Genomic DNA, 111,026 nt, shown 5'->3' with positions numbered 1-111,026 from the left:
TGCTCGCGAAGCGGAACGAGCTGGCAAAATTCCTCTCGCACGGCCAACAGCGCGCGCTGGAGATCGCGATCGCACTGGTCTCCGAGCCGGAACTGCTGCTGCTCGACGAGCCGACGGCCGGCATGGGGCCGGAAGAGACCAAGGACATGGTCGCGCTGCTGGAGCGGCTCGCCGACAAGCGCACCGTGTTGCTGGTCGAGCACAAGATGAAGATGGTGTTGGGTCTGTCCAAGCGCGTCGTGGTGCTGCATCACGGTCGGCTGCTCGCCGACGGCGCGCCCGACGAAATCAGGAGCAATCCGGACGTCCGCCGGGTCTATCTCGGACAGAGTGAAGGCTATGGCTGAGACCGCATTGCTCGAAATCGAGAGCCTCCACGCCTGGTATGGTGCAAGCCATATCCTCCACGGCATCTCGCTGCATGTGAAGGAGGGCGAGGTGGTCGCCTTGGTCGGCCGTAACGGCGCCGGCAAGACCACGACCCTGCGGGCGATGATGGGCTTGATGCCGAGGGCCGAGGGCCATGTGCGCTTCGCGGGCAGGGAGCTGCTCCCGCTGCGCGCCCATCAGCGCTTCCACCTTGGCCTCGCTTACGTGCCCGAGGAACGGCGTATCGTGCCAGGACTGTCCGTGCGCGAGAATCTGCGGCTCGGCCTCGTCGCCGCCCGCCGTGAGATCGAGGAGCGTGCCGCAATCGACGAGATCGCCGAAACCTTCCCGCGCCTGAAGGAGCGGCTCGACCAGGAGGGCGTGACGCTCTCGGGCGGCGAGCAGCAGATGCTGGCGATCGCGCGGGCGCTGATCGCAAGACCCAAGATGATCCTGCTGGATGAGCCGTCCGAGGGCATCATGCCGGTGCTCGTCGAGGAGATGGGCGTGCTGTTTCGCCGTCTGCGCGATGAAGGCAAGACGCTGCTGCTGGTGGAGCAGAACGTCGAATGGGCGCTGCGCCTGGCAGATCGCGCGGTGATCATCGACCAGGGCGCGGTGGTGCACCAGAGCAGCGCTGCGGCGCTGCTCGCGGACAAGGACGTCCAGGAACGCTACTGCGCGGTTTGAGATCAGGCCACGACCCTGGCTCCGCGGCCGTCGAGACGCTGGCGTTCGTTCGCCAGGTACTCGGCGATCGCATCGGCCGGCATGGGTTTCGCGAAATAATAGCCCTGGATGAAATCGCACCCGAGTCGGCGCAGGCTGTCGAGCTGGGCACGGGTCTCGACGCCCTCGACGACGCAGGCGATCTCCATGTCGTCGCAGAGACCCGCAAGCGATTTGATGATCTTGTGGCTGACCGGGTTCTCGTTGATCTCGGCGACGAAGCTGCGGTCGACCTTGATCTTGTCGAGCGGCAACCGGTGCACGTGGCTCAATGACGAATAGCCGGTGCCGAAATCGTCCAGCGAAATGCCGCAACCCATCGCCTTCAGCGTGGCGATCGACTGCTGCGCGCGGACGAAATCGAAGGTGACGGCAGTCTCGGTGATCTCGAAGTCGATCCGGCGGGGCGACAGACCGCTTTTCTCAATGATCGAGATCAGCGGCAATATGCCCTCAGCGGCACAGACGTCGTGAGCGGACAGGTTGAACGACAGGCGGAGGTCGTCGGGCCAGGTTTTGGCCGTGGCGAGGGCGCGCGCCAGCAGCGCCTGTGTCAAAGGACGGATCAGGCCGATGCGCTCGGCGGCGGGAATGAAGTCGGCCGGAGAGACCCAGCCCAGACGGGGACTGTGCCAACGGGCCAGCGTCTCGAAACCCGCGGTGTGCTCGCTCATGGCATCGACGATGGGCTGGAAAACCAGCTCCATCTCGGCGCCAAAATCGGAGGTGCGCAATAGATTCTCGATCACGCCACGGCTGCGGATCTCGGCCTCGAGCTCGCTCGAGAAGATCACGGTGCGGCCGCGCTGATGGCGCTTGGCGTGATAGAGCGCGTAGTCGGCGCATTCATAGAGCGCTTCCGAGGTCGTCGCGGAGTTCGGGAACGATGCAAAACCGATCGAGCAGGACAAGCCGGTATGAGCGGTGTCGAGGTGGTAGGGCAGCTTGACCCGGTCGCCGATGCGCTCGCCGAGCCGCGTCAGGTCCGCGTCATCGGGGTCGCCGCAGACGATGAGGCCGAACTCATCGCCCCCGAGCCGGGCGAATTCCGCGCGCTGCGGGCCAAAGCCCTCGCAGACCTCGCGGATGCGCCGGCCCGCCTCGATCAGAACGCGGTCGCCGACCGAGTGACCGTAATTGTCGTTGATCGGCTTGAAGCCATCGAGGTCGATGATCCCGACCGCGACGCGGACGTGCCTGCGCTCGGCGTCGGCAAAGGCGCTCGACAGCTCGGCGAAGAAGCGGCGGCGGTTCGGCAACTCGGTGAGGGAATCGAGATTGGCGAGGCGGAAGTTCTCGTCCGAGAGCGCCTGCGTCGCCGCCTGTTGCGCGAGCAGCGACTTGCGGCTGGCGACGAGATCGGCGAAATCGCGGTAATAGATGAACAGCACCGTTACCATCGCGCCGGAAACCAGGAGGTTGTTGACGGCCGTCGCCTTCAGCGTCGGCTCGCCCGTGGCGAAGAAGAACAGCACATAAGGCACGTCGACGACCAGCGTCACGATCAGCGCCGCCGAGCGCAGATGCATCAGGGAGAAGATGCAGCCGATCACCGTGACCGCCATGTAGAAGGCGACCTGGCTCTTGGCGAAGGGATCGCCGTAGGGATAGAGCGCGAAGGACCAGGCGGTGAATCCGGCGCTGATCGGCAGGGTCAGCCAGTTGGTCGCACGCAGATTGCGCAGGATGTCGGCGTCGCTGCGCACCAGGTGACGCTGGCGTAGCCACCAATAGCCGCGCAACCCTGCGAGCACGGTCAGCACGCCGGGCACGATCATCGTCAGCCAGTCCGGCGCCACGTTCACGTAGGTGTAGGCCACCGCGATCGTGTTGCTCATGAGGATGAAGTAGAGCAGCGGGACCTGCTTGGAGAAGGCGCTGAACTGCGCGCGCATCAGATCCGGATTGTCGGCCGGAACGCGAAACAGCCGAACTGCGGCGGCGAGAACAGACTTCAAATCTGCAACAGGCATTGAAAATACGAGCCCCGGCTACCCTGAAAACGCCGGCGATCTTGCATGGCGCGGGTAAAGGGCGCGTTAGATTGATGCGCACCGACGGACAGGGTCGGGTCGGGCGCCACAGCATCTCTTCCGTTCGCAGGCGTCGGTGAGGCGGCGTTAACGATAAGGGGCCGCAGAAGCGGGCGCATCGGCTGCAAAGTCCGGCAAGAAGCCGCTGCTACGTTCTGCTAACCATGCGTGTCGGCGCAACCTCATGCCCCACCTCTCCCCGTCGGGCAGGGTAATCGCATAGGGGCGATGTCCCATGTCGGAATCTCAGCCGAGCAGATCGCGGCTTTCGTTGCAGGAGTAGAGGATCAGGCCAGAGCGGCCTGGCGCTCCCGGGCCGGTTCGCGGACTCGCTCGAGTTTCTCAGGCTCGGCGAGCCACGTGAAACTGCGCTGGCTCGCCTGTGCGGGGCCCTCGACGATGACGCCCTCGCAGACGATCTGTCCGCCGAGCATCCTGAACTCGAGCTTGTCGTAGCGCGGCATCGTCTCGCCGGGGGCGGGCGGCAGCAGCCCGACGCTTCCCTGGATGTTCAGCGTGGCTTCGCCGGTGCCGTGAAGCCGCGGATTCCACATCCTGATCCCGCTTTCCGCCCAGCGTTGCCGGATCAGCGCGGTGCGATCGAGGGGCTCCGCGGCTCTCGCGCGAACCTTCGGCGCGCTGCGGACTTCCGGAGCAGGCGACACGAGCGCCGGTGCGGGCGCGATCTCGGTGATGACGCTGGCCGTGTCGGCGGGGCCGTGCTCTGCGACCACCGCCGCGACGGGCGCAGCACTTTCCGCAACTACCGGCGCGATGGCGGCCGCATCGTCCGGCGAGGGATCGCTGTCGAAATCGATCTCGGAGACGGGCTCTGCCAGAACTTCGGCATCCACAGACGTGACGCAGGGCGCGTCTCCGCTTCGCTCGACGTCCACGATGGCATCAGAGGAGCGATCGTCGTCTCCGACAAGGGCGGGGCCATCAAGCGGATCATGCCCGACCGCGACGGGCGACGGCGATGTCTCCACCGCGGCGACGGCCTCCGCCGCGACCGGATCGTTGCTGATGGCTGGCTCGGGAGCATCTTCCGCCGTAATTTCGATCTCGGCGGCCGAATTCTTCTCTTCGACGACCGGCTCGATGTCGGACGGCGTGTGCCGGGCGGAATCGTCGCCGGCGACGGCCTCGGTCGGCGCTGCCGGTGGGCTCTCCGCGATGACGGAGATCGCGGCATCATCCTCGGCGGACGGAGCCGCGGCTTCGCTCACGGCCTCGTCGAGCCGCGAGGCCGTGCTAATTTCGGCGACTTGAGTCGAAGCAGTCTCCGCGATCTCTTGCGCCGCAACGTCTTGCGCCGCGATGTCCTGGACGATGACGGGCGAGACGTCTGCTGCGGCTGGCGTTGCATCAATGCTACCGCCCTGCGGCACGGGCCGAAGCCGGGTGAACGCCCATTTCACCGCAGGGATGCGGCGCAGCAACGATATCAGTCTCGAAAGCACTAGGCGTTGTCCAAGAGATACTCGGCGTGAGGCAATCGCTGATTCGCCAGCAATATGAAAAACTGCCTCGGCCGTCACACCTCTGTCAATGTAGCCGAGATCAATTGCAGAACATCAAACAGGGCGGTCGGTGCCGGTGGGTGACCTGATGAAGTGTCAGTCATCACCGACAGACCAATCGCCGTGAAGTCCGAGCGTGATCCGCCGCCGCCGACGTGACGCGACCACGATATGGCCGCGCCGGGTCAGGCGCGCTCCTCGAAGAAGGACGGCGAAGCGGGAGTTTCGATCTTCCGACTATTTGCCGGCGCCCGCGCTGCCGCCGGCCTGGCTGCCCGTGTTGTTGATGTTGGTGCCGCCGGCCGATGGCTGCTGCGCACCCTTGCCGTCGCTGGCCTCGTTCTGCATGTTCGACGAGCGTCCAGTCGTCATGCCCTTGGTGGCGGGACCTCGCGAGGAGGGGCCGACGTCGCTCTGGCCCGAGGCGCCCGGGGCGGGTTGTGTCTGCGCGACGGCGCTACCGGTTGCCAGCGCCATGATGCATGTCGATGCCAAGACGAGCTTCTTCATGGGATTCTCCTTGACGTTACATCCCAGACAATCCGCCTGCGCCAGCGACGTTCCTGCCGAATTGCGGCCATCGCTTCAACCCTGAGCGGTTGAACGCCGGGGGTTCCCGTCAACGTCCCAAACGGCTATTGAGGGACTATCATTGCTTGCTTGGAAACGACCCATGAGGAAGATTGCTACCCTTGGAGCGCTGCTGCTCTGGTCCACCATCGCGTTCGCGCAGGAACGCACCATCACGGTCGCTTCGACCACCTCGACAGAGCAATCCGGCCTGTTCGGCCATCTGCTGCCGCTGTTCGAGAAGGCCGAAGGCATCAGGGTGAAGGTCGTCGCCGTCGGCACCGGCCAGGCGCTGGACATCGGCCGGCGGGGCGATGCCGACGTCGTGTTCGTCCATGACAGGCCCGCCGAAGACAAGTTCATGTCGGAAGGGCAGGGCGTGAAGCGCTTCGACGTCATGTACAACGACTTCATCGTGGTCGGGCCAAAGAGCGATCCGGCGCGCATATCCGGCAGCAAGGACGTGGTCGAGGCGCTGCGCAAGATCGCGACCGCGAAGGCGCCGTTCATCTCGCGCGGCGACAAGTCCGGCACGCATGCGGCCGAGCTGAGGCTGTGGAAAGAGGCGGGTGTCGACCTCAACTCCGGCAAGGACAGCTGGTACCGGGAGATTGGTCAGGGCATGGGCCCGGCGTTGAACATGGCGTCGTCGTCGAATGCCTATGTTCTGTCGGACCGCGGCACCTGGCTTTCGTTCAAGAACCGAGGCGATCTCGCCATCCTGACCGAGGGCGACAAGCGGCTCTTCAACCAGTACGGCGTCATGCTGGTGAGTCCCGAGAAGCACCCGAACGTGAAGGCGAAGGACGGGCAGGCCTTCATCGACTGGCTCGTCTCGTCGAAGGGGCAGGACGCGATCGCCGGCTACAAGGTCGGCGGCGAGCAGCTATTTTTCCCCAACGCGTCCCACTAGCAGGAAGGCGACCGTCGATACCGCGACGCTGAGCGCGAGCAGGATCAGTCCGAGTCCGAGCGCCAGCGGCAGGTCGCCCTTGCTGGTCTCCAGCGCGATCGCGGTCGTCATCGTGCGGGTGAAGCCGCGGATGTTGCCGCCGACGATGATGATGGCGCCGACCTCGGCGATGGCGCGGCCGAACGCCGCGAGAAAGGCCGTCAGCAGCGAGGCCCGGCCGAGCGCGAACAGGAGCGCCAAGCTGCGCAGGGCCGACAGCCCATCGATCCGCGCCAGGTCGCCATACTCCGCCCACAGCAGGCTTGCGGGCCGATGCACCAGGGCGACCACGATGGGAGCGGCCAGCAGCGTCTGCGCGATGATCATGGCGGCCGGCGTGAACAGCAGCCCGGCGGCCCCGAGCGGGCCCGAGCGCGACAGCAGCAGGTAGAGCGCGAGCCCGACCACGACCGGCGGAAGGCCAAGCAGCGCGTTGGTCAGCACGATGATCACCTGCCGCCCGCGGAAACGGGTGATAGCGAGCAAGGCTCCGATCGGCGCGCCGATCATGAGAGCAATGATGCTCGCGGTCAGGCTGACGCGCACCGACAAGGCGACGATGCCGAGCAGCTCGGCGTCGGCTTCGCCGATGAGCGAGAACGCAGCGCCAATGGATCGAGCGAAGTCGTTCATCCGGCCTGACGCTGTTGCGCCGGCAGCAGATCGAGCACCTGTTCGAAGGGACGGCAAAGCCTGACGCCCTTCGGCGTCACGACGATCGGCCTGTTGATCAGAATCGGATGCGCCATCATCGCGTCGAGCAGCTGATCGTCGGTCAGCGCGGGGTCGTCGAGCCCGAGCTCTGCGTAAGCGGGCGCCTTGTCGCGAACCGCCTCGCGCACCGAGATCCCCATGCGTGCGATGAGCTGCTGCAGCAATGCCCTCGATGGCGGTGTCTTCAGATATTCGACCACATGCGGCTCGATGCCCGCGTTTCGGATGGTCGCGAGCGTCGTGCGCGACGTGCCGCATTCGGGATTGTGGTAGATGATTACGTCCATTCGAAAAGCCCCCGCGCTCAGCAGCGGCTGAGCTGCTTCCGGACCCTCGCGCGGTCTCGCCGCGGCGAGCCGGCAACGGGCCTGTCGCGGACTAGACCACGATTCACAGCGCAATTTCCAGAAGCGGGCGCCGCGTGGTCCCATTCGTGGAGCCCAAGGGCGATCCGAAGCGTCCGGGCCGGACGTCTCTCCGCCGGGCGGCGCCGGGCCAAATTCGGGGTCAAACCGCTTGCCCGGCGGCAAAATTGTGCCGTTTCGCGGCCGAGGGCGGCTTTATTCTGGCCCTGGATGCTTTAAGGAGAGGGCAGATCAGGTCGCAGCCGCGTTGTGGCGGTGCTAGACCCTGGTGCAGGAACAATGGGCCGTGCCGGCCGGCGCGCCCGCAAGGATGAAGGATATGAGGCAATGATCCAGACCGTTGGCATCATCGGGGCAGGGACCATGGGCAATGGCATCGCGCAGGTCTGCGCGGCGGCGGGGCTCTCGGTCGTGATGGTCGACATTTCCGATGCGGCCGTGAACCGCGGGCTTTCGACCGTCGGCGGCAGCCTCGAACGCCTGGTCAAGAAGGAGAAGATGTCGACTGCCGATCGCGATGCCACGCTCAAGCGCATCACCGGCACCACCGACCGGGCGAAGCTGTCGGATTGCGACCTGGTCATCGAGGCCGCGACCGAGAACGAGGAGCTCAAGGTCAAGATCCTGAAGGACCTCTGCGCCACCTTGTCGCCGCGCACGCTGGTCGCGACCAACACCTCGTCGATCTCGATCACCAAGCTCGCCGCCGCGACCGACCGTCCCGATCGCTTCATCGGCATGCACTTCTTCAACCCGGTTCCGGTGATGGCCCTGCTGGAGCTGATCCGCGGCCTGCAGACCTCCGACGACACCCATGCCAAGGCGCTCGATTTCGCCAAGCGTGTCGGCAAGGTGGCGATCACCGCCAAGAACAGCCCGGGCTTTGCCGTCAATCGCATCCTGTGTCCGATGATCAACGAAGCGATCTTCGCGCTCCAGGAAGGGATCGCGACCGCGGAAGAGATCGACGCCGGCATGAAGCTCGGCTGCAACCATCCGATCGGGCCGCTCGCTCTGGCCGATCTGGTCGGGCTCGACACCATGCTTTCGGTGATGGAGGTCTTTTACAAGGGCTTCAACGATCCTAAATACCGGCCAGCGCCGCTGCTGAAGGAAATGGTCGATGCCGGCCATCTCGGCCGCAAGACCGGGCAGGGCTTTTACACCTACAGCGCCTGATCAGGCGGCCGGCGGCGGGCCTTCGCGTTCGCCGCCGGATCCCGCACTTTGCGCTGCGACAAAGACGCCGCGCGCAACCGGTCCGACAATGTCGAGCGGACCCGCGGGAACAACGGAACGGACACAGAGGACATGTCGGATCGACTGAAGGCCGAGCGCGAGGCGGCGGCCGCACGGCGAAGCCTGTTGACGCAGGATGCGATCGAGCGCACCGGGATCACCGAGGAGATGATCGCGGAACTCGTCACCCGCTTCTACGGACGGGTGCGCGAAGATGCAAAGCTGGGTCCGGTGTTTGGCGTCGTGCAGAACTGGGACGAGCATCTCGCCAAGCTCAGGGATTTCTGGTCCTCGGTGGTGCTGATGAGCGGCCGCTATCACGGCTCGCCGATGCGGGCGCATTTGCCGCTCGGCTTGGCTGGTGACCATTTCGACCGCTGGCTCGATCTGTTCGAGCAAACCGCGCGCGAGGTCTGCCCACCGGCGGCGGCCAGCCTGTTCATCGACAAGGCGCGGCGCATCGCCGACAGTTTCGAAATGGCGTCGGCAACCGTTGCCGGTTCGATCGCCGCGCCGCGCCACGTGCTCAGGCCCTGACGAGACCGGCTGTCTGCAGCATATGCAGCGGCGGACGCGCAGCCTTTGCGCAGCGCGACGAAAAGCGCACTGCACCAATTCCGTCATCATCGGTCTGATCTGCAAAATCATCATGCCGATCGCGCGGCGTGACGTTGCAATCGCGAAAACGCTTTGGTTGCATTCGGTCTTGCTCAATCAACGCGAGCAAAGCCATATTGATGCACTGCGGTGCCAATTCTTCGCCTTGTTTTCGGCAGAGTTCCAGCGCCTGCTTGTGAACATGTCCCGCGCATCGTTTACCACCAATACCACATCGTCCGAAAGCTCCAGGGAGCCCGACGCCGAGGTCGATGCCGAGCAGACGCGGCGAACGGTCCTGCTCGGCGCGCTCGCCGTCACCGCCTGCCTCGGCTGCTCCGCGCATGCGCGCGCAGGTGAGGATCCGCCCGGGTCCGACGAACGGCCCCAGAAAGGCGATGTGCTCGTCTACTCCCAAGGCGACAAGGAGGGAAAGCTGATCACCGCGGCCGATCTGAACGCCGGGGGACCGCCGGTGCATGCCTGGCCGAAGGATCCCAACACATCGGTCGTGCGCAGCGGCTCGCGGCTCAACGAGATCCTGATCATCCGGCTCGATCCCGCCGAGCTCGACGAGAAGACTCGCGCGCGGGCCGTCGACGGCATCATCGCCTATTCGGCGATCTGCTCGCATGCGGGCTGCCCCGTCACCGCCTGGGTGAAGAGCGATGTCGGCGACAAGGAGGTGTTCAAATGCATGTGCCACAACTCCGAATTCGATCCGCGCGCCGGCGCGCAAGTCGTGTTCGGACCGGCGCCGCGACGGCTCGCGGCGCTGCCGCTGGCGCTGGCTGACGGTTCGCTCAGCATCGCCGGCAATTTCATGGGAAAGGTAGGTGGCACGCAGCCAGGATGATGGACGGTTGCGGGCCCGGCCCGCGTCACGAAAGGCCGCATCCGCCAACGGCGGGCGGGGGACGAACGACAAGAATTCACAACAAGAATTCAGAACGGATGAAAAGGGGAACGTCCATGACAACTTCCATGACCAGGAAGCAATGGTTACTGTCCGGCTTCGTCGCCTTCACGTGTCTTGCATCCACTGCCGCCGTGTCCGGTCCGATCGAGAATTACTCGCCGGTCACCGCACAGCGATTGGAGAATCCGGAGCCGAAAAACTGGATGCTCTACCGGCGCACCTATGACGGGCACGGCTACAGTCCACTCGACCAGATCAACACCTCGAACGTGAAGAATCTCACGCCGGTCTGGACCTTCGCCACCGGCGTGGTCGAAGGCCACCAGGCGCCGCCGATCGTCAACAATGGCGCGATGTTCGTGACGACGCCGATGGGGCAGGTGATCGCGCTGAACGCGAAGACCGGCGACGAATACTGGCGCTACAAGCGGCAGCTCCCTGACGATCTGTTCCAACTGCATCCGACCAACCGGGGCGTCGGCTTGTGGGAGGACAAGCTCTACCTCGCCACCACGGACGATCACGTGGTCGCACTCGACGCCAAGACCGGTAAGGTGGTGTGGGATACCAAGGTCCAGGACTACAGGAAGGGCCAGTACTTGACGCTGATGCCGTTGATCGTCGACGGCAAGGTCATCGTCGGCGGCTCCGGCGGCGAGTTCGGCGTGCGCGGCTATGTCGTTGCCTATGATGCCAAGGACGGCAAGGAGCTGTGGCGGACCTACACCATCCCCGGCGAAGGCGAGCCCGGTCACGACACCTGGCAGGGCGACGATTGGAAGAACGGCGGCGGTTCGGCCTGGATGACCGGCAATTACGACAAGGAGACCAAGACGATCTATTGGGGCGTCGGCAACGCCGCGCCGTGGCCCGGCGACTCCCACCCCGGCGACAATCTCTACACCTCCTCGGTGCTCGCGCTCGATCCGGAAACCGGCAAGATCAAGGCCTACCACCAGTATCATCAGAACGATTCCTGGGATTGGGACGAGGTCGAGGCGCCGATGCTGATCGATCTGCAGCGCAACGGCCGCACCATCAAGAGCCTGGTCCATCCGGGACGCGATGCCATCTTCTGGGTGCTCGAGCGGACGCCGACCAAGATCAACTATGTCGCCGGTTGGCCGTTCGTTCATACGGACGTCTGGAAGGGCATCGACGAGACCGGCAAGCCGATCGTGGATCCCGCGCACAAGCCGGTGATGGGCAAGCGCGTCGAGTTCTGTCCGTCGCTGTGGGGCGGCAAGGATTGGCCGTCGGCTGCCTATAGCCAGAGGACCGGCCTCGTCTACGTGCCTGCCAACGAGAATTTCTGCGGCGGATTCACCGGCGAGAAGGTCCCGCTCAAGCCGGGCGAGCTCTGGCTCGGCACCAAGCCGGAAGACATCGGCCTGAAGACGAGGCCGGGTGCGGATCATTTCGGCGAGCTCCAGGCCTGGGATCCCGCCACGGGCAAGAAGGTGTGGCAGCACAACTTCCCCAAGTCGCAACTGTTCGGATCGGTCACGGCGACGGCCGGCGACCTCGTCTTCGTCGGCGGCACGAACGACCGCAACTTCCGGGCCTTCCACGCCAAGACCGGCGAGCTCCTCTGGGAGCAGAAGACCAATTCCGGCATCGTCGGCATGCCGGTGTCCTACGAGATCGACGGCACGCAGTACATCGCGATCCAGTCGGGCTGGGGCGTGGACGCGCAGCGCATCCAGGACGCGCTGGTGACCAACAACATCGGCATCGAAGCCAATGTGCCGCAAGGCGGCGTCGTCTGGGTGTTCGCGCTGAAGAAATAGCTCCGCGGGCGGATCGAAGACAGCGGAGCAGCAGGGGGGTGGGAATGCGGCGGACGGCAACGTCCGCCGCATTTTTGTTTGTGCGCTGGCCGTATGCTCGTCACGCCCGGGCCTGTCTCGCCTGCGCGGCCGTAGCCGCTTCGGCGCGGCGAAGGCCCGGGCGTCTACGTTCGTCGTGCCGCGGAAGGCCGTGGATGGCCGGGAGAACCCGGCCATGACGGCATGAGGTCGCAAAGTTTACTTGCCCTGGCGATCCACCTTGTCCTTTTCCTTCTGGTTCATCTCCTGAACCTTCGGATCCGGATTATGCTGCCCGGTGGTCTGGGTGGTCGAGGCGGGCGGGGCATTGGCGTTGGGCAGCGAGGTCTGGTCCGGCGTGCTGGGACGGGTGGCCGAGGTCGGCGGCGCGGTATTGCTTTGGGCAAATGCGCCTGCGGCCGTCAAAAGAAAGGCGCTCGACAGCGACACTGCGAGCGCCCTTGAGAGGTTTGTCATCGATCTGCTCCTGTCAGATCGATGGAAACGGCGCGAGGCCGCTTCCGTTCCGTCTTACGCCTCCAGCTGCTTGCCGATCGGCAAGCTCCGGATACGTTTTCCCGTTGCCGCGAAGATCGCGTTGATCAGCGCCGGCGCGAAGGGCGGGACACCGGGCTCGCCGACGCCGCTCGGCGGCGTGTCGGGTCCGGGCGGCACGATGTAGACGTTGGTCACCGCAGGGGACTCGTCGATCCTGACGAGCTGGAAGTCGTCAAAGTTCTTCTGCTGCACCTTGCCGTCCTTGAAGGTGATCTCGCCGTATTTGGCGAGACTGAGGCCCATGATCGCCGCGCCCTCGATCTGCGAGGCGATGCGCTCGGGGTTGACATAGGTGCCGCAATCGATCGCGGTGTCGACCCGCGGCACCGTCAGCTTGCCCTTGTCGTCGACGGCGACCTCGACGATGGTCGCGATGTAGCTGACGAAGCTGCGGTGCACCGCGATGCCCAGACCGTGGCCCTTCGGCACCTTGCGACCCCATTCGCCCTTCTCCGCGACCAGATCGACCACCTTGCGCAGGCGCGCGGTGTCGATCGGGTAGCTCTCCTGGGGCTCGCCGTAGTTCCAGAGGTCCTTCACGTTCGGCTTGACGATGCGAGGCGAGCCGATCAGCTCGATCAGCATGTCTTTCTGGTCGCGGCCGGTCGCCTGCGCGATCTCGCCGACCATCGATTGCACCGCGAAGGCGCGTGGGATGTTCGAGACCGACCGGAACCAGCCGATGCGGGTGCGCGCGGCTGCTTCCGGATTCTCGCAGGAGATGTTGGCGATCTCGAACGGCAGGTCGGCGAGGCCCATGCCGATCTCGAACGGGGCCTGATGCACGGCGCCGGCGGCAAAGGTCGAGGCGATGCTGGGAGCCACGCTGCGGTGGCGCCAGGCGATCACCTTGCCGCTCTTGTCGAGGCCGGCCTCGATCCGCTCGACCGAGACGGTGTGCAGGAAGCCGTTGTGAATGTCGTCTTCGCGCGTCCACTGCACCTTGACCGGCACGCCGAGCTCCTTCGACAGCAGGGCGGCTTCGAGCGCGAAGTCGCATTTCGACTTGCGCCCGAACCCGCCACCCAGCAGCGTGACGTTGACCGTGACATTGCCTTCGGGAATGCCGAGCGTCTTGGCGACGTCCTCGCGGGTGCCGCCCGGGCTCTGCACCGGCGCCCAGATCTCGGCCTTGTCGCCCTTGACGTCGGCGACCGCCACCGGCGGCTCCATGCTGACATGAGCAAGATGCGGCAGGTAGTACTCGCCGACGATCACCTTGTCCGCGCCCTTCAAGGCCGCCTCCGCATCACCCTCCGTGCGCACGACGAGGCCTGGCTTGCGCGAGGCCTCCTCGAGCTCCTTGCGATAGGCGACCGAGTCATACTTGCCGTTGGCGCCGTCGTCCCAGGTCAGCTTCAATGCGTCACGGCCCTTGATCGCCGCGCCGGTATTGCGCGCGATCACGGCGACGCCCCCGAGCGGCTGGAATTTCGACGGCCACGGCCAGCCTTGAACCTTCATCACCTTCTCGACGCCGGGGACCTTCAGCGCCGCCTCGGGATCGAACGAGACGAGCTTGCCGCCGGTCACCGGCGGGCGCGCGATCACGGCATATTTCATGCCCGGCAGCCGCACGTCGGCGCCGTAAAGCGCCTTGCCGGTGGTGATGTCGTGGAGATCGACCATGCCGATCTGGCCCTTGGTGAGGTAGCGGAAGTCCTTGGGGTCCTTCAGCTTGAGGCCTTCGACTGCAGGCACCGATTGCTTGGCGGCGTCCGCTGCGAGCTCGCCGAAGCCGAGCTTGCGGCCGCTGGCGCTGTGGACGACCTCATGATTGACCGCCTTGACCTCGGTCGCCGGCACGCCCCAACGCTTCGCCGCAGCCTGCTCCAGCATGGTGCGGGCAGCGGCGCCGATCTGGCGCATCGGGATCAGATAGTGCCGCGTGCTGCGCGAGCCGTCGGTGTCCTGATTGCCGAACTTGACCTCGTCGCCGTGGGCCTGCTGCACCTTGACCCTGTTCCAGTCGGCCTCCATCTCCTCGGCCACGATCAGCGGCAGGCTGGTGCGCACGCCGGTGCCCATCTCCGATCGGTGCCCGACGATGGTGACGATGCCGTCCGGGGCGACCGAAACGAACACGCGCGGATCGACCACGACGCCGTGCGGCATCTTGCCGGCGCCGGTCTCATAGGCGAGCGCCTGGCGCGACATCACGGGGGCGGCGAGGACGAAGCCGCCGGTGACGCCGAGCCCCTTCAGGATGCTGCGGCGCGAGACCTTCTCGACCCTGATATGCTTCTCGAAGCCGCGAAGCTTGCGGGGATTGTCGATGAAATTCATGTCACACTCCCGTCGATGCGAGATGGACCGCGTTCTCGATGCGTTGGTAGCAGCCGCAGCGGCAGAGGTTGCCGGACATCGCCTCGCGGATCTGGTCATGCGAGGGCTTCGGGTTGTCCATCAGAAGCGCGGCGGCCTGCATGATCTGGCCGGCCTGGCAGAAGCCACATTGCGGCACGTTGACCTGGCGCCATGCCTTTTGCACCGGATGATCGCCGTTCGGATGCAGCCCCTCGATCGTGGTGACCTCGCGTCCGGCGACGTCGTTCACCGACGTAACGCAGGCCCGCACGGCTTGCTTGTCCACGATGACGGTGCAGGAGCCGCACAGAGCCTGGCCGCAGCTGAACTTGGTGCCGGTCAGCCCGACCTCGTCACGCAGGAACCAGAGTAGCGGGAGATCCGGGTCGCCGTCCCAGCTCTGTTCCTGTCCGTTGATCTTCACCTTGATCATGGTCATCCCTCGCTCTTCATAAGCATGCCAAATTGAAAATTCGCCGACGCCGGTCGGCGCAATGCCAGTTGCATCGCATCCCGGCCCACCATCCCGCACGGGCAGATCCCGGCAGGGGGCAGGAATACGAATCTCGATGTCCGGATGTGGTCGATACCTCCCGTTTGTTCTTGTTTGATTGTATGTCGCGCGGCATCGTGACGGCGCGATCGTAGCAGAGATCGCGCCGGCCCGGCGTTCACAGCCGGGTGTTCTCACCGGGAAAAGACTGCATCGATGATTTGTCAAAAGCAGGGCGCACCGGCGCGCCGCGTGCACGTCGCGTTCGCAAAACGTGACTGCGGCTAAAAAGGCTTCGTCCGCCAGCAAGACTGCACGGACGAAGCAGGATGCCTCAGTCGAGGGAGGGAGAAACGCAGACGCCGGGACTTCGAGACGGAAGTCGGAGGCGCTACGCAGTCATTCAGAGACCAGGACTGAGGGAGCTCGTCACCCTCGTGGCCACGTGAGTTGCAGAGGCGGCGGCATCGCCGCCATCGTCCCGGCACCGGGGCCCGTCCGCTTCGCTGGCGCTGGTCGAAGCCATCGAGCGGACGGGGGCCGGCGAACGTCTAGCGGCCTCGCTCAGGCAGCCTTGGCTTTGGCGACGTGGGTCGCGATCGCGTCCATCAGCGCCGGTGACAGGCAATCATAGGGCTCGAGCCCGATTTCCTTCAACCGCGCACGAATGCCCGCCATCTGCTCCGGCTTCACGCCCGATTCGATCACGGAGGAGACGAAGGCGGCGAATTGTGGCGCCTGCGAGCCCTGCTCCTGGAACAGCTCGGGATGGATGAAATCGAGGCCGTAGAACGGGTGGCCCTTGTTCTCGATGCGGCCGTACATGTGGGTGCCGCAGGCCTTGCAGGCGTAGCGCTGGATCACCGCGGAGGGATCGACGATCTGGAGCTTGTCGCCGTTCTCGAGCACGGTGACGTTCTGGCGCGGCACCACGGCGACGACGGAGAATGTCGCGCCTTGCGGCTTCCAGCACTTGGTGCAGCCGCAGGCATGATTGTGGGCGACGTCGCCCTTGATGCCGACCTTGACCGGATGGTCCTTGCATTTGCAGACGAGCGTGCCGCCGGCAAAGCTGCCGCTGCCCTGTTTGAGGCCGTTGTCGATCGAGGGATGGAGTGCAACAGTCATGGGTCGATCCTCCTTGGGGTGACGGTTTCGGGCTAGAACACGACGACTGAACGGATGGATTTGCCCTCGTGCATGAGGTCAAAGCCCTTGTTGATCTCCTCGAGCTTGAGCACGTGGGTGATCATCGGATCGATCTGGATCTTTCCGTTCATGTACCAGTCGACGATCTTCGGCACGTCGGTGCGGCCGCGCGCGCCTCCGAACGCCGTGCCGCGCCAGTTGCGTCCGGTGACGAGCTGGAACGGGCGGGTCGAGATCTCCTTGCCGGCTTCGGCGACGCCGATGATGATCGAGGTGCCCCAGCCGCGGTGGCAGGCTTCCAACGCCTGCCGCATCACCGTGGTGTTGCCGGTGCAGTCGAAGGTGTAGTCGGCCCCGCCGTCAGTGAGGCCGACGAGGTGCTGGACGATGTCGCCGGTCACCTTCTTCGGGTTGACGAAGTGGGTCATGCCGAACCGCTTGCCCCACTCCTCCTTGGAGTCGTTGATGTCGACCCCGATGATCTTGTCGGCGCCGGCCATCTTGGCGCCCTGGATCACGTTGAGGCCGATGCCGCCGAGACCGAACACGACCACGTTGGCGCCCGGCTCGACTTTCGCGGTGTTCACGACGGCGCCGACGCCGGTAGTGACGCCGCAGCCGATGTAGCAGCTCTTGTCGAACGGGGCGTCCTCGCGGATCTTGGCGACCGCGATCTCGGGCAGCACGGTGAAGTTCGAGAACGTCGAGCAGCCCATATAGTGGTAGATCGGCTTGCCCTTGTAGGAGAAACGGCTGGTGCCGTCGGGCATCACGCCCTTGCCCTGCGTCGCGCGGATCGCGGTGCAGAGATTGGTCTTCTGGCTGAGGCAGCTTTTGCACTGCCGGCATTCCGGCGTGTAGAGCGGAATGACGTGATCGCCCGGCTTCACCGAGGTCACGCCAGGGCCGATCTCGCGGATGATGCCCGCGCCCTCATGCCCCAGGATCGACGGGAAGATTCCCTCGCTGTCGAAGCCGTCGAGCGTATAGGCGTCGGTATGGCAGATGCCCGTCGCCTTGATCTCGACCAGGACCTCGCCGGTCTTCGGGCCTTCCAGGTCGACCTCGACGATCTCGAGCGGCTTCTTGGCTTCGAAAGCGACGGCGGCACGTGTCTTCATCGGTAGCTCCTCAAATTCTCATAAGACGCCAGGAAGTGGTCTTGGCAGTCCTCGTAGCGTTCACTTCTTGCCCATACAGGCGTCTTCCGCCTTGGTGTAGGCCTCTGTCTTCTCCTCCTTCTTGGAAGGACGCTGCCGGCCCCATGCTTCGGTGGAGCGGGCGCGGAGATAGACGTAGAGATCGTCCATGTAGCAGGCGACATTCGGATTGTCGCCGAAGGCCGGCATGACGTTCTCCTGTGCGGTCGAGACGTTCTTGCGACCGGAGGCCACCACGCCGAGGAAGTCGCCGTAACTCATCGTCTTGACGGAATCCTTGAGCGCGGGCGCGTAGGTGGAGCCCATGCCGTCAGGCCCATGGCAGACGTGGCAGTCGGAGTGATAGCGGCGGTATCCGGAATAGGTGAACCAGTCCACGGTGCCGTCGGCCGAAATCTTGTAGGTCGGTATTCCCTCTTTATCGAGCCACTTGCCGTCGTCTTCCTTCTTCACCGCGGCCGGATCGCCCGGACCGTCCGCGACCGCAATTCCTCCGGACGCAACCAAGATCATCGCAGCAATGACAGAGCAGATTCTACGCAAGAGATTATCCTCGAAGGAGCCCGGGGGGAGACGAGCCGGCGCGTGGAGCTGATCCACGCGCCGGAGCGATGCTGATGGGCCTAGTTCGGCAGCGCGAACACGGTCAGCGTACCGCCGAGTGCCGTGTAGTTGCTGAGGGCCGCGTAGCCGCCGACTGCGCCGAGACCTGCGGTCGGATCGGTGAGACCTGCCGCCAGACCGATGCCGGCCCAGCCGCCGACGCCGGAGAGCACTGCGACATATTGCTTGCCGCCGTTCTCATAGGTGGTCACGTTGCCGATGATGCCGGAGGGAGTCTTGAACTTGTAGAGCTCCTTGCCGGTCTTGGCGTCGACCGCCTTCAGGTAGCCTTCGAGCGTGCCGTAGAACACCACGCCGCCAGCGGTTGCGAGCGCACCCGACCAGACCGAGAACTGCTCCTTGTTCGACCAGACGATCTTGCCGGTCTTGTTGTCCCAGGCGATGAAGTTGCCCATGTGGGTTTCACCCGGGGGCGGGTACATCGAGAGCGTCGCGCCCACATAGGGCTGGCCCGCGGTGTAGCTCACCTTGAACGGCTCGTAGTCCATGCAGACGTGGTTGGTCGGAACGTAGAACAGCTGCGTGTCCGGCGAGTAGGCCGCCGGCTGCTCGTCCTTGGTGCCGAGCGCGGCCGGGCAGATGCCCTTCGTGTTCTTGTCCTCTCCGCCCGCTTCCGTCGAATACTGGGTGACCACCTTCGGACGGCCGTAGGTCGGGGAGTTCTTGTCCATGTCGACGCCGGAGGTCCAGTTCACCTTCGGATCGTACTTTTCGGCGACCAGCAGTTCGCCGGTCACACGGTCCATGGTGTAGGCGAGGCCGTTGCGGTCGAAATGCGTCAGCAGCTTACGCGGCTGGCCATTGATCGGCTGATCCGAGAGGATCATCTCGTTGACGCCATCATAGTCCCATTCGTCATGGGGCGTCATCTGGTAGACCCACTTGGCGACGCCGGTATCGGCGTTGCGAGCCCAGACGGTCATCGACCATTTGTTGTCACCGGGACGCTGCTTCGGGTTCCAGGTCGAGGGATTGCCCGAGCCGTAATAGATCAGGTTCAGCTCGGGATCGTAGGAGATCCAGCCCCAGGTGGCGCCGCCGCCGATCTTCCACTGATCGCCTTGCCAGGTCTTGAGGCTCGAGTCCTTGCCGACGGGCTTACCGAGCGCGGTGGTCTTCTCGGGGTCGACCAGGATCTGGTCGTCCGGGCCTTCCGAATATCCGCGCCAGACCAGCTTGCCGGTCTTGATGTCGTAGGCGGTCATGTGGGCCTGAACGCCGAACTCGCCGCCGGAGATGCCGACCATCACCTTGTCTTTCACGACCAACGGTGCCGATGTGCCGGTCTCGCCCTTGCCGGGATCGCCGTTCTTGACGCTCCATGCGACCTGACCGCTCTTGGCATCGAGCGCGACGAGCGTGGTATCGGCCTGATGCAGGAAGATCTTGCCGTCGCCGTAGGCCACGCCACGATTGACCGTGTCGCAGCACATCACGGGAATCACGTTCGGATCCTGCTTCGGCTCGTACTTCCAGATGATCTTGTTCTCCTGCGAAAGGTCAATGGCGTAGACCTTGTTCGGGAACGGGGTATGGACGTACATGATGTTGCCGATGATCAGCGGGCCGCCTTCGTGGCCGCGCAGCACGCCGGTGGAGAAGGTCCAGGCCACCTGGAGCTTGCCCACGTTCTGTGCGTTGATCTGATTGAGCTTGGAGTATCGAGTGTTGGCGTAGTCGCCGGCCGGCATTACCCAGTCTTTCGGGTTCTGCGACATCTTCATCAGCTCGTCATTGGCTGAGGCGCTCCCGACGGCGAGAGCCGCCGCGGAGCCAAGAAAGGTCGCCAGTAGCACCTTGCGCATAGTCATTCCTCCGTTGGTCTCGTTATTTTTCCGAAGCAATATTGATTCACCGGACGTCTCGTCCGGCGTCTGCTCGTGCAGGGCGGTCACGATCGGGACCAGAAACGATGCTGTGCTGTTTCCTCCTCCTGATGAGAGCCACGGGTCCACGTGCAGGAGCGGCCCGTTCTTGTTGTTCCTGCCGCAATCCCTAACGACTTCGCCATCGGGAAACTTGCCCAAGAGAGAACCCGGTTTGCTCGACAGCGCACGGAGGAAAAGATTTTGATTTTGCAGTAGCGAATTCAGCGGCTTCCGCGCGGCATGGAGGCGCTTTCAACGCTCAGGTTCCCCTTGACGGCGGTGCAACTAAGGCGGAGGATTAACTTTCAAGGGTGGCAATGGAACGATGGCGCTCGTGCCAAGAGACCGCTCAAATTCGAGGTAAACGTCACGCAATCATGGCTGAGGGCTTCAGCAAGCACTGGTCGCGATTCGCGTTCGAATCTCCGGATCAAAACAGTGGCTGGATTAATGTCCGACACCATTCACACGCTCTCGACGACCGGTATGACGCCGAAGCGCCAGATCCAGAGCTGGATCGACGGGCTGACGAGCCTGTGTGGGCATTTCGACGTCGATCCGCTGGAGGCGTCCTCGCTCGAAGGCCGCATCGACTACACGAGCGTCTCGCGCCTGAAGCTCTGCCAGATCGAGGTGAGCCAGCATCGCATCGCGCATACGCTGGCGCGCGCCAAGGCCAATGAGCACCCCTACATCAAGATTCACTTCCAGACCTACGGCGTGTCTTACTTCGAGCAGGAAGGCCGCCACATCGAGATCAACCCCGGCGATATCATCGCCTATGACGTCTCCTGCCCGCATTCGATCATCAGCCCGGCCTTCACCCGTCACGACGTGGTGATCGTGCCGAAGGCGCTGCTGCGCGACCGCGGGTTCCCCTCGCAGCGGATGCCGGCGTGCAAGTTGTCGGCGAAGACGGGCACGGGGCGGATCGCCCACGATTTCGTCCATGCGACCTTCGACGAGGCGGCCAAGCTGTCGGCGAACAGCGCGGTCGGCGTTGCCGATTCGCTGATCGACCTGCTGCTGCTGCCGCTGCGCGAAGCCGACACGATGTTCGACCGGGTCGGGCCCGAAGCGATGTATGTGCGCGCGCAGTTCTTCATCCGCGAGCATCTGCGCGATCCGGATCTGTGCATCGACCAGATTTCCGCCGAGCTCGGCTGCTCCAAGCGCTATCTGCACATGCTGTTCTCGGAGCGCGGCACCACGGTGAGCGACTACATCTGGCAGGCACGGTTGCAGAACTGCCGCCAGGAACTCGAGGCTCACGCCGGCAAGACCATCACCGACGTCGCGTTCTCATGGGGCTTCTCCAGCTCGTCGCATTTCAGCCGCGTGTTCCGGAAATATTTCGGGGTTGTGCCGTCCTCGATCCACAAGGCACAGCAGAGCGCGGCGAACTCGAACGAGCATTAGGCTGGCGCACTGCGGCCGAGGCGTCGACAGTGGCCTGTCACGCGACGACGGCCGCGATGTCTTTCAGACCGACGCGGCCATGTAGGGAATGCTGGCCACGAGAACGACCAGCAGCACTGCGTTTCCGAGCATCCCGCTCCAGTGCAGCCGGCGCAGCCGACGCGGGGCTTCAGCATCACCGGCGTCCCTCGCGCTGAGCTGGTCGTCCATCCGCCGCATGAACCAGGAGCGCCCCAAGATCGCCATGGCTGCAATCAAGCCAACACCCATTGCGGCCATCAGGCGCTCCTCGAGCAACAAAGCCACCGTCCCGATGACGCCGGCGACGCGCATCACCAGGAAATGGGCGTTGAACATGCCGCGCAACAGCTGTGCGACGGGCTGGATATCGAGCCTGACCAGCAGAAAGGCGGGCGAGGCCAGCGTGAAATAGCTCATCGGAAAGAGCAGGATGATCATAACGGCGACGGCGACAGCATCCGGTGTCATGCGTTCGGCCCTTGTTGTCCGCAGAGGCGCGCAATCACAGCGGCAGAATGCGCGCCGGGCACTGGACTTTGGTCGAGCCCCCGGGGCCGCGACAGGCCGACCGGCGCCTGCCCGGACTCAGGCCGGCTCGAGGCCGAGGGACTTCGCACTCTCGATCCAGATCGGCAATTCGCGTTGATAGAGTTCGTTGGTCTCCTTGAAGCCGATGGCAGGCTCGAGCACGAAGGTGGTAAGAACCTCCTTCACTTTCGGGTCCTTGTTGGCCGCGACGCAGAGCTCCGCCAGACGGTCGACGACGGCCTGCGGCGTCGCCTTGGGCACGGCCCAGCCGGTGAAGCCGCTCACGGTGAAGAATTTCGACGTCGCGCCCTGCTCCGGGAGGGTCTTGACGGCCGGAATTGCGTCGACCTTCTTCGAATGCACCGCGAACACGGTGCCGCGGTCGCTTTGCAGGACCGACTGGGCTGCCGTGTAGCTTCCCATCGCGACATCGAGCGTGCCTTCGAGCATCCCGGTCCACATCGGGGCCTCGCCGCGGTAATGGATCGGCTCGATGTTGAGACCGTACTGCTTGTTGAGCTCGTTGATCGTCATGTGCGGGGCCGAGCCCGCGCTGTAGGTGCCGAAGTTCACCTTGCCGCTCTTGCGCGCGAAGGCGACGAAATCCTCCAGCGTCTTGACCCCGGTCTTCGGGTTGGCCACCAGCAACAGGCCGGCGCCCGGAATGACGCTGACGAGGGTCAGATCCTTGTCCATGTCGTAGCCGGGATTCTTCATCACCACCCGGTTCATGATGTAGGTGGTCGAGATCGAGCACAGGATGGTGTGGCCGTCGGGCTCGGCGCGGGCGACCTCCGCCGTGCCGATCGCGCCCGAAGCGCCGGGCTTGTTCTCGACGACCACGGTCTTGCCGACCTGCTTGGAGATGAATTCGCCGTAGGCGCGCGCGAGCAGATCGGTCTGCCCGCCGGCGGGATAGCTGCAGATCATGCGAATCTGCCGCGACGGCCAAGGGCCTTGTGATGCAGCCTGCGCCGAGGCGCCGCGCGAGACGAACGGCATCGCGAATGCGCCGGCCCCAGTGGCGATGAAGTGGCGGCGATCGATTTTCTTGGACATGATTCTCTCCCGGTTCCGGGCAGGGTACTGCACCAGGCTGGCGCTGCCACGGGCGTCAGGCGAGACAGATTGGCGCATTCCGTCGGGCAGAGGCGAGGCATGGCGAGCGCGGCGTTGGTGGCCCGGACGCAGCGTCGCGCTGCCAGCAGGCCGAGCCTCTCCGGTTACCGCTGGATGATCTTGGTCCAGACGTCGCCCAGAATGGCGGGCTCGCGCGGCGGTAGATAGCTCAGGCCGGCCTGCCTGCCGAATTCGGCGATTCTGCCCTCGGCGGCGAGGGCGCTCAGCGCCTTGTTGACGGCCTCGATCAGCGCGCCATCGCTGGCAAGCCCGACATAGCCGCGATTGGCGCCGATCGGATAGTAATAGCCGGACGCCGTGAGCGCCGTGTCGGGGTGCGCGGCGCGGTGGGCGTCGAAGCGCGCAAGGTCGATCAGCGTCGCGTCATGGTCGCCGCGCTGCAGCGCGCCGAGGAGATCGTCGCGGCCGGGCACGAGATGGGTGATGCTGTCGATCAGCCGCCCCTTGTCGAAGGTCATCAGGATGGCGTCGCCGAGCGAGCCGCTTTCGACGACCAGGCGAAGCCCGGCGAGATCGCCGATGTCGCCGATCTTGCGGCCGCTCGCCTTCGGCCCGAGCACCACCGTCATCGGCGAATAGACGTAAGGCTGGCTCGGCGCGAGCACGCCGACGGCGACGCGGCGCCGTCGGTCGTCGCGCGTGGCCCCGGCGAAGCCCGGCAAGCGCGCCGTCTTCATTCCGGGGGCAACCAGCGAATCCTGGGTCAACGCGTAACCGCCGACCAGCGAGCAGCGCCCATCCGAGAGCAGCGCGTTGGCTTCGAGCTGCGGACTCGAATCCTCGTCCAGCTTGCTCTCGAACCACTGGATCGCCAGCTTCCGTCCGAGCCGCTCGGCCACCGCCTGCGCCAGCAGCACGTCGAAGCCGGCATCCGGCTTGCCGCGGCGATGCAGCGAGAGCGGCGGTCGGTCCTCGTCGAGACAGATCCTCAGGGGATCGTCGGCCGCAAGCGCGACCGACGCCATCGTCGAAAGCAGCGCAGCAACGCTCCATGCAACGGCCCGGCTCCTCATGGCTTTCTCCGGCTGGAGACGAACGCCCAGAGATTCCCGATCTCGTCGTCGGAGAGGATGTCGCCCCAAGGCGGCATCTTGTTGTTCTTGCCGTTCTTCACCGTGGTGACGAAGCGCGTCTTGTCGTCGGGAATGGCGCGCAGGTCCGGCGTGATGGTGCCGGAGTTCATCAGGTTGGGGCCGTGGCAGTGCGAGCATTTCGAGGCATAGGTCGACTTGCCGTGGTCGATCTGAGCCTGCAGTGGATTGCCGTTCGCGTCGTCCGCGGCACGGACGGTCGCCGCAAGCGCGACCGTCAGCACCGCGACGGTGGCGAGGCTCGCCACCGTCTTGTGAAGCATTTCTCTCAGCATCGTGCCTTTGTTTATTGCTTGACCGCGAAGACCCACAGCGAGCCGCCGGGCGGCACCTTGGCAAGCCGCTCGTCACCGGAGAACAGCGAGTAGACGCCGCCGTAGCCGCTGGTCACCGCGACATATTGCACGCCATCCTGCTGCCAGGTGACCGGCTGTCCCTCGATGCCGGACCCGGTCTGGAACTGCCAGAGCTTCTTGCCAGTGTCGGCGTCGAAGGCCTCGAACTCGCCGGTCAGGGCGCCCGAGAACACGACGCCGCCCGCGGTCGACAGCACGCCCGAGAAGCGCGGAATGTCGCTCGGCGCTTCCCATTTCGACTTGCCGGTCATGGGGTCGATGGCCTTGAGGTGACCGCGCGGTCCGTCCCCGAACTCCCAGGGATCGCTCAGGTCCATGCCGAGATACCATTCACCCTGCTTGAAGGTGACGGGCTCGGCCTTGTACTTGCCGCCGAAGTTCAGCGTGTTGGCGTAGGCAAGGCCGGTCTGCGGATTGAACGACATCGGCTCCCAGTTCTTGCCGCCGAGGATCGACGGATAGACCGTCACCTTCTTGCCCTCGCGCGCATCCTTGGCGACGTCGGTTTCGATCGGACGGCCCGTCTTCATGTCGATGCCGGTCGCCCAGTTCACCTTCACGTAAGGATTGGCCGCGAGCAGCTTGCCGTTGGTGCGGTCGAGCACGTAGAAGAAGCCATTGCGGTTGGCATTCATCAGCACCTTGGCCGGCTTGCCCTCGACGTTCATGTCGGCGAGTACCATCTCGGCGACCGCGTCGTAGTCGAACGGATTGTTCGGCGAGAACTGGTAGTGCCACTTGATCTTGCCGGTCTTGGGATCCATCGCCAGCACGGAGCAGGTATAAAGATTGTCGCCCGGCCGTACCGCCGCGTTGAACGGGCCGGGATTGCCGGTGCCCCAATAGACAGTCTTCAGCTCGGGATCGTATGAGCCCGTAATCCAGGTCGAGCCGCCGCCGAGCTTCCAGGTGTCGCCTTTCCAGGTGTCGCCGCCGGGCTCGTCTGGCGAAGGAATCGAGTGAGTGCGCCAGAGATGCTTGCCGGTTGCCGGGTCCCATCCATCGATGAAGCCGCGCGTGCCGAACTCGGCGCCTGAGACGCCCGTGATGACGACACCCTCGGCGACCAGCGGGGCGATGGTCATCGAATAGCCTTCCTTGATGTCGGCCGCCTTCTGCCGCCACAGCTCCTTGCCGTTCTTGGCGTCGATGGCGACCACGTGGGCATCGAGCGTCGTACGGAACAACTTGCCCTCGTGAATCGCGACGCCGCGGTTGATGATGCCGCAGCAGACGATGCGGGGCGTTTCGGCCGGATATTCGATCTTGCTCTTCCAGATCTGCTTGCCGCTCTTGGCATCGACCGCCATGGTGGCGTTGTGCGTGGTCACGTAGATGACGCCCTGATAGACGATGGGCTGGGATTCCTCGCTACGATCGTCGTTGAAGCTGTAATTCCAGATCGGGACGAGGTTCTTGACCGTATCCTTGTTGATCTGGTTCAGCGTCGAGAAGCGCTGAAGATGGTAGCCCATCCCGTAATTGAGAACATTCGATGTGTCGGTCGCGCCCTTGACCAACTGCTCGGTGGTCTGTGCACTTGCACACGTCGACGCAAGCACGACGAGGCCCGCGGCCATCGCAAAGCGTTTCATCCGTTCCTCCCAATATGCGCGCCTTTTGACGCTGCAAGTACAAATCTCCGCCCGAATGCAAAACTCGTCAATACGAAAGTCGTAAGTGTGGTGCCGATTATCTTTGGACGCCCGCGCCGGCACTTCATGGAAGCCGGTCGACTTGTGCAGACACGCTGGGAAAATTCCGCGCCACGAAGCGGCTCCGATCCAGGATGGTCTGGCCGAGCCGCAGGGTTTCCGTGAGTTGTAGCGCGCACAAGTTGTAATTCAGGACTTGAACCGGACCCGCTCGCGGACTTATCTCGTTGCTGGCCCGTCCCGCACCGGGGCTCTTGGTCTGGAGGTCTTGATGATTTCGCGTCTCTCAGTTGCACTTGCGCTCTCGCTTGCATTGTTGTCCGGTCCGGCGTGGTCGGCCTCCGGCAATGCGGTCAAATTGTTCGATAGCGACAACGACGGCACGCTCGATCTGGCGGAGGTCAAGAAGGTGGCGGCCGGATTGTTCGCAAAGCTCGATCCGGATCGCGACGGCACGCTCGATGCCCGCGAATTGCGCGGACGGTTGACGGCGAAACAACTCGCCGCTGCCGATCCCGACCGCGACGGGACACTGACGCTCGACGAATACCTGTCCGTGGTCGAGCAGCGCTTCAATGCGGCCAATCCCGATAAGGATGGAACGCTGGATGCGAAAGAGCTGAACTCGCGCGCCGGCCGTGCGCTCTTGCGATTGATGCGCTGAGCGGGCAATCGGAACAACGTGACGAAGGCGGCTTTTGCGAGCCGGCACTGGGAACATCAGGCAGCTCGGTCTGTTCTCTCCGCGATATCCCGCCCGGCGCCGGGGCCGCGCGGCGGGAGAAGAGGAGATGCAGATGACCACGAAACGTACCGTTCTTGCCGCCTGCGCGATCCTGACCTTGAGCGCCGGACTCGCCGTCGCCGGACCGTGCAACACGGGCAGTGCCAGCACCAATAAGGATGCCGGCTCTGGTCCGGTCACCGTTGGCGCAGCGCAATCGCACTCGTCCGGTTCAGCCGGCGATTCCAGCCAGCACCCGCCGACCAGCACGATGAATCGTGCAAGCGGCGAAACGCCGGCTTCGTCCGAAGATGCGCAGCGGCAAATGCAGAGCGAGCCGACGGCAGCTCAGCGGGCCGACGGCGCCAAGCCGAGCGGCTCGGCAATGGCCGGCAAAGACTGCTGACGGCGCGGTGTCGTTCGTGTCGATTCGACGCGCGGTGCGTCGCACAGCCGGCGTCTCCGCAGGTCGTGCTTGACCAAGAGCGAACTGGCTTTGTCCGAGAGAGAAATGCAGCCGCGAAGAATCGACACAGACGCGCTCGGCAGACGAATCGAGGCTTGAACTGCATCTGGCGCAGCCCTAGGTTTTGCGCCGCGCGATGTCGCGCTCAATACCTTGGGAGACCCCGAATGGCTTGGAAAGCTCCGAAGATCGTGGAAGTGCCGGTCGGCATGGAAATCAACATGTACGCCTGCGCTTCGCGCAAGTAAGACTGACGACCTGCCGCGGCTTCGATGGCAAACGCCGTCGAAGCCGTGGTAGTGTCGGAAATGCGCGCGAGAGCCAACAGCTTCTGGACGATTGCTGCCTGCGCGGTCGTGCTCCTGCCGGTATGCGTCCGCGCCGAGGATGGCTTCGATACCGAGCACATCTTCGGTTTCATGATCGGCACCGATATCGGCAATCCCGGCGAGCGCGAATTCCAGAGCCAGACGACGGGGCGCTTCGGCAAGGGCGGCGGTAGATATCGCGCCCTCGAGCACGAATTCGAGATCGAAGTCGTGCCGCTACCGAACCTCCGCATCGAGGTCGGCGGCACCGCGAGCTTGCACGACATCACCGGCGTTCCCGATATCGACGACCGCCGCCAATTCAATTTCCAGGGCGCCTCGCTCGATCTGCGCTACCGTCTGCTCGACCGCGCGCGTGCGCCGTTCGGCCTCACCATCGCCGGAGAGCTCCATGGCGACCGGATCGACGAGACCAGCGGCGCGAAAGGGCGGATGTACGGCACGGAATTCACGCTGGCGTTCGACCGCGAGCTCGTTCCCAACTTCGCCATCGGCGCTCTCAACCTGATCTATCAGCCGGAATGGGCGCGCTTCGAGGTGGCGGGCGTGTCCGAGAAGAGCTCGACGATCGGGGCGGCGTTGGCTGGCTTGGTGCGTGTGCGGCCCAATGTGCTGCTCGGCGGGGAGCTGCGCTACTTCCGGCAATATGACGGCATCGGCCTTGGCGAGCTTTCGGGCCAGGTCCTGTTCGTCGGCCCGACCGCTTATTTCCAATTGTCCAACCGCTCACGCCTGACCATGAGCTGGAGCATGCAGGCCTGGGGACGCCCGGCCGGCTCGGGCGGAAATCTCGACCTCGTCAATTTCGAGCGCCATCAGGCCCGGATGGTGTTCGGGGTGAACTTCTAGAAGGAGGGCCTCATGGCCGGGACAGCCCGGTCAGGCGATGTGGCGGCGTTTTGCGTTGCGCCAGCAGCGAACCGACCGGGCCAGTTCCAGCTCATTCCCCCGCCAAATTGAAACTTACCCCTCCATCGAGCGTAGCTCTTTGTGCTAATCTTGATCGCCCTTGCGAGAGGATCCCGGCATGAACCCGATTGACCTGGTGGTGACTGTGTGTGCGGTACTCTCGCCGGCGACCTGCGAGGAGCAGCATCTGTTGTTCAACTATAGTGGGTCGCCGCAGCAATGCGCGATGGCGGCGCCGCCCTATATCGCGCAATGGGTCGGTGAGCATCCGAAGTGGCAGGCGGTGCGGTGGCGCTGCGAATATCCGCACCCGAACGACAAGGCGTGAGCCGCGGGCGTTGATCGGGGCGAGTGACGGGCAGTAGCCCATCATCCTGGAGAGCCGCGCAGCAGCGTCTCGAAGGATCGAGGCCGAGGTGCATCAGCCGGGCTTCATGGTTCGAGACGCGCTTCGCGCTCCTCACCGTGAAGGGGGTAGCTATTTGGTGCAGTCCTTCAAATCCTTGTCGGCGATCGAGAACACTGCGTCGGCCCTGATCTCGATGTCGCGGACCACACATTGGCGTCCGTTGGGATAGCCGACCTTGGCATCGTAGCGGCCGGGCTCGACGCCGGTGATGCGCAGCCGCTCGTCGTGATCGACCTCCTTGTCCTTGTCGTTCAGGCACTGGTTCGGACCCCAGTCGGTCTTGCCGGCCGGCGCGAGCTGGAAACCGGAGATCGTCTCCGTCGTCAGGTTCCAGAGCCTTACGCCCTTGCCCTTGGTCTGCGCGGCGGCGTCGCCGGCAAGCGTCGACAACGCGATCAATGCCAGTACCCAACGCATCAAGCAGTCCTCCCACAGGCGCGCCGTCATTCCCTGATCAGGCGTTCGCGGTTCTTTGCCTTGTCGAAATTTTTGGCGCGGTCAAGGCCGTTCGGCGCGATCAGCTTCGCCGAGGCGAGATCGGCGCCGTCGAAATCGGCGTCGATGACGATGGCGCCGGTCAGATCGGCCCCGCCGAGTTGGGCGTTTTTCAGCGATGCGCCGCTCAGGTCGGCGCCCCTGAGGATCGCGAATTCAAGGTCGACGCGTGACAAATCGGCGTTGCGCGCGTTCAGCCGTTCCATATTGGCGGATCTCAGCACCGCGCGCATCAGCCCCATCGACTGGTTGCGCATGTCGGCACCGAGATGCGCATCCGCGATCGACGTGCCGACCATGCTCGCGCCGGTGAGATCGGCCGTGATGCGCGCACCAGTCAGATCGGCGCCGTCGAGGCGAGCACGTGCCATCTGTGACGCGAACAAACTGGCGCCCTTCAGACTCGCGCCCGTGAGATCTGCCTCCAGCAGCCACGCCTGATCGAGGATCGCCCCATCGAGCCGGGCACCGGCGAGTTTCGTCTTGTTGAGCCGTGCCGTACGGAGAATTGCGTTGGCGAGGTTGAGACCACTGAGATCGAGCCCCGATAACCGCTTGCCGGTCAGATCGGCGGGGGCGCCGGCGCTGGCTTTGGCCAGCGCGGCCTCGACCTCCTGCCGGCTCATCTCGGCGGAGACCATGGCGGGTGACGTCAGATCGAGATCGCGCATCATGTCCTGCGCACGCGTCGTCGTCGCGAGCAGCGCAAGGCCAAGTGCCGTCAGGGCGATCCTTCGCTTCATCAGCAGACTCCGCTGCGACCCAATTTAGCACGGGCCTCGTGCGGTTGCCTATGAGACATCCCGCCCGGCGTGAACGTCGCCTTGTTCCGACTGGATGCGCCGTGCAAGCTCGGTCCTGATCGCCGCAATCTCGGCTTCGCTGCGCGCGGCGCGCGGGATGGCGATCGGAAGCTCCTGTACGATCCGCGCGGGGCGTGGCGACAAGACCAACAGGCGGTCGCCGAGCCGGATCGCATCGTCGAGACTATGGGTCACGAGCAGCGTCATCACCGGACGCCGCGCCACCAGCATTGCGATCTCGTCGCGCAACCGGCCGGCGAGGGCGTCGTCGAGCGAGGCGAGGGGTTCGTCGAGCACCAGCAGGTCGGGCTCGACTGCGAAAGCGCGGGCGAGCGCGACGCGCCGGGCAAGGCCGAGCGACAACTCGCCGGGAAAGTGGCTGCGATGCGCCTCCAGCTCCAGAATCCTGAACAGCTCCGACAGCTTCGCCTCGGTCACATCGGGGGCGGCCAGCCGCACATTCTGCTCGACCGAGCGCCAAGGCAGCAGCCGGGGCTCCTGGAACACCATCCCGATCCGCGCCTGCGGCGGCCGCGCGATATGGCCCCTGAAATCGTCATCGAGCCCGAGGATGATGCGCAGCATCGTGCTCTTGCCGCAGCCGGACGGACCGATGAGCACGCCGACCTCGCCGGGGCAAAGCGCGAACTTGAGCGGCGCGAGCACCTCGTGGGTCCCGCCCGCGGCACTCGTGAACGTCTTGCCCGTGATGTCGACCTCAAGCCGCACGTGGTCGCCACCGTGTTGTGCGGGCTTCGAACGGCTGCACCAGCAAGGTTTCGATCACGAGCACGACCGCGGCGAATGTCAGCGAATAGGCCAGCAGCCGCGGCGTGTCGAACAGCTGGAAGGCGACGCCGATCTCGAAACCGACGCCGTTCGGACGGCCGAGCAGTTCGGCGACCAGCACGATCTTCCACACCAGCGACAGTCCGGAGCGGGCGGCGGCCGCGATATAGGGCGCAAGCTGCGGCAGCACGACATGGCGGAATGCGCGCCAGCGCGGCATCGCGAAAACGCTCGCCATCTCGTCGAGCGAGCTGTCGAGCGCGCGGGTGCCCTCGCGCAAGGTGACGACGGCGGTCGGCAGCTTGTTGATGGCGATCGCCGCGATCGCGGCGGTCTCGGTCAGGCCGGCCCAGATATAGGCCAGCACGATCACGACCAGTGCGGGCAGGTTGAGCAGCAGGATCAGCCAGGGATCGCCGAGCCGGTCGGCGAGCCTGACCCGTCCCATCAGGTAACCGATGGCGCTGCCGAGCGACATCGCCAGCACGAAGGCGAGCGCGACGCGCGCCAGCGTGGCGCCGAGATGCAGGAACAGCGCTCCGGATGAGGCTTCCGCAATCATCACCTCGAGCACTGCCGGCGGGGACGGCAGCTTGGCGCCGCCGACGAACAGCGCGGCAATCCACCAGGTCGCGAGGAGCAGGGCGAAGGAGAGAAGACGCAGCACCTCAGTCTCCGGGCACGGCGTGGTAGAACGTGCCGGGATCGAGCTCGGCCGCGGGGCCGACGAGATCTCGGCCACCGATCTCGGCCAGCACGCGATACAGCACGCGCGCGTCCTGTTCCTCCTCGGCGATGCTCCGGCGTGGAATACCGTCGCGATAGCGTTCGCGATAGGTCTTGAGCAGGGTGGCATCGCTCGTGCCCGTCAGCGGCGCGATCTTGTCCCAGGCCGCATCCGAGCTGACCAGCAATTGCTTGGCCTTGCGGGTCATGGCGATGAAGCGCGCCACGGCGTCGCGATGGCTCGCGGCCCAATTCTCGTCGAAGACGTAACCGACCGCGGAGACGGCGCCCTTGGCACCCAGCTTCGGCAGAATGTCTTCGATGCCGGCGAGGCGCCTGAAACCCTTGGCTTCGAGCTGGGCACAGAAATTCCAGAAGTTGAGGCTCGCCTCCATCTCGCCGTCGAGCGCCTTGGCGGCGAGCAGGGGCGGTGCGCCATAGACGACGGTCGCCTCCGACTTCAGGTCGATGCCGTCCTGCTTCATGCGCGCCTGCAGCAGCAGCCAGCTCTTGTCGATTGCTCCGCCCGCGACAGCGAGCTTGCGGCCCTTCAAGTCAGCAAGCGACTTGATCGGCGATGACGCCGGCACCATCACCGCGCCGAGCGCACTGGAGTAAGGATAGAAGGTGAGCTTGGCACCGAGCGCCCGCTCGCGCGATACCCACAGCCAGTCCGACAGGATGATGTCGGCGCTGCCTGCGCGCATCGCGATCTTGCCGGCCTCTGTGCTCGCGAGCTCGGTGACCTCCAGCGCGAGGCCCGCTTCCTTGTCGAGCCCGCTGGCGCGGATCGCGGCCAGCTCCCAGGAGAACGTTCCGGTTTTCTGCACCGCAAGGCGGATGGTCTCCGCGGCGCGGCCGGGTGCCGCCAGCATCAGCGCCAGCGTCGCCGCGAGCGCCAACGGTCGACCAAGTGCCCTTGTCAGGCCAAGTGCCCTTATCAGGCCAAGTGCTCTCATCACCTTGTGAGCCGTTTCCTCTGACAGAGTGCTTTTCAGGACAATACGCATAGCATAGCTTTAGTCGCAACCAGCGGGAGGATGCGCATGAAACTGGCCGGACAGCTACGACCGATTGTCGCCGCATTGACGGTGCTGGCGGCGACGTCGTGCGTGGCGCAGGCCGAGGACGTCAATGATTATCCCACGTCGGCGCGCGCGGAGTACGTCTATGGCTGCATGAAGGCCAATGGCGAGAGCCGGCAGTCGATCGAGCAATGTTCCTGCTCGATCGACGTGGTGGCCTCGATCATCCCCTATGAGCGCTATGTGACCGCGGAGACCGCGCTCAGCATGTCGCAGGTGCGTGGCAATCTCGGCGTCCAGTTCCGCACATCGGAGCAGGCCAACACGGCAATGAACGATCTGCGGCGTGCGCAGGCGGAAGCCGAGGTGCGGTGCTTCTGACAGCGCATCATGCCAGCCGTACTCGTCATGCCCGGGCTTGTCCCGGCCATCCACGTTTTTTGGGAAGGCGTGCAGTTCGTGGATCGCCGGGCCAAGCCCGGCATGACGATCGAGAGACTTAAGTCCCCGGCTTCTCGACATCCCACTCGTTGCGGAACACGTGTCCCTCGGTGTCCCTGGCTTCCGCGCGGAAACGCTTGGCGCCGTTGGAGACGTAAGTGAAGCGCAGATTGGGATCTTCCGAGATTGAGATGCCGCCTTCCATCGACAGCACGGGGCTGTCGTCCTGCGTCAGCTTCAGCTGGTTGATGAAGAAGGCGGGAATATAGAGCTGCGTGACCTGGTCCATCTGCAGGCCGGAATTGTTGGGATGGCCGATCATGATCTGCGCTTCGCGGACGCGGCTCGCCGGCGCTTCCTCGCGCGCGAACTGCCGGTAGCGCATCTTGCCGAGCCGGCTGTTGGCTTCCTCGACATTCTTTCCCGCCGGCGCCGAGCAGCCCCCGGAGGCTTTCACGTAGACCTTCGAGACATAGAGCTGGCCGTCGCTGAGCTCGGCCACCGCGTGGACGTCGGTGTAATTGTTGACACGCACGCGCGTCGAGATCTCGGTGACATTGGCATCGGCGCCGAGCTCGAACTTCGCCGCCATCGGCGCCGGGTTACGGTCGATCACGAGCGTGATCGAACGGATCCGGCGGCTGTCTGCGGGCGACAGCTTGCTGCGCAGGGTCACCGGCACGATCGCCGCGTCCTCGGCGCGATACGGCATCTCGATGCCGATGACGGCGCTGCCGTCATTCATCGGCCGGCCATTGAAGATGTCCTGCACCAGGCCCGGCCAGGGATCGTAGGCTTCTTCGGCCTGCACCGGCATGGCAAAGGCGATGCCGAGCAGTGCGGCGATCAGGGGCAGGCGGCGTGTGCATCCCGTCATGGTCATGGTCCTCTGAGACAGCGAAGCCGATCTCGTTCCCGGATGTCAGCGGAGCCGATCTCCTGCTTATGTTAGCGCGCCGGCTACTCCCATTCAATTTCCGAGAATGCTGCAGTTGCGTTCCGGGCGTTGTAATCGCCGAACAGCTCCCAGCGCGGCCGCTCCTCGGCAGCCGCCTTGTCGGCGGCGGCCCGGATCGGCTCGCCTTTCTTGTTCGACGCGCGGACGTCGGACAGCAGCGTTGACAGGTAACGCCGTTCGTCGGCCAGCGCGGCTGGCCAGTCGCTCACGGGCCCGTGACCGGGAACGACACGCTGCGCCGGAATCGCCTCCAGCTCCTTCAACGTGTCGAGCCAGCCGCGGATGCTGCCGTCCATGACCGGAATGTGGCGGAGAAAGACGAGGTCGCCTGCAAACAGGGTCTTGGTCGTCTCGTCGTACACGGTGACGTCGTTGTCGCTATGTCCGGCCCGCCAGCCACGCAAGGTCAGGCGACGCGACCCGAGATCGAGCGTCATCGTGTCCGAAACCAGGAGGGTGGGAGCAATGATCCTCACGGGATCGATCAGCTCGCTACCCATGATGCGGCGAAAATTGTCGAGATAGTGGGACCCGCGCGTCGCGAGCGCCTGGGGCAGCTTGCCATGGCCGACGAAGCTTGCGCCGGCGGTGGCGAAGGCCGCGTTACCGAAGACGTGGTCGGGGTGGCCGTGGGTGTTGATGACATAGCGGATCGGTTTGGGCGTACGGGCTCGCACCGCCGCCAGCAGGGCCTCGCCTTCGCGCACGCTGCCGCCAGTATCGATGACAGCCACGGCATCATCGCCCACGATGAAGCCGACATTGGCAATGTCGCCCTCGTTCTCACGGCTCATCAGGGCAATGGTCCCGGAGTGTACGAAGATTCCCGGCGCGACTTCGCTCACAGGCAATTCGGCCGCCCCGGCCCGTGCTAGCGTTGCTGTCCCCAGCAGGGACAAGGCTGCGATCACTCGAGCGATGCGAGACACTTTTCCGCCTCAGTTCAAAGGATGGCCTGCATTGCACTGCAACAAAGGAAACCCAGCAGGGTCTGGCAAAACATGGCGCGTCATGCGTTGCATGGATAGCATTCAAACAAAACGAGGAGGAAGCGCGATGACGGAGGCCGGACGACATCGTCGCTGGTTGTTTTCACTGTGGGTCCTGGTTGCGTCCTGCGCGCTCGGCGACGTCGCCATCGCGCAGACCAACGACAGCGGCGACCTCTCGTTCGAGCTGGTCGACCCGAACGTGCTGCGCGTCTGTGCCGATCCACGCAATCTGCCGTTCTCGAACGAGAAGGGCGAGGGCTTCGAGAACAAGCTGGCCGAGCTGTTTGCGGACAGGCTCAAGAAGAAGCTCGACTACGTTTTCTTCCCGCAAGCCACGGGCTTCGTGCGGATGACGCTGGGCGCGCATCGCTGCGACGTCATCATGGGCTTTCCGCAGGGCGATGACGTCGTGCAAGGCACCAATCCCTATTACCGCACCACCTATGCGCTGGTCGCCAAGACCGGCAGCGGACTCGACGGCGTCGATACGCTGGAGGATCCGAAGTTGAAGGGCAAGCATGTCGGCATCGTCGCCGGCACCCCGCCGGCGACCAACATGGCCATCGCCGGCCTGATGAGCAATGCAAAACCCTATCCGCTGATGGTCGATACGCGCTACGATAATTCGGCGCAGGCCATGATCGACGACCTCGCGGCCGGCAAGATCGACGCCGGCGTGCTGTGGGGTCCGATGGCCGGTTACTACGCGAAGAAGGTCGGATCGCTTCATGTCACGCCGCTGGTCAAGGAGACCACGGGGCCGAAGCTGGTCTACCGCATCGGAATGGGCGTGCGTCCCGCCGACCAGAACTGGAAACGGCAGCTCAACAAGCTGATCCAGGAGAACCAGGGCGAGATCAACAAGATCCTGCTCGACTTCGGCGTTCCGCTGCTCGACGAGAGCGATCGGCCGCTCAATGCGGAGACGGCCAAGAAAACGCCGTGAGGCAGGCGCCATGAGGCGGCTTCCCGCCATTGCGCTCGTCGCTGCCGTGCTGGCGGCGCCGGTTCAGGCGCAGCAGCAGGAGCCATTCGAGCCTGAGAATTATCGCGCCGACAATTATCGCGCGCCGGTGCCGGCAACGCTGGCCGGCGCGCGGGTGCTGACCACGGCGGCAGCCGAAGCGATCTGGCGGGCGAAGAGCGGCGCGTTCATCGACGTGCTGCCGCGCCCGCCGAAGCCGAAGAACCTTCCGGAAGGCACGGTGTGGCGCGATGCGCCGCGCAGGAACATTCCGGGCAGCGTCTGGCTGCCGGATACCGGCTACGGCACCTTGCCGCCGGCCATGGACGACTACTTCCAGCGCGGGCTCGCTCGTGTCTCGGGCGGCGACAAGGCCGCGCTGCTCGTGATCTATTGCCTCGCCGATTGCTGGATGTCCTGGAACGCCGCCAAGCGCGCGCTGGCCTATGGCTATTCGAACATCGCCTGGTACCCCGATGGCACCGATGGATGGGAGCGGGCCAAGCTTCCGACAGAAGAGTCGCAGCCGGAACCGCGGCCGGAGCAGTAGGCGAGTGAGCGCAGTCCTGTTGCCTCTCCGCGCTTGCGGGGAGGCAAAGCAGGCGTCTACTGCTTCTGCAACTTCGTCAGGGTGCCGGTGCCGTTATTGTCGGTCGCAGAATAGTTCACCCTGTCGCCGGCATGAACGGCGTCCAGCATCGCGGCGTCCTTGGCCTTGTATTCCTGGAGCGCGCCGGCACTTCCGGTGCTGGCGCCGACCGTGCCCTTCTGCGTCTGCTGGATCGAGATCGTGCCGTTGAGCCGATCGATCCGCATCACCATGCCGGTCATGTCGTCAGCAACAGCGCTGGTTGCGAGCAGGCTGAGGGCCGCAGCGCCCGCCCAGATAAACTTGGTGGTTCCCATCGAGGCCTCCCGACGTCCTGGAGTTCACTTCGACAAGCCATCCTAGATCGATTTGGTTCCGCCGGATAGCCGCGGCGAGGGTTAACGATCTGACGCAATCGCGGGAACTTACGACTGCCGTCAGGGATGCTGACGCTATTCCATCTCCTGCTGAATCACGCGGCCGAGCGCGAACAGGCGTTGATCGATCGTGGTTGGAACCTCGCAGACGAACCGCACCACCTTGTTGCGGTCCTCGAAAATTCGGGTCTTCCAGATCAGCTCGTTGCTGAGCGCCTCGACCTTGGCCTCGTCACGCGGCGTGGCGCCCTGAAGCGCCTGGAGCTGGATTGCCTCCTCGCGGATCTTGTCGGCGGCCTCGCGCTGCTTGCGGCTGACGCGTTCGAGCCCGTTCATGACCTGCGAGCGCTGGGCGTTGAGGGTATCGAACAGGCCGGCGAAAAGCAGCTTTGCGTTGGTCGTCTTGTCGGCGGAAGAGGCAGCCAGGAAGTCCTTCACCAGCTTCGCGGCCTCGTCCATCGGGGTCTTGCGCGCCGACAGCTTTGCGACCAGCGCGGTGATTTTCGCGTCGTTCTTCCACTTGGTCTCGGCGTCGTCGAGCGCGGGCCCCGCCCAGACGGCGGCGAGCGAGATCTCTGGCACCTTGGCCTGCGTGCACGGCCAGTTGGGGTAGCGCGGATCGGCCGCGCGGGCGACCGTGCCCGACAGCGCGAGCGCCACAACAGCCATCGCCAGAACCTTCATCCTTCGCCTCCTGCGGGCCCCCGTCGCGCCAGCCCACGCGAGGGATCATAGGCCAGAATTGCACCGATCATGAAGACGATTGTGCAAGCTGTGACCACCGCCAGCGAGATCCAGTTGATCTGTCCGTAGAGTGCAAAACGTATCAGCTCGACCGCATGGGTGAACGGATTGGCCTCGCAGAGATAGTACAGATAAGGGCTGCCTTCCTGGACCCGCCAGAGCGGATAGAGCGCGGAGGAGGCGAAGAACATCGGAAAGATGACGAAGTTCATGACCCCGGCGAAGTTCTCCAGCTGCTTGATCCCGGAGGAGATCAGCATGCCGAGCGAGCCCAGCATCAGCCCGGACAGGATCAGCGCCGGCAGCACGGTGAGATAGCCCGACGACGGCGGGGTGATGTCCCAGAACCAGGCGATCAGAAGGAACGCATAGACCTGGAGCAGCGACACCGCGGTCCCCGCCAGCAGCTTGCAGAACAGCAGGAACCCGCGCGGCAGCGGGCTCACCAGCAGCGTGCGCATGTTGCCCATCTCGCGGTCGTAGACCATGGACAGCGAGGACTGCATGCCGTTGAAGAGCTGGATCATCGCCATCAGCCCGGGCGCGATATAGACCTCGTAGAGGATGTAGGTCTCGTAGGGCGGGATGATGGAGATGCCGAGCACCTGGCGGAAGCCGGCGGCGAAGATGAACAGCCATACCAGCGGCCGCACCAGCGCCGAGACGAAGCGCTCGCGCTGATGCAGGAAGCGCAGGCCCTCGCGCCAGACGATGCCGGTGAGACAGGTCATGTACTCGGCGAATGAGAAGCCACGCGGGGCCTCGCGCGCCGTGATGCTGCTCATGCGCCGCCTCCCGGCATCGCTTGCGCACCGGTCAGGCGCATGAAGGCGGTGTTGACGTCCTGCGCGCCGGCCTCCGTGACGACGCGGCTCATCGGCCCCCGCGCCAGCACCTTGCCCTGGTGCAGCACCACGAGGTCGTCGCTGGGCATGATCTCGTCGAACAGGTGCGTGGCCCAGAGCACGCCGATGCCTTGCTCCGTCACGAGCTGGCGGACCTGGCCGATGATGTCGGCGCGCGCCTTGACATCGAGGCCGACCGTCGGCTCGTCGAGCAACAATAGCCGCGGCCGGTGCAGCAGCGCACGCGCGATCTCCAGCCGCCGCATCTGTCCGCCCGAGAGATCGCGCACCTTGCTGCCGGCGCGCTCTTCCAGCCCGATGCGGCCAAGCAGCTCGGCGCTGCGCGCTGCAGCGTCGCTCCGGCCGATGCCGTGGAGTGCGGCGTGATAGAGCAGGTTCTGCGTCAGCGACAGGTCGAGGTCGAGCGTGCGGGGCTGGAACACCACCCCCAGCAGCCGCAGCGCCTCGCCGGGACTCTTGCTGATGTCGTGACCGAAGATGACGACACGGCCGGACTGGATGCCGAACAGGCGCGTGATGAGCGAGAACAGCGTGCTCTTGCCGGCGCCGTTGAGGCCGAGCAGGGCCGTAAAGCTTGCCGGCTGCACATCGAAAGAGACGTCGATCAGCGCCCGGCGCGACCCATAGGCATGGCTGACGCCGTCGATTGACAGCGCCGGCACCGCCGCCGTTTCCAGCCTCGGAGCCTCCTGTGGTTCGGGACTCGGCGCAGGGCTGGTCATGGCGCGATCGCGACGCCCCAGGGCAGTTCGCCCACCTGAATGGTTTTGATCACCTTCTGCGCGGCGACGTCGATGACGGAGACGTCGTTCGAGACGCCATTGGTTGTCAGCAGATATTTTTCATCGGGCGTGAACGCCATGTGCCAGACCCGCTGCCCGACCAGCAGGTATTTCGTCACCTTGCGCGAGGCGACGTCGACCACGGCGATGCGGTTGGCCGGTCCGAGCGCGACGAAGGCGGTCTTGTCGTCCTTGGTCATGCCGATGCCAACCGGCTGGATCGCCTCTTTCCGCAGGCCCGGAATCTCGAACGTGACCTTGCCGATCACCTCGTGCTTCCTGGGGTCGATGATCGAGACGGTGCCGCCGATCTCGGAGGACACCCACACTTCGGACGAATCGTGCTTGAATTCGGCATAGCGCGGCCGGGCATCGACCAGCACGTTGGCGACGATCTGGCGCGTGGCCGTGTCGATGAAATGCGCCATGTTGGTGGTTTCGGAGGTGTTGATCAGCGTCTTGCCGTCGGGGCTGATGGTCATGCCCTCGGGCTCGACGCCGACCTGGATGTCGCCGAGCCGGGTACGCTTCTCGAGATCGATCACGGTCACCGTGTTGTCGTTCTCGTTGGCGACGTAGAGGGTTTTTCCGGCCGCATCCTGGGCGAACAGTTCAGGATCGGGGCCGGAGGGCAGGCTGTCGACCACGACTTGCGTCTTGGCGTCGATCACCTGGATGGTGTCGTCGTCGCCGACCGCGACCATCACGAACTTGCCGTCGCGCGTAAAATCGATGCCGCGCGGGCGCTGGCCGACCTTGATGGTCTTGGTCACGGTCCAGCTGTCGGTGTCGATCACCGAAACCGTGTTGCTCTTCTCATTCGAGACATAGGCAACGAAGGCCTGCGCAGGCGCCGCTATGAGCCCAAGAGTCAGCAGCGACGCTGCTCGTAGCATGCGTGATATCCGCCCGCGGGCGGTCGTGACCTCCCCCGCTCGCGGGGGAGGGGGCGCAGCGTCGTCGCGGTGGCAGCTCGATCTCATCTCACATCGCTCACTTCAATTTGCATTTGCTCTCCGGACGATCATAGCCGAGCGTGTCGAGCTCGGAGACCTGGTGCAGGAACCCTTCCTGCGGCGAGACCGACACCACCATGCGGCCGTCGACCAGGAGGATCGGCTGGCGCAGCTGCAAATTCCAGTCGCGCAGGGTCAATCGCGTGCCCTTGAAGGCGGCGACCGAGAAATCCGGAGCCTTGATGAAGTCCGTGACCTTCTTGACGTCACCTGAATTGGTGCGCGAGGTGGCTTCGCCGATCATGCGCACCGCGGTCCAGGCCTGCATGTCGCGCGCGGTCATGCGCCGCGAATTCAGCTTCATGAAGCGGTTCTGCATCTGGATCGCGCCCCACTGGTCCTGCGATGCGTCCCAGCTGCGGGGCACGAGGCCGGCCGAGCCGGCGACGGGGCGCGGATCCCAGGTGCGATAGGGCAGGTAGCCGGCGAACACCTCGCTCTCGTCGGCAGCGACCAGCACGTCGTAGGCCGGCGCGCCTTGCGTGAACACCGGCATCTGACGCTGGATCAGCGTGACGCCGCTGTCGGTGCGCCGCGCGCCGCCCTTGTCTTCGAAGGTCTTCTCCTGCACGATCTTGGCGCCGAACCGTGCGGCGGTGCGCCGCAGCGCGTCGGCAAACAGCTTGTCCTCGTCGTGCGAGCCGACAACCAGCAGCCAGCGCGACCACTTCTTCCAGACCAGATATTGCCCGAGCGCATCGGCCAGCATTGCGCGCGTCGGCGCGGTGTGGATCACGTTGGCGCGGCAATCGGCCTCGCGCAGCCGCTCGTCGATCGCCCCCATATTGAACAGCAGCGTGCCGCGCTCGCGCAAGGCATCCGAGACTTTCAGCAGCGCGTCGGCCGGCAGGTCGGCGATGATGAAGCCGTTCTTCTCTGCCAGCGCGGTCGCGGCCTGCACCGGGTCGTCGCCTTCCTTGACGCGGCGCTCTTCCAGCGCGAACCGCTGGCCGAGGAATTTTCCGGTGGTGTTGTTGTCATCGATCGCGAGGCGGGCGCCGGCGACGCCGTCATTCTCCGCGGGCTGCTCGATCAGCGACAGCGTCGATCGGGGAGCGGCGAGGCCGAGATAGCCGACGCCGATCAGGACAGGCTCCGCCGCGAGCGCGCTCGTCGCAGCAAGACCAATGCCGATCAGGCCGGCCAACCATCGGATCATGTTTCCTCCGGACGATCTCCCCGGCTTGACCCCAGGTGGAGAATTGTCTCTGCTTCAAGCATGACCAATTTGTCAGGGCATGCAACCCCGCATTTCGTCCGCGCGCTGGCGGCGTCCGGAATCACGATCATGCGAGCATCGATGATGGTCGCCGCTTTGCTGTTGACGCCTTCGGTCGCGCGCGCCGACCCGCCGAAGCTGGCCGTGTTCGATTTCGAGCTGATCGACACCAGCCTGCCCGGGGAGTTCTACGGCTCCAGGCCCGAAGAGGCGCGGCTCCTGCGCATCAGCGAGCAACTCCGCAAGGAATTGACCGAATCCGGCCGGTTCCAGGTGCTGGACATCGCGCCGGTCAGGGACGCCGCCCGCCGCGCCAACTTGCAGGCCTGCGGCGGCTGCGATCTCAAGCTCGCCGGGCAATTGGGAGCGGAGCTCGAGATCACCGGCATGGTGCAGAAGGTCTCGAACCTGATCATCAACCTCAACGTCTATCTGCGCGACGTGAAGACCGGCGCCATGATCACCGCGGCGAGCGTCGACATGCGCGGCAACACCGATGAAGCCTGGACGCGCGCGATGAGCTACCTGATCCGCAACCGCTTGCTCGCGCCGAATTACGGCAGGCAGGAGTAGGGGACTCTTACCCTCTAGAGGAGGGTAAGAAGGCCTCACCCCTTCAGCTTCTCCGCATGCCAGTGCAGGTGATCGCCCATGAAGGTCGAGATGAAATAATAGCTGTGGTCGTAGCCCGCCTGACGCCGCAGCGTCAGCGGGATGCCTGCCTTGGTGCAGGCGGCTTCGAGCAGCTCCGGCTTGAGCTGCTCCTTCAGGAAATTGTCGGCCTCGCCGACGTCGACCAGGAAGCCGGAGAACTTGGCGCCGTCCTCGATCAGCGCCACCGTGTCGTGGCTGCGCCAGGCCTCCTTGTGCGGTCCGAGATAGCCGGTCAGCGCCTTGATGCCCCAGGGCACGAGCGAGGGTGCCACGATCGGCGCGAATGCGCTCGCCGCGCGATAGCGGTGCGGGTTGCGCAGCGCCACCGTCAGCGCGCCGTGACCGCCCATCGAATGGCCCATGATGGATTGCCGTTTGGCGTCGACGGGAAAATTTCCCGCCACGAGCTTGGGCAGCTCGTCCGTCACGTAGCTCCACATCCGATAATTGCGCGCGAACGGCTCCTGCGTGGCGTCGACATAGAAGCCGGCCCCGAGCCCGAAATCATACGCATTGTTGGCATCGCCGGGAACGTCCGGCCCGCGCGGTGAGGTGTCGGGCGCGACGAAGATCAGGCCGAGCTCGGCACAGGCCTTGCGGAACTCGCCCTTCTCGGTGACGTTGGCGTGCGTGCAGGTGAGGCCGGACAGATACCAGACCACGGGCAGGTTCGCGCCTTCGGCATGCGGGGGAACGTAGACCGAGAACACCATGTCGGTTCCGGTCGCCTGGCTCGCATGGCGGTATACGCCCTGCACGCCGCCGTAGGATTTGTTGGTCGAGACAGTCTGAATCGTCATGCCCTAGCTCCGTGGCATCTCACCACATCAACATTGCAACGCTTGTGTGAGCGAAAGTGTGGCGGCGGCCCGCGTCAGGCGACACCGCTGTCGATCGCCAACCGCACCAGCTCGACCGAGGTCTTCACGCCGAGCTTCTGGCGCATGATGGAGGAGGTGTTGGCGACCGTCTTGTACGACGATTGCACCAGCCAGGCGATCTCCGACAGGCTTTTTCCGGCGCTGAGCAGCCGCAGAATCTCCATCTCGCGCGCGTTCAGCTTTGACAATGGGCTTTGCGCCAGCGTCGGCCCGGCGAAGGCGATGCTGCGCGCGATCGCGCTCGGCAGGTACGTGCCGCCGCCGCCGACGGCGCGGATCGCCTCGACGAGGTCGTCGGGATCGCCGGTCTTGGAGACGTAGCCCTTGGCCCCGCATTCGATCGCGCGCGCGGCGAAGGCCGGGTCGTCGTTCATGCTGAACATGATGATGCGGGCCTCGGGCGCGCGTTCGAGGATGCGGCGCGCGAGCTCGAATCCGGAGACGGTCGGCAAATTGATGTCGATGATGCAGAGGTCGGGACGTTCGACGATGAAGACGCACTCGCCGTCTTCGGCGTCGGCGGCCTCCAAAATTTCGATCTCGCCCTCGTCGGCCAGCACGGCGCGGCAGCCGGAGGCGACGATGGGATGATCATCCACGATCAGAATGCGCATAGGCGTTCCCCGTGACAGCGTTTCCTGTGACGAACTTGCCTGCTCTGCGCCGCATGATACCGACCTGGGACAGGCGCGTGAGCGATGTGTCCGAGCTCGCCTCATGCAACCCGGCCGGGATTGCTGTACGCTTCCGATTAGATATCCGCCGCTCCGCCCCTGTCAACGTCATCGGACAGCGGCGGGCAGAGCTTCGCGAGGCACGAGCGACACCCATGTGGCAAAATCTATCCTTGCGCGGGCGCATCAACCTCCTGCTGGCGCTGCTGCTGGCGCTGGGGCTCGCCGTCAATATCGGCCGCCAGGTCGCGGAGGCAGGTCCCCGCGTGCAGGCCGAGGACCAGAGCGTGATCCGCCTCGCGCGCGAGTTCATCGAAATGATCGTGGCCGACCTCAACGAAGCCCCCGATCCGGACGCCAGGCTGAACCAGATCGCCCGCGATCTCAGCCGACTGCGCCATGTCAGCATCACGCTCCGGGATGCCGCTGGCCATCCGCTGACGGCGCCGCGGGCCGATGCCGATGCCGACACGCACGGGCCACCAGCGTGGTTCGTCAGCCTGGTTCACCCCGACCAGACCGCGGTGAGCGTTCCGGTGTCGATCCATGGCCGGCCCGGTTCGCTCCTGATCACCTCGCATCCCGATGACGAGATCGCGGAGATCTGGGACGGCATCGTGACCCAGCTCGAGGTCGGCTCGGCGATCGCGCTGGCGCTGTTCTTGTTGATGATGAATGTGGTCGGCCGGGCGTTGGCGCCGCTGCAGTCGCTGGCGGAGGCGATGGGGAAGCTCGAAGGCGGACATTACGAGGCCCGCGTCACGCCGGGCGGTGCGCCGGAGCTCGCCGCGATCTGCACCAAGCTCAACCACCTTGCCGCAACGCTTCATGAGGCGGTCGAGGACAAGCGCCGCCTCGCCGAGCGAGCGGTTTCGCTTCAGGATATCGAGCGCAAGGAGATCGCGCGCGAGCTCCATGACGAGTTCGGGCCGTATCTGTTCTCGTTGCGCGCACATGCCGGCGCGCTGGCGAAGCAGGCGGACGGACGGGTTCCCAATGCGGAAGCCGTGCGAAAACACGGCAGCGCCATGCTGGAGCAGATCAACGCCCTGCAGCAGTTCAATCGCCGCGTGCTGGAGCGCCTCCGCCCGGTCGGGCTCGCCGAGCTCGGCCTGCGCCAGGCGCTGGAATCGCTGTCGCGGCTGTGGCGGGAATCGCATCCGGATGTCGCGGTCGAGACCGTGATCTCACCCGCGCTCGGGCCCACCGGCGAGACCGCCGATCTCACCATCTACCGCATCGTGCAGGAGGCGCTCACCAATGTGTTCCGCCACGCCGGCGCGACCTCGGTCAATGTCGTCATCGAACCGGCAGAGCAGACGGCTCACGACGGCCGCTCCTGCGCCCGGGTGCGGGTCAGCGACAACGGCCGCGGCATGGAGCCCGGCCAGAAGCTCGGCTTCGGCCTCGTCGGGATGCGTGAGCGGATCCTGGCGCTGGGCGGCACGCTTAATGTCGTGTCCGGTGACGGAGGGGTGACGGTGGAGGCCTTGGTTCCGACGGCCGCGTCCTGATCCGAATTGATGTCGCGCGCCGCGCCGGGTCAATTCGAACCGTCTGCGCCGCCCGCGAGCTCGTACGCACGGCGGAGCAGGTCGCTGGTGCGACGGATCCCGAGCTTGATCCTCGCCTGCTTGACGAGCCGCGCGACGGCGCGCGGCGTGATGTCCAGCTCTTCGGCGATCGCAGAGTAGGCGTTTCCCTGGCCGAGCAGGCTGAGCGCCTCTCTTTCCCTGCGCGTCAGTGTGGCGGCCTTGCCGAATTCGACGTGATCGGGCAGGGGCACGCCGCGCAAATTGATCCGCTCGTCGACATAGCGATGACCGAGCCTGACCTGACGCACCGCCTTCGGCAGCTCGTCCGGTGCGGAGTCCTTCAGCAGATATCCGATGGCTCCCGCCTTGATTGCGGACGCGACGATGCTTGCGTCCGCATGCATGCTGAAAACCAGCACGCGCGCGAGCGGTGCATCCGAGGAGATGCGATGCAGTAGGTCGACGCCGCCCAGTGCTTCTCCGGGAAAGGTCAGATCCAGGATGACGACTCCGGGCCGGTGCTCCAGGAATGCCTGATAGCCGCTCGGCACATCACGCGCAGCGACGACGTCCTCGACGTCGCCCAGCACGACGCGGCACGCTTCTGCGATGATTGGATGATCATCGACGACGAGTATCGGGCTCAAATGGAACTCTCTGGTCTGCATCGCGCCTGATTGATGCAACGTTAGGCTTGAAACCATCTCCGCCGGCTGCGGCGCTGCCGCCGCAGCCTTGGCGCCGCGTCACTTCTTCGGCCGTATGGCGTCGGCCGTGCCCTGGATGAAAGCCTGAATCTTCACGACATCGGCTTCCGTCAGCTTGCCCGTGAAGTCCGGCATGCCCTTGTCGCGGAACGGTCCCTTGAACACGATGTTCTTGAGGTTGGCGATCTCCTCCGCCGGCACGTAGCCGAGGTTGCGGACGTTGCCGCCCTTGTCGACACCGGGCACGCCATGGCAGGTGGCGCAGGCGGCGACATAGAGCGCCGTTCCTTCCGGCACGTCCTTCGGATCGTATTTCACGCCCTGGATCAGGCCTTCGGTCTGGTACTTCACGAATTCCGGCAGCGGCGCCTTGCCGTTGAGCGCGAACGTGTAGACCGTTCCAGGGCTTTGCCGCTCGGTCGCGCGCTGTGCCATGCCATAGACACCGCCCCAGCCGACGGCAATCGAGACATACTGCACGCCATCGAGTATGTAGGTCGAAGCCGCCGCGACGACGCCGGTGCCGGTCGGTGTCTCCCACAGCGCCCTTCCGGTCTTGGCGTCATAGGCGACGAACCGACCATCCGCCGTCCCCTGAAACACCAGGTTTCCGGCCGTGGTCAGCGTGCCGCCGTTCCATGGCGAGGGGTATTCGACGCGCCAGGCTTCCTTCTGCCTGACCGGGTCCCACGCGATCAGGCGCCCGAACGGAAGACTCTTGGGCGGCTCTCCATTGAGGACGAAACCGACATTCCACCCGGTGGTGCCGCCGAATTTGCCCGGCGTTGCGGCATTCTGCTTGAATTTCTTTTCCGGAATGAGATTCACCGGCACGTTCTGGGCCGGCAGGTAGACGAGCCCGGTTTGCGGGTTGAACGACATCGGATGCCAGTTGTGGGCGCCGTAGGGCCCGGGGATGGAGTCGTATGCCGCATCGCCGCGCGCGGCCGGCACCTCGATCGGGCGGCCGTTGGCGTCGTAGCCGGTGGCCCAGTTCACATCGACGAAATTCTTCGCCGAGATGAATTTGCCGTTGGTGCGGTCGATCACGAAGAAGAAGCCGTTCTTGGGCGCGTGAAGGATGACTTTGCGCGGCGCGCCGTCGATGCTGATGTCGGCGAGGATCATCGGCTGGGTCGAGGTGTAGTCCCAGTGGTCGCCGGGCGTCTCCTGATAGTGCCAGGCATATTTGCCGGTGTCGGCGTTCAGCGCCACGATCGAGGCGAGATAGAGGTTGTCGCCGCCGGCGGGGCTGCGCACGTTCCGGTTCCAGGGCGAGCCGTTGCCGGTGCCGATGTAGACGAGGTCGAGCTCGGGGTCGAAGGTGATGGTGTCCCATGGCGTGCCGCCGCCGCCGTTGAGCCAATATTGGCCGGCGGGATCCCAGGTCTTGGCCGCCTTCTCCATCGACTCGTCTTCGAACGGCTTCGACGGATCGCCGGGCACGGTGAACCAGCGCCAGAGTTGGTTTCCGCTTTCGGCATCGTATGCGGTGACATAGCCGCGCGCGCCATATTCGGCGCCGCCTTGTCCGATCACGACCTTGCCGTTGAAGACGCGCGGCGCGCCGGTGATGGTGTAGGAATGCTCGTGGTCGATCAGCGTGTCCTTTTCCCAGACCTTCTTGCCGGTTGCCGCGTCGAGCGCGATCAGGCGGCCGTCATAGGCGGCCACGAACACCTTGCCCTTGTAGAGCGCGACGCCGCGGTTGACGACATCGCAGCAGCCCTTGTAGCCGAGTTCGCGGTTGACTTGCGGATCGAACGTCCAGATGCGCTTGCCGGTGCGCGCGTCGATCGCATGCACGACGCTCCACGAGGCCGTCTGGTACATGATGCCGTCGACGACGACCGGCGTCGCCTCGACTCCGCGCGAGGATTCGAGGTTGTAGGTCCAGACCAGGCCGAGGCTCTTGACGTTGTCAGCGGTAATCTGGTTGAGCTTCGAAAAACGCGTCTCGGCGTAGTCCAGGCCGATCGTCGGCCAATTGTTGGATGTCGCCGCATTGGCTTTGATGTAGGCGCTGTCGACCTGGGCAATCGCGGCCTTGATGCTGTCGGGCGTCAAGCTCTTGGTCGTGTCCTGCGCGCCTGCGGCGGCGATGGACGCGGCGACGCCAAGACTCGCGGCGAACCCCGTGACGAGGCGGCGGCGGACGCGCCGGACAAATAGATCTCGAACGGAAAAGCGTTCCCGCAGCCTCATCGTTTCCTCCGCCTGTCTTTTGCTTGCCGTAAAGGCACCCCGCCACGAAGGGCGGGGTGTTGAGTCTACGGATGAATGACTCGCGACCAGGTCGCGATGTCGCGCCAAGGATTGCACAGAGATCATCGGTCGGGTTGAGCATAAAGTCTCGCCGGCACCGGGAATACTTCCCGAGAGTCGAAGCAGGTCGACGATCGCGTGGCGGCTGGATCGGGAAGAATTCCCGATTTGATCGGGATTTCCTGCCGTGGAGAGGGCGGACCTTTTACGGCTGGCGTGCCGCGGCTTTTGGCCTGTACGTTGGCTTGAACGGCGGGGAACAAGATTGCCGAAAATGTGGGTGGAGACGGATGGGCGTTCGGGGTCTGGTCGTAATTTCAATCTGTACGGGACTGGTCGTGGCGACCGACGCGGGCGCCGCGCCGGATGAGCAAACCAACATCCAGAATTTGCCGCCGGTCGAGGTCGAGGCACCGCCGCCGGGCGTGCGGCGTAGTGCTCCGTCCCGGCCCGTCGCGCGCATCGGCGCACCGTCGTCCGCTGCGCCGAGGACCCGCCTTTACGTCTATCCGACCTCGCCGGGCAGCGGCAGAGGTCTCGACGTCGACAAGGTCCCCTCGGCGATTAACGCGGTCGACGCCGGCCAGATCAGGCGCGCCAATTCGCCGAACATCGCCGATGCCCTGCAGCAGCACGTGCCTGGCATCAGCATCAATGAGGTGACCGGCAATCCCTTCCAGCCCGATATCCAGTTTCGCGGCTACGTCGCGTCGCCGCTCGCCGGGACGCCGCAAGGTCTCGCCGTCTACCAGAACGGTGTCCGCATCAACGAGGCCTTCTCCGACATCGTCAATTGGGATCTCATTCCGACGGCTGCGATCCGATCAGCCGTCGCGGTGACCAACAATCCCGCCTATGGGCTCAATGCGCTCGGCGGTGCCATCGATCTGCAGATGAAGAACGGCTTCAACTATCAGGGCGCCGAGATCGACGTCATGGGCGGCTCGTTCGGCCGCATTCAGGGCTCCGCGCAATGGGGCAAGCAGATCGACAGGAACTGGTCCGTCTACGGCGCGCTCGAAGGCATTCACGACAACGGCTTTCGCAACTTTTCGTCGTCCGACGTGCGGCGCTTCTATGGCGACGTCGGATATCGCTTCGAGGGCAGCGAATTCCATCTCAATGGCGGCGTCGCCAACAACTCCTTGGCGGGCCCCAGTACCGTTCCGGCCGAATTGCTCCAGCAATATTGGGGCGCCACCTATACGACGCCGCAGACCATCTCCAACAAGGTCGGCTATCTCAACTTCACCGGAAAGGTGGAGGCAACGCCGACTTGGACGTTCGAAGGCACGGCGCGTTTGCGGCACTTCAAGCAAAGTACCGTCGACGGTAACCCGACCGATACCCTGCCTTGCGCCGACCCGACGCTGCTTTGCTTCGACGACGACGACGTCCCTGCGTTCGGCCTGAATGGCGTGCAGCTCGCCAATACCTTCGGCCCCGATGCCATCCTCAGCCAGATCGATCGCACCTCCACCAAGTCGACGTCGTTCGGCATATCCGGACAGGCGACCAACACGGATCAGCTGTTCGGTCACGGCAACCGCTTCGTGGTCGGCGCAAGCTACGACCTCAGCAAGACGCACTTCACGGGCAGCACCGAACTGGGAACGATCGGCACGAACTACGTCGTCACGGGCAGCGGCATATTCCTCGGTCAGTCGGGCGAGCCGACGTCGATCGGCCCGGTGTCGCTTCGCACCGTCAACCAGTATCAGGGCCTCTATGCACTGGACACGTTCGACGTGACGGATCGTTTTGCGGTCACTGGCGGCGGACGGTTCAACGCCGCCCAGATTTCCCTGATGGACCAACTCGGCACCGCGCTCAACGGCGATCATGCCTTCTACCGCTTCAATCCCATCGTCGGAGGCACCTTCAGGATCACGCCCGAAGTGACGGCCTATGCCGGCTATTCCGAGGCCAACAGGGTGCCGACGCCGCTCGAGCTGGGTTGCGCCGATCCGGCGAGGCCCTGCATCATCGGACAATTCCTGGTCGCCGACCCTCCGCTAAAACAAGTGGTGTCCAAGACGGTGGAAGCGGGCTTCCGCGGCACCAAGGAACTGCAGATCGGTTCGCTCGGATGGAAGATCGGCGCTTTCCGGGCCACCAATTACGACGACATCGTCGCGACCCCGATCCCCGGCTTGACCGGCTTCGGCTTCTTCCAGAACGTTGGTCGCACGCGCAGGCAGGGGCTCGAAGCCGAGGTGAGCGTGAAGTCGAACGTGCTGCAGTTCCAGGCGAGCTATGCATTCCTCGATGCGCGCTTCCTCGATGCGCTAACGCTGGGCTCGGATAGCCCGTTCGCAGACGCTGACGGCAACATCCAGGTCCTGCCGGGCAACCAGATTCCGCGCTTGCCGCGGCACCTCATCAAGGCCAGCGTCGAATATGCGGTGACCGACGTCTGGAAAGTCGGAGGCGACGCGCTCTTTGTTTCGAGCCAGTACTACGTCGGCGACGAGTCCAACCAGTTTCCACAGCTCCCGTCCTACGCCGTGTTCAATCTCCACAGCTCCTACCAGATCACCCGGAACATCCAGCTCTACGGGCGCGTCAACAACATCTTCGACAATCGTTACTCCACGCTCGGCACGTTCTTCGACAGGGAAGCGCTGCCGAACTTCGCCAACGGGGGAGCCGAATTCACCGACCCGCGCTCGCTCAGCCCGGCCAGGCCGCGCGCGTTCTATGCGGGGATGCGGGTGACGTTCTAAGACCTGATCCGGAGCAGTGCGCAGCGGCTTTCCGAGAAGCTCATGCTGAAACAATAGCCTGGAGCGTGATGACGATGCTTCTTCATCTCATCGCGCTCCAGATACTTTGGAAGTGCTGTCGTCTTCCCGTGATCGACCGTCCGTGCCGGATACACACCGGCGCAAACCGTCGCCTTCACTCCGCCTTCAGTTTCTCGATCGGTGCGGCCGCGGCGCTCGTCTGCCCTCGGCCTTTGGCCGCCCCCACGCGGCTGCGTCGTTGCACCAGATACTGATCGCCCAGCACTCCGGCCAGGATCACCGTTCCCATCACTGCGAAATTGAGCGAGCTCGGAATGCCCAGCAGGTTGACCAGATTCTGCAGCATCTGGAGCAGCACGGTGCCGAGCACGACGCCGATGATCGAGCCTTCGCCGCCGCGCAAGGAGCAGCCGCCGAGCACAGCGGCGGCGATGGCGTAGAGTTCGTAGAACGAGCCGTGCACGGCCGGCGAAATCGAACGGGTGTACATCGCGATCAGGATGGCTGAAAATGCGGTCAGCCCGCCGCAAATGACATAGGCCGAGATGATCACGCGGCTGGAGCGGATGCCGGAGTAGCGTGCCGCCTCCTCGTTCTTGCCGACGGCATAGAGGTAGCGGCCGAATACGGAGCGGTGAAGCACCACCCAGGCGATGATGGTCACCACGCCAAGCGCCACCACGCTGTGCGGCAGCGGAAAGCCGAAGACATTTGTGCGGCCGGCAGCCAGCCATTCCAGCATCGGAAAGCTCGCACCGAAGCCGAACCCCGCCGTGGAGTCCTCGGTATAATAGCGTGCCGCGCCGCGATAGATCAGGAGGCCGCACAGCGTGACCACGAAGGCCTGGATCCGCATCCTGGTCACCAGCGTGCCATGAACCAGGCCGATCAGGAGCCCGGCTGCAACGATCATCGCGGTTGCCGCCAACCAGTCGACGTCGTGATTGACGATGAGGTCGATGAACAGGACGCCCAGCAGCGCGATCACGGAACCAACCGACAGCTCGATTCCGCCGATGATGATGACGAAGGCTTGCGCGATGGAGAAGATGCCGAACAGCCCGACCTGGTTGGCCGTATTGGAGAGGTTGCCAACGTACAGGAATCTCGGATTGATGAGGGCGACGACGGTTCCGACCAGGAGGATCAGGACCAGAAGGCTCAGGTCTTTCTTGCTCAAGGTCCCTCCGGTCCAATTGCGTGACCGACGGCAAGCTGCAGCACATTGTGCTCGCTGAACTGACTGCGATCAAGGAAGCCCGAGATTGCGCCTTCATGCATGACCGCGATCCGGTCGCTGATCCCGATCACCTCCTCCATGTCGCTGGAGATCATGAGGATCGCGACGCCGGCGTCGGTGAGGCGGCGCAGCATGTCGTAGATTTCCTGCTTGGCTCCGACGTCAACACCACGCGTCGGCTCGTCGAAGATCAGGACCTTCGGCCGCATCGACAGCCATTTGGCGAGCACGACCTTCTGCTGATTGCCTCCCGACAGCGAGCCGACGACGGTCTCGACGTCGGGGGCGCGGATATTGAGACGCTCCCGCTGGCGCATCGCATTCTCGTGCTCGCGCGCCGTATCCACCAGCCAGAAGCGCGAATAGGACGCGAGATCGGGCAGCGAGATGTTTTCGCTGATCGAGACGTCGAGCAGCAGGCCCGAGCCCTTGCGGTCCTCCGGGACGAGATAGATGCCTTGCTTGATGGCGGCCCGCGGGTTTGCGATGCGGATCGGCTCGCCATCGAGCCTGATCGCGCCGCCCCGCAAACGGTCGATGCCGAAGACGGCGCGCGCGAGCTCCGTGCGGCCGGACCCGACGAGACCGGCAAGTCCGAGGATCTCGCCGCGGCGGACCGACAGGCTCACGGCGCGCTCGGGATAGGTGTCGGTGACGGCATCGACGATCTGGAGCACGCTATCCCTAGGTGGTGCGGCCGGGGGAACGTAAAGCGATTTCAGGTCGCGGCCGATCATCAGGCGGATCATCGCCGCCGGCGAGAGTTCTGCGCGTGTCAGTGTGCCGACCACGCGGCCGTCACGCAGTACGACCGCGCGGTCGGCGCACTGCATCACCTCATTGAGGCGATGGGTGATGAAGATGACGCTGACCCCGTGGGCTTTCAGGCCGGCGACGATCCGCATCAAGCGGTCGGTCTCCGTGAGCGTCAGGCTCGATGTCGGCTCGTCCATGATGACGAGGCGAGCATCGAGCGAGAGTGCCTTCATGATCTCGACGAGCTGGCGCTGCGCCAGCGACAATTCGGCGAGCGGTGCATCGGCCGCGAAATCGCAGCCCAGCCGGTCGAGCAGCGGAGCGACGTCGGCGTGCATGCGCTTGCGGTCGATCAGCCGCAGGGGCCCGCCGCGCACGGGCTCGCGGCCCATGAAGACGTTGGCGGCGACATCCAGATTGTCGAACAGGTTCAGTTCCTGATGAACGAAGGCGATGCCTGCCTTGATCGCATCCGTCACGGTGAGCGAGCTTCGCGCGGCGCCGTCCACACGGATGACGCCGCCGCTCGGCTCAACCACCCCGCCAAGCACGCGCATCAGCGTCGACTTGCCGGCGCCGTTCTCGCCGATCAGCGCAATGACCTCGCCGGGCGACACCTGCAAACCGACGCGGTCGAGAGCGACCACGCCTGGATAGCTCTTGCTGATGTCAATCAGCTCGAGAAACGGTTCTGACATGGCAGGCTGCGGCTCGGGCAGCGGGGATATCTGCTATTTCTTCAGCATCTGCTTCATCGAGGCCATGAAGTCGTCGACATTCGCCTTTTCGATGACCTTGCCGGGCACGATGATGATGCCGTTGGCCGGAACACCAGACTTGTTGCCGCCGATGTAGTTCGCCATCAGCTTCATGCCCTGATAGCCCCACTCGAACGGCTGCTGGACCACTGTGCCGACGATGCTGCCTTCCTTGACGCCGCCGAGCGTGATCGGATCCTCGTCGAAGCCGATGATCTTGATCTTGTTGAGCTTGCCGGCTTCCTTGAGCACCTCATAGATGCGCGGTGTATTGTAGGAGTAAAAGCCGACGAGGCAGCTCACATCGGGCATGGCAGCAAGGATGTCCTCGACGTTGCGCTTGGCGCGGGTCTGGTCGATCTCGTCGCCGCGGACGTCGACGAGCTCGACCTTCGAGCCTTTGATGGTCTCCTTCACGCCTTCGATGCGCTCGCGTGCATTGTCGGCGCCGGGCAGGCCGACGAAGCCGACGCATTTGCCGCCGTTCGGCAGCGCCTTGATCATCAGCTTTCCTGCCTCCTTGCCGAGATCGGTGTTGGAGGAGCCGATATAGGCCACGCGCTTGGATTGCGGCGCGTCGCTGTCGGTGGTGAACAGCACCGTCTGGGACGCAACCTTGTTGAGGTGATCGGTCTGGTTCTTCGGATCCACCGCGCTGACCATGATGCCGGCGGCGCCGGCGGCGACGAGGTCGTCCATCACGCGCTGCTGCACGGCGGCCGCAGCCTGTTCCGGATATTTGAACTGGAGGTCGTAGTTGGGCAGCTCGCCCTGCGCCTTCTTCATGCCGGCCTCAGCGATCTTCCAGAAGTCGGATGCGCCATTGACGACGAAGGCCAGGACTTTCTTGTCCGCTGCACCGGCCGAGCCGACACCCGCTGCTACCGCGAAGGCAATAGAGACACCTGCAACCAAGAGACGCTGCATATTATCCTCCCTAAGGCGGTCGGCCCTTGATGAAGGCCAACTCTGCTTGTGCCCAAATGCCATTCACCGACGCGGGGCCGGCGAGGTGAAATGAGGCACGTACCTCAAAGTAGCAGAAGCACGCCCGGCGCGCAATCGGAAGCAGCCGCCGCGGCGTCGACGGCGAACCCTTGCCCAATCTTGCCAATGGTGGGCCGCTCGCCGACCTGAGCTCGCTGAGCCCGGCCAGGCTGGGCGCCTTCGGACGCCGCCTCCGTTGCTCTTGCGGGAGTGCTCGCTGAGCTTGCAGAATATGCCGCCTCCGGCATGATAGGTTCGGAGGCCTGCTTTGCCGTGTCGTTGAAGAATCCGGATGCCGTCGCTGCGATCGTTTCAGCGCTTCGGCATGTCTACGGCGACGAGATCGCGCGACTGATGCTCGTCGAGGGCATGAGCCTCGCCGACCTGATCGATGCGATGTTTTCCGCGCCCTTGACGCACCGCGAGGCCGTTCGAGATATCACGGACGCATTGGACGATTTTGTCGTTTCACCGGACCTGGGCCTGATGTGGCACCTCAAGTACATCTATGCAGACGAGCCCGGTTCCCTGCACGTCGTGGACATGGAGATCGCGACGCCCAACGGCACGTTGGCGAGCAGGGACGTCTGGCTTCGCCTGTCCACCTAGAGACGATGCCGCCTTCGCGATGACTTGGCCCCGCTCCCGCGCAGCGCCGTCTTTACCAATCAGAAACCATCAAGAATGATCTGAAAACTTTAACGAAACTGCCCGGCGCTCTTCGCGTCAATTCGCCGGAGGGCCCGTGTGATGACAGAGCACCAATTGAGAGAGCAGGAATGCCGGATCGCCCGTTATCGGCGTTTGGAGCGGGAGGTGACCGATCCGCTGGCCGCGTGTCTGCTTCACGGCATCGTCGAGGAGCTCGAAGCCGAGCTGCGCAAGGACAGGCCGGAATGGCACGGGCCGCGTGATTAACGCTTTCTTAGCGCTGATCGTGCGGATGATCGTGGGGGAATGCCAGGGAGACTGCTCCCATGCTGAAGGACGGGACATATGCGGCGTGGTACAAGACGCCGCTCGATCAGGGGACCGGGATCGTCCATGTCGCCGACGGACAGATCTGGGGCCGCGACAGCCTGATGACCTATCACGGCTCCTGTCAGGTCGATGGAGATCGCTTCACCGCCACCGTCTCGACCAAGCGCCACACCGACGGTCGCGCAACGGTGTTCGGCGTGGAAGACGAACTCGTTTTGGACATCGAGGGAAACTGCCCCGGCAAGATCGCCACTTACACCGCGACGGCACAACAAGTGCCGGGAATGATTCTCCAGGGAACGCTCATTCTCACCGAGCCGGCGTCGCCGGCACGTGAAGAGCGAGCCGGGCCGCGCCCGGCGTTCAACCCCGCCAAGTTGCCAAAATTGCCCAAGCGTCCGCGCTGAGCCGGGAAGCACGCGGGCCAGTTGGCCCGGCAACCCTATGTCGGCCCCCGGACCGCGCGATCTCCATCCGGTTTCTCCCAAAGCTTGCTTCTCAAACCGCCCTGGACTCGCCATTGTGCGCCCGCAACAGGATTGGAAGCGGAGAAGCATCAATGTCGGACAAGGTCTCGCGGCGCCGTTTCGCGAAACTCGCGGGGCTGTCCGCGACCGGCCTGACCGGTTCGCTCGATGCAGCCGAAGCGAGACCGGCAGCGCCGCGCGCCGGCTTTCCGGCCGGCTTCGTCTGGGGAACAGCGACCTCGTCCTACCAGGTCGAGGGCGCGGTCAACGAGGACGGGCGAGGGGCCTCGATCTGGGACAAGTTCGTGCGCATCCCCGGCAAGATCGAGGACGGCACCACTGGCGACCGCGCCAATGAGCACTATCACCGCTACAAGGAGGATATCGGGCTCATCAAGAAACTCGGCTGCAAGGCCTACCGCTTCTCGGTGGCCTGGCCGCGGCTGTTTCCGGACGGCGACGGCAAGCCCAACCCGAAAGGGCTCGACTTCTATAACCGGCTCATTGACGAGCTCCTGAAGAACGGCATCGAGCCGTGGCTGACGCTCTATCATTGGGACCTGCCGCAATCGCTTGAGGATCGCTTCGGCGGCTGGCGCTCGACGGACACCTGCAAGATCTTCGGCGACTACGCGGCCTATGTCGCCAAGCATCTGACCGATCGCGTCAAGAACGTCTTCACGCTGAACGAGAGCGGCCGCTTCGTCTATTTCGGCTACGGCATCGGCATCGACGCGCCGGGCTTAAAGCTGCCGCAAGCCGACGTCAACCAGATCAGGCACAACAGTGCACTGGCCCACGGGCTCGCGGTGCAGGCGGTGCGCGCCCACGGCCGCCGCGGCACCAGGGTCGGGCCGGCCGAGAACGTCGATGCCTGCGCGCCCGCGATCGACACGCCGGAAAACGTTCGCGCTGCGGAGATCGCCTTGCGCGAGATGAATGCGGGCTATCTCAACGTCATCATGACGGGCCGCTATACCGACGCCTTCCTGAAATTCGCCGGTGCCGACGCGCCGAAATACACCGATGCGGAGCTGAAGATCATCTCCTCGCCGGTCGATTTCCTCGGCCTCAACATCTACGCGCCGCAGAACTACGTGGTGGCGTCCGATCAGGGCGCCGGCTTCATGCCGCTGCCGATTCCGAAATCGTTTCCGCATATGAACTCGGACTGGCTGCGCGTCGGACCCGAGACGATCTACTGGGTACCGAAGCTCGCGGCAAAGATCTGGAAGACGGATGCGATCTATATCAGCGAGAACGGCGCCTCCGGCGACGACGCCGTGACGCCCGACGGCAAGATCTACGACACCGATCGCATCATGTATCTGCGCAACTATCTCGCCCAGCTCCAGCGCGCCACGGCCGAGGGCGTGCCGGTGCGCGGCTATTTTCTCTGGAGCCTGATGGACAATTTCGAATGGGTGTACGGGCTGAACAAGCGTTTCGGACTTTACCACGTCAATTTCGATACCCAGGTGCGCACGCCGAAACTCAGCGCCAGCTTCTACCGCAACGTGATCGCGAAGAACGCGGCGGGGGCGTAGCGGCGGTCTAGGTCTCTTTGCCTCTTCCCCGCGTGCGGGGAGAGGCCGGAATTTGCGACAGCAAATTCCGGGTGAGGGGGACTCGCCGCGAGTCCGTCTGCCACCGAGTTTGCGGAAGCTCCCCCTCACCCAGATTTTCCGCTGCGCGTAAAATCCGGCCTCTCCCCGCACGCGGGGAGAGGCGAAGAAGCCCGTCCAGATTGACTCTCCTCTCCCCGTTATCCAAAACCGTCCTCAACGCTCAAAACAAAGAGGACATGCCCATGACCGACGCACTCATCATCGATGCCTGCCGGACCCCGCGCGGCGTCGGCAAGGCCGGCAAGGGGGCACTCTCGGGCATTCATCCGCAGCAACTGGGCGCAACCGTTCTGCGCGCGCTCGCCGACCGGACCGGCATCGATACCGCCGACGTCGACGACATCGTCTGGGGCTGCAGCGCGCAGGTCGCAACGCAAAGCGGCGATCTCGGCCGGATGTCGGCGCTCGATGCGGGCTACGACGTGCGCGCCAGCGCCGTGACGCTCGACCGCTTCTGCGGAAGCGGCATCACCAGCGTCAACATGGCCGCATCCTCGATCATGGCCGGCGCGGAAGACCTCGTCATCGCCGGCGGCTGCGAGATGATGTCGATGGAGGGCCGGCGCGGCAGTGGCCCGATGATGATGGACAACGGCAATCTGCGGCTGCGCGCGCGGCATCCGCAGTCGCATCAGGGCGTCTGCGCGGATGCGATCGCGACGCTGGAAGGCATTACCCGAGGGGATGTCGACGCGCTCGGGCTGGAGAGTCAGAAACGGGCCGCGCACGCGATCGCGAACGGCTACTTCAAGAAGAGCCTCGTGCCTGTTCACCGCGAGGACGGCAGCCTTGCACTCGACCACGAGGAATATCCGCGGCCGCAGACCACGATGGAGGGGCTGAGCAGCCTGAAGCCGGCATTCCCGGCGATCGCCGACTATGCGCTCGACGACAAGGGCACGACCTATCGCGGACTGATCCTGCAGGAATATCCTGATCTCGAGATCGACTTCGTGCACCATGCCGGCAACTCGTCCGGCGTCGTCGACGGCGCAGCGGCGATCCTCCTGGCATCGCCCGCTTACGCCAAGGCGCACGGCCTTAAAGCCCGCGCCCGCGTGGTGGCGATGGCGAATATGGGGGATTCGCCGACCCTGATGCTCAACGCGCCGGTGCCGGCCACGCGCAAGGTGCTGGCGAAGGCGGGCTTGACCGTCGACGACATCGACCTGTTCGAGATCAACGAGGCGTTCGCGGTGGTGGCGGAAAAATACATCCGCGACCTCGAGCTCGATCGTGCCAAGGTCAACGTCAATGGCGGCTCGATCGCGCTCGGTCATCCCATCGGCGCCACCGGCTCGATCCTGATCGGCACCGTGCTCGACGAGCTCGAACGGCGCGATCTCAAGCGCGGTCTCGTCACCATGTGCGCCGCCGGCGGCATGGCGCCCGCCATCATCATCGAGCGCGTCTAGCCGATCGCCCGTCACTTTCTCCCTGCTTTTACGGGGAGGAAGACCGGCGATATCGATCCAGCCCTTATTTTTCAGGGTGAATCGCGCGCTTCCCGTCAGAAAGAGGCCGGTCGTCGCTTGTCGAAAGCGGCGAATCAGTTCTAGCAAGATGTCGTGCGGGCCTTTGAAACAAGGCAAAATCCGCTGCTCAAGGCTTCTTCCGTACTGGAAGTGGCTAAAATGCAGGGTTTTTTGTCACATGGGGCCAAAAAAGCCCGTAAAACCGCGACAAAACTGTGCAGAAGGCTATAGGCCTTCGCCGGTTGGTCTAATATGCAGCCGTCACGAATCAGAGGAGACACGATGGCCACCCAAATGTCCAAATCGCAGTTGATCGAAAAGATTGCGACCGCCACAGAGCTTTCCAAGCGCGACGTCAAGAACGTCATGGAGACGCTGACCGATGTCGGTCACAAGGAGCTCAAGAAGAACGGCCTGTTCCTGGTGCCGGGCTTCGCCAAGTTCGTCGTGATCAAGAAGCCGGCGACCAAGGCACGCAAGGGCACCAACCCGTTCACGGGCGAAGAGATGATGTTCAAGGCCAAGCCGGCCCGCAAGATCGTCCGCGCCCGTCCGGTCAAGGCGGCCAAGGACGCCGTGGGCTAACGACGCAAGGCCCCCTCGGATAAGGGGGCCTTTTGTTTGGGGCAGCCGCGAGGACTTGAGACGGAGGGCTCAACCCTTGCGGCGCTTCACCCTGACCGGAACGGGTTGACGCTGCGGCCCCGGCGCCGCCAGCGCATCGCGAAGCCGGTCGATCGCGCGATCGAGCATTTGGCGCAGCCGCTGCGTCTTCCGCGACCCCTTCGCTTGCTCCAGCAATTTCTTCATCGCCTCACTCCGCCGCTTCGACTTTTGCGTTGACCTGAGCCCCGACCGGCTCGAGCGCTGCGGCGATGGCTTCGTCGACGTGCTCCAGCCAGATGAATTCGAGGTTGTCCCGCGCGCTCTTTGGGATGTCGTCAAAGTCCCGCTTGTTGCGCGCCGGCAGCATTACCCGCTTCAGGCCGGCGGCCGCGGCTGCGACCACCTTCTCCTTGATGCCGCCCACCGGCAGCACCAGGCCCCGCAGCGAGATCTCGCCGGTCATGGCGGTGTCGCTGCGCACGGTGCGGTTGGTGAGCAGGGACGTCAGCGCCGTGAACATCGCAACGCCCGCGCTCGGTCCGTCCTTCGGGGTTGCTCCCGCCGGGACGTGAACGTGGATGTCGCTCTTCTCGAACGCTTGCGGATCGATGCCGAGCTGCGAGGCGCGGCTCTTCACCAGCGTCATCGCAGCCTGCACGCTCTCGCGCATGACGTCGCCGAGCTGACCGGTCAGGATCATGCCGCCCTTGCCGGGCACCTTTGATGCCTCGATGAACAGGATGTCGCCGCCGACCGGCGTCCAGGCAAGGCCGGTGGCCACGCCCGGAATGCTGGTTCGCTGGGCGATCTCGCCTTCGAACCGCGGCTGGCCGAGCACGGTGACGATGTCCTTCGCCGCGATCACGACCTTCGCGGCCGTGCCTTCGGCGACCTGCACCGCGGCGTGCCGGAACAGCTTGCCGATCTCGCGCTCGAGGTTACGCACGCCGGCCTCGCGGGTGTAGCCCTTGACCACCAGCTTCAGCGCCTCGGGCTCGATCTCGGCCTGCTCGGCCGAAAGGCCGTTGGCCTCCAGCTGCCGCCGCACCAGATAGCGCCGCGCGATCTCCAGCTTCTCGTCCTCGGTGTAACCGGCGAGGCTGATCAGCTCCATGCGGTCCAGCAGCGGGCCCGGGATCTGGTCCAGCATGTTGGCGGTCGCGATGAACACCACGCGCGACAGGTCGAACGGCACGCCCAGGTAATTGTCCCGGAACGTCCCGTTCTGCTCGGGGTCGAGCACCTCCAGCATGGCGGCCGAGGGATCGCCCTGCACGCCACGGCCCATCTTGTCGATCTCGTCCAGCATCATGACGCAGTTCCGCGCGCCGGCCTTCTTGATGCCCTGGATGATGTTGCCCGGCAGCGCACCGATATAGGTGCGCCGGTGGCCGCGGATCTCGGCCTCGTCGTGCACGCCGCCCAGGCTGACGCGCACGAAGGGACGGTCCATCGCGCGGGCGATGGATTGGCCGAGCGAGGTCTTGCCGACGCCGGGCGGACCGACGAAGCACAGGATCGGCGCCTTGCCCTGCGGGGCGAGCTTGCGGACCGCCAGATATTCGATGATCCGGCCCTTGATCTTCTCCAGGCCGAAATGGTCGGCGTCGAGGATGGCCCGCGCCTCCTTGATGTCGATCGGCTTCTCCGCGGGCAGCGCCCAGGGCAGCTCGATCAGCCAGTCGAGATAGGTGCGGACCATGCCGGCTTCGCCGGCGGCCTCCGGCATGCGCTCGTAGCGGCGCAGCTCCTTCTTGGCGTGCGCGTCGGCCTCGGGCGGCATGTTGGCCTTGGCGATGGCAGCCGTCAGCTCGGCGACCTCGGCCGCCTTGCCGTCGCCTTCACCGAGCTGGCGCTGGATGGTGGCCATCTGCTCGCGCAGGATCGCCTCGCGCTGCCGCTCGTCGAAGGAGGCCTTGGTCTTCTGGCCGATTTCGTTGGAGATGCGCAGCACCTCCAACCGCTCGGCCAGGTGCTTGGACACTCTCTCGACGCGCAAGACGAGGTCGATGGTCTCCAGCACCTCCTGCTTGTCCTGCGGCTTGATGTCCATGAACGAGGTCGCCAGGTCCGCCAGCGCGCCCGGCTCACTGGTGCCCTGGAACATCGCGGCCAGCTCGGGCGGCGCCTGCGGCAGCAGCTCGATGGCCTCGATCGCCTGCCGCTGCAGGTTCAGGGCGCGGGCCTCGATCTCGGGCGAAGTCGTGGTCGGCTCGGGAATCTGCTGGAAGCGCGCCACGGGAAACGGCGTCCCCGGCAGGAAGTCGAGCAGGCGTGCGCGCTGCACGCCCTGGCAGACGATGTGGTGGGTGCCGTCGGGCGCAGTGATGTAGCGCACGATATTGGCGATGGTCGCGACCCGGTAGAGATCGTCCGGCCCCGGCGCGTCGGTCTCGGGGCTGCGTTGCAGGACGATGCCGACAGGCCGCTGCTCGCGCAGCGCCTGCTGGGCGGCGGCGATTGACTTCGCCCGGCCGATCGTGATCGGCGCGATGGCGCCGGGGAATAGCACCATCTCGCGCACGGGGATGATGATCAGCGCGTCGTCGGGGATCTTCGCGTCGTTATTGGTCTGTTCGTTGTTCATCTGTTCGGTGGCCATGATCGACCTCAGGATTTGGCGAGGCGCAGTGCGACGCAGCCATCCATCACGAAACGGCTGATGGCGTAGCGGCCGATGGGCAATGCAATACGGCGCTCAAAACGCCCCTGCGGCAGCTCGAGCCGGTGGATGCGGGCGTTGCGGAGCTCCGGCGGCAGGGTGCGCTGCCCGGAGATGACCAGCACGCCGTCATGAATGACCGTCTCGACATTGTCCGGATTGACGCCCGGGAGCGCCACCAGGATCAGGAGCTCGTGCTCGGTTTCCAGCACGTCGATCGGCGGCTCCCAGCAGGCTTCCTGGCGGCCGAACTGCTGGCGCAGCCGGTCGGCGCGGGTCAGCGAATCCAGGGCTTCGGACAGCATCCAGTCGAGGGGATTTTTGGGTTGCATGTGGAAGGCTCAGGGGTGGGAAAGCCTGCATATGGGGCCGGTTCCGGGAAAATCCAGTGCGCCGGCGCCGGCGTGCCATGCGCTGTCGTGCAAGCCAAAAACAAACGCCGCGGCTGGGCCGCGGCGTTCCGTCGTCGACAGCGGCGCGGGTCAGGCCGCGGCGCGGTATTCTTCCTCCGCTTCGAGGTTGATCACGGACGTCGCGAGCTCCGTCAGTGTGTGATCAGTCGCCTCTTCTTCGTCCAGCGTCGCCTGAAGCAGCCTTGCCGCGTCCTGCATGCCGAGTTCCTCGGCCCAGGTCCGCAAGGTGCCGTAGCGGGAGATCTCGTAGTGCTCGACCGCCTGGGCGGCCGCGAGCAGTCCCGCATCGAGCGCCGGTGCGCCCTTGAAGTCCTTCATGATCTCGGCGCCCTCGTCGGTGATGCCGTTGATGGCCTCGCAGGGCTTGCCGCGTGCCGGCTTGCCCAGCATCTTGAAGATCTGGTCGAGCCGCTTGACCTGGCCCTGGGTCTCGCGCAGGTGCTTGTTGAAGGCCGCGGCCAGCTCTTTCGATTGTGCTGCCTTCGCCATCTTGGGCAACGTCTTGATGATCTTGTTCTCGGCGAAATAGATGTCCTTCAGCGTCTCCAGAAACAGGTCGCTGAGCATCTTCGGTGCCTGACGCGGCCGGCGCGCCGCGGTCTTCCTGGTCGTACGTTTCTTTGCTTGCTTAGCCATAGGTCCTCCTCACGAGGTGACACGGGAAGGCCTCGCCCTCCTCAATCCTCAGGCGATCAAAGCCGCTTCATTAACGAAAGTTCCAATCTGCAACCGGTCGACGCTCAGGTCGGGCGCTTATACGGATCTTCCTGGCGTTGCCGCGCCTCGGTGTTGCGATCGAGCTGCGCCCGCTCGCCGCGCCTGAGGTGGCCGGCCTTCATCACGCCATAGACGAGGATCCCGCCGAGCACGAATGCTCCGATGAACCAGAGCCAGAGCAGGTTGGCCGAGAGCTGGCCGAGCAGCATTCCGATTCCACTGTCGCTCATCGATCGTCTCCAGTGATTTTGCAAAACGGTCTTGCCGGGCTAAGTCAGTCCGCCCGCCATCGTTCCAGCGTTCCGGGAGCCCGGCGAGACATGCTCGGCTTTGCGCCCACCGCTAATCGCGGCTTGGATTTTGGTGGTGATTGCGCTGCTCGGAAACCGACTGCTGCACCGGCTCGGGGATCGCATCCCGTCCTCCAGATTGCCGGCGAGCTGCTGCTGTTCGGCGCGTCCTATCAGGTGATCTTTCCGCGATCGCACGCCCTCTCGGACCCACCGGAAATGCCGTGCTCTTGCGCGTCCCCGGCATGCTGCTCGCGGCCTATTCGGGCAGTTCGTGATCAACGGGGTTGCGGCCCTCCAGGACGGGCCGGCCATGGCGTCGCGATAGCGGTGAATCCATTGATTTTGCCGTCCATTTCCTGGTTTTGACACCCGATCCGGGCCGCTTTCGCTTGCACTGCCATATTGCTTTGACGTACTTCCGGTCCAACAAGACCATCGTCGGGAAATCGGGATGTCGATGACAACGGACGAGCTCGCCAAGCGACAGGCCATCATCGACGCTTGCCGGCGCATGAATGCGCTCGGCATCAACCAGGGCACCTCGGGTAATATCTCTGTCCGCCATGTGGACGGGCTTCTGGTCACGCCGACCAGCGTGCCCTATGAGGCCATGACGCCCGAGCAGATCGTGTTCATGACCATGGACGGCGCACACGGGCCCGACCAGAAGCCGTCGAGCGAATGGCGGTTTCATCGCGACATCCTGAAGTCGCGGCCCGAGATCAACGCCGTCGTGCACGCCCATCCGACCTATTGCACCATCCTGGCGATCATGGGCATGGAGATTCCGCCGGTGCACTACATGATCGCGGCGGCCGGCGGCGACAGCATCCGCTGCGCGCCCTATGCGACGTTCGGAACGGCGGAGCTGTCCGAACATGCGGTGCGGGCGCTGGAGGGCCGGCTTGCCTGCCTGCTCGACCACCACGGCATGATCGCGATCGGCAAGACGCTGGACAAGGCGATGTGGCTCGCCGTCGAGGTCGAGACGCTGGCGCGGCAATATCACGGCTGCCTCCAGATCGGACGACCGCCGCTGCTCCCCAGCGCCGAGATCGAGCGGGTCCGCCAGCGCATGGCCGGCTACGGCCTGTCGGAAGGGTAGGGCAGGCAGAGGGTGTTCGTACGGATCAGGCATCTCTTCGATCGCAAGGGGACGAACCGCACCATGGTTCGGCTGCGCGCCCTCTTGCGCAGCAACGAGTTCTACCTGATCCCGCTCGCGCTGGTGATCGGCACGCTCGCGGGTTCGGTCGTGACGCTGATGGCCCACATCGCCCAGATCGCGCATGTGGTGATCTACGGCATCCCCATCGATGTCCACCTGTCGGCTCACGCGAGCGTCAGTCCGTGGGCGGCACTGATTGCGCCTGCGCTCGGTGGGCTGTTGCTCGGAATCATGGAATGGTCGCGGCGGCGCATGAAGATATCGAACGCGGTCGACCCGATCGAGGCGAACGCGCTGCGCGGCGGCAATCTCTCGATGCGCGACAGCGTGGTGGTGTCGAGCCAGACGCTGATCTCAAACGGCTGTGGTGCCTCGGTCGGCCTCGAGGCGGGCTACACCCAGATCGGCTCTGGAATTGCTTCGCTGCTCGGCAAGTTCTTCAATCTTCGCCGCAACGATCTCCGCCTGATGGTCGGTTGCGGCGCTGCCGCCGCGATCGCGGCGGCGTTCGGCGCGCCGATCACCGGCGCTTTCTACGCCTGCGAGCTGATCGTCGGCGTCTATTCGGTCGGCAGCGCGGCACCGATCCTGGCCGCCTCGCTTGCCGGCGCGTTGACTGCGCAATGGCTCGGCGGCGCGCCGTATTCGCTGGAGATACCCAAGGTCAGCGCGGTCGGCGTCGAGCAATATCTGGCACTGATCGGGCTTGCGCTCATCACCAGCGGCGTCGGCATCGCCGTGATGCGCTCCTCGCCGATGTTCGAGCGCCTGTTCGCCTGGCTGCCGGTCTGGCTGCGCCCGGTGTTCGGCGGCCTGATCGTCGGGGGTTTTGCGATCATCACGCCGCAGGTGCTGGCGGCCGGCCATGGCGCCATGGTGCTCGACCTCTTTCACGACATGACGATCGGCCTGATCGCGCTGATCATCGCCTTGAAGGTGACGGCGTGCCTGATCTCGCTCGCCTCGGGCTTCCGCGGCGGCCTGTTCTTCGCATCGCTATTCGTCGGCAGCCTGATCGGCAAGTTCTTTGCCGCGGTGCTGCTTCTGATCAGCCCGAACTTCGCGATCGATCCACTGGTCGCGATGCTGACGGGCATGGCGACGCTCGGCGTCGCCATCGTCGGCGGCCCGCTCACCATGTCGTTCCTCGTGCTTGAGATGACCCGCAACGTCGACGTCACCGCCGTGGTGCTGGCCGGCTGCATCGTCACCTCGATCTGCGTCCGGTTCATGTTCGGCCATTCCTTTTCGACCTGGCGCCTGCATCTGCGCGGCGAGACCATCCGCAGCGCCAACGACGTCGGCTGGCTGCGCAACCTCACCGTCGAGCGGCTGATGCGCTCCGACGTCGGCAAGGTGCCCTCGACCACGACGATCGCCGCCGTCCGCCGCGAGTTCGCGCTGGGCTCGCGGCCGGGAATCGTGATCGTCAACAACGCGGACGAATATGTCGGGCTGGTCATGCTGCCCGACTTGTTCTCCAATGATCTCGACAGCATCGCCGACGACATCCAGGTGGTCGAGCTCGCCCGCCTGATCGACATCGTGCTGATCCCGGAAATGAACGTGAAGTCGGCGATGGCTGTGTTCGACGAGGCCGAGGCCGAGATGCTGGCGGTGGTCGATTCCACCGACAGCCGCAAGGTGATCGGCTTTCTCACCGAAACCTTCGCCCGCCGTCGCTATGTCGAGGAGATCGACAAGGCGACGCGCGGCGTGCTGGGGGCGTTGTCGTAAGTGCGCCTATTGGCGGGATGGGGCTGCAACGAGGCAGGTCACGATCCGCCGCACCAGTGGAAGCACCACGAGCAGGGTTGGAAAGGCGACCAGCCAGGATAGCGCCCAGGCGCCGGGCCAGGTCGCGAGGAACGCCGGCGTCGCGCCGAGGCTCCGGAGCGTCGAAATGACCGACACCACCGCCGTCATGAGGATGGACAGCACGAACGGCATCACGATCGGCGCATAGCGCGCCGGCAGTTTGCGAACCGCAATCATCTGATTTCTCTTATGGAAAGACGCGTCGATCACGTTGAACCCTGGAAATGGCATCGATCCCGACGACGTCGGTTGATGCGTTGGTTCACGTCAAACGCTTACGGCGACCGCAAAACGGCGCGGCTGTTCATTATTCGCTCAGGTTGGAGGGTGCAAGCTGCGATTTGGCCGTTCGTTTACAATCGTTCAAAGCGTGGCGGATTGCCGCGATCAGGAAACCATTTCAGTGGTTTGCGCATTTGACGTGGTTTGCATATCTTTACGCAAGAACCTAGGAGGTCAAAATGACTGCTAGACCGATGATTTCTGCCGGCCGCAACCTGGCGCTGGCCGCGTTCGCAAGCCTGGCAATGGTCGCAACCTCCGTGTCGCCCTCGGCCGCGGCGTCCCCCGGGGCGGTCGAGGCGTTGTCCGCAAAACCCGTCACGGCAGGGCAGGGGTCGTCCGAGGTCACTGATTTCAGCGCAGCCCGGCGTCGCCACTACTATCGACGCGGACCCAACGCTGCCGGTCTGGCCTTCATGGGCTTGGCTGCGGGGGTGATCGGTGGTGCGATCGCCGAGAGCCGGCGCCGCGAATATTACGAGAACCGCTATTATTACGGCCCGCGTCCCTACTATGGTGCTCCCGGCTATTACGGCGGTCACGGCTATTACGGCGGCGGTGGCGGTCAATTCTATTACGATCCGGGCTACTAGGGATCGTATCGAGCGATCGTTTTCGACGCTGCCCGGATTGGGTTGCACGAAAGAGGGCGGTGCTTTGTGCCGCCCTTTTGAGATGCGCCGCCGTGCCTGTGTCGCCCCATTGTCAATCCGCCTCGGCAAAAATATTCCACTTTACCGAAATTCGGTTTTGACGTATGTGTCGCCCATCCCGGCTCATCCAGGAGGGGCGATCTCGAGGTCGTCTTGATCGCGAGCCGGGCTTGCGGTGGACGCGGCAGCGTCGGCACGAGAGGTGCGGGCAGGGCGGGTAGTCCCTGTGAGCCCGTGGCCGCGTGCAGACGAACGGCGCTGTCAGGCTTCGTCTCGCCTGTAAGTTTCCGGCTTTGTCGACAGGGCTGGGAATACTGCGGCGACATGGCGGGCCGTGCGTACGGCAAAACCGTGTGGTCCTGGCCGTCGTTGCTACGGTCAAGCTTCCGCGGAGGTGCGAGCGAGCCCAACCGGGCAGACTGCATCATTCAATTCGCGGGGCGAGGGAGGCCAGAGGGAAAGTTCGGCTCCCGGGAGAGCACGGCATAAGCCGTCCGACCATCGCGCAGGGAAGGCCGAGTGATCGGCACCACCTGTATGCTGCTGTGCGGTTCTTCTGCGTGTGCATTTTCGCGCAGCGGACCGCGGGTGCGTTGTCAGCACCCGGCCTTCCCTGTGCCCTCTTGGCTTTCCGAGGCGCGAAGACGCAAGCAAAGCTCGGGCGAAACAAGCCGCGAGGCTGATGAGGCATGTCTGCGATTTGAGCTGCGAGCACAAACTCCGATCTCGTAGGGTGGGCAAAGCGCAGCGTGCCCACGCGTCTATCGCCGCATCGGACAGATCGTGGGCACGGCGCTATGCGCCTTTGCCCACCCTACGACACTGGGTCCCGGCTCTGCGCCGCAACGCTCGCGCGTTGCGACTTGTCCGGGACACGAAAGCGAGTGGCGATGACGCGGTGCGCCCGCCGGCCCGGCCCGTGCCGGCTAAATATTCGGCATCATGCCCGCTGGCGCCGATGGACTTGCCTCTCCCAATCCGGTTCAATGGAATCCATTGCGGCAATCACCGCGGCGAAGGAGACGCCGCGGCCTGCGCCGAGCCGGAACCGGCGCCGCGGCGGCGCGCCATGTTCGGCTGGTCCGGGGACCGCGGGTGATGCGACCGCGCCACTTGCGCGAAGTCGTCGGGAGTGCTCTTGCTTGAGCCGGGGCGGCCGGCCCCGATCCAGAGAGATGAGATGAGCAAGCTCGTTATCCGCGCCGGCGATTTCACCTTCGATGCCCGCTTCGAGGAGCAGCTGGCACCCAAGACCGTCGCCGCCTTTCGCAAGGCGCTGCCGTTCGAAAGCCACATCATCCATGTGCGCTGGAGCGGCGAGGGCGTGTGGATGCCGCTCGGCGACCTCGATTTCGGCGTCGGCTACGAGAACCACACCAGCTACCCCGCGCCCGGGCAGATCATTCTCTATCCCGGCGGCATCAGCGAGACCGAGATCCTGCTGGCCTATGGCAGCGTCCATTTCGCGAGCAAGATGGGCCAGCTCGCCGGCAACCATTTCATCACGCTGACCTCCGGCCTGGAGAATCTGGCAACGCTGGGCAAGAGCGTGCTGTGGAAGGGCGCCCTGCCGATCCGCTTTGAGGAAGTCTGAGTGACCGATAAAAGCTACCCGCGCGATCTCCGCGGTTACGGCCGCAACCCGCCCCACCCGCAATGGCCCGGCGATGCGCGCATCGCGGTGCAGTTCGTCGTCAATTTCGAGGAAGGCGGCGAGAACAACATCCTGCACGGCGACCCGGCCTCGGAAGCGTTTCTGTCCGACGTGCTCGGCGCGCAGCCGTGGCCCGGCCAGCGCCACGCCAATATCGAATCGATGTTCGAATACGGCTCGCGCGCCGGGTTCTGGCGGCTGTGGCGGATGTTCGGCGAACGCAGCTGGCCGACCACGGTGTTCGGCGTCGCCACCGCGCTCAAGCGCAACCCCGAGATCGTAGCGGCGATGAACGAGGCGGGCTGGGATATCGCCAGTCATAGCCTGAAATGGATCGAGCACAAGGACATGACCGAGGCGCAGGAGCGCGCCGAGATCGCGGAGTCGATCCGCGTCCATACCGAAGCCACCGGCGCGCGGCCGCTCGGCTGGTACACCGGACGCTCCTCGATCAACACCAACCGTCTGCTGATGGAGGAGGGCGGCTTCCTCTATCTCTGCGATTCCTATGCCGACGATCTGCCCTATTGGATCAAGGGCGCGAACGGCAAGCAGCTCGTCATTCCCTATGCGCTGGATGCCAACGACATGCGCTTCATCAACCCGCAAGGGTTTGCCGAAGGCGAGCAGTTCTTCACTTACCTCAGGGATGCCTTCGACGTGCTCTATGCCGAAGGCGAGACCGCGCCCAAGATGATGTCGGTCGGCCTGCATTGCCGCCTCGCCGGCCGGCCCGGCCGCGCTGCGGGCCTGATCCGCTTCCTCGATTATATCGGCAAGCACGAGCGTGTCTGGGTGCCGACGCGATTGCAGATCGCGCAGCACTGGCACGCCAGGCACGCGCATCTTGCCGCCGACGCATTTGAGATCGGTTGACGATGTCGCAGATCTCCCTGTCCGATCTCAATGCCGCTGCAAAACCCGATTTCGTCGCCGCGCTGGCCAACGTCGTCGAATATTCGCCGTGGATCGCCGAGCAGCTCGCCGACAAGCGGCCGTTCGCCGGCATCAACCAGCTGCACACGGCACTGATGGCGGCGATTCAAAGCGCCGACCCCGATGTGCAGTTCGCGCTGATCCGGGCGCATCCCGATCTCGCCAGCAAGACCCGGCGCGCGGCAGGCCTCACGGCGGACTCGACCAATGAGCAGAGCAGCGCCGGCCTCGATCGGCTGTCGGATGCCGAATACGCCGCCTTCGAGCGCGTCAACAACGCCTATCGCGCCAAGTTCGGCTTTCCCTATATCGTCTGCGTGCGCCGGCACACCCGGGATTCCGTGCTGCGCGATTTCGAGGTCCGGTTGCGCAATATCGCCAAGACCGAGACGCGGCGTGCGATCGAGGAGATCGGTCGGATCTCCGCGCTGCGGCTCGATCAGCTCGTCATTGCCGACGACGCGTTGAAGGTGCATGGCCAATTGTCGACCCATGTGCTGGACAATCACATCGGCAGGCCCGCGGCGGGCATCCCCGTGGAGCTTGTCGAACTTTCCGCGCTCGGCGAGAGCCGCGTCATCACGCGCGCGGTCACCAATGCGGACGGCCGCACCAACCAGCCGCTGATCGGCGGCCGGCCGCTGCCGATCGGCCGTTACGAGCTCAGATTCAGCATTGCCGGATACTACGCCGAGCGCAACGTCCAGCTCACCGACCCGCCCTTCCTCGACGAAATCCCGCTGCGCTTTGCGATCAGCGAGCCGGAAGGCCACTATCACGTGCCGCTGCTGGTCACGCCGTGGAGCTATTCGACCTATCGCGGCAGCTAGCCGCCGAACTTGTCGAGCAGCGCCGGAAACAGCCGGTCCGGCTTGAACGGCGGTGCAGTGAAGCGGATGCCGGTGGCATCGGCAATGGCATTGCCGAGCGCGGCAGCGACCGGATTGTACGGGCTCTCGCTCATCGACTTTGCTCCCAATGGACCGATGCTGTCGGACGTCTCGGCGAAGAACACCTCGGTGCGGGGCACGTCGGCGAATGAGGGCAGGTGGTAGTCGCGGAATTTCGGGTTGATGACGCGCCCCTCGGCATCGATCACCATCTCCTCGTAGAGCGCGGCGCCGAGCGCTTGAGCGACGCCGCCTTCGACCTGGCTGCGGCACTGCATGGGATTGGCGACGACGCCCGCGTCGGCCGCATGCACGCTCCTGAGAATCTTGAGCTCGCCGGTGCCCCGGTTCACGGCGATGCGAAAACCCTGCACGTTGAAGCCGACCGAGCGCGGCGTGCCGCCGGAATTGCCGTTGCCTGTGAATGGTCGTCCGCGTTCGCCGCCGAGCTTCGCCAGCTCCACAAAGGACATGCGCCGAACGCCGCAGACGACCGCATTGTCCTCGAGCACACAAGTCCCGACGTCGCACAGCCACGCGCCGGCGGCGGCCGCCTTCAGCTCGGTCGCGAGCTGCATCGAGGCCGCATGGGTCGCCTTGCCGGCGACGAAGATGCCGGCACTGCCATAGGCGCCGGTGTCATGGCCGCCATGGGCGGTGTCGGACTGGCGCAGGTGGATCCTGTCGACGGTGGTCGCAAGTGTGGTCGCCGCGATCTGCCGGTGCACGGTGCTGGTGCCGTTGCCGAACTCGGCGGTGCCGACGGTGAGCTCGAAGCCGCCGTGCTCGTTGAGCACGATCGTGGCGTCGGCGATATGTCCGGCCGGCGGCACCGTGTGGATCATGGTCAGCGCGACGCCGTCGCCGATCAGCCAATCCGGCGACAGGTCCGGCTGTGGATCATCGGCCTGCATGGCGCGCTCGACCAGGTCGAGACACTGGTCGAGCCCGTAGGAGCCGTAGACGACGTCGTGATACTCGGACGGCGGCGGCGACAACATGGGATCGCCGGGCCTGATGATGTTGCGCCGGCGCATCTCGTAGCCGCTGATGCCGAGTTGCTTCGCCAGCTCGTCGATTGCGGCTTCCACGGCAATGAGCGCCTGTGGCAGGCCGTAACCGCGAAACGCCCCCGCCGGCACCGTATTGGTATAAACCGCAAAGCCATCGACCCGCTTGTTCGGGCAATTGTACACGGCGATGGATTCCGCCAGGGCGTGGAACATCACGGGCCCGGCGTGATTGCCGTAAGCGCCGGTGTTTGACAGCAAATCGAGCTGGAGCGCGGTGAGCTTGCCGCCGGCGTCGGCGCCGGCCTTGATGTGGATCCGCATCGGGTGCCGCGTCGAGGTCGCGATGAACTGTTCCTCGCGGGTGAACTCCAGCTTGACAGGGCGGCCAGTCTTCAACGCAGCGAGCGCCAGGATGTCCTCGACGAACATCTCCTGCTTGCCGCCAAAGCCGCCGCCGACGCGTTCGCAGAACACACGGACCTTGTCCATGGGAAGCTGGAAGATGTTCGACAGCGCGCGGCGGGTCAGGAACGGCACCTGGGTCGAACTGCGGACATTGAGCACGCCGGACTCATCGAGCCAGGCGAGGCCGCCATGGGTCTCCAGCGCGGCATGCTGCACGCGATGACTGTGGAAAGTGCCCTCGTAAGTCACGGCGGACGTCGCGAGCGCCGAGGCGACGTTGCCGAATTCGCCATGCGTCTCCGCCGCGAGGTTGCGCTGGGGATCGGCGATGCGGTTCGCGGTGGTCCGTTCGGGATGAATGATGGGCGCGCCCGGCGCCATCGCCTGCTCGGGATCGATCAGCGCTGGCAGAATCTCGTAATCGACCTTCAACCGCCGGCACGCCTCCTCGGCGGCGGCCTCGCTCTCGGCGACGATTGCGGCAACCCGCTGTCCGATGAAGCGGACGACCTCGTCGAGAACGCGGGTGTCCTCCGGGTCCATCCAGTCCATCTCGTGCCGCGCAGTCGAGATCAGGACCGAAGGTGCATCCTCGTGCGTCAGCACCGCGTGCACGCCGGGAATTTTCCGGGCTTGCGACGCGTCGATCGCGACGATCCTGGCGTGGGCGTGAGGCGAGCGCGCCAGCTTGACGTGGAGCAGGCCGTCGATTGCGGTGTCGAAGGTGTAGCGCGCGATGCCACGCACGATGTCGGGGCCGGCGGGCGCCGGCAGGCTGCGGCCGAAGGCGGCGCCGGCCTCGACGCCTGTCTCGACGTTGGTCTTGCCGAGCAATGCATCCTCGATCGAGCGGTAGCCGGTGCAACGGCAGATATTGCCCTTCAGCGCCGCGCCGAGATCGGTGCGCTGGGCCTGGTTCAGCGAGGCGCAGGTCAGGATCATGCCGGCGGTGCAGAAGCCGCATTGAAAGCCTTGCGCGTCGAGGAAGGCTCGCTGCATCGGATGCGTGCCGTGGTCTCCACCAAGACCTTCGATCGTGGTCACGGGGCGTCCCTCGGCGCGGAATGCCGGGATCAGGCAGCTATGCACCGGCTCGCCGTCGAGCAGCACGGTGCAGGCGCCGCAATCGCCGGCATCGCAGCCTTTCTTCACGCCGAAATGGCCGAGCTCGCGCAAGAAGGTGCGCAGGCATTGGCCGGCGCGCGGCTCCTGCCAAAATCTCTTGCCGTTGATCTCGAAACTCACGGCATTGCTCCCAGGAGCTCGCGGCGAATCTCCTCGGCGAGCCGCAATGTCATGTGCTTGCGCCAGAGTGGCTGGCCGTGGATGTCGTTGTGGTATAGATCGTCGGTGATCTGCTGTGCGATCGCCGCGTGCAACGCACTCGCGTCCGGAACGCCGCGAAAGGACAGCCGGATCGGCCGTACCGTCGATGCGGTAACCGTGAGCGTCAACGTGCCATCGCCATCGAGGCTGCCGATAAGGAGCGCCGCCGAGCGGCCGACCGGTGCCAGCGAGATCTGGCGAAACGCCGTGCGGCGCTTCAACGCGGCAATCGGAACATCGATCCGGCGAAGCAGGTCACCCGGCGTCAGGCGATTGCGCTGGTTGCCGGTGATGAAGTCGATGACCGGAATCTTCTGCTCGCCGCCACCGGCCTTCCAGATGGTGCAGACGCCATCGAGCGCGGAAGCGAGCGAGATCATCGGCCCTGCCGGCAGCGACATGCAGAGATTGCCGCCGATGGTCGCGGTCTTCCAGATCTTGAACGAGGCCAGAAAGGCCCGGCAGCACTGGCCGATCAGCGGCGCTGCGCGCCAGTCAGGCGGGCAGACGAAACCATCGAGCTGTGCGATGGTGCAAGTCGCGGCGATGCTGAGATGGTTCTCGGTGACCGTCAGCGCCGGCCATTTCAGATCGGTGAGATCGATCAACCGTGTCAGATGAGTCTGCGGCTCCGAGAACAGCCAGGTGCCGCCTGCCAGCCAAGCATCTCCCGCCGTCCAAACCGGGAGCTGTGCGCGCGTTTGCGGATGGGCGACCGCTGTGATGGTATTCAAGTCCATGGCTGCGCCCACGCTTGCGTCGGGGTGAATCGTCCAACAGAAAGTCTTGCAAGACCAGAGCCAAGTCGCAACAAGAAGTCGCAACGACAAGTCGCGGCAAGACGGCGATCGGACCCGCCTCCGTCTTGCGGTCCTGTCGTCAACGAATGTGAGGAGAAGCGGAATCATGGGCGACACAAGGCCGATCTGGATCAGGGATCCCCTGGCGATCTTCGCCGACGGTGCCGAGCGCGGGATTGTGGTGACGGACGGCCGGATCGTCGAGCTGGTGCCGGCCGGCGGCACGCCTGCGACTGCCGATGTCGCGGTGTTCGATGCAAGCGAGCACGTCGTGCTGCCGGGCCTGATCAACACCCATCATCACTTCTACCAGACGCTGACGCGGGCGCTGCCGGCGGCGATGGACCGCGAGCTGTTTCCCTGGCTCCAGGCACTCTACCCGGTGTGGGCGAGGCTGACGCCTGAGGCACTCGAGCTCGGTGTCACCGTGGCGATGTCCGAGCTGCTGCTGTCGGGCTGCACCACGACGACCGATCATCATTACGTTTTCCCGACAGGACTCGAAGGCGCCATCGACATCGAGGTCGGCGTCGCAAAGCGGCTCGGCGTGCGCGTGCTGCTGACGCGCGGCTCCATGAACCTGTCACAGCGCGACGGCGGCTTGCCGCCCGACAGCGTGGTGCAGGATGAGGACACGATCCTCGCCGACAGCGCGCGCGTGGTCGCCGAACATCACCAGCGTGGTCCGGATGCGATGGTGCAGATCGCGCTGGCGCCGTGCTCGCCGTTCTCGGTGACGACGTCCCTGATGCGCGCAACCGCCGATCTCGCCGACAAGCTCGATGTGCGGCTGCACACCCATCTCGCCGAGACCGAGGATGAGAACAAGTTCTGCGAGCAGATGTATGGCTGCCGCCCGCTCGACTATCTCGAACAATGCGGCTGGCTGAATGCGCGAACCTGGCTCGCTCACGGCATTTTCTTCAACGCCGACGAGATCAAGCGGCTCGGCAAGGCCAGGACGACCATCAGCCATTGCGCCTGCAGCAACCAGTTGCTGGCCTCAGGCTGCTGTCCGGTCTGCGAGATGGAGGAGGCCGGCATCGGGATTGGGCTTGGCGTGGACGGCTCGGCCTCGAACGACGGATCGAACCTGATGCAGGAGGTGCGGGCTGCATTCCTGCTGCAACGGGCCCGCTATGGCGTCACGAAAGTCAGCCACAAGGATGCGTTGCGCTGGGCCACAAAGGGCTCGGCGGCCTGCGTCGGCCGGCCGGAACTCGGCGAGATCGCCGTCGGCAAGGCGGCCGATCTCGCGCTGTTCAAGCTGGACGAGCTGCGCTTCTCCGGCCACGGCGATCCCCTGGCCGCGCTGGTGCTGTGCGGGGCGCATCGGGCCGACCGCGTGATGGTAGCTGGACAATGGGTCGTGATCGACGGCGCGATTCCCGGTCTGGATGTCGCCGATCTCATCCGTCGCCACAGTTCCGCGGCGCGGGCCCTGCAGGTGGGATAGGGGTAGAAATTGAAAGAGGGGGCGACCACAAGTGCCGGGTGCTTCTGGCCACCCCCTCCGAACCTCCTCCGGGAGGAGCAGGTAATTTGGGCAAAGCAAGAAGCGTGCTACTTGCCCGGCAGCTTATCGTCGATGCCCTTGACGTAGAAATTCATGCCGAGGATCTGGCTGTCATCGAGGTGATCGCCGCCCTTGCACTCCACCGGCTTGCCGTCCTGCCCAACAATCGGGCATTTGAACGGATGCAGCTTGCCTGAGGTGATCGCGGCCTGGGCATCCTCCGCCATTTTCTTCACCTCGTCGGGCATGTTGGTATAGGGCGCCATCGTGAACATGTGGCTGTCGAGGCCGCCCCAGCGGTCCTCGGACTTCCAGGTGCCGGCGAGCTCGGCCTTGACGCGCTCGATGTAGTAGGGGCCCCAGGTGTCGAGGATCGAGGTCAGCTGGGTCTTCGGCCCGAACTTGATCATCTCGGAGTCCTGGCCGAAGGCGAGCTTGCCGCGTTCGCTGGCGATCTGCATCGCCGCGGGCGAATCCGTGTGTTGCATGATCACGTCGGCGCCCTGGTCGATCAAAGCCTTGGCGGCATCGGCTTCCTTGCCGGGATCGAACCAGGTGTTGGCCCAGATGATCTTGACCTTGATATTCGGGTTGATGGTCTGCGCCGCCAGCATCGTCGCGTTGATGCCGGAGACGACCTCCGGAATCGGGAACGAGCCGATATAGCCGAGCACGCCGGACTTCGACATCTTGGCCGCGATCAGGCCCTGAATGTAGCGGCCCTGATACCATCTGGCCGAATAGGTCGACATGTTCGGGTTGCGCTTGTATCCGGTGGCGTGCTCGAAATGCACGTTCGGATATTTCTTGGCGACCTTCAGCGTCGGGTCCATATAGCCGAACGACGTCGTGAAGATCAGCTTGTTGCCGGCGCGGACGAGCTGCTCGATGGAGCGCTCGGCGTCGGGGCCTTCGGGCACGTTCTCGAGATAGGTGGTCTCGATCTTGTCGCCCAATTCCTTCACCAGAGCCTGGCGCCCCAGATCGTGCTGATAGGTCCACCCCAAGTCTCCGATCGGGCCCAGATAGATGAAGCCGACCTTCAGCTTGTCGGCGGCGGAGGCTGCACCAATGCTCCCGGCGAGCAACAGTGTGGCGGCCAGCGCAAGAAGTGATTTCCTCATCATCGATCTCCAAACATCAGGGGAAAGCCACGATCCGCAACCTGCGCGCCCCATCGCGCCCGTCGCGAAAATGTAAATCAGCGGTCAGGTACGAATGCGGTCCCGAGCGCGGCCGGTGCGGTCGAGCCGCCGCTGCGCGCGCGGGAGAGCAGAACCAGAACGAGGATTGTCGCAAGATAAGGCAGCGCCGACATGAATTGCGAGGGAATGCCGACGCCCCAGCCTTGCGCATGCAGCTGAAGGATCGTGACGGCGCCGAAGAGATAGGCGCCGACGACGAGCCGGCCCGGCCGCCAGGACGAGAACACCACCAGCGCCAGCGCGATCCAGCCGCGGCCCGCGGTCATGCCGGGAATGAAGAACGGCGTATAGGCGAGCGGCAGATAGGCGCCGGCAAGCCCGGCGCATGCGCCACCGAACATCACGGCGAAGGTGCGGATGCGCAACACGGGATAACCGAGCGCATGCGCGGAGACGTGATTGTCGCCGCAGGCGCGCAGGATCAGTCCCGCGCGCGTGCGGTACAGGAACCACCAGACGGCGACGACGAGCGCAATGGAGACGTAGACGAAAGCGTTCTCCCCGAACAGCACGCGGCCGACCAGCGGGATATCGGTGAGGCCCGGAATCGACAGATGAACTGCCGGCGTGATGCGCTCGCCGACGAAGCCGGCACCGACCAGTCCGGACAGCCCGACGCCGAGGATGGTCAGCGCAAGTCCCGTCGCGACCTGGTTGACGGCGAGCCCGAGCGCCATCAATGCGAAGATCAGCGACATCATCGTGCCCGCGAGGATGCCGAACAATGCGCCCATGAAGATCGATCCGGTGAGCCAGGCACCGGCAAAGCCGCAGGCCGCGCCGACGATCATCATGCCCTCGACGCCGAGATTGAGCACGCCGGAGCGCTCGGTCACGAGCTCTCCGGTCGCGGCGATCAGGAGCGGCGTCGATGCGGCGAGGACCGAAAGGACGATGGCTTCAACGAGTTCCACGGGCCACCTGACGGTTCGGGAAGACCAACCTGAAGCGATAGAGGATCAGGGAATCGCAGGCGAGCACGTAGAACAGCAGAACACCCTGGAAAACCTTGGTGACATCCAACGGGATCTTCATCGCGATCTGCGCTTGCTCGCCGCCGATGAAGGTCAACGCAAGGAAAAGGCCTGCAACCAATATTCCAAGCGGATTCAGCCGGCCGAGGAAGGCAACGATGATCGCCGTAAAACCATAGCCTGGGGAGATGCCGGGCTGGAGATGGCCGACGGGACCTGCAACCTCGATGATGCCGGCAAGGCCCGCGAGCGCGCCCGACACCGCGAAGGTCAGGATGACTAGATGGTCGGCTTTGAAGCCGCCGAACCGCGCCGCACGGGGGGCGGCGCCGACGACGCGGATCTCAAAACCCTTGATGGTTCGCCCGAGCAGGATTGCGGCAGCCGCCACGACAAGAAGCGCGATGATCGCGCCGAGGTGCAGCCGGCCGCCCTCGATCAGCAATGGGACGGTCGCCACCGGATCGAACTCGGCCGTGGTCGGGAAGTTGAAGCCGTGCGGGTCGCGCCAGGGGCCGCGCACGAGATAGTCGAGGAGAAGGTCGGCCACATAGACCAGCATCAAGCTGGTCAGGATCTCGCTGGCGCCGAACTTCACCTTGCAGATCGCCGGGATCAGCGCATAGAGCGCACCTGCGGCGGCGGCAAGGACGAACATGGCCGGGAGCACCCAGGCGCCGGCGTCGGTGCCTTGCGTCCTCACCGCGATCCAGCTTCCGGCCACCGCGCCGATCAGGAATTGGCCTTCGGCGCCGATGTTCCAGGCATTGGCGAGATAGCAGAGTGACAGTCCGATCGCGATCATCACCAGCGGCGCGGCCTTCACGGCGATCTCCTGGAGCGAATAGCCGTCGGTCAAGGGCGCGATGAAATAGGCGTGCAATGCGAGCAGCGGATTCTTGCCGAGGATCGCTAACAGGATCACCATCGTCGCGATCGTGAGGCCGACCGCGATCAGCGGCGAAACCAGCGCGATCGTGCCGGAGCGCTCGGCGCGCTTCTCAAGCACCAACTGCATGCGCCGCCTCCTTCGGCTCCAGGCTGCTGCCGCCCATGAGAAGGCCGAGCTTTTCGCGCGTCGCCTCGCTGGCGGCGAGCGGCGCTGACAATTTGCCGTGGAACATCACGGCGATACGATCGGCGATCTCGGCGAGTTCGTCCAGATCCTGGCTGGTCACGAGCACGGCGGCGCCGGCGGTGGCGAGATCAAGCAGCGCCTGGCGAATGACGGCAGCGGCGCCGGCGTCGACGCCCCAGGTCGGCTGGCTCACGACCAGCACCGCGGGCTTGCGCAGGATCTCGCGTCCCACGATGAATTTTTGCAGATTGCCGCCGGAGAGGGACGCTGCTTCGGGATCGCGCTTGGCCTTGCGCACGTCGAACGTCTCGGTCGCACGGTCGACGGTCTTCAGCGTGGCGGCGGTATCGATGAAGCCGCGATGCACCATGCCGCTCGCGGCATGTCCGGTGAGCAGCGCGTTCTCCGAGAGCTTCATGCGCGGTGCCGTGCCGTGGCCGAGCCGCTCCTCGGGAACGAAGGCGGCCCCCAGCTTGCGCCGTTGCGTGATGGAGAGATGGCCGGCGGCAATGCCTTCGATCACCACCGTACCCGGATCCTTTGACAATCGCTCGCCCGACAGCGCGGCGAACAACTCGTCCTGACCATTGCCGGCGACGCCGGCGATGCCCAGAATCTCGCCGCCCTTCAGTTCGAACGAGATGTGCTCGAGCCGCACGCCATGCGCCTCGCTCGGTCCGAGCGACAGATCGTTGACCACGAGCCGCGGCACGGTGGTCCTCCGGCGGGCCGCCGCCTTCACCTCCTTGATCTCTCCGCCGACCATCATGCGCGCGAGCGAAGCGGCGGTCTCGCGCCGGGGATCGCAGGTCTCGACCTTCCTGCCGCCGCGCAGGATCGTGGCGGTATCGCAGAGCCGCTTCACTTCCTCGAGCTTGTGGCTGATGTAGAGGATGGCGCGACCTTCGGACTTGAGGCGTTCCAGCACGATGAAAAGCTGATCGGATTCCTGCGGCGTCAAGACCGCGGTGGGCTCGTCCAGGATCAGGAATTTCGGGTCCTGCATCAGCGCACGGACGATCTCGATGCGCTGGCGCTCGCCGACCGACAATTGCCAGGCCTCGCGCTGGGGATCGAGCGGAAGGCCGTAAGTCTTCGACACCTGCGCCAGCCGTGCCGACATGTCGTTGAAGGATTCCCGTCCGTCGAGGCCGAGCGCGACGTTCTCGGCGACCGTGAGGTTGTCGAACAGCGAGAAGTGTTGAAAGACCATACCGATGCCTCGGCGGCGGGCGTCCGAGGGGCCGGACAGCACAATGCGCTCGCCCTGCCAGTAAATTTCACCGGAGCTGGGCTGGATCAGCCCGTAAATTGCCTTGACCAGCGTCGACTTGCCGGCCCCATTCTCACCGAGCAACGCATGGATTTCACCGGGCCAGATCTCGATGTCGATGGAATCGTTGGCGAGAAAATCGCCGTATCGTTTGGTAAGCCCGATCGTCCGCAGCAGCGGAGATTCGCCGGAATTCAGGCCGTCAGGTATTGAATCCAACATTCGCGGATGCGCTTGCATGGGTGAAATGTCTCGATAGTGGGCCAGTTTGGAGCCCGGCGTAAGGTGTGAAAATGCGTCATCCCTTGCTCAACGCTTCGGCAGGAAGCGGGCGCCTGTTGCAGATATGTGACGGTCCAGGCCAAATTGGAACCCGCTATGCAGACTTGACGTCGCAGTGAGCAAAGTCGCGCGATCACGCCTGTGCCGACGCCGCTGCGCGGGTGCGGCTAGGGGCGATCGACGGGCCGCGGGAAGGATCGCCCGAGGCAGGTTGATGCAATCTGGCAGCCGGCAAGTCATCTGGACGAAACACGAATCAGCCAAGCTTCGGATGGTGACCGCACCATCGGAGTTACTCCTAGTCCACATATGAATAGCGACATCTCGTTGTCTTCAGATCGCGGAAACCGATTCTACCGAGGTGTTGCTGCGACGTTTTTCGCCAACACCCTCCAGGCGGTCAATTTTCTCGGGGATCGATTCCTGAGAAAATCGTCGCATTCGTTGTCGGCCATCGAGGACCTCTACCGGCACGCGATGGACAGCGCATTTTCGGTGACCGAAGCCTTCCTCGTCACCGGCGCACCCCACGCATCCGCCTACTACCCCCGCGACTTCGCCTGGTTCTATCCTGACGTCCTCGACCCAGAAACCATCATGGATGCGCAGGACGCGGTGCGGAGGGCGCGGCTTCTCGACAGGAGCATCCGCTTGTTGCTGGAGGCGGCTCGCGCCGATGTCGTCACGACGACCATCGTCCCGGCCGGGCGCGGTCGATACCTCGGCGTGAACTACTTCTCGCGCCCATCGGATACGCTGCTCGGCATTCTGGCCGGCCTGCGGCAGATGATCTTGGCCGACCAGAGGGCGCCGTCCTATCTGGCGATGTCCCAATGCGCGCATGCCGGACGCCTGCTGCTGGCTGAGTATGGCGGTGACCTGAGGCGCGCAATCCTCAAGCTCGCAAGCGAGCTCGAGCCGTCCGATCATGACGGCAGCTCCTGTTTGCTGTGCGACGCTCGTGGCCCTCGCTCCGCCGCAACGGATACCCGCGCCGAGCGCCGGCGCTTCGTCACCAATGCCTGCGTCCACACGACCTTCGTGTGGGGCGTGCAGCTCGGAATCGTCGATGAGAACGAGCTGAAGAGGCTGCTCGGGCGCGACCTCGTGCAGTATAAGAAGGACCTGCTCCGTCTGTTCGGCAGGGACGGATATATCAGGCATTCTCTCGACGGGCCGGAGGGCCCGCCGGCGTCATCAGTTGCGCTGGATTTCGTCAGCGTGCATCGCGGCTTCTGGAATCTGAACGATGCTGGCGAGCGGGCGCTGTTCGCGGCCACGGCGGATCTGATCATTGCCGAGCCGCGCTTTCGCATCCCCAGCACGTTCCACTTCCTGGTGTCTGCGGATAACCCGCGGAACAAGCTGATCCACAAGATCGCGGCGCCTGCCTATCAGGGACGTACCTCCTGGCCGACGTTCAACGTCGAATTCGCGGATCGCATGATCGACTATGATGAATTTTCGGGGAGCGACACCTACCGTTCCTGCGCCCAGGGAATCTTGAAAGACATACGAACTGCGACTGAGCTGCACGGCGGATATCAGGAGCTGATCTCCGAGCAGGGGCTGAAATATCGCACCTGGGCCTATAAGGGCGCGGTAGCCCACTCCTGGTTTCCGCGCTTCCTGTCCGTCTGGAGGAGGGCCTATGGATCGCCGCTCCTGCAGTGGAACGACTGACCTGCGGCGATATGCCGGCAGGGATGTCGCCGAGGATCAGCGCGAACCTGTCACGCCACGAGATCCAGCAACCGGCACGATCCGCGCACGAGCACCTTGCGTCCGGCCGGCGTTATCGCAGGTACGCCGTCGTTGATGGCAACGAGGCCGAGCTCGACGAGGCCTTCGACAAGATAGGACTTCGCCAGGCGGCCGTTCGACAGCGGGTTGCGTAATGTACGCAGCGCTTCCCACTGGTCCGGCGCAAGTTCGAATTCGAAATCATTGCTCATGTTGCCTCAAGGGTCGTGCCGTTTCGCGCCCCTGTTAGCGGCGCCGCATGAAGACCATGCGACGACAATGAGTCGGGAATTCGGTAGGCCGTTTAGAACACCTCTTCACAAATTGCCGCACTTCGTTGCGACAAGAGAAGAAGATCGCCTGATCGGGAATATGTCGTGGGCTCGATCACTAATTGATGATCCGCAGTTGATGTTGCGGTGCGAGGCTGTTGCAGTGCACAGGAAGCATCGCTGTCCCATGATGCGTCGCGAGATGCACAGAAATGGTGAAGCGAGCAATCAGGGACTCTGTTAGGTTGATACGCGGGGAATGACTTCACACGGCAGGAGTGGAGTGCATGAACAGGCTGGTCGAAATTCGCAGTCAGGAATCCCTGTGCCGGGAGCGTGCGGCTCTCGATTTGGATCGCCGGCTGTTCTGGCTTGCGCAAGCCGAGGAATGGGAGCAACGCGCGCTCGACGAAATCGCCTATCACTTCCGGGAGTGTAACCTCGGCCAAGCGGAGCTTGCGCGAAACTGACGTTTTGCCAACGAGGTTGGCCGCGCGCGGGACCTATTGATAAGTCGCCACGATGTCGGACACGGCGCGCTCGAGTTGCTGCGCGGTGGCGCATTGGCGCACGACGCTGCAGAAGGTCGCGTAGCTTGGCATCTCGGAATCGCCGAAGCCCCAGGCGAGCCGCCCTTCGGGATTGAGCCAGACCAGCCGCTTCGAACGTTCGGAGATGCGGCGCAGGATGTCGGCGCGCGGGTCGAGATTGTTGCTGCGGGCATCGCCGAGCACGATCACCGTGGTTTGCGGCGTCAGCGCGCTCATGAAGCTCTTCTCGAAATCGACCAGCGAAGAGCCGTAGTCGGACGAGCCAAAGCCGACCTTGGACATGATCTCGGCCATTGCCTCTTCCGGCGATTTCGCCTCCAGGATGTCGCTGACCTCGATCAGATGCGAGGAGAAGGCAAAGGAACGGACGTCATCGACGACTTCGTGCAAGGAGTGGATCAGGAGCAGGAAAAAATCCGAGACCTGAGCGACCGAGCCGGAGACGTCGCAGAGCGCCACGATCTTCGGCCGGTCGCGATGCTTGCGCTTCCACGCGGTCAGGAACGGCACGCCGCCCCAGGCCGCGTTGCGGCGCAGTGTGCGGCGGACGTCGAGATGGCCGCGGCGCTGGCGCTTGCGCGGCTTGGAATAGCGCTCGCGCAGCCGGCGCGCGATCTGGCGGATGAGGGCGCGCATCTCGGCGACCTGGCGCCGCTCGATGCGGGCAAGCGGCGCGTTGCGCAGGATTTCGTTGCGAAGATTTTCGGCCTCCTCGCGGGCATAGAGCGCAAGCCCTTGCGCGACCGTGTCGCGCACCGCCTCGCGCAAGGCGTCGAGCGCGGCGCGCAGGCGCTCGGCCAGCGCGGGATTGGTCGCGGTCAGCTGGTCGAGATCGTCGCGCAGGCGCTGCAGGCCCATGGCGTCGAGGATGCGGCTGGAGAAGATGCCGCGCTGGGTGGAGTAGCGGATCTCAGACAGGGAGGCCGCACCGGAAGCGCTGGCGATGGCGGCTGCGATCGCATTGCGGTCCTGCGACAGCAGCATCTGCGCAAGCGGGCCCAAACCCTCAGGAGGCTGCCCTTCGCCCGGCTCGCTGGCCGAGCTGGAAGCGGGCGACTGATCCGTGTCCTGCGAGGCGTCGTCGTCGTTCGCCTCGGGCTGGTCCTGCCGCAGCTCCGGCTGGCTGAAGAACAGATCGAAACAATCCCCGAGCGCGAGCTTCTCGTCCTTCGACTTGGCGAGCGTCAGCAGCAGCGCGTCGCGCAGCACGGCTCGGTCGGAGATGCCGACTTGTGCGACCGCGCGCATCGCATCGATGCTTTCGGCAGGCGAAACGTGAACGCCGACGCCCCGCGCTGCCCGAAAGAAACGATGGAGGTTCTCGCGCATCGGCGTCAACCGAAGACGTTGGACCGTGCCGCCTTGGCGATGAAGCTCGTCACCTGCGGCGATGCGGCCTCGATGTCGGCTTCGTATTTCAGGAGCACGTTGAGGGTGTCCTTGACGATATCGGTGTCGAGCTCGGCGGCCTGGAGCAGCACCAGAACGCGTGCCCAGTCGATGGTCTCGCTGACCGACGGCAGCTTCTTCAGATCCAGCGAGCGGATCTCGTGGATGAAGCCGACCATCTGCCGGCGCAGCGCCTGCGAGATGCCGGGCACGCGGCTTTCGACGATGCGCTCCTCGAGCCGCTGCTCGGGAAAGCCGATATGCAGATGCAGGCAGCGCCGCTTCAAGGCGTCGCCGAGGTCTCGCTCGCTGTTGGAGGTGAGGATCACGGTCGGCGGCGTGATGGCCGAGACGGTGCCGAGCTCGGGGATCGTGACCTGGAAGTCGGACAGGATTTCCAGCAGCAGCGATTCAAATTCCGCATCCGACTTGTCGATCTCGTCGATCAGGAGCACGCAGCCGCCCGGCTGCTCCAGCGCCTGGAGCAGGGGACGCGGCTCGACGAATTCCTTGGAGAAGAACACGTCGCCAAAATCGTGGAGCTGGGCGAGCGCGGCATGCAACGTTTGCGCACCGCCGAGGACTTCGCCGAGCTTGTCCTTGAGGATCTGCGTATACAGAAGCTGCTTGGCGTATTTCCACTCGTAGAGTGCCTTGGCCTCGTCGAGGCCTTCGTAGCATTGCAGGCGGATCATCTTCATGCCGCGCCAGGCGGCGATCGCCTTGGCAAGCTCGGTCTTGCCGACGCCCGCGGGGCCCTCGACCAGGATCGGCTTCTCGATCTGCTGCGACAAATAGACGGCGGTCGCGATCTGCCGGCTGGCGATATAGCCCTGCGCGGCGAGGCCGCTCTCCACTGCCTCGATCGAGGTCGAGGCCTTCTGATCAGCCACGAATGGGCGCTCCCAAGGTCTTGCTTGAGGCTTGTTCTGCCTGCGTTCCCGGCAAAGAACAAGCCTCGTTTGGGAGACATCAGACCCGCATCAGCGGCGTTTTTTCCGCTGAACGCAAATAGTTGCGCGGTAAGCCGTCCGCGGGATCAGTGCCGCAGCACTTCCGGCTTGCGGATGGTCTGTCTGACCTCGGCGCCGCAATCGGCGCATTCATAGACAAAGTCGATCTTGGCAAGGCTCCAATGCGGCTCGACCTCGCGCACATACATCGGCAGGAACCCCATGCAGGTGGGACAATTCACGGGCGCGATTTCGCCGTCCTGATGATGCTGTACATAAGCTGGCATCTCGGCTCTCCTTCGCAGGCGACCACCAAACCCCGCGCAGAAGCTACTGCCGGTCGCTTCATGCGCGTCATCAACTTTTTCGAACGGAGGTCGAACGGCGGAGGTTTGTCGCTCGCTGTGACATTCTTGTTACGTGTCTGTACTGTAACGGGCAGACGGAATGCCTATTTCTGCGGCCAATCCGGCTTTCTCGGACCCTCACCCAACGATAAAGGGAGCAACGCCCATGACCCATGCCATTCGTTTTCACAAGACCGGCGGTCCGGAAGTCCTGGTCTGGGAGGAGGTCAGCGTCGGCAAGCCCGGGCCGGGCGAGGCGCGCATCCGCCACACTGCGGTCGGACTCAACTTCGTCGACATCTACAACCGTTCGGGCCTGTACCCGGCGCAACTCCCGAGCGGGCTCGGCAGCGAGGCGGCCGGAATCGTCGAGGAGGTCGGGCCCGGTGTCACCGATCTGAAGCCGGGCGATCGTGTCGCCTACGGCGCCTCGCCGCTCGGGGCCTATTCCGAGGCGCGGCTGATCCCTGCCGACCGTTTGCTGAAGCTGCCGGACGGCGTCGACGACAAGACCGCGGCGGCGATGATGCTTAAAGGGCTCACCACACAATATCTGATCCGGCAGACCTATCGGGTGAAGGCCGGCGACACAATCCTGCTGCATGCGGCGGCCGGCGGCGTCGGCCTGATCCTGAGCCAGTGGGCCAAGCACCTCGGCGCGACCGTGATCGGCACCGTCAGCAACGACGAGAAGGCCAAGCTCGCCAAGGCGCATGGCTGCGATCACGTCATCATCTACACCCGGGAGGACTTCGTGAAGCGGGTGGACGAGATCACGGGCGGCAAGAAGGTGCCGGTGGTCTATGATTCCGTCGGCAAGGACACGTTCCTGAAATCGCTGGATTGCCTCGCGCCGCTCGGCGTCGCCGCGCTGTTCGGCCAGTCCTCCGGCGCGGTCGAACCGCTCAATCTCGGCCTGCTGGCTCAGAAGGGCTCGCTCTACGTCACCCGCCCGACCCTGTTCACCTATGCCGCCAAGCGTGAAAACCTGGTTGCGATGGCCGGCGAGCTGTTCGACGTCGTCAAGTCCGGCGTGGTCAAGATCGAGGTGCACCAGACCTATCCGTTGAAGGATGCCGCCAAGGCGCATGCCGATCTCGCCGCACGCAGGACGACGGGATCGACCGTCCTCACGGTCTGATCCGCTCCGGGACGTTGGCGCAGGCTCTCCTGCGTCACGCCCGTTCGTGCTTGCGCAGATCGCGGGCGTGGTCGAGGCGGGCTGCCTGGAGGTCGACCTCTTCCGGTGGAATCTGGGGCAGGGTCGCCTCCGTCAGGATGGCCTCGGTGACGTCCTCGACCGAGTTCTCCGCGATCTCGTGGATGAACGAGACATTCTGGTACTCGCCCGAGGCGATGCGGGAGACGACCTCGCGCCTGGTGATTTCGGGATCAACGACCGCCTCGCGGCCGCGCCGCCCATAGTCGATCATCACGACGAAATATTGCATGAAAACGATCCTGCCGCGCTCCCGTCACCGGGAACGCGGCAGAGTATTTCCGAAAAACGGAATAAAGTCAAGGATTGTTTCTGAAAAACGGAATTTTGTCCTACTTGCTCTTCTTGCGCGGCCGCGCCGACTTGGCGCGCAGCCGCTCGAGCTGCCCTTTGGGCATCGACAGGCAGATTTCCCCGACCCAGTCGAGCTTGACGCCGACAATCGGCTTGGCATTGAAGCTGGTAAGATTGACGACGGACGGACTCTTCCCCCGCTCGATGGTCTTCAGATAGCGCTCGCCGGTCTTGAGCCGGACCACGGCCTCCTCGCCGTAGAAGCTCGACAGCGGATGGCGCTGATCCTTGTAGACCACGATTACGTCGCCGCTCTCGTATTTGGGCAGCATCGAATCGCCCACGATTTCGAATGCGACGGTTTCTTCCATGATCGGGAAGGGCAAGGTGATGTCGCCTAGCCCCTCCGGCGGAACCTGCTCGTAATCCGGCTCGATCACGGCGCCGGCGCCGACCCGGCCCATGATCGGCGCGAGATTGAGCTCGAGATATTCCATGATCGGAATGATCTCCGAAGCCTTCACCAGACGTTCGCCGCCGAGGATCTCCGAGACCGCGCCGGGGCGCACGCCCATGGCCGCCGCCAGGCCGCCCTTGCTCTTGCCCGTCTTCTCCAGGCCCCGCTCGATCATTGCAACGTCCAACATGGTGATTCCCTCGATTGCGCACCGTCCTGGCTCTTGTAATCCGAAATTCGGAATTGATGCAATTATGAATATCAGAATTATTGCTTGACTCTAACTTCGGAATACCGGAATGTGTGTTTCGCCTCCCGGTCGCTCGACGAGGGAAGCGCATCACAGGACAGCATCATGGAACCGGGCCATTGGCCGTCGGAGCATTCCGACGCGCTTCGCGACTATTTTCGCAAGGGCATGTCTTATGCGGAGATCGGAAGACAGATTAATGCAAGGTTTGGAACGGCTTATACCCGCAATGCGGTGATCGGCCGCGCCAAGCGGCTCGGGCTCGTCATCCCGGAATGGATAACGAGCCCGTCGATCACGCCATATTTGCCGGGCGAGGCTCCGGTTTCGCCGCGCCGCGCGGTGTTACCGAACCTGAACGTGCCGCCGAAGTCCGCAATGAAGCCTGCGGCGCCGGTGAAGTTGCGCTGCGTCGGCGTTCAGCCGCGCCTGCTTCAGCTGGTCGAGCTCGAGCCGGCCGATTGCCGCTATCCCTATGGCGGCGACAAGGACGGGGAGGAAATCGCCTTCTGCGGTCATCCCTGCCGGCCGGGCTCCAGCTATTGCGCGCCGCATGCGCGCCTGACGCGCCGCTCTGGTGCGGCGTCTGCCCGCGCCCCCGGTCCCGTCGTGCTGAGGCTGGTCTCCGCTGCCTGAGTTCCCCCCTTCCGTCGTCAATTTCGCAAGGAGTATCCGAGTGGCTCGTGTCCGACGCAACAAGTCCTACAAATTAGCCAAGATCTACGATCGGCGGTCCCGCGAGGTGCCGCTCAATGCCGAAGTGGCGGAGGTCGAGATCGACAATCCGCTGGCGCTCGATTCCGGTGAGAAGATCCTGGCCATCCGGTCGATCCGTGGCGACCCGCTGGGGCGGCTGCACGCACACCACCAGATCGACGAGGCGCAATACCGTGGCGGGCGTGCCTTCCAGAACGATTGGGAGAGGGCGGAGCGGGGGCCTCAGGCGGTGGACCCGACCCGGGAATATGTCGACGGCACGCGCACGCGCGACCCCATCACCGAGAGCCAGCGCCAGGCGGTGTTGCGGTTGAATCGGGTCGAGCGCGAGCTTGGCACCGACGGCGCGGCGCTGGTGCACGACGTGCTGATCCTGGGCCTGACCATGGATCAGATCGGCGCGCGTCGCGCCGTTCGGACGCAGCGCTGGAACGATTATTTTGCGCGGCGCTTTCGCGAATGTCTGGACCGGCTGGCGCTGATCTACGGCTTTGCGACGGAAACGAGCGCCCGACGGGCAGAGCGGCGCGGGTGAAGCTTATGGGTGCGGTACGATCCGATAAGGCGTCGTGTACGGCTCGACGCGCAGCGAGGCATTGGCCAGAAGCCCGATCTTGGCGGTCGGCGCCTGCTGCAATTCGCCGTTCGGGCCACGATGCACGTTGTACTGCCATACCGTGAGGTCGCCCTTCTGCGCAAGCGCGTGCGCAACCGCGCTCGCATCATTGCCGCCGAGTCCCTGGAGCTCCTCTGTCGATAACCCGATCACGATTTCATCCTTGACCGTGACGATCTTGAACAGGTTCATCTTGGTCTCCTGCGCCCATGCGCCTTGTATCGAGAGGGTGAAAAGCGCGACCGCGGCGCCCTTGATGAGATCGCAGCGAGAAATCATGCCGTCGTCCTTGGTGTTGAGGCGCGCCCGAATCGAAGAGTTCAGCCATGGCGCCCGTAATCTGCGTGGCCGTGTCGCAACGGCTTGGTCGCTCGCATATGGACAATGGTTCATGGGCGAGACCTGCGGACCGACGATGCGACATCCGTGTCGAGATCGGGACGCTGAGATCAGCTTTCGAGGTCGATGTTCATTTGTCGCCGATACAACCGCTGGGGCCAGACTCAACAATTACGTGTATGCGCCGAGAAGCGCACTTGTGCAGCCAATGAGCATTCATGTCGGAAACAAGCCGAAACGCTGTGCCAATTGACAGCGGTCGGGACTGTGTGGCGTGATGGATGCCGCTTCTTGACGCAGGTGGGTGACGGCAACCGATATTCCTGTTATCCGGAATTGCCGCGCTGCGATGCAGACGAAGCATCTCTGCGCTCGCTGTCGGACTTGCCGGACGGGTTGTTCCCTGACATAATTGCAACTAAGTGGTTGAGCGTTGTTGGGGCATGTCGTTCAGCATGCCGGCTGGCCGGGGCCACCCGGCCGACAGTTTGTCGCCATAGGTCCTATTGTGGCGTCTTGCTGCGGCGTTCGGTCTCGCGTAGATCACGAAGGCTGACGCTTGTCATAGGTGCGAGATGAAGAACCTCAATTTCGCGGCTGAATTGCACCTCAAGCTCGGCGCGCCCGCAAGCGGCACGGTCGAAAGTCTGCGCCTGCTCCGCGCCTTCCTGAAGCTCGCACCGCGACAGCGTTTCGAGGTGATCAAGCTGGTCGAAGACCTCGCCACCGAAGAAGCCCTTCCCGAGCGCCCGTTGTCCTGAGTCCGGCCTCGTGCCGTCACTTCCTGCCCTAAAGTGCGATGAGATTCGGGCGAATCGCCATAGCGCTTCAGGCTGTTGTTTGCGCATGATCTTTCCGGAAAACCGCTGCGCACTTTCCCGGATCATGCCCTAGCCGGGCCCCCGGCGAGGTTTCCCCGAGGCTGGCCGCTGGAAGGTGATCCGGCAAGTGTGGTATTCAGTCGGGAAAGCGGGAGGAGTGCGACCATGATCGAACCGAAGCTGGAAGTTCCGGCCGAACTGCGCGACCTGGCCGAGAAGACGATTGATCAAGCCGAAAAAGCGTTCGGCATGTTTTTCGAAGCCGCCAGCAAGTCAATGTCGTCCGTTCCGGGCGCCGGGACGGAGGTGTCGAAGCAGGCGTTGAATTTCACCGAGCAGAATATGAAGTCGGCCTTCGAGCATGCGCGCAAGCTGGTTCATGCCAATGACCTTCAGGAAGCGATGCGAATCCAGTCCGATTTCCTGCGCAGCCAGTTCACCAGTGCTGGAGATCACATGCGCCAGATGACCGGCAGTCTTATGCAATCGGGCAAGGACAAGTCCTGATTCTCGTTCTGTACGCAGTCTGCCCACAAATTGAACTTGCGTGGCGCGGCGATCCGCTTTTCGATGCGGGCGCAGATCCATGACGGGCCACCGAATGACCTTGTTCGCCGTCCGTCATCTCTTCTGCTGATCCCTGTCGGTCCTCCGGCAGGGATCTTTATTTACATGTGTGGCAGGTGTTGTGCTCGGCGCGGCACTCAAGCGCGATGAGATCAGGAAGAGTAGTCATCGCGCTTTGGATTGTTGTTTGAGCTTTTCGGAAAATCGCTGCGCGCTTTCCCGGATCATCCATTAGCGCAGCGATGCGATGTAAGCCGCGATGTCGCCCGCTTCGGTCCGGCTCAGGGGGAAATTCGGCATCTTCGGGTGCGGATCGAGCAGGAAGAAGGCGAGCCTCTCCGGACTGAAGTCCGGCCTGCGCGCGATAGAGGCAAAGGAGGGGACGTCGGCGCTCGCCTGGGCCTGGCCGTTCGCGACGATATGGCAGCTTGCGCACCAGCGCTTGGCGAGGTCGGCACCGTGATCGGCATCGGCTGCGAGCGCGGGCGACGTGCCAACGCTCGAGGTTACGGCAAGCATCAGGCAGATTCGTCTCAAATGCTGGTGCATCGGGTAGCCTTCTTGCATTCCGTCGGCCAAGCCTATCCGCAGCACGATCCCGGAAATTGCGAGAGATCAATGCGGGCGATGATCGACCGCAGCAGCTTGCGGACCGAACGATAGAGATGCCGTACGCCTGCCGGCATTCTCGCCGCCGGCAGGCTCAGGCTTCTTGCATCGAGCCCCTTCGTATCAAGACTTTCGACGGAATGCGACACCTGTCTCTCCGAGGCCATGCGGCTTTTCTATCCTGCCGTCTCGGAGCCGCCTTGATCTGCCGCAAAGCGTTCCCGGCTAATAGTCACCCGGATTCATGATCATCGGACTTTTCGTATCGGCTGGCGCGAGCGCGCTGCTGGCACTGTCTCGCAGGAAGCGGTCGAGCGTTTCCTGGATCTTCTGCTTGACCGAGTTGGGGCCGCGATCGCTCATGTCCGTGTGCTGTGCGCCGGTGTGCACGATGTCGATGCCGTGCGCCTTGGCTTCTTCCGGCGTCGGCAGCACGCCGGGATCGGTCACAAAATGCGGGTCCTTCGACCGGAACGACAGGATCTTCATGCCGTCGCTGGTCACGAAAGGCACCCGCAGATTGTCGAGCGTGATCACCTTCGACACCAGTTCCGGGTGCTGATGGGCGACATACATGGAGACATCGCCGCCGTTCGAGTGGCCGACGAGGGTGATGTGGTCGTAATCGACGTTCTCCTGCTGCCTCTTCAGCTTATCCAGCACGAAGAGAATGTTGGCCTCGCAGCGGATATAGACCTCACGCCGGCCGACATATTGCTGACCGGCATGGGTCATCAGCGGTGGGTCAGTCGGCAGGTCCTGCTGGATGCTGGCAACCAGATAGCCGCGCGCGGCGAGCACATTGGCGAGGAAGGAATATTCGGTGGCCTTGACGGTGTTGCCGTTACTGATGATGGCGAGCGGGAGTTTCCAAAGGCCGAGATTGGCCTTGGTCTCGTAGTCGCGCCGCACCGCCAATTCGACCGCGATCGGTCGCTGCCGCGAGGCGTCGAACAGCGCCAAAGTCTCATGGCGGATCGCGAACCGGCTGACGACGAAATATTCCCCGACGCCGAGGACGCAGAGAAACGCCAGGATCGCAAACACCCTCTTCATGGCTTCGTCTCAAATCACGTTCGGCTGAATATGGTCATCGGGAACTCTCCGATCGAGCGATCGTGAGCAGGTTACGGGATTAAATCTTGGCAACTCTGTGAGCAAGGCCGCAATAGCCGGATGCCGGGGTCCAGTGGCGCAAACGACCGGCTGGTCAGAGACACCCCGACCTGCCGCGTTCGGGACAGAGCCGGAATGCGCTCGACAGTGTGAACAGGAAGCGGGGGCTACGGCGTTCATTGTCCGGCGCCCGGTAGCTCAACGGCACGGCCACGCCGAGATCGGCCTGGAAATCGTTTGGCAGGAACAAGCGCACACCGGCTCCGGCCGATGTCAGCGATAGGCCTTCACTCAAACGGTAGCCGTCGTTCCAGACGGCGCCAGCGTCGCCAAAGGCATAGAGCTGATAGCCGGTCCAGTAGCGGAAATCGAGCTTCTGATCGAAGCGCAGCTCAAGTGAGCCGGCGAGGCCATTGTCGCCGCTAATTTCGGCTGCGCCGTAACCCCTGCCGAAGGCCGCACCGCCGAGATAGAACTGCTGCGAGGTGAACAGCGGCCGCGACGCTGTCTGGCTCGCTGCCGCGAGCTTGAGCGACCAGGCATCGTTGAGCGTCTGGTAGCGCGTGAACCAGAGGTTCAGCACCGAGAAGTTCGATGAGGCGCCGTCGCGCGACAACAGATCGTCGTCGAAATGCGAGGCACCGAAGACGTCGAGGCCCTGGCGGTAGATCAGCGTCGCGAAACTGGTGCCGCCGAAGCGGTCCTGCAGCCTGTAGTCGGCAGTCAGGCTCGCGGTCCTGATGTGGTCGTTGTACCAGGGGCCGTAAAGGTCATGCTCGGACACATTGCTGAAGCTCGTCGCCGCAGTCAGCGTGAGCGTGGAGGATTGCGACTGCAGCGGAACGACGCTGGCGCGCAGCTCGAAGGCCTCGGTCGTCGTGATGTCGCTGTCGAGGCGGCGGGCATCGCCCGGCCGGACCGCGCTGTAGAGCACGGAAGCGCCGAGACGTAGGCCATCGACGCCGACGGGCGCGTCATAGGACAGCCGTGCGAAGCCGAGCTGGCGAGGATCGTTGGCAATGGTCGACAGGTTGACGGCCAGCGTGTCTCCGGGCGTGAGGTAGGAGTTGAACGCGCCAGTGGCGTAGGTCTGCCACGGGCCCACCGAGGATGATCCTAGGTTGTCCAGGCCGAACGAGGAGAAGACGTGCCAGGTCTTCAAATAGACGGTGAGACGGAAGCGTCCGGACCCGCTGCCGATTTCCTCCAGCGCGCTGTCGGTGATCCGAACGCCCGGCCTGGCGTTGATGAGGAAGAGCTGGCGCTCGAGCGTCGGGAGCCGCGACGGCTGCTCGGCGAGAACCGGCCCGAGCATCGGCCTGACGCCGAACTGCTCGGCGCCGTCGCCTTTCAGCTCGACCTGCACGATGGCGCCTTCGATCACCTGGATCCGGACCCGGCCGTCGGCAATGTCCTGCGGCGGCACGATCGCCCGGCTGAGATGGAAGCCGTCGGCGCGGTAGAGCTCGCTGATCGCGCCGGCGATCCCGGCGAGATCCGCCTGCGAGACCCTCTTGCCGAGATACGGCTGATAGACTGCGGCAATACGGTCGCTGGAAACCGCGTGGGCGCCGCTGACGCTAACGCCGCGCAGGACGAATTGCGGCTTGGTGTCGCCGCGGGTATCGGGTTGGCCAACCGTCGGCAGGCTGACCGGCGGGCGGTTCAGTTTTTCCCGTTCGGTTTGGTTTTCAAAGTATTTCTCGGGCTGGCGCGGATCGAAGCCCGGCTGGTTCGCCTGTTGTGCGAACGCTTGGAGAGCTCCGGCAAAAAACGGGACTAGCAAGGCCATTGCGGTAACGAGATGCCGCTTGCCGGCGCGCGCGGCGAAACTTTCCCCGTAGTTTGACGGAGGAATTGCCGGGGGACGGGAGGGGGTCGTTAGCCTCATGATTTTTCATAATTTTTTAAGGTCAATGATTGGTTAATGTCGCCGCTCCACTGGCCGCATCCTGCTAATCCTCTCTTGAGTGATTTCGGATACCCCTCAGATCTAGCTGTAACGCAGACTGAGGATCGTCATGCTCGGCAGAATTGGAATGCGGTGCGCCCTCGTGGCGCTGGCTCTTGGAACGGCTTCCGGCGCATTCGCCGCGGAGGACGGCGTCTGGTCGATCAGCAGGGCCACCGGTGAAGTGTGGGTCGCGACCGACGGCGCGCGACAGGTGGCGCTGAGCCGGGACGACACGCTCAAGCCCGGCAATACCATCCGCACCGGCCGCAATGGCCGGGTGCTGCTGGTCCGCGGCGAGGAAACGATCCTGATCTCTCCGAACTCGGTGGTCGGCTTGCCGGCCGAGAAGAAGGAGGGACTCTCGACCACCATCATCCAGCAGGCGGGTTCGATCCTGCTCGAGGTCGAGAAGCGCAACGTCAAGCACTTCGAGGTCGAGACGCCTTATCTTGCTGCCGTGGTCAAGGGAACCCAGTTCAGCGTCACGGTGGAGGCGGGCAGCACCAAGGTCGGCGTGCTCCGCGGCCAGGTCGAGGTCTCCGACTTCAGGACGGGGCAGATTGCCCAGGTCATGCCGGGACAAGCGGCTACGGTGTTCGAGCAGGGCAAGCCCGGACTTAGTCTGAGCGGCGCAGGAAAGTTGAGTCCGATCGAGCAGGGCAAGCCGCGCGCCCCGACGATCGAGCGTGTCCCGGTGCCGAGATCGGGACTGACGGCGCCACGCAATGCCGCGACCGGTCATTCCATCCATGCGCTCGGTCCGATCGACAAGGGCAGCAAGGCGGCCGGTGCAGCCAAGGCATCGGGGCAGGCGGCCGCGGGGCATGCCCCCAAGGCGGGAGTCGTGCGCATTTCGACCGCGCTGGGGGAGGTCAAGCTGAACGTCCACAAGGCGACGCGCGGCCTCGCCCACGGCGGCGTTCCGCCAGGGCAGGCGCGTAACGCGAATGCCAGGGCAGACAGTCAGACGGTCTGGAACGATGGCAAGACCAGCCCGGCCGCATCCAACGGCGCGGCAGCTGGCGGTGGCGCCAGTGCGAACGCCACGATCGCCGCAACGACAGCCGGGGCATCCAGCGATGCCCCGCGCGCCAAGAACGGAGACGCCGGCGGCAACGGTAATTCCGGTAACAACAACGGCAATGGCGGCAACAACGGCAACAACGGCAACAACGGCAATAGCGGCAATAGCGGCAATAGCGGCAACAACGGTAACGGCGGCAGCGGCCATGCCAACAACGGCGCCACCGGCAACGGCAGGGGCAACAACGGGAATGGTGGCGGCAATGGCAGCAATGGTCACGCCTACGGCAGACGCTGAGGCGATTTCCTAGGGGATGAGGGGCGTGCCCGCAGAAGCGGGGACGGGGGAGGATCGGAGTGAAACGCTATCGGCCGCATATTCTCGTTGTGATCGCGCTTGCGATCGTGCTGTCCACGGGGTGGCATGGCGCACTTCGCAACGCGCTCACCGATCTGCGGTTCGCCTGGCAGCCGCGGGACGCCAGCGGCAAGGTCGTGGTGGTGGCCATCGACGCACCATCCATCGATCAGATCGGCGTGTGGCCCTGGCCGCGCCGGCTGCACGCGGACCTATTGAGGAGACTCGAGGCGGCGGGCTCGGGAGACATCGCGTTCGATGTCGATTTCAGCGCGCCGTCGGATCCGGCTTCCGACGAGGCTTTCGTCAAGGCCCTTCGCGATGCCGGCGGCTCGACGATCCTGCCGTCCTTCAAGCAGCCGACGCGGAACGGCGGCGCGATCCACGTCAATCGTCCCCTGAAGCCGTTCAGCAACCAGTCGTGGCCGGCGGTCGTGAACGTCGCAGTCGAATCCGACGGGCTCGTTCGCCGCTACCCGGTCGCCGAGAAGCTCGGGGATGAGTTGTTGCCCTCGATGGCGGTCGTGCTGGCCGGCCAGGACGCCAACCGACGGCCGCCCTTCCTGATCGATTTCAGCATTCGTACAGCCTCCATTCCGACCGTCTCCTTTATCGACGTGCTGCGCGGCGATCCTGCTGCGCTCGACAAAGTCAGAGGCAAGAAGGTCATCGTCGGCGCCACCGCGCTCGAGCTTGGCGACCGTTTCAGCGTTCCCAACGGCAAGATCGTCTCGGGTCCTGTGCTCCAGGCACTGGCCGCGGAATCCATCCTCCAGGGCCGGATGCTGCGATGGACCTCGGATGTCGGCATGATCCTGGGCTTGGGCGTGATCTCCCTGCTGATGATGTATTCGTGGCGGCGCCTCGCACCAGGAATTCGCGTCGCAGTCCTCGTCGCCGCCGGGGCGGCTATCGAACTCGCCGCAGCCCTCGTGCAGGCAAAGTGGCCCCTCGTCATCGACACATCGCTATTTCATATTGCGATCGTCGCCTATCTGACCGCGATTGCGCTGGATGAAATCGATTTCCGCGGGCTGCTGGGGCGCATCGCCGAGAGCCGCTTTCACCGCATCGCGATGTCGCTTGGCGACGGCCTCGTCTGCACCGACGAGGATCACCGGATCACGGTCTGGAATCCCGGCGCGAGCGCGATCTTCGGCTACACGCCGGCCGAGATGATCGGCCGCCCGTTCGAAACGCTGTGCGCCGTGCCGGTGGACGGCGATGCAAGATCGTCCATGCATGACGCCGCGCGCCAGGCGCTCCTGGTTCCAGGCGGGGCGGTCGTGGTCGAGTTCGAGGGCCGGCGCAAGAATGGTGAGACTTTCTCCGTCGAGGCGAGCTTCTCGGGTTGGCAAGGAACGGACGGCTTTCAATACGGCGCGATCCTGCGCGATATCTCGGTCCGCAAGCGTGAAGCTGAACGTATTCAATATCTGGCCGAACATGACGTGCTGACGGGTCTTGCCAACCGGAATATGCTGCATACGGGTCTCACCGACCTGATCGCTGCGGCGGAGCGGCGGTCGTCCGGCGTAGCTCTGCTCGTGCTCGGGCTCGATGGCTTCCAAGAGATCAACGACATGCTCGGGCACTCCTCGGGCGATCTCGTGCTGTGCGCGGTCGCCGAGCGGCTCCGCGCCGAGGTCGATGGCAAGGCGATCGTCGCCCGGCTCAGCGGCGACGAATTCGCCATCGCGCTCGCTTGCGCTGATATCGGCGAACCGGTCGCGACCTTCGCCGAGCGCATCGCACGTGCCTTTGAAGCCCCCCTCGCGGCCGGGACCCGGCAGCACCGCATCAGGATCAGCGTTGGCGTCGCCGTCTATCCGGAAGGCGGGCAAAAGGCCGACGATCTCCTGAGCAACGGCCATCTCGCGCTAAGCCGCGCCAAGGCGACGCGGCGCGGCGGCCATGTTCTGTTCGAAGCCGCAATCAGGCAGGAGCTGGAGAACCGGTTGACGCTGGAGAGCGAGCTGGCGCTTGCCGCCGATCGCGGAGAGTTCGAGCTGTTCTATCAGCCGCAGGTTCGCCTGGTCGATGGCAGCCTGGTCGGAGCCGAGGCGCTCATCCGCTGGCGCCATCCGGTGCGCGGCTACGTCTCGCCGGCCGAATTCATGCCGGTGGTCAACACGTCGGCGCTGTCCGAGCGGATCGCGAACTGGGTGATGGAGACGGCCTGCCGTCAGGCGCGAGCCTGGGAATTGTCCGGCAACAACGTGCGCGTCGCCATCAACCTCTCGCCCTCGCAACTCCAATCCGGCGATCTCGCGCATTCGGTCGCGGCACTGCTCGATACGACCGGGCTGACGTCGTCGCTTCTCGAAATCGAAGTCACCGAGGACATCCTGCTCCATGACGAGCGCCGCGTGCTGGCGATGTTCAAGCGGATTCAGGACCTCGGCGTCCGGGTCCTGTTCGATGATTTCGGCACGGGTTATGCGAGCCTGAGCTATCTGAAGAAGTTTCCGCTCGACGGGCTCAAGATCGACCGGTCGTTCGTCTTTGGGCTCCTGTCGAATTCCGACGATGCCGCCATCGTCGGATCGACCATCGGCCTCAGCAAGCAGCTCGGCCTCACGGTCGTGGCTGAAGGCATCGAGAACCGCGCCACTGCCGACTTCCTGGTCAGCATGGGATGCGAGGAAGGGCAGGGCTATTTCTTCGGCCGTCCGATGCCCGCCGAGGCATTTGAGAAGCAGTTCCTGGTGGCTGAACTCCAGACTGTCAGCGCCGCCTGAGCGAGCGGCTTTCGCCTGCGCGCTGACGCCAGCACTCCGAATGGAGGCTGGATGTTTTGGCGAGCACGTCGCGCGGGTCAGCATCTGGTATTCGGCGTCCAGTGACGGTGCGCGCTCCGCTATTGCTCCTGGTCCACTACCGACTCTTGGGCCACTACCGATTCTTGGGCCACTACCGATTCTTTGGCCACGACCGAGGCGAGCCAGGCGCAGTTCGGGTCCGGGACCCGGACGCCGCGGGCTGCAGCATCTAGTCGCATGTTGCGCATGCGAGCTCGCTGCTCCTCCGGAAGGTGCAGTCGCTCATGCCCCCATAGGCTCGGGCCATCAAAGGTTTCGAAAGGTTGCCATGTCTCGGGGGCGATCACTTGCGCTCCCCAACCGTACTCCACGAAGAAGCCGGAGGGCGAGTGAGCATAGAATGATGTCATGTGATCGTTCGTGTGCCGGCCGAGCGTATAGGCTATGCGCCCTTCTTCGAGCTGGGCGAGATCATAGCCTTGCCCCACATCGTCGAAGCTCTGCATCTCGACCATGAAGTGGTGGAAGCTGCGTTTGCCCGAGCCGACCATAGCAAAGCTATGGTGGCGGCCGTTGATATGAAGGAAGTAGAGCGGATATGGCGACAGACCATAGTCGGTGATGTGGAAGCCCAATAGATCGCGGTAGAACGGCAACAGATCGTCCACCGTGGCGACGTTCATCACGATGTGCCCCATCCCAAGAGGGCCGGTCTTGAAGCCCGAGATGGGCCGGCCTGGCTTGAACGGGTCGGGCGAGATCTCCTGCCCATGAAACACTTCCACCCGGTGGCCCCCCGGATCGCGAAACGCGATGAGATCCGCGACACGGCGCTCGTCCGCAAGAGCGCGCGTGCCCTTGGAAACAGCCACGCCGGCGTTGTCCAAGCGAGCGGCCAACTCGTCGAGATCCGCCTTGCTTTCGACCTCCCAGCCAAGGAAGCCAAGACCATCATGCTCAGCGCCGGTCACGACGAGCCTCTGCTGTCGGTCGTCCATGCGAAACGCCCGAACCTTGGCGGCTGCGTCGACCTTCTGCATACCGAGCAGCCGCGTCGCGAAGCCCTCCCAGTCCTCAAGCTTGGTCGATTCTACGCCAACGTAGCCCAATGATTTGAGTGCCATGAACCGTTTCCTCCGCCGTTTCCCAAGTTCGATGCGTTGCCCAATTTTCGGCGCCGGTCGCGCAGGCCTAAAGGGCTATTCCTTCTGCTGCGAATACGCGTTGCGTGGATGGCCGGGACTTGAATTCGCTCCACCGAGCGGCGCACGCCGCCGGGACTTCGAGCTTGAGACGCTCGCAAGCCCAGAAAAGAATGTAGAAGAGCGCGCCATCGGCGAATGACGGCCCTGTGTTCTGTCGCAGGTGACGATCGATGACGAGAAATCCTTCTTGGATGATCTCTCGCCCACGCGCCCGCGTCGCCTCATGGTCTGCTTCAGCCATCGCAAACTTGTCCGGACGAAACGCGCGCGAAAAGCCCTGCATGTGGATGGTCGAAACGATGAACTCGGTCAGCTCACTTGCGCTCAGAACAGTCTCCGGGTCAGACGGCATCAGGCCCGCCGAAGGCGCTTGTTCGGCGAGATGGCGCGCGATCACGGGGAATTCAGTGAGGACCGAGCCTCCTGCGCTTTCGAGCGCGGGCACTTTGCGTTTCGGATTGACCGCTGTGTACCAGGCCTGAAAATTCTCTCCGTTGCGAATATCGACTTTCCTTAGTTCGAAACGGCACCCGATTTCTTGCAACAGATAGTGAATGCCGATCGAGCAAGCGCCGGGTGCAAAGTAGAGCTTCATCATTTGTCTCCCGATTAATGCAGAACGACATCCTGATCGACGGGACGCCACGCAAGACATCGCCGCTGCAAAGCCATAAGCACTGCGTCGGACGCGAAGACGATGAGTACGATCAAGGCTATTCCGGCATAGACGCCCGCGATGTCCACAGAGTTGTAGGATTGCTCGATGTAGTGACCCACCCCGTTCTCGGCCGCGAGAAACTCGCCTACAAGCGCGGCATTGATGGCCCATGGAAGCGCGGCCCGCAGCGCCGCCCACACAAACGGCTGGACGCTATTAAAGATCACCTCGCGCGCCACTTCGATCTTGCTTGCACCGAAGATCGATACTGTCTGGACGAGGTTCGGGCCGATGGATCGTATTCCGGCGGCCGTCGCGACGAACACCAGGAAGAACGTCATCAACGCGACGAGCACGATTTTCGAGCCAAGGCCAATGCCGAACCACAGGATGAGGATGGGACTCAGCGCCAGCTTGGGAATTCCGACGGCGGTTCGGGCGAACGGCTCGACGACCACCCGAAGCCGCTCGGACAGTTGGACGAGAAAGGGAAGGACGACACCGAGACCCGCTCCCAACATGAGGCCTATGCCGGCCTCTGCGGCGGTCGTCGCCATCATCGGGAAAAGTTCTCGATTCGAGATCAGCTCGATGACCCTCTGGAGAGTGGCTTGCGGCGTCGCCACAAGCGTCGGATATGCCCGCGCGGCGGCGAGCCACATGCCAAGCAGCACGACGGCGACCGCCGTGCGCGCGACGATCAATGGTGACGGAACGATCGCGGTCTGCGACCGACCTGCCGAGATAGTTGACGAATTCGGCATCAGACCTGCGCCCTGATCCGGCTAAACAAGCCCGGGAACTGCGGTGCGGTCACGATGCTATCGAGTGCTCTGGGGCGTGGGATATCGATGACGTGTTCGCCTCGAACGCAAGCGGGCGACTTCGTCAGCGTTATCGTCCGGTCTCCAAGGGCAATCGCCTCATTGATGTCGTGGGTGACGAACAGGATCGTCTTCTCTCCTCGTTGCCACAACTTGACGAGATCCGACTGAATATGGAGCCGAGATTCGGCATCGAGCGCCCCGAATGGTTCGTCCATCAGGATGACCGGCGGATCGTAGGCCAGCGTTCTGATGATGGACGCGCGCTTGCGCATGCCGCCGGAAAGTTGGTGAGGGTAATACCCCTCGAAGCCACCTAGCCCCACTGTCTCGATCAATTCGTCGACGCGCGCCCTGGTCTCGCTGTTGAGTCGACCCTGGACAACGAGCGGATACTCGACATTTTCGCGCAGATTCCGCCAGGGCAAAAGGTTATCGTCTTGCATCACATATCCGATGCGACCGCCGCATCCCGGAGAAGGCCTGCTGCGGCTCGAGTCGTTGATGACTTCGCCGCGAAACAATATCTCCCCTTTCGAAGGAATATCGATCTGCGCGATCATATTGAGCAACGTCGATTTTCCGGAGCCTGAGGGTCCGATCAGCGTAACGAATTCACCTTCGTGGAGCGCAAACGACATTCCCTCTACGACCCAGCGAATTCCGTCTTTGCTCTGCCCTTGGAAGCGCTTGCCAAGATTGCAAACGTCCAGGAGCGGCTTACCATTCTGTCTCATGTGAGGCTTCCCGAACTAACGCCTTTGGAATGAGAACCCTTCCAAGCCAGCAGGCGGTCGTGCAAACGATCGATGCCGACGTTGGTGATGGTTACGACTAGCGCGAGAGCTGTTACGGCGGCGAGTGCGCCCGTGACCTCGAAATTCCCCGCAGAAAATTGAACAAGATACCCCAATCCGCGGTTCGAGGAGATCAATTCGGCGATGGCTGCTCCGCCAATCGAAAGAGGTAGCGTGACCTGCACGGCCTGAAAAATGAACGGCAAGGCAGAAGGCCAGACGACGGTGCGCAACAACTGCGCTTCACTCGCACCAGCAACCTTTGCCATCCGGAGCAGGCGAGGATCGACGCCTCGAACGCCTTCCATTGTACTGAAGAACACGAGGAAGAAGCTTACGCTCGCGACGAGTGCAACTTTGCTCCAGATGCCGATTCCAAACCAAATAATGAAGAGGGGAATGAATGCGACCTTGGGCAGCCCGTATCCAATCAATATGAATGGATCGAGCACCGCCCTCACGAACGGCCGTTTCCGCAGGACAAACGGAAGCACCAAGCCCGGCAATCCGCCGATAACAAATCCGAGGACGGCAGCCAGCAACGTATAGCCTGCGTTGGCACCCAGGACGCCGTTGAGGGACCACTGATACAGCTGCTGCCCAACGAGAAACGGCGAACTTATCAACTCGGGCCCAGTCCAGACACTTGCTGCTTGCCAGACAAGCAGCAGCATGGTTCCGAATCCGAATCTATCGAAGGTTGCTCTACTCATGGGTTCTATTCCGCGGTCTCCCTCTACGGGGTGAACGCTGTTAAATAAAGTTCCGACTCGGGGGGCAGTTTGGCATCCGGAGGAATGATTCCGCTGATCCGATCGAAGGCGATGACGTTGTCCAGCATCGCGCTCGTCAGTTTCATGTCTGGCTGAGCGAACGGGGCAAACACTTCGTAGGATGCCTTCAGTATATCAGGCTCCATCTTGTCGAATGACTTGCCGAGCGCCTCCAGACTCGCGGAGCGGTCCGCTTTCATCAACGCGATCGCGTCTTTCAGAGCCGCCACGAATCCCTGACAGCGCACCGTTTCGGTATCGCAGTAGCCCGGCCGAACCAGAACGACGTTATATGGAAAGGGCTTCAACTCAGGGAGAGATACCTCCGGCCCCGACAGCCATCGAACACCGCCTTCTTCGACGGCCAGAAGAGAGAACGGAGGCGAGAACACCATGGCGTCGATCGTACCTGCCTTGAGCGCCGCGACCATCGCGGGCGGCTGTAGCGCGGTAATCGTGAAATCGGTCTCCGGGTTCATTCCCGCCTTGACCGCGACGAACCGCAGGAAACTGTGGGGTAGACCATTGATTGCGTCGACCCCGATCGTGAGTCCTTTCAAAGCGCGGATTTTCGCCATTGCGTCCGCGTTCGGCGCCATTTCCAGCTTTTTGGCTACCGCGTCGCGGATCACGATATCCGTCGTGAAGCGATCCTGTGTATTGGCTATCGCGACGAGCTTTTGATTTCGGGCCGCTGCCGCGATTTGGATGCCTCCGGAGATCAACGAGAAGTCTGCGCTCTTGCCGAGCATCGCGTTGATGACGCCGGGACCGGCGACATAGATGACCTTCGGCTCGATCCCATGTCGGCGAAAGAAGCCGCGCTCCTGCGCGATGTAGAGCGGCGCGAATAGGAGGGATTGAGCCGGCAAGGCAATCGTTGTCGGGACCGGCGATTGTGCGAGCGCTGGCGAGGAGCCGTGCGCGGCGCCCAGAGCGATCATCGCAAGACTCAATATTCGTCCTGCGTACTGCATCTCCTTGTTCATAGAGTCCTCCCTGACACTTTTTTGTTTCGTGAGTTTGCGTTGCTCTCAAGCGGCGGACGGCTCCTCGTCGCTTCTGATGTCCGCTCCCGCCAATGCCGTTCCAAGAGCACGTTCGACAAATTTTCCTGGATCGGGCACGGCGTTGAAGCTACGCGCGGCTACGTAGCCGTCGGGCCTGATCAGGACCATCCCGCGCGGACCGATGCCGTACGATTGGATGAAGAGTCCGTCTTGATCGATGTAGTCGCCGCCGGCGCCAATGCTGCAGGAGCGCCCTGGAACATGAAGCTCTGCGGAAACCTTGGCAAAGGCGCGTTGCCAATCTTCTGCGCCGGGTGTCGTCAGCATCAAGAAGTAGCCGGCACCGGCGAGATCGACGGTCGACAATCTGCCGTTTGGTCCTTGCAGCCAGAGATGGGGTGCTCGGTGTCCGGGACAGGCAACCGGTTCGTACTGCTCAATGCGGAAGGGCGGAGCCGACGTCCCGTCAGGCGATATCCATCGGGAGGAATAGGCTTGGCCGAATGTCTGACCTATGTAGTCAAAGTGCTCGCGAAGGCTCGGGATCACGTCCCGAATGTGACGCTCCGCTGCGGCGGAATCCGGGCCCTCGAGCATCTTGGCGATCGGGCTGTCGTGCGTTGCCATCCCGGAGAGACCACTCTCCGCCATCTTCATTGCGTTGTGAACGCTCTGCTCGATATTGGTCTGAGCGACAGGACGGCGCTCCTCGTTATAGCTTTCGAGAAGCGAGGGCGGAGCGTTGCCGCGCAACACGAAGGCCAATTTCCACGCCAGATTGTGCACGTCACCAATGCCGGTGTTCATTCCTTGCCCGCCCGTCGGCGGCAGCGGATGGGCGGCGTCCCCCGCGATGAATACCCGACCTTTGCTGAATTGGTCCGCAAGGCGAGCCTGCATTCTCCACGGCAGGATGCTATGGATCTCGAGCGGAACGTCGTCCGAGCCGATGGCTGCGCGAACGATCGCTTCGCAGCGCTCGGTCGTGAACGACTCGACGCTTTCCTTGTCCGGATCGAAGGCGAAATTGTACGTCCAACGTCGCCGGCCATCGAGAGCAATGAGCACTCCGCATGTCGTGGCGTTGTAGATCCACCACAGCAGATAAGGCCGCTTTTCGACGAACTCCCATAGGTCGGCCTCGAAGTAGATGCCGATCTGTCGGCCAATTCGTCCTCGTCCCGTCATCCCGATTCCGAGGCGCTCCCTCACGAAGCTGCGCGCGCCGTCCGCGGCAATCACGTAGCGCGCGTCGATCATGAGGTCGCCGGCCCCCTGCCGACATTCGAGCCGCACACCATCAGGTCGGGACGCGAGTTCTGTGAGCTCGGTCGAGAACAGCAATTTGACGGGCGCAAAGCTTCGCGCGACATCAACCAAGATCGGCTCAAGCACGTCTTGAGGGCATGACGTCTTGCGGCTCGGACTGGCGGCTTGATGGGCCCGGTCGCGGTCGGGAATGCCCCGCGTCGCCAATACCGCGATATCCGGTCCTATCAGCCGGGACAGGAAGGAGACTCCCGCGTTGCGCTCTGGAGGCAAGCCGGCCTTTGCTACTGGCTCGTCGCAACCGATCGATCGGAATACTTCCATCGTACGCGCGTTGACTACATGCCCCCGCGGATGAGCCGATGTCGACGCATTTCGTTCGATGAGGATCGTGTTCACGCCCAACGAACCCAGCAAGCCGGCAGCCGTCAGACCCACCGGTCCGGCACCAACAATTGCCACTTCGGTCTCCATGAGACCTCCTCCCGATCGCCCCTGAATTATTTTTCGCGACCGAGAACCAAGCGCAACTTTGACTGACAGTCAATAAAATTTTGACTAATAGTCAATGACGCGGTGCGGGACGTGCCATCAACCCTCTATCAAACCGATGGAATATTCTTTTCGCCAAGAAGCTCGGCGTTGGCGACCGCAAGCGGGAAAAGCCGAAACGCCATCTCGACGATGGCCGCCTTGTTTTTTATCTGTCCCTGAACCCAGGCCAGAACGAGCTCATCGAAATAGCCAAGCCAGGCCCGCGTCGCGACAGCAAGTTCAAGCGAGGGCGCAGTCACGCCATAGAAGCCAAGGACCAGCCGAATTCCGTGGCTGCGCGAACGTTCCCAAATGTCCTGGATTGCCGCAGTCCCGCCGCCGCGCGAATGAAAAACGTAATCGACCCGGCGTCGATAGACCTCTTCCATATGCGCGACCAAGAAGTTGCGCAGCTTTTCGGGAGCCGACCCCGTGAGTGTCGCCTGCAGATGAATACGGTCCAGGCGGTCGGCGGCAGCTTGTGAAATTTCCTCGTAAAGTTTGGCCTTCGATCCAAAGTAGTGGAACGTGAGTCCATGGGCCACGCCCGCTTCGCGGGCAATATCTTCCGCTGAGATCTCGTCGAACGGACGTTGGGTAAACAGCCTGGTTGCTGCTTCAAGGATTCGGTCGCGAGCCGGAATGTCGGCGCGTTTCTTCTTTCGTGCAGTGACCACCGGTTCGACTCAGCCATTGAACTGTGACGGCATGACCTAACCACTCAGATTGACGGCGAGTCAACCGACGACCGCAATTGGTGGTGGACCGGACGCGAACCGTGCTCATTTGACCATTGGCGGTGACTTGGCAGACGTTAAGCTGTTCGCGCAAGGATTTGGAAGTGCAAGATCGATACGGCGTCCGTTTTCTAACGTACTGGTTTGATGCATCGCGAGGTACGGTTGGCTCTACCAGCATGACGGAGCTTCTTGGCGATGCCCGGTCAGTTGAGATGGTTCGGGCTCATGACGCGCTGGTGCGCCGGGCCTTGAAGGACGAGGGCGGGCATGTGGTGAAGCACACCGGCGATGGTATCATGGCATCCTTTGCCGACGCCTCTGCCTCCGTGCAATGCGCCCGCGCCATCCAGCGCGCATTTGAAGCCTTCAATCTGGCGAGCAAAGAGAAGCTTCAGGTGCGAATTGGCATCGATGTCGGCGAGCCGATTGCTGGCAGCAACGACCTGTTCGGTGCGACCGTTCAACTGGCCGCTCGTTTGTGTCAGTTGGCCGAACCCGATGCCATTCTGGTGTCAAAGGCTGTACAGGATTGTATTAGGAGGGCTGAGCGGCAAGCGATCGTGGAGACGCCGAGGGCAATCTTTGCCGATCTAGTCTTCGTCTGGCTCGCGCACGACCGCTGGTTCGTCATCGCCATCTTCCCCTTCGTCATCGTCCTCTTCATCCTCTTCATCCTCTTCATCAGGATCTCTTGGCGGCATCGCGGTGCCCATCACCACGAGCGGTGTCCGGCATACCGCTGCGACGGAGAGCGCTTCGAAGGTGTGTTGCTTCATGGCGTTGCTGCTCCTTGAAAAGAATCCGCTGTCGAATATTCCTGACGGGCGGCACGCGCGCGTCCAGGGTGCGATCGGTGGAAACGCGAGGGTGACACCAGCTCGATGACACGAACAAGGACCGCGCCCGCCACGCAACTCGCGGCGCTCGGGGCTACCTTGTGCCCGAAGACGCATGAGAAGACGCCATGTCCACCAAAAGTTCGCCGCTGGTGACTTCGGGAGCCCCGAGATCGAGGTCAAGCAGGCTTGCCTCAACAAACGCCAGTATCTTGGCGTTCGCTGCGTTGGCGCTCTCGCGGTCATCAAATATCATCACGGCGATACCGACACCGCCGCCCGCATCCAGCACATGGTAAGATCTGAATCCCTGCGATTGCCTCAGGATCTCACCGACGCCGCTCTTGGCGCGACGAGCGGCGTCCGCGACCGAACGAACATTCGTGTACTTGCGAATGACCATGTACATGGGGCCACCACGTGTCATGGGTGCACCCCTCGGATCAGGGCCTATCGGTCCCGGCCGGACTGGTGCCAACTTCGGGGAAAGGCCACAGTGTCCGATTGAGCGAACCGTGCAGCGCGCCTTCTCGAATGAGCCACCCTCGCCCGCAGGGGCGAGGTGCTGAGGCTCAGGTGCCCTCGAACTTGAACGACACGTTGAGCTTGGCGCGATAGGCCTCGACTTTCCCCTTATCGTCCAGTTGCATATCGAGCTTGACGACCTCTGCGATGCGAAGGTCCCGGAGTGATTTAGCGGCTTGCTCGACCGCGTTGGCGGCCGCCTTCTCCCACGAGTCTTTACTGGTACCGATTAGTTCGATGACCTTGTAGACGCTCTCGGGCATGTCGTCCTCCATCCGGTAGGGCCGGCAAATCTAGCATCAATCGCGGCGCCGATACATGTTCACCGATGCTGAGGAAAAGGTTCGTTTGGCTGACATTCTTTGGTTCGACCCAAGGAAGAACTCGGGCACCCGCGCAGATGCGATCGCATTTTCAGCCCGAACGACCGCGCATATGGAATGTCCTTTCCGTCAGTTAGGTTCTTAATGTAGTTCTGCAGGCCGATGTCGTCATTGCCGCCAAGGTTCTGACTCATGAAGCGATGGCACCGCGTAAGCATCAGCAGCATCGTTATCGCCGTGGGCCTGGTGTGTGCCGGGGCCCTGGTGGTCGGTCGATCACACGTTCCAGCGGAAGCCATAGCTTCATCGGTAACACGTACTCCTGAGCTTATGGAGCGTGCGTGGCGCCTGCCCGTGGCAACCACATTTCAAAGACACGTTGATTGGCAGTCAAACGGCTCTCGCTGCGGACCTGCTGCTGTTGCGAATGCGTACCGGTCCTTTGGCGAGGCGGCAAGAACGGAGGGCGAGGTATTGGCCGGCACGTGGAGCTGCTGGACAGGGGTTTGCATAATGGGTCTCACGCTTGACGAACTGGCTAAAGTCGCTCAGTCGCACACCAGCCGGAACGTTACGGTGTTGCGCGATCTCAGCGAGAAGCAGTTTCTGGAGCATCTCCGCCGATCCAACGATCCGGGCAGACGCTACATCGTGAATTTCGATCGCGCTCGAATTTTTGGCGCTGGTAGCGGCCACCATTCCCCGATCGGGGGGTATCTCGAAGCCGAGGACCTCGTTTTCGTGCTCGATGTCAATGCTGATTTCCAGCCCTGGCTCGTCGAGCGGAGGCGGCTGTTCGAAGCTGTAAATACGTTCGACGGCGATAAAAAACGGGGACTTCTGTTCATAGAGTAAATTGTCCCGCATGCCGCTTGGGAGCGGATCAGGGTCGCGACCTCTCTTCACTTCAGCACGTGAACATGTGGACATGCGCCATTTTTCGAAGATCATTGGCTACGGTACCGAGCGCTTCCCCGAGAAAACCGCGCGGGGACTTCGGGTGCTCAACGCAACAGCTTTTGGCGCATCTGTCTTCACCCTCGGATTCGCTCTTTATGATGCGATTGCGAATTTGTGGACACTCGTCATAATCAATGTGCTCACTGCTGTTTTTCTGGCAACGATCCCGCTGTGGCATCGGGCCGGTTCTCTGGCTGCGCCACTGGTGTATATCGCCGGATCGTACGCTGCGATTTTCGCCATTTGCTCCTTGCTCGGTACCGACAGCGGCATGCAGGTGCAATACCTAGCGATCGCGGCCGGCGCCGTACTAGTCGTCGGCACGGAGCGCCTTTTCCTTCTAGCTGTCATCGGCTGTTCTGCAGTTTTGCTCATCATTGCTCTAGAGGTCATGATTCCCGCCGACACCGGGCTGCTGACCGAGCGGCAGATGCTTGAAAACTTTGTCGGCTGCACCGTCGGAACGTCCCTCATCCTCTTCGCCATCGTGTTCTATGCGGTCCGCGAAGCCGCTCGTGCAGAAGCAGTCGCCGAACGCGAGTATCAGAGGTCAGAAAGGCTACTAGTCAACATCTTGCCCGAAGCGATAGCTCGGCGCCTCAAATCGTCGGCTCAAACTGTAGCCGACAGGTACGATGACGCGTCAATTCTGTTCGCGGATATGGCCGGTTTCACAGCCAGGGCCA

General features: G+C 63.9%; 111 protein-coding genes and 1 pseudogene (2 of these 112 cut by a window edge). 43 read left to right on the top strand and 69 right to left on the bottom strand.

Features of this window, described 5'->3' with window-relative positions:
• On the top strand, positions 1-347 hold the 3' end of the coding sequence (locus WI560_RS23555) for an ABC transporter ATP-binding protein (RefSeq protein ID WP_375305064.1). It extends 409 nt beyond the left edge of the window; the window shows 347 of its 756 coding nt (coding positions 410-756); its start codon lies off the left edge, out of view; the stop codon is at positions 345-347.
• Positions 340-1,059 (top strand): ABC transporter ATP-binding protein, encoded by a 720-nt coding sequence (locus WI560_RS23550; protein WP_375305063.1) that lies wholly within the window; start codon positions 340-342, stop codon positions 1,057-1,059. Before WI560_RS23555 ends, WI560_RS23550 begins: the two co-directional genes overlap by 8 nt.
• A gap of 2 nt (positions 1,060-1,061) precedes the next feature.
• On the opposite strand, the gene WI560_RS23545 is transcribed toward WI560_RS23550, so the two are convergent.
• The 3 genes from WI560_RS23545 to WI560_RS23535 form a co-directional block, all read right to left on the bottom strand.
• Positions 1,062-3,071, bottom strand: coding sequence for a putative bifunctional diguanylate cyclase/phosphodiesterase (locus tag WI560_RS23545; protein WP_375305062.1), 2,010 nt, complete (start codon positions 3,069-3,071; stop codon positions 1,062-1,064).
• A gap of 347 nt (positions 3,072-3,418) precedes the next feature.
• The gene (locus WI560_RS23540; RefSeq protein WP_375305061.1) at positions 3,419-4,672 is read right to left on the bottom strand and encodes a hypothetical protein; all 1,254 of its coding nucleotides are present in this window, start codon (positions 4,670-4,672) and stop codon (positions 3,419-3,421) included.
• A 219-nt stretch (positions 4,673-4,891) separates the two neighbouring features.
• Entirely contained in the window at positions 4,892-5,164 is a 273-nt protein-coding gene (locus tag WI560_RS23535; RefSeq protein ID WP_375305060.1) for a hypothetical protein, read from the bottom strand.
• A gap of 163 nt (positions 5,165-5,327) precedes the next feature.
• Between WI560_RS23535 and WI560_RS23530 the strand changes: the two genes are divergently transcribed.
• Entirely contained in the window at positions 5,328-6,137 is an 810-nt protein-coding gene (locus tag WI560_RS23530; protein ID WP_375305059.1) for an extracellular solute-binding protein, read from the top strand.
• Here WI560_RS23530 and WI560_RS23525 read toward each other — a convergent pair.
• A complete protein-coding gene (locus WI560_RS23525; RefSeq protein ID WP_375305058.1) occupies positions 6,111-6,809 on the bottom strand; it encodes an ABC transporter permease in 699 nt (232 codons plus the stop codon). The genes WI560_RS23530 and WI560_RS23525 overlap by 27 nt on opposite strands.
• On the bottom strand, positions 6,806-7,177 hold the full coding sequence (gene arsC, locus WI560_RS23520; RefSeq protein WP_375305057.1) for an arsenate reductase (glutaredoxin): 372 nt from the start codon (positions 7,175-7,177) through the stop codon (positions 6,806-6,808). Before arsC ends, WI560_RS23525 begins: the two co-directional genes overlap by 4 nt.
• A gap of 405 nt (positions 7,178-7,582) precedes the next feature.
• Here arsC and WI560_RS23515 point away from each other — a divergent pair, with 405 nt between their 5' ends.
• From WI560_RS23515 to WI560_RS23500, 4 genes are all read left to right on the top strand, one after another.
• Positions 7,583-8,434, top strand: coding sequence for a 3-hydroxybutyryl-CoA dehydrogenase (locus WI560_RS23515; protein ID WP_375305056.1), 852 nt, complete (start codon positions 7,583-7,585; stop codon positions 8,432-8,434).
• Between the two features lie 132 nt (positions 8,435-8,566).
• Complete coding sequence (locus tag WI560_RS23510; RefSeq protein ID WP_375305055.1) at positions 8,567-9,031, top strand: group III truncated hemoglobin; 465 nt, start codon at positions 8,567-8,569, stop codon at positions 9,029-9,031.
• A gap of 262 nt (positions 9,032-9,293) precedes the next feature.
• Positions 9,294-9,947 (top strand): ubiquinol-cytochrome c reductase iron-sulfur subunit, encoded by a 654-nt coding sequence (locus WI560_RS23505; protein ID WP_375308894.1) that lies wholly within the window; start codon positions 9,294-9,296, stop codon positions 9,945-9,947.
• Between the two features lie 128 nt (positions 9,948-10,075).
• Positions 10,076-11,800 carry a methanol/ethanol family PQQ-dependent dehydrogenase gene (locus WI560_RS23500; RefSeq protein ID WP_375308893.1) on the top strand — a complete coding sequence of 575 codons (1,725 nt, stop codon included), beginning with the start codon at positions 10,076-10,078 and terminating at the stop codon, positions 11,798-11,800.
• A gap of 237 nt (positions 11,801-12,037) precedes the next feature.
• On the opposite strand, the gene WI560_RS23495 is transcribed toward WI560_RS23500, so the two are convergent.
• The 7 genes from WI560_RS23495 to xoxF5 form a co-directional block, all read right to left on the bottom strand.
• Positions 12,038-12,295, bottom strand: a complete 258-nt coding sequence (locus tag WI560_RS23495; RefSeq protein ID WP_375305054.1) for a hypothetical protein — start codon at positions 12,293-12,295, stop codon at positions 12,038-12,040.
• A 54-nt stretch (positions 12,296-12,349) separates the two neighbouring features.
• Positions 12,350-14,662: a molybdopterin cofactor-binding domain-containing protein gene (locus tag WI560_RS23490; protein ID WP_375305053.1), complete on the bottom strand. Its 2,313-nt coding sequence runs from the start codon at positions 14,660-14,662 to the stop codon at positions 12,350-12,352.
• Position 14,663: 1 nt separating this feature from the next.
• Positions 14,664-15,116 carry a (2Fe-2S)-binding protein gene (locus WI560_RS23485; RefSeq protein WP_375162041.1) on the bottom strand — a complete coding sequence of 151 codons (453 nt, stop codon included), beginning with the start codon at positions 15,114-15,116 and terminating at the stop codon, positions 14,664-14,666.
• A gap of 624 nt (positions 15,117-15,740) precedes the next feature.
• Positions 15,741-16,304, bottom strand: a complete 564-nt coding sequence (gene gfa, locus WI560_RS23480; RefSeq protein ID WP_375159297.1) for an S-(hydroxymethyl)glutathione synthase — start codon at positions 16,302-16,304, stop codon at positions 15,741-15,743.
• Between the two features lie 32 nt (positions 16,305-16,336).
• Complete coding sequence (locus WI560_RS23475; RefSeq protein WP_257175810.1) at positions 16,337-17,446, bottom strand: S-(hydroxymethyl)glutathione dehydrogenase/class III alcohol dehydrogenase; 1,110 nt, start codon at positions 17,444-17,446, stop codon at positions 16,337-16,339.
• A gap of 60 nt (positions 17,447-17,506) precedes the next feature.
• Complete coding sequence (locus WI560_RS23470; protein ID WP_375308892.1) at positions 17,507-17,998, bottom strand: c-type cytochrome, methanol metabolism-related; 492 nt, start codon at positions 17,996-17,998, stop codon at positions 17,507-17,509.
• A gap of 110 nt (positions 17,999-18,108) precedes the next feature.
• Positions 18,109-19,914 carry a lanthanide-dependent methanol dehydrogenase XoxF5 gene (gene xoxF5, locus WI560_RS23465; RefSeq protein WP_375308891.1) on the bottom strand — a complete coding sequence of 602 codons (1,806 nt, stop codon included), beginning with the start codon at positions 19,912-19,914 and terminating at the stop codon, positions 18,109-18,111.
• A 513-nt stretch (positions 19,915-20,427) separates the two neighbouring features.
• Between xoxF5 and WI560_RS23460 the strand changes: the two genes are divergently transcribed.
• Positions 20,428-21,396, top strand: a complete 969-nt coding sequence (locus WI560_RS23460) for a helix-turn-helix domain-containing protein (RefSeq protein WP_126255566.1) — start codon at positions 20,428-20,430, stop codon at positions 21,394-21,396.
• A gap of 63 nt (positions 21,397-21,459) precedes the next feature.
• Here the strand turns inward: WI560_RS23460 and WI560_RS23455 are convergent, their stop codons facing one another.
• From WI560_RS23455 to WI560_RS23435, 5 genes are all read right to left on the bottom strand, one after another.
• Positions 21,460-21,885, bottom strand: a complete 426-nt coding sequence (locus WI560_RS23455) for a hypothetical protein (RefSeq protein WP_375305052.1) — start codon at positions 21,883-21,885, stop codon at positions 21,460-21,462.
• 117 nt (positions 21,886-22,002) lie between these two features.
• Positions 22,003-23,004, bottom strand: coding sequence for a Bug family tripartite tricarboxylate transporter substrate binding protein (locus tag WI560_RS23450; RefSeq protein ID WP_375305051.1), 1,002 nt, complete (start codon positions 23,002-23,004; stop codon positions 22,003-22,005).
• Positions 23,005-23,168: 164 nt separating this feature from the next.
• Positions 23,169-24,098, bottom strand: coding sequence for a substrate-binding periplasmic protein (locus WI560_RS23445; protein WP_375305050.1), 930 nt, complete (start codon positions 24,096-24,098; stop codon positions 23,169-23,171).
• Positions 24,095-24,451 carry a cytochrome c gene (locus WI560_RS23440; protein WP_028137796.1) on the bottom strand — a complete coding sequence of 119 codons (357 nt, stop codon included), beginning with the start codon at positions 24,449-24,451 and terminating at the stop codon, positions 24,095-24,097. The genes WI560_RS23445 and WI560_RS23440 overlap by 4 nt, the downstream gene beginning before the upstream one ends.
• 11 nt (positions 24,452-24,462) lie before the next feature.
• Positions 24,463-26,127 carry a methanol/ethanol family PQQ-dependent dehydrogenase gene (locus tag WI560_RS23435; protein WP_375305049.1) on the bottom strand — a complete coding sequence of 555 codons (1,665 nt, stop codon included), beginning with the start codon at positions 26,125-26,127 and terminating at the stop codon, positions 24,463-24,465.
• A 331-nt stretch (positions 26,128-26,458) separates the two neighbouring features.
• Between WI560_RS23435 and WI560_RS23430 the strand changes: the two genes are divergently transcribed.
• From WI560_RS23430 to WI560_RS23410, 5 genes are all read left to right on the top strand, one after another.
• Positions 26,459-26,851: a calcium-binding protein gene (locus WI560_RS23430; RefSeq protein WP_375305048.1), complete on the top strand. Its 393-nt coding sequence runs from the start codon at positions 26,459-26,461 to the stop codon at positions 26,849-26,851.
• Between the two features lie 127 nt (positions 26,852-26,978).
• The gene (locus WI560_RS23425) at positions 26,979-27,317 is read left to right on the top strand and encodes a hypothetical protein (RefSeq protein ID WP_028137793.1); all 339 of its coding nucleotides are present in this window, start codon (positions 26,979-26,981) and stop codon (positions 27,315-27,317) included.
• A gap of 227 nt (positions 27,318-27,544) precedes the next feature.
• Complete coding sequence (gene pqqA / locus WI560_RS23420; RefSeq protein ID WP_008562446.1) at positions 27,545-27,625, top strand: pyrroloquinoline quinone precursor peptide PqqA; 81 nt, start codon at positions 27,545-27,547, stop codon at positions 27,623-27,625.
• Positions 27,626-27,649: 24 nt separating this feature from the next.
• Entirely contained in the window at positions 27,650-28,555 is a 906-nt protein-coding gene (locus tag WI560_RS23415; protein ID WP_375305047.1) for a hypothetical protein, read from the top strand.
• 178 nt (positions 28,556-28,733) lie between these two features.
• The gene (locus WI560_RS23410; RefSeq protein WP_375159305.1) at positions 28,734-28,943 is read left to right on the top strand and encodes a hypothetical protein; all 210 of its coding nucleotides are present in this window, start codon (positions 28,734-28,736) and stop codon (positions 28,941-28,943) included.
• Positions 28,944-29,093: 150 nt separating this feature from the next.
• Here WI560_RS23410 and WI560_RS23405 read toward each other — a convergent pair whose 3' ends face one another.
• The 5 genes from WI560_RS23405 to WI560_RS23385 are packed head-to-tail and all read right to left on the bottom strand — an operon-like array spanning position 29,094 to position 32,712.
• Positions 29,094-29,441, bottom strand: a complete 348-nt coding sequence (locus WI560_RS23405) for a hypothetical protein (protein WP_375305046.1) — start codon at positions 29,439-29,441, stop codon at positions 29,094-29,096.
• Positions 29,442-29,467: 26 nt separating this feature from the next.
• Positions 29,468-30,262 (bottom strand): pentapeptide repeat-containing protein, encoded by a 795-nt coding sequence (locus WI560_RS23400; RefSeq protein WP_375305045.1) that lies wholly within the window; start codon positions 30,260-30,262, stop codon positions 29,468-29,470.
• Positions 30,263-30,310: 48 nt separating this feature from the next.
• The gene (locus tag WI560_RS23395) at positions 30,311-31,051 is read right to left on the bottom strand and encodes an ABC transporter ATP-binding protein (protein WP_375305044.1); all 741 of its coding nucleotides are present in this window, start codon (positions 31,049-31,051) and stop codon (positions 30,311-30,313) included.
• Positions 31,041-31,778 (bottom strand): ABC transporter permease, encoded by a 738-nt coding sequence (locus tag WI560_RS23390; RefSeq protein ID WP_375305043.1) that lies wholly within the window; start codon positions 31,776-31,778, stop codon positions 31,041-31,043. The genes WI560_RS23395 and WI560_RS23390 overlap by 11 nt, the downstream gene beginning before the upstream one ends.
• A gap of 1 nt (position 31,779) precedes the next feature.
• Positions 31,780-32,712 carry an ABC transporter substrate-binding protein gene (locus WI560_RS23385; RefSeq protein ID WP_375308890.1) on the bottom strand — a complete coding sequence of 311 codons (933 nt, stop codon included), beginning with the start codon at positions 32,710-32,712 and terminating at the stop codon, positions 31,780-31,782.
• 171 nt (positions 32,713-32,883) lie between these two features.
• Here WI560_RS23385 and WI560_RS23380 point away from each other — a divergent pair, with 171 nt between their 5' ends.
• Positions 32,884-33,243 (top strand): hypothetical protein, encoded by a 360-nt coding sequence (locus WI560_RS23380; RefSeq protein ID WP_257175802.1) that lies wholly within the window; start codon positions 32,884-32,886, stop codon positions 33,241-33,243.
• Positions 33,244-33,361: 118 nt separating this feature from the next.
• Here the strand turns inward: WI560_RS23380 and WI560_RS23375 are convergent, their stop codons facing one another.
• Both WI560_RS23375 and WI560_RS23370 read right to left on the bottom strand, forming a co-directional pair.
• Positions 33,362-34,180, bottom strand: coding sequence for a quinoprotein dehydrogenase-associated SoxYZ-like carrier (locus tag WI560_RS23375; RefSeq protein WP_257175801.1), 819 nt, complete (start codon positions 34,178-34,180; stop codon positions 33,362-33,364).
• An 83-nt stretch (positions 34,181-34,263) separates the two neighbouring features.
• Positions 34,264-35,190, bottom strand: coding sequence for a quinoprotein relay system zinc metallohydrolase 2 (locus tag WI560_RS23370; RefSeq protein WP_375305042.1), 927 nt, complete (start codon positions 35,188-35,190; stop codon positions 34,264-34,266).
• A 127-nt stretch (positions 35,191-35,317) separates the two neighbouring features.
• Between WI560_RS23370 and WI560_RS23365 the strand changes: the two genes are divergently transcribed.
• Complete coding sequence (locus tag WI560_RS23365) at positions 35,318-36,199, top strand: substrate-binding domain-containing protein (protein WP_375305041.1); 882 nt, start codon at positions 35,318-35,320, stop codon at positions 36,197-36,199.
• Positions 36,200-36,209: 10 nt separating this feature from the next.
• The gene (locus tag WI560_RS23360) at positions 36,210-36,767 is read left to right on the top strand and encodes a PQQ-dependent catabolism-associated CXXCW motif protein (RefSeq protein WP_375305040.1); all 558 of its coding nucleotides are present in this window, start codon (positions 36,210-36,212) and stop codon (positions 36,765-36,767) included.
• Positions 36,768-36,823: 56 nt separating this feature from the next.
• On the opposite strand, the gene WI560_RS23355 is transcribed toward WI560_RS23360, so the two are convergent.
• The 6 genes from WI560_RS23355 to WI560_RS23330 form a co-directional block, all read right to left on the bottom strand.
• Entirely contained in the window at positions 36,824-37,123 is a 300-nt protein-coding gene (locus tag WI560_RS23355; protein ID WP_257175797.1) for a copper-binding protein, read from the bottom strand.
• A gap of 135 nt (positions 37,124-37,258) precedes the next feature.
• Positions 37,259-37,867, bottom strand: a complete 609-nt coding sequence (locus tag WI560_RS23350; RefSeq protein ID WP_375305039.1) for a hypothetical protein — start codon at positions 37,865-37,867, stop codon at positions 37,259-37,261.
• Entirely contained in the window at positions 37,864-38,712 is an 849-nt protein-coding gene (locus tag WI560_RS23345) for an ABC transporter permease (RefSeq protein WP_375159314.1), read from the bottom strand. The genes WI560_RS23350 and WI560_RS23345 overlap by 4 nt, the downstream gene beginning before the upstream one ends.
• Positions 38,709-39,515 (bottom strand): ABC transporter ATP-binding protein, encoded by an 807-nt coding sequence (locus WI560_RS23340; RefSeq protein ID WP_375305038.1) that lies wholly within the window; start codon positions 39,513-39,515, stop codon positions 38,709-38,711. Before WI560_RS23340 ends, WI560_RS23345 begins: the two co-directional genes overlap by 4 nt.
• Positions 39,512-40,471 (bottom strand): YVTN family beta-propeller repeat protein, encoded by a 960-nt coding sequence (locus tag WI560_RS23335; RefSeq protein WP_375305037.1) that lies wholly within the window; start codon positions 40,469-40,471, stop codon positions 39,512-39,514. Before WI560_RS23335 ends, WI560_RS23340 begins: the two co-directional genes overlap by 4 nt.
• A 97-nt stretch (positions 40,472-40,568) precedes the next feature.
• On the bottom strand, positions 40,569-41,750 hold the full coding sequence (locus tag WI560_RS23330; RefSeq protein WP_375305036.1) for an ABC transporter substrate-binding protein: 1,182 nt from the start codon (positions 41,748-41,750) through the stop codon (positions 40,569-40,571).
• Positions 41,751-41,810: 60 nt separating this feature from the next.
• Between WI560_RS23330 and WI560_RS23325 the strand changes: the two genes are divergently transcribed.
• Positions 41,811-42,383, top strand: a complete 573-nt coding sequence (locus tag WI560_RS23325; protein ID WP_375305035.1) for a DUF3280 domain-containing protein — start codon at positions 41,811-41,813, stop codon at positions 42,381-42,383.
• Between the two features lie 35 nt (positions 42,384-42,418).
• Here the strand turns inward: WI560_RS23325 and fghA are convergent, their stop codons facing one another.
• Complete coding sequence (gene fghA, locus WI560_RS23320; RefSeq protein ID WP_375305034.1) at positions 42,419-43,264, bottom strand: S-formylglutathione hydrolase; 846 nt, start codon at positions 43,262-43,264, stop codon at positions 42,419-42,421.
• A 74-nt stretch (positions 43,265-43,338) separates the two neighbouring features.
• Positions 43,339-43,959: a response regulator transcription factor gene (locus WI560_RS23315; RefSeq protein ID WP_018320706.1), complete on the bottom strand. Its 621-nt coding sequence runs from the start codon at positions 43,957-43,959 to the stop codon at positions 43,339-43,341.
• A 215-nt stretch (positions 43,960-44,174) separates the two neighbouring features.
• Between WI560_RS23315 and WI560_RS23310 the strand changes: the two genes are divergently transcribed.
• Complete coding sequence (locus WI560_RS23310; protein WP_375305033.1) at positions 44,175-45,533, top strand: histidine kinase; 1,359 nt, start codon at positions 44,175-44,177, stop codon at positions 45,531-45,533.
• A 29-nt stretch (positions 45,534-45,562) separates the two neighbouring features.
• Here the strand turns inward: WI560_RS23310 and WI560_RS23305 are convergent, their stop codons facing one another.
• Positions 45,563-46,222 (bottom strand): response regulator transcription factor, encoded by a 660-nt coding sequence (locus WI560_RS23305; protein WP_049820334.1) that lies wholly within the window; start codon positions 46,220-46,222, stop codon positions 45,563-45,565.
• A gap of 78 nt (positions 46,223-46,300) precedes the next feature.
• The gene (locus WI560_RS23300; protein WP_375305032.1) at positions 46,301-48,466 is read right to left on the bottom strand and encodes a PQQ-dependent dehydrogenase, methanol/ethanol family; all 2,166 of its coding nucleotides are present in this window, start codon (positions 48,464-48,466) and stop codon (positions 46,301-46,303) included.
• Between the two features lie 350 nt (positions 48,467-48,816).
• Between WI560_RS23300 and WI560_RS23295 the strand changes: the two genes are divergently transcribed.
• Positions 48,817-51,252 carry a TonB-dependent receptor gene (locus tag WI560_RS23295; protein WP_375305031.1) on the top strand — a complete coding sequence of 812 codons (2,436 nt, stop codon included), beginning with the start codon at positions 48,817-48,819 and terminating at the stop codon, positions 51,250-51,252.
• Positions 51,253-51,427: 175 nt separating this feature from the next.
• Here the strand turns inward: WI560_RS23295 and WI560_RS23290 are convergent, their stop codons facing one another.
• The 3 genes from WI560_RS23290 to WI560_RS23280 are packed head-to-tail and all read right to left on the bottom strand — an operon-like array spanning position 51,428 to position 54,954.
• Positions 51,428-52,453: an ABC transporter permease gene (locus WI560_RS23290; protein ID WP_375305030.1), complete on the bottom strand. Its 1,026-nt coding sequence runs from the start codon at positions 52,451-52,453 to the stop codon at positions 51,428-51,430.
• Entirely contained in the window at positions 52,450-53,967 is a 1,518-nt protein-coding gene (locus WI560_RS23285) for a sugar ABC transporter ATP-binding protein (protein WP_375305029.1), read from the bottom strand. The genes WI560_RS23290 and WI560_RS23285 overlap by 4 nt, the downstream gene beginning before the upstream one ends.
• Before the next feature lie 33 nt (positions 53,968-54,000).
• Positions 54,001-54,954: a sugar-binding protein gene (locus WI560_RS23280; protein WP_257175784.1), complete on the bottom strand. Its 954-nt coding sequence runs from the start codon at positions 54,952-54,954 to the stop codon at positions 54,001-54,003.
• Positions 54,955-55,260: 306 nt separating this feature from the next.
• On the opposite strand from WI560_RS23280, the gene WI560_RS23275 reads away from it, so the two are divergent.
• The 5 genes from WI560_RS23275 (at position 55,261) to WI560_RS23255 (ending at position 60,150) form a co-directional block, all read left to right on the top strand.
• Positions 55,261-55,623 (top strand): hypothetical protein, encoded by a 363-nt coding sequence (locus WI560_RS23275; protein WP_375305028.1) that lies wholly within the window; start codon positions 55,261-55,263, stop codon positions 55,621-55,623.
• Between the two features lie 368 nt (positions 55,624-55,991).
• Complete coding sequence (locus WI560_RS23270; RefSeq protein ID WP_375305027.1) at positions 55,992-56,402, top strand: hypothetical protein; 411 nt, start codon at positions 55,992-55,994, stop codon at positions 56,400-56,402.
• A 152-nt stretch (positions 56,403-56,554) separates the two neighbouring features.
• Complete coding sequence (locus WI560_RS23265) at positions 56,555-58,009, top strand: GH1 family beta-glucosidase (protein ID WP_375305026.1); 1,455 nt, start codon at positions 56,555-56,557, stop codon at positions 58,007-58,009.
• A 263-nt stretch (positions 58,010-58,272) separates the two neighbouring features.
• The gene (locus WI560_RS23260) at positions 58,273-59,505 is read left to right on the top strand and encodes an acetyl-CoA C-acetyltransferase (protein ID WP_375305025.1); all 1,233 of its coding nucleotides are present in this window, start codon (positions 58,273-58,275) and stop codon (positions 59,503-59,505) included.
• 342 nt (positions 59,506-59,847) lie between these two features.
• Positions 59,848-60,150, top strand: a complete 303-nt coding sequence (locus WI560_RS23255) for an HU family DNA-binding protein (protein WP_025037698.1) — start codon at positions 59,848-59,850, stop codon at positions 60,148-60,150.
• Between the two features lie 69 nt (positions 60,151-60,219).
• Here the strand turns inward: WI560_RS23255 and WI560_RS23250 are convergent, their stop codons facing one another.
• The 5 genes from WI560_RS23250 to WI560_RS23230 form a co-directional block, all read right to left on the bottom strand.
• Positions 60,220-60,375, bottom strand: coding sequence for a hypothetical protein (locus WI560_RS23250; protein WP_375305024.1), 156 nt, complete (start codon positions 60,373-60,375; stop codon positions 60,220-60,222).
• Between the two features lie 4 nt (positions 60,376-60,379).
• Entirely contained in the window at positions 60,380-62,773 is a 2,394-nt protein-coding gene (gene lon / locus WI560_RS23245) for an endopeptidase La (RefSeq protein WP_375305023.1), read from the bottom strand.
• Positions 62,774-62,781: 8 nt separating this feature from the next.
• Positions 62,782-63,165, bottom strand: a complete 384-nt coding sequence (locus tag WI560_RS23240; RefSeq protein ID WP_028137762.1) for an Hsp20/alpha crystallin family protein — start codon at positions 63,163-63,165, stop codon at positions 62,782-62,784.
• A 150-nt stretch (positions 63,166-63,315) separates the two neighbouring features.
• On the bottom strand, positions 63,316-63,882 hold the full coding sequence (locus tag WI560_RS23235; RefSeq protein ID WP_028137761.1) for a ferritin-like domain-containing protein: 567 nt from the start codon (positions 63,880-63,882) through the stop codon (positions 63,316-63,318).
• 104 nt (positions 63,883-63,986) lie between these two features.
• Entirely contained in the window at positions 63,987-64,193 is a 207-nt protein-coding gene (locus WI560_RS23230) for a hypothetical protein (RefSeq protein ID WP_257175776.1), read from the bottom strand.
• Between the two features lie 514 nt (positions 64,194-64,707).
• Here WI560_RS23230 and WI560_RS23225 point away from each other — a divergent pair.
• Entirely contained in the window at positions 64,708-65,361 is a 654-nt protein-coding gene (locus tag WI560_RS23225; RefSeq protein ID WP_375305022.1) for an L-fuculose-phosphate aldolase, read from the top strand.
• A gap of 12 nt (positions 65,362-65,373) precedes the next feature.
• Positions 65,374-67,161, top strand: coding sequence for a chloride channel protein (locus WI560_RS23220; RefSeq protein WP_375305021.1), 1,788 nt, complete (start codon positions 65,374-65,376; stop codon positions 67,159-67,161).
• Positions 67,162-67,167: 6 nt separating this feature from the next.
• Here the strand turns inward: WI560_RS23220 and WI560_RS23215 are convergent, their stop codons facing one another.
• Positions 67,168-67,419: a DUF2798 domain-containing protein gene (locus WI560_RS23215; RefSeq protein WP_375305020.1), complete on the bottom strand. Its 252-nt coding sequence runs from the start codon at positions 67,417-67,419 to the stop codon at positions 67,168-67,170.
• 284 nt (positions 67,420-67,703) lie between these two features.
• On the opposite strand from WI560_RS23215, the gene WI560_RS23210 reads away from it, so the two are divergent.
• From WI560_RS23210 to uraD, 4 genes are all read left to right on the top strand, one after another.
• Positions 67,704-68,117, top strand: coding sequence for a hypothetical protein (locus WI560_RS23210; RefSeq protein ID WP_375305019.1), 414 nt, complete (start codon positions 67,704-67,706; stop codon positions 68,115-68,117).
• A 1,240-nt stretch (positions 68,118-69,357) separates the two neighbouring features.
• Complete coding sequence (locus tag WI560_RS23205; protein WP_248879009.1) at positions 69,358-69,771, top strand: DUF3830 family protein; 414 nt, start codon at positions 69,358-69,360, stop codon at positions 69,769-69,771.
• Entirely contained in the window at positions 69,772-70,707 is a 936-nt protein-coding gene (gene puuE / locus WI560_RS23200) for an allantoinase PuuE (RefSeq protein WP_375305018.1), read from the top strand.
• Between the two features lie 2 nt (positions 70,708-70,709).
• On the top strand, positions 70,710-71,597 hold the full coding sequence (uraD, locus tag WI560_RS23195) for a 2-oxo-4-hydroxy-4-carboxy-5-ureidoimidazoline decarboxylase (RefSeq protein WP_375305017.1): 888 nt from the start codon (positions 70,710-70,712) through the stop codon (positions 71,595-71,597).
• On the opposite strand, the gene WI560_RS23190 is transcribed toward uraD, so the two are convergent.
• A complete protein-coding gene (locus WI560_RS23190) occupies positions 71,594-74,320 on the bottom strand; it encodes a molybdopterin-dependent oxidoreductase (protein ID WP_375305016.1) in 2,727 nt (908 codons plus the stop codon). The genes uraD and WI560_RS23190 overlap by 4 nt on opposite strands.
• Positions 74,317-75,141, bottom strand: a complete 825-nt coding sequence (locus WI560_RS23185) for an FAD binding domain-containing protein (protein ID WP_375305015.1) — start codon at positions 75,139-75,141, stop codon at positions 74,317-74,319. The genes WI560_RS23190 and WI560_RS23185 overlap by 4 nt, the downstream gene beginning before the upstream one ends.
• A gap of 166 nt (positions 75,142-75,307) precedes the next feature.
• Here WI560_RS23185 and WI560_RS23180 point away from each other — a divergent pair, with 166 nt between their 5' ends.
• On the top strand, positions 75,308-76,657 hold the full coding sequence (locus tag WI560_RS23180) for an 8-oxoguanine deaminase (protein ID WP_375305014.1): 1,350 nt from the start codon (positions 75,308-75,310) through the stop codon (positions 76,655-76,657).
• A 107-nt stretch (positions 76,658-76,764) separates the two neighbouring features.
• On the opposite strand, the gene WI560_RS23175 is transcribed toward WI560_RS23180, so the two are convergent.
• From WI560_RS23175 to WI560_RS23160, 4 genes are all read right to left on the bottom strand, one after another.
• Entirely contained in the window at positions 76,765-77,841 is a 1,077-nt protein-coding gene (locus tag WI560_RS23175) for a BMP family ABC transporter substrate-binding protein (protein ID WP_375308889.1), read from the bottom strand.
• Positions 77,842-77,918: 77 nt separating this feature from the next.
• Entirely contained in the window at positions 77,919-78,836 is a 918-nt protein-coding gene (locus tag WI560_RS23170) for an ABC transporter permease (RefSeq protein ID WP_375305013.1), read from the bottom strand.
• Positions 78,823-79,914, bottom strand: a complete 1,092-nt coding sequence (locus tag WI560_RS23165) for an ABC transporter permease (protein WP_375305012.1) — start codon at positions 79,912-79,914, stop codon at positions 78,823-78,825. Before WI560_RS23165 ends, WI560_RS23170 begins: the two co-directional genes overlap by 14 nt.
• Positions 79,898-81,487, bottom strand: a complete 1,590-nt coding sequence (locus WI560_RS23160; RefSeq protein WP_375305011.1) for an ABC transporter ATP-binding protein — start codon at positions 81,485-81,487, stop codon at positions 79,898-79,900. Before WI560_RS23160 ends, WI560_RS23165 begins: the two co-directional genes overlap by 17 nt.
• A gap of 351 nt (positions 81,488-81,838) precedes the next feature.
• On the opposite strand from WI560_RS23160, the gene WI560_RS23155 reads away from it, so the two are divergent.
• Positions 81,839-83,212: a hypothetical protein gene (locus WI560_RS23155; RefSeq protein ID WP_375305010.1), complete on the top strand. Its 1,374-nt coding sequence runs from the start codon at positions 81,839-81,841 to the stop codon at positions 83,210-83,212.
• 50 nt (positions 83,213-83,262) lie between these two features.
• Here the strand turns inward: WI560_RS23155 and WI560_RS23150 are convergent, their stop codons facing one another.
• Entirely contained in the window at positions 83,263-83,484 is a 222-nt protein-coding gene (locus WI560_RS23150; RefSeq protein WP_257175761.1) for a hypothetical protein, read from the bottom strand.
• 347 nt (positions 83,485-83,831) lie between these two features.
• Between WI560_RS23150 and WI560_RS23145 the strand changes: the two genes are divergently transcribed.
• Positions 83,832-84,014 carry a hypothetical protein gene (locus WI560_RS23145; protein WP_028137743.1) on the top strand — a complete coding sequence of 61 codons (183 nt, stop codon included), beginning with the start codon at positions 83,832-83,834 and terminating at the stop codon, positions 84,012-84,014.
• Between the two features lie 33 nt (positions 84,015-84,047).
• On the opposite strand, the gene WI560_RS23140 is transcribed toward WI560_RS23145, so the two are convergent.
• From WI560_RS23140 to WI560_RS23130, 3 genes are all read right to left on the bottom strand, one after another.
• Entirely contained in the window at positions 84,048-85,424 is a 1,377-nt protein-coding gene (locus WI560_RS23140; RefSeq protein ID WP_375305009.1) for a VWA domain-containing protein, read from the bottom strand.
• A gap of 5 nt (positions 85,425-85,429) precedes the next feature.
• Positions 85,430-86,377 carry a MoxR family ATPase gene (locus WI560_RS23135; protein WP_257175759.1) on the bottom strand — a complete coding sequence of 316 codons (948 nt, stop codon included), beginning with the start codon at positions 86,375-86,377 and terminating at the stop codon, positions 85,430-85,432.
• A 146-nt stretch (positions 86,378-86,523) separates the two neighbouring features.
• Complete coding sequence (locus tag WI560_RS23130) at positions 86,524-86,724, bottom strand: hypothetical protein (RefSeq protein WP_128919828.1); 201 nt, start codon at positions 86,722-86,724, stop codon at positions 86,524-86,526.
• 226 nt (positions 86,725-86,950) lie between these two features.
• Between WI560_RS23130 and WI560_RS23125 the strand changes: the two genes are divergently transcribed.
• Entirely contained in the window at positions 86,951-87,925 is a 975-nt protein-coding gene (locus WI560_RS23125; protein ID WP_375305008.1) for a quinone oxidoreductase, read from the top strand.
• A gap of 34 nt (positions 87,926-87,959) precedes the next feature.
• Here the strand turns inward: WI560_RS23125 and WI560_RS23120 are convergent, their stop codons facing one another.
• Entirely contained in the window at positions 87,960-88,235 is a 276-nt protein-coding gene (locus tag WI560_RS23120; protein WP_028137738.1) for a hypothetical protein, read from the bottom strand.
• Positions 88,236-88,335: 100 nt separating this feature from the next.
• A complete protein-coding gene (locus WI560_RS23115) occupies positions 88,336-88,944 on the bottom strand; it encodes a S24 family peptidase (protein WP_028137737.1) in 609 nt (202 codons plus the stop codon).
• A gap of 165 nt (positions 88,945-89,109) precedes the next feature.
• Between WI560_RS23115 and WI560_RS23110 the strand changes: the two genes are divergently transcribed.
• The gene (locus WI560_RS23110) at positions 89,110-89,640 is read left to right on the top strand and encodes a GcrA family cell cycle regulator (RefSeq protein ID WP_375305007.1); all 531 of its coding nucleotides are present in this window, start codon (positions 89,110-89,112) and stop codon (positions 89,638-89,640) included.
• A 40-nt stretch (positions 89,641-89,680) separates the two neighbouring features.
• Entirely contained in the window at positions 89,681-90,256 is a 576-nt protein-coding gene (locus WI560_RS23105) for a hypothetical protein (protein WP_375305006.1), read from the top strand.
• Between the two features lie 3 nt (positions 90,257-90,259).
• Here WI560_RS23105 and WI560_RS23100 read toward each other — a convergent pair whose 3' ends face one another.
• On the bottom strand, positions 90,260-90,616 hold the full coding sequence (locus WI560_RS23100) for a hypothetical protein (RefSeq protein ID WP_375305005.1): 357 nt from the start codon (positions 90,614-90,616) through the stop codon (positions 90,260-90,262).
• Between the two features lie 635 nt (positions 90,617-91,251).
• Between WI560_RS23100 and WI560_RS23095 the strand changes: the two genes are divergently transcribed.
• Together WI560_RS23095 and WI560_RS23090 are read left to right on the top strand one after the other, a co-directional pair.
• Entirely contained in the window at positions 91,252-91,437 is a 186-nt protein-coding gene (locus WI560_RS23095; RefSeq protein WP_028137733.1) for a hypothetical protein, read from the top strand.
• Positions 91,438-91,662: 225 nt separating this feature from the next.
• A complete protein-coding gene (locus tag WI560_RS23090) occupies positions 91,663-92,004 on the top strand; it encodes a phasin (RefSeq protein WP_028137732.1) in 342 nt (113 codons plus the stop codon).
• Positions 92,005-92,295: 291 nt separating this feature from the next.
• On the opposite strand, the gene WI560_RS23085 is transcribed toward WI560_RS23090, so the two are convergent.
• The 3 genes from WI560_RS23085 to WI560_RS23075 form a co-directional block, all read right to left on the bottom strand.
• Positions 92,296-92,613, bottom strand: a complete 318-nt coding sequence (locus WI560_RS23085; RefSeq protein WP_375308888.1) for a c-type cytochrome — start codon at positions 92,611-92,613, stop codon at positions 92,296-92,298.
• A 285-nt stretch (positions 92,614-92,898) separates the two neighbouring features.
• Positions 92,899-93,729 (bottom strand): alpha/beta fold hydrolase, encoded by an 831-nt coding sequence (locus WI560_RS23080; RefSeq protein ID WP_375305004.1) that lies wholly within the window; start codon positions 93,727-93,729, stop codon positions 92,899-92,901.
• 154 nt (positions 93,730-93,883) lie between these two features.
• Positions 93,884-95,680 carry a ShlB/FhaC/HecB family hemolysin secretion/activation protein gene (locus WI560_RS23075; RefSeq protein WP_375305003.1) on the bottom strand — a complete coding sequence of 599 codons (1,797 nt, stop codon included), beginning with the start codon at positions 95,678-95,680 and terminating at the stop codon, positions 93,884-93,886.
• Between the two features lie 130 nt (positions 95,681-95,810).
• Here WI560_RS23075 and WI560_RS23070 point away from each other — a divergent pair, with 130 nt between their 5' ends.
• Both WI560_RS23070 and WI560_RS23065 read left to right on the top strand, forming a co-directional pair.
• Positions 95,811-97,064: a FecR domain-containing protein gene (locus WI560_RS23070; RefSeq protein ID WP_375305002.1), complete on the top strand. Its 1,254-nt coding sequence runs from the start codon at positions 95,811-95,813 to the stop codon at positions 97,062-97,064.
• Between the two features lie 59 nt (positions 97,065-97,123).
• Positions 97,124-99,865, top strand: coding sequence for an EAL domain-containing protein (locus tag WI560_RS23065; protein WP_375305001.1), 2,742 nt, complete (start codon positions 97,124-97,126; stop codon positions 99,863-99,865).
• 119 nt (positions 99,866-99,984) lie between these two features.
• Here WI560_RS23065 and WI560_RS23060 read toward each other — a convergent pair whose 3' ends face one another.
• From WI560_RS23060 to WI560_RS23025, 8 genes are all read right to left on the bottom strand, one after another.
• The gene (locus WI560_RS23060; protein ID WP_375305000.1) at positions 99,985-101,010 is read right to left on the bottom strand and encodes a VOC family protein; all 1,026 of its coding nucleotides are present in this window, start codon (positions 101,008-101,010) and stop codon (positions 99,985-99,987) included.
• A 67-nt stretch (positions 101,011-101,077) separates the two neighbouring features.
• Complete coding sequence (locus WI560_RS23055) at positions 101,078-101,689, bottom strand: glutathione S-transferase family protein (RefSeq protein WP_375304999.1); 612 nt, start codon at positions 101,687-101,689, stop codon at positions 101,078-101,080.
• An 11-nt stretch (positions 101,690-101,700) separates the two neighbouring features.
• Complete coding sequence (locus tag WI560_RS23050; RefSeq protein ID WP_375304998.1) at positions 101,701-102,513, bottom strand: ABC transporter permease; 813 nt, start codon at positions 102,511-102,513, stop codon at positions 101,701-101,703.
• On the bottom strand, positions 102,513-103,310 hold the full coding sequence (locus tag WI560_RS23045) for an ABC transporter ATP-binding protein (RefSeq protein WP_375304997.1): 798 nt from the start codon (positions 103,308-103,310) through the stop codon (positions 102,513-102,515). The genes WI560_RS23050 and WI560_RS23045 overlap by 1 nt, the downstream gene beginning before the upstream one ends.
• Positions 103,307-104,044: an ABC transporter permease gene (locus WI560_RS23040; RefSeq protein WP_375304996.1), complete on the bottom strand. Its 738-nt coding sequence runs from the start codon at positions 104,042-104,044 to the stop codon at positions 103,307-103,309. The genes WI560_RS23045 and WI560_RS23040 overlap by 4 nt, the downstream gene beginning before the upstream one ends.
• 62 nt (positions 104,045-104,106) lie before the next feature.
• On the bottom strand, positions 104,107-105,132 hold the full coding sequence (locus WI560_RS23035; protein ID WP_375304995.1) for an ABC transporter substrate-binding protein: 1,026 nt from the start codon (positions 105,130-105,132) through the stop codon (positions 104,107-104,109).
• A 45-nt stretch (positions 105,133-105,177) separates the two neighbouring features.
• Entirely contained in the window at positions 105,178-106,896 is a 1,719-nt protein-coding gene (locus tag WI560_RS23030; RefSeq protein WP_375304994.1) for an FAD-dependent monooxygenase, read from the bottom strand.
• A 128-nt stretch (positions 106,897-107,024) separates the two neighbouring features.
• The gene (locus WI560_RS23025) at positions 107,025-107,633 is read right to left on the bottom strand and encodes a TetR/AcrR family transcriptional regulator (RefSeq protein WP_375304993.1); all 609 of its coding nucleotides are present in this window, start codon (positions 107,631-107,633) and stop codon (positions 107,025-107,027) included.
• Between the two features lie 149 nt (positions 107,634-107,782).
• On the opposite strand from WI560_RS23025, the pseudogene WI560_RS23020 reads away from it, so the two are divergent.
• Positions 107,783-108,220: pseudogene (locus WI560_RS23020) on the top strand (adenylate/guanylate cyclase domain-containing protein); the annotation flags it as partial.
• Between the two features lie 406 nt (positions 108,221-108,626).
• Here the strand turns inward: WI560_RS23020 and WI560_RS23015 are convergent.
• Together WI560_RS23015 and WI560_RS23010 are read right to left on the bottom strand one after the other, a co-directional pair.
• On the bottom strand, positions 108,627-108,941 hold the full coding sequence (locus WI560_RS23015; protein ID WP_375304992.1) for a hypothetical protein: 315 nt from the start codon (positions 108,939-108,941) through the stop codon (positions 108,627-108,629).
• 163 nt (positions 108,942-109,104) lie between these two features.
• Positions 109,105-109,320 (bottom strand): dodecin family protein, encoded by a 216-nt coding sequence (locus WI560_RS23010; RefSeq protein WP_166813554.1) that lies wholly within the window; start codon positions 109,318-109,320, stop codon positions 109,105-109,107.
• A gap of 252 nt (positions 109,321-109,572) precedes the next feature.
• On the opposite strand from WI560_RS23010, the gene WI560_RS23005 reads away from it, so the two are divergent.
• Complete coding sequence (locus tag WI560_RS23005; protein WP_375304991.1) at positions 109,573-110,235, top strand: phytochelatin synthase family protein; 663 nt, start codon at positions 109,573-109,575, stop codon at positions 110,233-110,235.
• Positions 110,236-110,308: 73 nt separating this feature from the next.
• On the top strand, positions 110,309-111,026 hold the 5' portion of the coding sequence (locus tag WI560_RS23000) for an adenylate/guanylate cyclase domain-containing protein (RefSeq protein WP_375304990.1). Its footprint extends 491 nt past the window's final position; 718 of the gene's 1,209 nt are visible here — the first part of the coding sequence; it begins with the start codon at positions 110,309-110,311; its stop codon lies off the right edge, out of view.

Origin of the sequence: Bradyrhizobium sp. A11 (assembly GCF_042077125.1) — a bacterium.
Classification (GTDB): Bacteria; Pseudomonadota; Alphaproteobacteria; order Rhizobiales; family Xanthobacteraceae; genus Bradyrhizobium; species Bradyrhizobium japonicum_B.
The sequence above is the reverse complement of the archived record's forward strand: the minus strand, read 5'-3'. Positions and strand labels throughout refer to the sequence as shown.

What these genes read in the sequence shown, in the direction of transcription:
- WI560_RS23550 (WP_375305063.1), top strand. Translation starts at nt 340, where the DNA reads ATGGCTGAGACCGCATTGCTCGAAATCGAGAGCCTCCACGCCTGGTAT.
- WI560_RS23545 (WP_375305062.1), bottom strand. Translation starts at nt 3,071, where the DNA reads ATGCCTGTTGCAGATTTGAAGTCTGTTCTCGCCGCCGCAGTTCGGCTG.
- WI560_RS23535 (WP_375305060.1), bottom strand. Translation starts at nt 5,164, where the DNA reads ATGAAGAAGCTCGTCTTGGCATCGACATGCATCATGGCGCTGGCAACC.
- WI560_RS23530 (WP_375305059.1), top strand. Translation starts at nt 5,328, where the DNA reads ATGAGGAAGATTGCTACCCTTGGAGCGCTGCTGCTCTGGTCCACCATC.
- WI560_RS23525 (WP_375305058.1), bottom strand. Translation starts at nt 6,809, where the DNA reads ATGAACGACTTCGCTCGATCCATTGGCGCTGCGTTCTCGCTCATCGGC.
- arsC (WP_375305057.1), bottom strand. Translation starts at nt 7,177, where the DNA reads ATGGACGTAATCATCTACCACAATCCCGAATGCGGCACGTCGCGCACG.
- WI560_RS23515 (WP_375305056.1), top strand. Translation starts at nt 7,583, where the DNA reads ATGATCCAGACCGTTGGCATCATCGGGGCAGGGACCATGGGCAATGGC.
- WI560_RS23510 (WP_375305055.1), top strand. Translation starts at nt 8,567, where the DNA reads ATGTCGGATCGACTGAAGGCCGAGCGCGAGGCGGCGGCCGCACGGCGA.
- WI560_RS23505 (WP_375308894.1), top strand. Translation starts at nt 9,294, where the DNA reads ATGTCCCGCGCATCGTTTACCACCAATACCACATCGTCCGAAAGCTCC.
- WI560_RS23500 (WP_375308893.1), top strand. Translation starts at nt 10,076, where the DNA reads ATGACCAGGAAGCAATGGTTACTGTCCGGCTTCGTCGCCTTCACGTGT.
- WI560_RS23495 (WP_375305054.1), bottom strand. Translation starts at nt 12,295, where the DNA reads ATGACAAACCTCTCAAGGGCGCTCGCAGTGTCGCTGTCGAGCGCCTTT.
- WI560_RS23490 (WP_375305053.1), bottom strand. Translation starts at nt 14,662, where the DNA reads ATGAATTTCATCGACAATCCCCGCAAGCTTCGCGGCTTCGAGAAGCAT.
- WI560_RS23485 (WP_375162041.1), bottom strand. Translation starts at nt 15,116, where the DNA reads ATGATCAAGGTGAAGATCAACGGACAGGAACAGAGCTGGGACGGCGAC.
- gfa (WP_375159297.1), bottom strand. Translation starts at nt 16,304, where the DNA reads ATGACTGTTGCACTCCATCCCTCGATCGACAACGGCCTCAAACAGGGC.
- WI560_RS23475 (WP_257175810.1), bottom strand. Translation starts at nt 17,446, where the DNA reads ATGAAGACACGTGCCGCCGTCGCTTTCGAAGCCAAGAAGCCGCTCGAG.
- WI560_RS23470 (WP_375308892.1), bottom strand. Translation starts at nt 17,998, where the DNA reads ATGATCTTGGTTGCGTCCGGAGGAATTGCGGTCGCGGACGGTCCGGGC.
- xoxF5 (WP_375308891.1), bottom strand. Translation starts at nt 19,914, where the DNA reads ATGCGCAAGGTGCTACTGGCGACCTTTCTTGGCTCCGCGGCGGCTCTC.
- WI560_RS23460 (WP_126255566.1), top strand. Translation starts at nt 20,428, where the DNA reads ATGTCCGACACCATTCACACGCTCTCGACGACCGGTATGACGCCGAAG.
- WI560_RS23455 (WP_375305052.1), bottom strand. Translation starts at nt 21,885, where the DNA reads ATGACACCGGATGCTGTCGCCGTCGCCGTTATGATCATCCTGCTCTTT.
- WI560_RS23450 (WP_375305051.1), bottom strand. Translation starts at nt 23,004, where the DNA reads ATGTCCAAGAAAATCGATCGCCGCCACTTCATCGCCACTGGGGCCGGC.
- WI560_RS23445 (WP_375305050.1), bottom strand. Translation starts at nt 24,098, where the DNA reads ATGAGGAGCCGGGCCGTTGCATGGAGCGTTGCTGCGCTGCTTTCGACG.
- WI560_RS23440 (WP_028137796.1), bottom strand. Translation starts at nt 24,451, where the DNA reads ATGCTGAGAGAAATGCTTCACAAGACGGTGGCGAGCCTCGCCACCGTC.
- WI560_RS23435 (WP_375305049.1), bottom strand. Translation starts at nt 26,127, where the DNA reads ATGAAACGCTTTGCGATGGCCGCGGGCCTCGTCGTGCTTGCGTCGACG.
- WI560_RS23430 (WP_375305048.1), top strand. Translation starts at nt 26,459, where the DNA reads ATGATTTCGCGTCTCTCAGTTGCACTTGCGCTCTCGCTTGCATTGTTG.
- WI560_RS23425 (WP_028137793.1), top strand. Translation starts at nt 26,979, where the DNA reads ATGCAGATGACCACGAAACGTACCGTTCTTGCCGCCTGCGCGATCCTG.
- pqqA (WP_008562446.1), top strand. Translation starts at nt 27,545, where the DNA reads ATGGCTTGGAAAGCTCCGAAGATCGTGGAAGTGCCGGTCGGCATGGAA.
- WI560_RS23415 (WP_375305047.1), top strand. Translation starts at nt 27,650, where the DNA reads ATGGCAAACGCCGTCGAAGCCGTGGTAGTGTCGGAAATGCGCGCGAGA.
- WI560_RS23410 (WP_375159305.1), top strand. Translation starts at nt 28,734, where the DNA reads ATGAACCCGATTGACCTGGTGGTGACTGTGTGTGCGGTACTCTCGCCG.
- WI560_RS23405 (WP_375305046.1), bottom strand. Translation starts at nt 29,441, where the DNA reads ATGCGTTGGGTACTGGCATTGATCGCGTTGTCGACGCTTGCCGGCGAC.
- WI560_RS23400 (WP_375305045.1), bottom strand. Translation starts at nt 30,262, where the DNA reads ATGAAGCGAAGGATCGCCCTGACGGCACTTGGCCTTGCGCTGCTCGCG.
- WI560_RS23385 (WP_375308890.1), bottom strand. Translation starts at nt 32,712, where the DNA reads ATGCTGGCGGCACCCGGCCGCGCCGCGGAGACCATCCGCCTTGCGGTG.
- WI560_RS23380 (WP_257175802.1), top strand. Translation starts at nt 32,884, where the DNA reads ATGAAACTGGCCGGACAGCTACGACCGATTGTCGCCGCATTGACGGTG.
- WI560_RS23375 (WP_257175801.1), bottom strand. Translation starts at nt 34,180, where the DNA reads ATGACGGGATGCACACGCCGCCTGCCCCTGATCGCCGCACTGCTCGGC.
- WI560_RS23365 (WP_375305041.1), top strand. Translation starts at nt 35,318, where the DNA reads ATGACGGAGGCCGGACGACATCGTCGCTGGTTGTTTTCACTGTGGGTC.
- WI560_RS23360 (WP_375305040.1), top strand. Translation starts at nt 36,210, where the DNA reads ATGAGGCGGCTTCCCGCCATTGCGCTCGTCGCTGCCGTGCTGGCGGCG.
- WI560_RS23355 (WP_257175797.1), bottom strand. Translation starts at nt 37,123, where the DNA reads ATGGGAACCACCAAGTTTATCTGGGCGGGCGCTGCGGCCCTCAGCCTG.
- WI560_RS23350 (WP_375305039.1), bottom strand. Translation starts at nt 37,867, where the DNA reads ATGAAGGTTCTGGCGATGGCTGTTGTGGCGCTCGCGCTGTCGGGCACG.
- WI560_RS23345 (WP_375159314.1), bottom strand. Translation starts at nt 38,712, where the DNA reads ATGAGCAGCATCACGGCGCGCGAGGCCCCGCGTGGCTTCTCATTCGCC.
- WI560_RS23340 (WP_375305038.1), bottom strand. Translation starts at nt 39,515, where the DNA reads ATGACCAGCCCTGCGCCGAGTCCCGAACCACAGGAGGCTCCGAGGCTG.
- WI560_RS23335 (WP_375305037.1), bottom strand. Translation starts at nt 40,471, where the DNA reads ATGCTACGAGCAGCGTCGCTGCTGACTCTTGGGCTCATAGCGGCGCCT.
- WI560_RS23330 (WP_375305036.1), bottom strand. Translation starts at nt 41,750, where the DNA reads ATGATCCGATGGTTGGCCGGCCTGATCGGCATTGGTCTTGCTGCGACG.
- WI560_RS23325 (WP_375305035.1), top strand. Translation starts at nt 41,811, where the DNA reads ATGACCAATTTGTCAGGGCATGCAACCCCGCATTTCGTCCGCGCGCTG.
- fghA (WP_375305034.1), bottom strand. Translation starts at nt 43,264, where the DNA reads ATGACGATTCAGACTGTCTCGACCAACAAATCCTACGGCGGCGTGCAG.
- WI560_RS23315 (WP_018320706.1), bottom strand. Translation starts at nt 43,959, where the DNA reads ATGCGCATTCTGATCGTGGATGATCATCCCATCGTCGCCTCCGGCTGC.
- WI560_RS23310 (WP_375305033.1), top strand. Translation starts at nt 44,175, where the DNA reads ATGTGGCAAAATCTATCCTTGCGCGGGCGCATCAACCTCCTGCTGGCG.
- WI560_RS23305 (WP_049820334.1), bottom strand. Translation starts at nt 46,222, where the DNA reads ATGCAGACCAGAGAGTTCCATTTGAGCCCGATACTCGTCGTCGATGAT.
- WI560_RS23300 (WP_375305032.1), bottom strand. Translation starts at nt 48,466, where the DNA reads ATGAGGCTGCGGGAACGCTTTTCCGTTCGAGATCTATTTGTCCGGCGC.
- WI560_RS23295 (WP_375305031.1), top strand. Translation starts at nt 48,817, where the DNA reads ATGGGCGTTCGGGGTCTGGTCGTAATTTCAATCTGTACGGGACTGGTC.
- WI560_RS23285 (WP_375305029.1), bottom strand. Translation starts at nt 53,967, where the DNA reads ATGTCAGAACCGTTTCTCGAGCTGATTGACATCAGCAAGAGCTATCCA.
- WI560_RS23280 (WP_257175784.1), bottom strand. Translation starts at nt 54,954, where the DNA reads ATGCAGCGTCTCTTGGTTGCAGGTGTCTCTATTGCCTTCGCGGTAGCA.
- WI560_RS23275 (WP_375305028.1), top strand. Translation starts at nt 55,261, where the DNA reads ATGATAGGTTCGGAGGCCTGCTTTGCCGTGTCGTTGAAGAATCCGGAT.
- WI560_RS23270 (WP_375305027.1), top strand. Translation starts at nt 55,992, where the DNA reads ATGCTGAAGGACGGGACATATGCGGCGTGGTACAAGACGCCGCTCGAT.
- WI560_RS23265 (WP_375305026.1), top strand. Translation starts at nt 56,555, where the DNA reads ATGTCGGACAAGGTCTCGCGGCGCCGTTTCGCGAAACTCGCGGGGCTG.
- WI560_RS23260 (WP_375305025.1), top strand. Translation starts at nt 58,273, where the DNA reads ATGACCGACGCACTCATCATCGATGCCTGCCGGACCCCGCGCGGCGTC.
- WI560_RS23255 (WP_025037698.1), top strand. Translation starts at nt 59,848, where the DNA reads ATGGCCACCCAAATGTCCAAATCGCAGTTGATCGAAAAGATTGCGACC.
- WI560_RS23250 (WP_375305024.1), bottom strand. Translation starts at nt 60,375, where the DNA reads ATGAAGAAATTGCTGGAGCAAGCGAAGGGGTCGCGGAAGACGCAGCGG.
- lon (WP_375305023.1), bottom strand. Translation starts at nt 62,773, where the DNA reads ATGGCCACCGAACAGATGAACAACGAACAGACCAATAACGACGCGAAG.
- WI560_RS23240 (WP_028137762.1), bottom strand. Translation starts at nt 63,165, where the DNA reads ATGCAACCCAAAAATCCCCTCGACTGGATGCTGTCCGAAGCCCTGGAT.
- WI560_RS23235 (WP_028137761.1), bottom strand. Translation starts at nt 63,882, where the DNA reads ATGGCTAAGCAAGCAAAGAAACGTACGACCAGGAAGACCGCGGCGCGC.
- WI560_RS23230 (WP_257175776.1), bottom strand. Translation starts at nt 64,193, where the DNA reads ATGAGCGACAGTGGAATCGGAATGCTGCTCGGCCAGCTCTCGGCCAAC.
- WI560_RS23225 (WP_375305022.1), top strand. Translation starts at nt 64,708, where the DNA reads ATGTCGATGACAACGGACGAGCTCGCCAAGCGACAGGCCATCATCGAC.
- WI560_RS23215 (WP_375305020.1), bottom strand. Translation starts at nt 67,419, where the DNA reads ATGATTGCGGTTCGCAAACTGCCGGCGCGCTATGCGCCGATCGTGATG.
- WI560_RS23210 (WP_375305019.1), top strand. Translation starts at nt 67,704, where the DNA reads ATGACTGCTAGACCGATGATTTCTGCCGGCCGCAACCTGGCGCTGGCC.
- WI560_RS23205 (WP_248879009.1), top strand. Translation starts at nt 69,358, where the DNA reads ATGAGCAAGCTCGTTATCCGCGCCGGCGATTTCACCTTCGATGCCCGC.
- uraD (WP_375305017.1), top strand. Translation starts at nt 70,710, where the DNA reads ATGTCGCAGATCTCCCTGTCCGATCTCAATGCCGCTGCAAAACCCGAT.
- WI560_RS23185 (WP_375305015.1), bottom strand. Translation starts at nt 75,141, where the DNA reads ATGGACTTGAATACCATCACAGCGGTCGCCCATCCGCAAACGCGCGCA.
- WI560_RS23180 (WP_375305014.1), top strand. Translation starts at nt 75,308, where the DNA reads ATGGGCGACACAAGGCCGATCTGGATCAGGGATCCCCTGGCGATCTTC.
- WI560_RS23175 (WP_375308889.1), bottom strand. Translation starts at nt 77,841, where the DNA reads ATGAGGAAATCACTTCTTGCGCTGGCCGCCACACTGTTGCTCGCCGGG.
- WI560_RS23165 (WP_375305012.1), bottom strand. Translation starts at nt 79,914, where the DNA reads ATGCAGTTGGTGCTTGAGAAGCGCGCCGAGCGCTCCGGCACGATCGCG.
- WI560_RS23160 (WP_375305011.1), bottom strand. Translation starts at nt 81,487, where the DNA reads ATGCAAGCGCATCCGCGAATGTTGGATTCAATACCTGACGGCCTGAAT.
- WI560_RS23155 (WP_375305010.1), top strand. Translation starts at nt 81,839, where the DNA reads ATGAATAGCGACATCTCGTTGTCTTCAGATCGCGGAAACCGATTCTAC.
- WI560_RS23150 (WP_257175761.1), bottom strand. Translation starts at nt 83,484, where the DNA reads ATGAGCAATGATTTCGAATTCGAACTTGCGCCGGACCAGTGGGAAGCG.
- WI560_RS23145 (WP_028137743.1), top strand. Translation starts at nt 83,832, where the DNA reads ATGAACAGGCTGGTCGAAATTCGCAGTCAGGAATCCCTGTGCCGGGAG.
- WI560_RS23140 (WP_375305009.1), bottom strand. Translation starts at nt 85,424, where the DNA reads ATGCGCGAGAACCTCCATCGTTTCTTTCGGGCAGCGCGGGGCGTCGGC.
- WI560_RS23130 (WP_128919828.1), bottom strand. Translation starts at nt 86,724, where the DNA reads ATGCCAGCTTATGTACAGCATCATCAGGACGGCGAAATCGCGCCCGTG.
- WI560_RS23125 (WP_375305008.1), top strand. Translation starts at nt 86,951, where the DNA reads ATGACCCATGCCATTCGTTTTCACAAGACCGGCGGTCCGGAAGTCCTG.
- WI560_RS23120 (WP_028137738.1), bottom strand. Translation starts at nt 88,235, where the DNA reads ATGCAATATTTCGTCGTGATGATCGACTATGGGCGGCGCGGCCGCGAG.
- WI560_RS23115 (WP_028137737.1), bottom strand. Translation starts at nt 88,944, where the DNA reads ATGTTGGACGTTGCAATGATCGAGCGGGGCCTGGAGAAGACGGGCAAG.
- WI560_RS23110 (WP_375305007.1), top strand. Translation starts at nt 89,110, where the DNA reads ATGGAACCGGGCCATTGGCCGTCGGAGCATTCCGACGCGCTTCGCGAC.
- WI560_RS23100 (WP_375305005.1), bottom strand. Translation starts at nt 90,616, where the DNA reads ATGATTTCTCGCTGCGATCTCATCAAGGGCGCCGCGGTCGCGCTTTTC.
- WI560_RS23095 (WP_028137733.1), top strand. Translation starts at nt 91,252, where the DNA reads ATGAAGAACCTCAATTTCGCGGCTGAATTGCACCTCAAGCTCGGCGCG.
- WI560_RS23090 (WP_028137732.1), top strand. Translation starts at nt 91,663, where the DNA reads ATGATCGAACCGAAGCTGGAAGTTCCGGCCGAACTGCGCGACCTGGCC.
- WI560_RS23085 (WP_375308888.1), bottom strand. Translation starts at nt 92,613, where the DNA reads ATGCACCAGCATTTGAGACGAATCTGCCTGATGCTTGCCGTAACCTCG.
- WI560_RS23080 (WP_375305004.1), bottom strand. Translation starts at nt 93,729, where the DNA reads ATGAAGAGGGTGTTTGCGATCCTGGCGTTTCTCTGCGTCCTCGGCGTC.
- WI560_RS23075 (WP_375305003.1), bottom strand. Translation starts at nt 95,680, where the DNA reads ATGAGGCTAACGACCCCCTCCCGTCCCCCGGCAATTCCTCCGTCAAAC.
- WI560_RS23070 (WP_375305002.1), top strand. Translation starts at nt 95,811, where the DNA reads ATGCTCGGCAGAATTGGAATGCGGTGCGCCCTCGTGGCGCTGGCTCTT.
- WI560_RS23060 (WP_375305000.1), bottom strand. Translation starts at nt 101,010, where the DNA reads ATGGCACTCAAATCATTGGGCTACGTTGGCGTAGAATCGACCAAGCTT.
- WI560_RS23055 (WP_375304999.1), bottom strand. Translation starts at nt 101,689, where the DNA reads ATGATGAAGCTCTACTTTGCACCCGGCGCTTGCTCGATCGGCATTCAC.
- WI560_RS23050 (WP_375304998.1), bottom strand. Translation starts at nt 102,513, where the DNA reads ATGCCGAATTCGTCAACTATCTCGGCAGGTCGGTCGCAGACCGCGATC.
- WI560_RS23045 (WP_375304997.1), bottom strand. Translation starts at nt 103,310, where the DNA reads ATGAGACAGAATGGTAAGCCGCTCCTGGACGTTTGCAATCTTGGCAAG.
- WI560_RS23040 (WP_375304996.1), bottom strand. Translation starts at nt 104,044, where the DNA reads ATGCTGCTGCTTGTCTGGCAAGCAGCAAGTGTCTGGACTGGGCCCGAG.
- WI560_RS23035 (WP_375304995.1), bottom strand. Translation starts at nt 105,132, where the DNA reads ATGAACAAGGAGATGCAGTACGCAGGACGAATATTGAGTCTTGCGATG.
- WI560_RS23030 (WP_375304994.1), bottom strand. Translation starts at nt 106,896, where the DNA reads ATGGAGACCGAAGTGGCAATTGTTGGTGCCGGACCGGTGGGTCTGACG.
- WI560_RS23015 (WP_375304992.1), bottom strand. Translation starts at nt 108,941, where the DNA reads ATGTACATGGTCATTCGCAAGTACACGAATGTTCGTTCGGTCGCGGAC.
- WI560_RS23010 (WP_166813554.1), bottom strand. Translation starts at nt 109,320, where the DNA reads ATGCCCGAGAGCGTCTACAAGGTCATCGAACTAATCGGTACCAGTAAA.
- WI560_RS23005 (WP_375304991.1), top strand. Translation starts at nt 109,573, where the DNA reads ATGAAGCGATGGCACCGCGTAAGCATCAGCAGCATCGTTATCGCCGTG.